The sequence below is a fragment of the Saccharothrix tamanrassetensis genome (assembly GCF_014203665.1).
GTDB lineage: Bacteria > Actinomycetota > Actinomycetes > Mycobacteriales > Pseudonocardiaceae > Actinosynnema > Actinosynnema tamanrassetense.
The window spans coordinates 507,362-622,704 of sequence record NZ_JACHJN010000002.1 but is presented as its reverse complement, the minus strand read 5'-3'; the positions used below and the strand labels follow the sequence as shown (position 1 = coordinate 622,704).

Below are 115,343 nucleotides of genomic sequence, written 5' to 3'. Positions count from 1 at the left end.
CTGGCCATCGCCGCTCCCCACCTCGATTGGTGAAAGAGTTTCACGATTGGTGGTGCAGGTCACGAACGTGAAGTGAAGTGCGGCCGAACGAGCGAAGACGATCGTCCGGTTGATCGTGGCACCGAGCGAAGACCCCAGCCGCCGGCGCACCGAGATCCGCTACTCGATCCGGTCCCGAGCAGTCGACACTTTTCCTGGTTCAGCCGGGCCGGCTCAGTCGCCGTAGATCACCGTGACCGGCGCGTGGTCGGACCAGCGCTCACCGTACGAAGCCGCCCGCTCCACCACCGCACTGGCGGCCCGAGCCGCCAGACCCTCCGTCGCCACCTGATAGTCGATCCGCCACCCGGAGTCGTTGTCGAACGCCTTCCCCCGGTACGACCACCACGTGTACGGCCCCACCGCATCCGGGTGCAGCGAGCGCACCACGTCCACGTACCCCGAAGAGAACACCTCCGACAGCCAAGCCCGCTCCGACGGCAGGAACCCGGAAGACTTCTGGTTCGTCTTCCACGCCTTCAGGTCCGCCTCGCGGTGCGCGATGTTCCAGTCGCCGCACACCACGACCTCGCGCCCGTCGGCCGCCGCCTTCTCCCGCAGCTCCACCAGGTACGGCAGGAACGCGGCCATGAACCGCTCCTTCTCCTCCTGCCGGGGCGTGCCGACGTCACCGCTGGGCAGGTAGAGGCTCGCCACCACCACGGACGGCAGCTCCACCTCCACGTACCGCCCGGAGTGCTCGAACTCGGGCACGCCGAAGCCGATCCGGACCGCCTCCGGCGCCTGCCGGGTCAGCACCGCGACCCCGTTGCGCCCCTTGACCTCCGAGTGCGCGTGCGCCACGTGCCACCCCTCGGGCGAGCGCACCTCGTCGGGCAGCTGACCGGGCTCGGCGCGGACCTCCTGGACGCACACCACGTCGGCGGACGTCGCGGCGAGCCACTCCAGGTAGCCCTTCCTGGCGGCCGCGCGCAGCCCGTTGACGTTGACGGTGGAGACGGTCAGCACGAGGAAGCAGCCTAGTGGCGCTCGGCGACGGCCCAGCCGTGCGGGTAGTGCGCGCCGCACCCGGCGCAGGTCGCCACCAGGCCGAGCATCAGCACCAACGGACTGGAGCCGCCGGGTGACGGCACGCCGCGCACCTCGTGGCCGTCCAGGTCCGCCCGCAGCTCGGGCCACTCCGTCGGGCAGGCGCACGTGGTCACCGCGGTCCGGCGCAAGGGGCGCCACCTGAAGAACATGCCGACCATCACACCACCGCGGGCACCCGCTTCACATAGCGGACCCGGCACGGGGAGTCCGGCCACTTGGTGTGCATCCCCGGCACGGGCCTCGGGTCGGGGTCGAGCAGCGAGAAGTCGTAGCGGCGCAGCAGCCGGGCGATGACCACCTTCATCTCCAGGTACGCGAAGTGCACGCCGGTGCAGCGGTGCAGGCCGCCGCCGAAGCCGATGAGCGCCTGGCGCTCCAGCTTCCCCTCCCGGCCTTCGGTGAACCGGTCGGGCCGGAACTCGTCCGGTCGGGCGTGCTCGGCGGGCAGCCGGTGGGACACCGACGGGGCGGCGATCACCATCGTGCCTTCGGGGATCACGTGGCCGTCGAGCTCGAACGTCTCCGCCGCCTGCCGCACCAGCACGTGCGCGACGGGGTGCAGGCGTTCGGTCTCGTGCAGGCAGTTGTCCAGATGCGCCAACCGCTTGACGCCCGCCAGGTCGATCTCGCCGGTCTCCGCGCGCACCCGTTCGACGTGTTCCGGGTTGCCCAGCAGGTCGACCAGCGCCCACGAGATGTGCCCGGTGGTGGTCTCGTGGCCGGCCCACGTGAACAGCAGGATCATGTTGACCAGCACCAGGTCCGGCACGGGCGTGCCGTCGGCGTAGGTCGCCTCGGCCAGGGTCTGCAGGAAGTCGGGCGGTGACACGGGGTTCGCGCGGCGTTCCCGGATCATGCCGCCGAGTGCGGCCCTCAGGCGGTCGCGGGCGTGGTTGCTGCGGACCACGGACGGCAGCGGGAGGCGCTGCGGCAGGGCGGGGTTCATGCCGGCGGAGAACCGGCGGAACTCGGCGAAGAAGTCCCGGTCCATCCGGGAACCGAAGTCCGGCCCCAGGAAGCACCGCGCCGCGATGCGCATGACCAGTGGGCCGAGCTCGTCGGTCAGGTTGAACTCGCCGGCGTCGCCGAGGTGCTCCTCGAACGCGGCGGTCTCGTCCAGCATGGCCGTGACGTAGCCGTCCAGCTGCCGTCCCTGGAAGCGCGGCACGACGATCTCGCGCTGCCGCCGGTACTCCTCCACGCCCGCGAAGAAGTAGAACTCGGGCGAGAACATCCGCTCGAAGAACGGGTAGGCGGTCCGGATCGACAGCTTCCTGTCCGTCTCGGCGAAGAAGAACCGGTTGCGTTCCGCGCCGAGCAGCACCACCGCCCGTCTGCCGGGCAGCCGCAGCGAGAACACGCCGCCGACTTCCCGACTGCCTCGCCCGATCAGCTCGACGGGCTTGCGGATGAACTCGACGATGTGCCCCAGCACGGGAAACGCACCGGACACCGGCGGAGGGAAGCGGTCCATGGCTGCCAACGTGGCACTGACCACGGCGCTGCGACACCGCTCGCTGAGCGACTTCCACGTCTCAGCCGCAGTTACTGTCCGAGGTCGGCGTGACGAAGTCGGCGTTCACCCACCGCCCGTCCGCCAGCAACCGGAACCCGTTCTCCACCCGCCGTTCGGCCTGCACCACCGAGTCCCGCTGCATGGTCGCCACGATCGGCTGGGTGTCCGCCGGGCCGGCCCGCACGTTGAGGATGTCGGCCACCACGGTGACCCGGCACTCCGCCGTCGCCGCCTCCGACCCCAACGGCTTGCCGCCGTTGGCGACCCACATCGCCCCGGCCGTACCCAGCACCCCGATCACGATCAGCCCGCGCAAAGGAATCCCGAACATCGCCACGCCTCCCGGAACCGCTCCTGAAGTGCAGATATAGCGCGGCGACGGGGCACCCACACCTCGCGGCCGGGAATCCACTCCGCAGGGGAACCGAACGGGTGACCGGACCCCCGGCGGTCACACCACCACGGCCGGCGGTCACACCACCTCCGCCGGCCGCCGAGCGGGCGTCCGGCGTCCGCGGGAACGGCGGAGGGGACCGCCCGAAAGCGGCCCCCTCCGACAACGACCGGGAACGACGACCCGGCCCGCAGCGCAGCCGGTCGCCGACGGCGGCTCGACCAGAGGTCAGCCGGCCATCCGCTTCTGGAGGTTCTCGTCCAACGTGCCGAGGAAGTCCTCGGTGGTCAGCCACTCCTGGTCCGGCCCGACGAGCAGGGCCAGGTCCTTGGTCATCTTCCCGCTCTCCACGGTCGAGATGATCACCTGCTCCAGCGTCTCCGCGAAGCCCGTCACCTCCGGGGTGCCGTCGAGCTTGCCGCGGTGCTTCAGGCCACCGGTCCACGCGTAGATCGACGCGATCGGGTTGGTGGAGGTCGGCTTGCCGGCCTGGTGCTGGCGGAAGTGCCGGGTCACCGTGCCGTGCGCCGCCTCGGCCTCGACGGTCTTGCCGTCCGGCGTCATCAGCACCGACGTCATCAGGCCCAGCGAGCCGAAGCCCTGCGCGACCGTGTCGGACTGCACGTCACCGTCGTAGTTCTTGCAGGCCCAGACGTAGCCGCCCTCCCACTTCAGCGCCGCGGCGACCATGTCGTCGATCAGGCGGTGCTCGTAGGTGAGGCCGGCGGCGTCGAACTTGTCCTTGAACTCGGACTCGAAGACCGCCTGGAAGATGTCCTTGAACGCCCCGTCGTACGCCTTGAGGATGGTGTTCTTGGTGGACATGTAGACGGGGTAGTTGCGCTGCAACCCGTACGCGAACGAGGCGCGTGCGAAGTCCTCGATGGACTTGTTGAAGTTGTACATGCCCATCGCCACGCCGCCGTCGGCGCCGAAGTTCGCCACCACGTGCTTGATCGGCTCGGAGCCGTCCTCGGGCGTGAACGTGATGGTCAGCTCACCCGCGCCGGGCACCTTGAAGTTGGTGGCCTTGTACTGGTCGCCGTGGGCGTGGCGGCCGATGATGATCGGCTTGGTCCAGCCCGGCACCAGCCGCGGGATGTTGGAGATGATGATCGGCTCGCGGAACACCACGCCGCCGAGGATGTTGCGGATCGTGCCGTTCGGCGAGACCCACATCTTCTTCAGGCCGAACTCCTCGACCCTCGCCTCGTCCGGGGTGATGGTGGCGCACTTGACGCCCACGCCGTGCTTCTTGATGGCGTGCGCCGAGTCGATGGTCACCTGGTCGTCAGTGGCGTCCCGGTGCTCGATGCCCAGGTCGTAGTACTCCAGGTTGACGTCCAGGTACGGGTGGATCAGCTTGTCCTTGATGAACTGCCAGATGATCCGGGTCATCTCGTCGCCGTCGAGTTCGACGACGGTCCCCTGAACCTTGATCTTGCCCATACTCAGGGCGCTCCTCTCGCGACAATGCAAGCAAGACAAGCGTACTGCTATGTCCGGCTGCTGGTGACCCACCCGACTCAAATGGGAACGGGGTCACAATGCCTTAGCCTCCAGTCACGATCTTGGAGGGGGCACCATGTCGACCGGACCCACGCACGCCATGAGCGGCCTACTGGCCTGGGCGGCGGTGACCGCACTCGCCGACAACCATCCCATCGGTCAGCTCAGCCCGCAGAGCTGGGCCGTCGGCGCGGTGCTGGCGACCGGCGCGGCGCTGCTGCCGGACCTGGACCACCCGTCGTCGACCATCTCGAGGACGTTCGGGCCGGTCAGCGCGGGTGCGTCGGCGCTGATCAACACGATCAGCTCGTTCGTCTACCGCACCACCAGGACCCGCAAGGACTCCAACCGGGACGGCGGCCACCGGGGTCTCACGCACACCCTGGCATTCGCCCTGGCAGCGGCCGTCGGCACGACCGCGGTCGTGCAGCAGTCGCAGAAGTGGGCGCTCCCGGTCCTGATGTTCGTGTTCGCGGGGCTGGCCGTGCGCGGGATCATGAACGACTGGTGCCCGAAGAAGGACGCCCTGCTGATCACCGCGGTGTCCGCCGCGATCACCGGCCTCTGCGTGGCGTGGACGGCGCAGACCCCGGCCAGCGCGGCGGCGTGCGGGGTGGCGGTGGGGGTCGGGTGCGTGGCGCACTACCTGGGCGACGCGATCACCGAGCAGGGCTGCCCGATCCTGTGGCCCATCCCGCTCGCGGGCAAGACCTGGTTCCCGGTGGCGCCGCCGAAGATCCTCCGGATGCAGACCGGCGGGACCGTGGAAATGGCGGTTGTGGGACCGTTGATCACGATCCTGTCCGTCTGGCTGTCGGCGGCGGCACTGCAACAGGCCGGTGCGCTGCCGTTCCTGGCGGGCTTCGATCTGCTACCGATCTAGATTTCGGACAACCGCCATTCGCAGGCTACCTGCACCTCACCCGATCGGACTAGCCTCTCCGGGAGCCGCGGCCAGGTGGCGGGCTCGTTCCGACCTCCCGGAAGGAACTGGATCGATCTTGGTGGACGTGCGATGACGACGTGGCTCGGCCTCAACGCGGGTCACGACGACCCCAGGACGGCGGACGCGACGGCGGTGGCCCTCTACGAGTCGCTGCTGTTCCACGCGCACGTCGTGTGCGTGCACTCGGTGGGCGACCACCACCCGATGTCCTTCCGGCTGACCGACGACCCGTCGGAGAACACCCTCTCCACGCTGATCGAACGCGGCTACGGCGTGGCGGTCCACAACGGCAGCCTGCAGCGACTGGCCGGTCCCGACCACCTGACCAGGGACGCCCTCCGGGCCGCCCTGGCGCACCGCGACCGCAGGGAGGGCAGGGCGCTGCGCTTCCCCGGTCAGCGTTCCCTGCGCGGCAGGTACGGCGTGTCGGACATCCTCACGTTCAGCGCGATAGACGAGGTGCTGCCCCACGGCATCAAGAGCGTGGACGCCCGGGGCGACCTGCAGCCGTCCTTCGTCGACGGCCGCCTGGTCCTCGTCTGCCCCGAGGTCTAGCCGGGGTGGGCGCCCACCGTGTCCCGGATCTGGTCCCCCAACCGGTCGGCGCTGCGGGCGCAGTGGGCGCAGCAGAAGAACCGCCCCTCCACCTCGACGCCGTGCCCGAGGATCCGGCAGTCGCAGTGCTCGCACCGCGGCGCCAAGCGCTGGATCGCGCACTCGAAGCTGTCGAAGGTGTGCACCCCACCTCCCACCGTGCGCACCTCGAACGCCATCCAGTAGTCGTTCCCGCAGACGTCACAAGTCGCCATGCGCGCAGCCTGCGACAGGCTCGCGCACCCGGCAACTCGAACCCGCGCGGCCCCACCCCGACGGGCGCGCACCGGCAGGTCAGCCCCTGCGCCGGCCCGTCTCACCAGCTCCGGGCCGTGCACCGACGAGCGTCACCGGCGGACCAGGCCGGACTCGAACCGGCGTCCTCCCGAGCCCCGAAAAGGCCGACACGGGCGCGTCAACCACTGCGCTACAGGTCCAACGAGCCGGGCCGGACTCGAACCGGCGTCCTCCCCCATCGCATGAGGGCGCGACAACCACTGCGCTACCAGGCTCCCGCCCAACCCTAGCCACCACCCCGCGCCGGAAGACAGTGCCGGAAGAGCAGTACCGCCTCGGACCCACCCCCGCAACCCCGGCGGCCCGAACCCGAACCACCCGCCCCGGCGCGGCCCCACCCGGACCCGATCCCGACGCCGGTGCCGCTAAGGTCTGCCGCGTGCGCGGGGTCGACTACTACGAACTCCTCGGGGTCGGCCGCAACGCGTCCCCATCGGAGATCAAAACCGCCTACCGTTCGCTGGCCAAGGTCATGCACCCGGACGCGGGCGGCTCCTCCCTCACCTTCCGCATGTTGCAGGAGGCCTACGACACCCTCCGCGACCCGACCCGCCGGCGCGACTACGACCGGGGCTGGTCGTTCACCCGACCGCAGTCCCCCACCTCCCCGTCCCGGCCCCCGCGCAGCGGTCGCACCGGCCGACTGCGCAACTTCGGCGAGGACCCGGACTTCATCCCCCCGAAGCCGACCGTGGACCCGGGCAGCGTCCCGTGGTGGCACCTGGTCGACGTCACCCAGCGCGTCCGCTACGTGCCGGCTTCCGGTCCCGGCCACGCACCGGCGCTGGCCGCCGTCTGCGGCTGGTTCTTCCTGCTCCTGCCGGTGGTGGCGATCGACTTCTCCCCCCTGACCCTGACCCTCTGGCTGCTGGTGGTGGCCGCCGCGGCAGCTGCCGCGTTCCGCCTGGTGCGCCGCTACCTGAAGGCCACCAGAGCGGACCGCCGGTTCGCCGCGGAAGTCGATGCCGAAACCGTCCACGGCACCACCGACGACCGCCCGTGCGAACGCATCACCGCCGACCTGCTGTCCCGGTACCTGACCCGCCTGCCGGGTGCCCGCATCTTCCACGGCCTGGCGTGGCCGGGCTCGGTGTTCGCCGACGTGGACCACGCCGTCCTCTGCGGTCGCCGACTCGTGCTCATCGAGTCGAAGTCGTGGCTGCCCGGCCACTACGCGGCGGAGGACGACGGCACCCTGTGGCGCAACGGCCACCCGTTCCGAGGCGGCGGCATGCGCCTGCCCCGCAGCCTGGCCGTGTACCGCAAGCTGCTGCCGTGGCTGGACATCCGCACCGTGCTCCTGGTCTACCCCAGCCGCGCCGGCGACATCACCACCGACCAACCCGCCGAAACCCTCATCCCCCCGATGACCCCGGAACAGTTCGTCGAGGAGATCGGCGACTGGCTGTCCGAAGACCCGGCGTCAGTGGACCGCGAGGCGTACCGCCTACTGCTGGCCCAGGTAGTTCCCGTCACCCGGTAGTTCCCCCAGGATCCCCGTCCTCTCGATCCACCGAACAGCAGCCAGACAGCATCGGCCGCCCGAGGACGCGTGCACCGCTCCGCGCCGTCGTACCGACGAGGCAGGCACCCCCGGAACCCTCGTGGGATGCTTCCGCCCATGAGTTCGAAGCTGTGCCTGGCCCAGGACCCGGACGCGGACCACCTGCTCTCCACCAACCCGCCGGCCTTGCTGTTCGGGATGCTGCTCGACCGGCACACTGCTTGATGTACGACTAGCTTGCGGCCTCTTCGAGCAGTCGAGCCGCAGCTGCCGGGTCCATGAAGTTCGAGTACACCTGTTCGCCAGGGCGCAGCGATCGATCCGGCATGGCGAACTCGGGATACCAGTCGTTCCGATCGCAGCCAGGAACCAGGTCCAGAACGACAGCCACGAGGTTGTCGGGGACCGGACCGGTGATCCACAACGCCACGTACGTTCCGTGGTCCTCCGCCCCCTGGACGAGCACTCCGAGTTCCGCGCCGGCGACCTCGCCGATGTGCTCGTGTCCGTCGAGCAACGATGCACATACCAGACGCCGCACCGTGTGGCGCATGGCGCGCAGCATCCGAACAGCTGCTTCAGCGCGATACCGATCGCGGTCATCTTCGTCCGGCAGCCACTGACCGCAGAACGTCGATGACTTCAGGGGCGGCCTGTGCTCCGCGTTGTACCGGGTGCGTGCGGCGACAGCCGCAGTCGCGAGCACTTCGTAGAAGTCATCTCGACTGCCCGCTTCCCTGACGCCGGCGGTCACCATCCAACTCGGTTCACCTGACTCGACGACCGCTCCTCGCCAACGTTGCACCTTGACCTTGAACATGACCACGTCATCGATCGAACGGATCCGCTCTCGCGGGCCAGTCGGCAGAGCGAACTGACTGTTGGCCTTCCTGACCAACGGATGATCGATCTCATCGAGCGGTTCATCGAGCGGCGGCAAGGCGAGACCCAGGTCTCCACGCAGGCACCGCAAGGTAGGACGAACGGTCATCAGGACTCGCGAACCCCGCCGAGTTCATCGAGGCGCTCCTTGGACAGACCTGTCAGGGCAGCCACCTGGCTGCCCGGCGTGCCGTCGAGCACCTGCATCGTGCGACGCAGCGCGGTGTTGATCTCTTCACGCCTGGCGCTCAAGTACTCGCGGACCGCAGCAGCCAGCAGTTCCTTCTGCGACATGTGCAGCGCGGTAGCCCCGTGAGCGATCAGAGCGTGCGTCTCTCGATCAACCTTGACAGGAGCCGACTGGATAGCCATGACACACCTCCGGTACCCAAAGCTACTCGGGTACCGGAGTGGGTTCAAGGTGGCCATCGCAACTGTCGTAGTACATCCGCGCCGCGCGCCGTCGTGCCGACGAGGCAGGCACCCCCGGAACCCTCGTGGGATGCTTCCGCCCATGAGTTCGAAGCTGTGCCTGGCCCAGGACCCGGACGCAGACCACCTGCTCTCCACCAACCCGCCGGCCTTGCTGTTCGGGATGCTGCTCGACCAGCACACTGTTTGATGTATGACATCGTCGAGGTACGCCGCTAGTGTCGTGCGCCAGGAATTCGATCAAGATATGAGGCGAGGCGGTCGAGAATTTCGTCCGCGTCCTTGGCTCAAGCGAAGGGCTTGGAATCCTCGTTCCAGGTCTTGATCCAGTCACGAATGTCGTTTTCAAGGGCGCGCAACGACCTGTGGGCTGCGCGACGCAGCCGTCTGTCGGTGAGCAGGCCGAACCCGTGTTCAACCTGGTTGAGCCAGGAGGAGTAGGTGGGAGTGAAGTGCATGTGGAAGCGCGGGTGCGCTTCCAACCACTTGCGGACGGTGAGGTGTTTGCGGGTTCCGTAGTTGTCGCAGACCAGGTGCACGTCGACGTCGGCGGACACCTCTTTGTCGATTCTGGTCAGAAACTTCTTGAACTCCACGGCCAAGTGGCGGCGGTGGACGGAGCCGATGACCTCGCCGGTGGGCACGTCCAGCGCGGCGAACAGGGTGGTGACGCCGTGCCGGACGTAGTCGTGGGTGCGGCACTCGGGCAGACCGGGCATCATCGGCAGCACCGGCGCGGACCGGTCCACTGCCTGGATCTGCGACTTCTCGTCCACGCACAGAACCAGCGCCTTCTCCGGCAGGTCTAGATACAGGCCGATCACGTCGCGGACTTTGTCCACGAACTGCGGATCGTTGGACAGTTTGAACGTGTCGACCTGGTGTGGCTTGAGGTTGAACGCCTTCCAGATCCGCCCGACCGTGGAGCGGGACAGCCCGCTCTCGGCTGCTATCGACGCCCGGGACCAGTGCGTGGCGTCGGACGGTGTCCGTTCCAGCGTGGCCACCACCACCTGCTCGACCCGCTCGTCGGTGATTCTGCGCGGCGCGCCCAGACGCGGCTCGTCCACCAGCCTGTCCAGGAACCGGCGGCGCCACTTGCCCACCGTCTGGGGCCCGATCCCCAACTCCGTCGCCACTTCCTGATCGGACTTCCCGTCCGCACAGCCCAGCACGATCCGGCACCACTGCGCCAACGCCTGCGACGACCTCGCCCACCGCGCCAGCGTCTCGCGTTCCTCGTCGGTCAACACCACCACGGCCACCGCCCGGTCAGTACGAGCCATCGACCAAACCCACACTTACTCAACGAACTTCAGACGCAGGACACAAGGCCGGCGGCGGAGCTCTTTGCCCAGGGTTCCGGTGGGCCGAGGTCGCGAGGTTACTAAAGGTGTCGAGACGGAGGGTTGCGTATGACAGGGTCCTGGGTCGACGATGGCGCGCAAGAGCTGTGATGGGCGGCCCACCAGCGACGCGGCCGTCTCCGATGGGCGCACAGTTCCATATGGTGCTGATGACACCGGACCAAGACAGGCCGCGAGGAGGTCGAACCGGCGCTGGACGTTGGCCCGGATCGCCCACGAGTAATCCGGAGACCGACGAGGGCGGACCACCAGACCCTGGGAAGAGTGTTGCGGCGACTGCTGGGACGGTGGGCTGATCCTGGAAGGCACCGGCCGGTCGGCACTGCAACGCGACCGGGTCGCGGTGGCAACTCGGAGAGTCGAAGTATGGCCAGCGGCAACCCCGCAGCGCGGATCCGGGGCTGGACCTGTTTCCTTGACGGGAACACGCTAAGCCTGCTCCTGCGCCGCGCCTGGTCTCTGGTCGGCAGAGCCTGTCGTAGAGGTCTCCGGAATTATCTCTAGACGGAGCGTCCGTAGCCTCCGTCCGCTACTACCCACCCAGGTGACCGGACGACACGGCTGCGGTCGGGACGGAGACCAGGAGGGCTACACCGCCGCCGACTTCTTGCCCGGTCTTACGCCACCCGCGCCACACCGACTGCAACCCCGCCGAGTCCGTCCGGGACTAGGCCGACAACCGCCCCCTGGCCAACCTCGCCACCCACACCACCGCCGAACGCGCCCACGTCGCCCGCCGCGTACTGCGCAGCGTCCATCGGCCCTCAACTCTCCGCCAGCTTCCTCAATTACGCTATAAAAACCAATAAGCAAAGCCAGTAAAATTTCACGTACTTCCCAAAAGTCCATGGGAAGTTTATCGAACTCTACCGGACCTCTTATCGATCATGCCCACCCCGGCACACCACTCAACAATATGCCTGAAGCGCGTTTCGGTCAACAGGTCCAGACCTCGCCCTTTAAGTGCCACAAAAAGACTCTCTCCATCCAGGGATGAATCCTGAGCGATCTCCTGCTCCAGCTCTGCGACACCGTAGATACGAACCCGCAATTGACGGGCCAGTATTACATTTCGCTCCATCCGTTCACCATCAAGAAACTCCTTACCGTCGCCAGTCAGAGACAGTGATCCATTTACGATATCGGCAAAACCTAGCGATACAATAGCTCGAGCATACCTCTCCGCCATAGCGCGCACAGTGATTGAGCTGAACCGCCGCTGAAAGTCATTGACATATTCGTCAAAATTGCGCTTTTCGCGTGCTATTTGCAACATAGCAACCACGGCCTCGACAGCAGAGACTCTGCCCAACGTTCGATATATCGTAAAGCGCCGCTCTGCGCTAGCTGTGTTCAGCTTGAACCAATCAGTACTCGGACTCGATGGTTCGACAGCCTCGACCTGCCCACTGAAGAGGTCCTCATTCAGATCGAGCACTACGACACTTCGCTTCCGGAAACCCAGTTCATATTGAGCAAGAAGATCGACCAGTTCACTGCCTTCTATCAAGCCGATCGGCAACTTGGCCTCCGCTTCAGCCTCACGCTTTGCATCCGAAGAGAAGGCCGAAGTCGTGACTAGGATACCTCTTTCATGAATACTGATCGCGCCGCGAAGGTCACGAACGACCGTCGCCCCGACCGTCCTTTTCCACCTTTTGACCTGCACAGCCGCAGGGAACCTCGTCATCGGACCGATGGTGAGGATTCCGCGAACATCAATTCCACCGTCCTTGGACCGTTGGGTAACTTCGATATCTTCGAAGCCCATCCGCTCCAGAAGGTTTCCTATGAGCTGCTCGAAAGCAACCGGTTCCATGGCATGGAGCTGGCCCCGCATCCGACTCTTGACCTTTTCATTCCATTCGGATACGCTCGCCTCGACTCCGTCAATACTGTAGCTCAGGCTAAAATAGCCTCGACCATTGCCGGTAAATCTTTCGGTTTCTCCACGGCTGACACGACGGCGATTGTCTTGAGATATCGCGGCGGCCATGTACACCCAGGGTGTACTGCTCTTCGGCTCAATAAAGTTCGACTCGACAGCTCGCTGAGTAATATCACGGTAGTGAAGGGGGCCACCGCCTGCACCACGTAGCACTCGTTCGGCAGCGTCAGCGAACCCGATCGTAGCCTTCGACACGAGCTCATAGTAGCAGGATGGCGAACATGTGTTCGAACGCGATCACGCCTATCGGAGTTGGACAGCGGTCCAACTGAACTACCCATCACGCCTGAGCACTAGGAAGCGCAGCGCCCACAGATAATGACCTGATGCGACTACCTATCATAGTGCTGGTGTCCGTCGCTCTTCGAGCCCAGCGCATGGCCCAATGCCACTAAGTTAGGACTGGTCAGCGGAGTCGGATGGTGAATGGTCCGGCGTGTGTGGTGCTGTGGTCGGTGATTCTTTTGATTCTGTAGGAGTTGTGGCGTCCGCTTTTTATCACTCGTGGGCAGGTGCGGTTGCGTCGTGCCGTGGTGCGTTTGCGGAGTATTTCGGCGACGGTGTCGAGGAGTGCTTGTGTCCGGTGTTCAGGGGGAAAAGTCCGCCTGGTCGGTGACCTGGCGGCGGACGACCCTGAGGGAGCGTGTGAAGGACAGTCGGTCGGGGTCGACGTCGGCTTCGTCGGCGGCGCGGCACATGAGGGTGCGGATGGCGTAGTGGGTGAGCAGTAGTGCCCAGATCTCCTGTCGGACCATGTCCGGGGATTTGGACCGCAGTATGCGGGCGGGGCCGCGTTGGTGGGTTTTGATCTCGTCGAACGCGGATTCGATCTCCCATCGTTGGTGGTAGGCCCAGGCGAGTTCGGCCGCGGTGGCCTCGGCGGGATCGGCGATGGTGGTGACCACGCAGATCAACTCGCCGTTGCCGTCGCGGTCGGGGATCTCGTATTCCACGACCCGGACCGGAAACCCGTGATCGGGATCGACGTCCTGTCCCGCGCGGGCGTCGGCGATCAGGTTCCTGCGGCGGCCGTCACGGACCCGGGGATGGATCAGGATCGAGGTGTAGGAGCCGTCGGGCAGCCAGTCCAGCACCGGCAGCTCCACTTTGGAGCCGACCCTCCACAGCAGGTCGGCGCCGGTGTCGACGAATTCGCCCCACAGTCGTAGCTGTAGAAGTTCCGGTCGGCGGTGATCAGCATGTCGGGCTCGACCGAGCCCAGGACCAGCCTGGCGAGGGCTTTCTCGTCACCCCGGTAGCCACTGGGCGTGGCGTCCACGATGGCGTGCGAGCCGCATTCCGCCAAGGCCACCACCAGCGCCTGCGGGAACCCGCTCGCTTTCCGCTCGTTGTTGCTCTTCCCGAATTCCGAGACATTGTCCGGCGTGTCCGGGAGATCCAGGGTGAACCCGTCCACGGCCATGATCCTGCGGGTGCCCAGCCACGCTCCCCGCGTACCGGACTCGGCCACGGGCACGGCAAGACGCTCGAACAACAAACGCAACGGTTCCGACCCGAGTCGCTGCCGTGCCTGGGTGATCGCCGAAGTCGTGGGAACCCGCCACTCCGAACGCCACGATCCCATCATCCTCAACGACCCGACAAGCTTCCGCATGACCTTTTCGTAGTCGTCGTCGGGAAACAGGCACATCGCCTGACAGAAACGCACCATCACATGCGCCGGCAACAACCGTGTCCGCTGCTCCCGTTTCCCCATCTCGGCCAGCACATCCTCGACGACATCACACAGAACCACATCGGCCAACACCCCCAGCGAGATCCGATCGACCAAACGAACCCCACGATCGACATTACCCGAGACCCCGTCCCCACCGGCGCGTGTCATGACCGAATTCTACCGACCCGCCCTAACTTAGTGGCATTGGCGCATGGCCCCGCATCTCAGCCCGGCCTTGGGAGCGCTCGACCGATAAGCACTCAAGCGGCGCAGTCCGCCAGACCAAGTTACGAACTCCCGAGGATCGCCTCATGTTAAGCCAGAACCATTATTACTTGATTTCGGGCTCAATACATTACGAAACCGCGATCTGCTGCGGCCTGTCGCCTAATTGGCCGGAACGCCTTCAGCGACCTCACCCGCAGCTGTAAGGAATCGAGCACTTTACAGCTGAAGACTACTCCAAACAGGTGACGAAGTATCCAGTCTGCGCGATGCGAGCAGCAGAAGAGGGCATACTTCGCCCATGTCATCTACCCCCATGGGTGCAAGCTCAGTTAAGCCAAGCAGCCTCCCTGTAGGAGTTCTACTCGAGAAGCGAGCTCCCTTCAGGGTGCCACGCTATCAGCGCCCGTACGCGTGGGACACCGACTCGGTCGACGACCTCATCGAGGACATCAAGCGCATATGCGACGATTCCGGCGACGACGAGAATCATTTCTTTGGCTCCATGGTGGCCATCGAGTCTCATGACCACACCGAGGCGCAGGCTATTTACCACGAAATTGTCGACGGACAGCAGAGGATAACCACCTTTTGCATCCTCTTGTCGTGCATCGCCATGTTCGCCAAGGAGACCGCCGAATCGACAACTGACGTCAAGGTTTCACAACGGTTTGAGATATTTTACGAAGAGACCGTTGAAAAATACCTCTTCTATGACTCGTACGACACCGCCGCTGGCCTCAAGTCGCGCCGGCCGCGACTACGACTCGGGCAGGCAGACGATGACGTATTCCAGTCACTGCTGCGCGGCAAGGTCCCCAGCCTGGGCGAGCAGTCACGGGTAAGCCATAAGCGGTTGGTCGAAGCGTGGAATCGGCTTCACGAAAGTCTCATAGTCCCGCTTAGAAAAATCAGTGATGGGGACCTTAGACTCAAAAGTTTGCAACAGCTTCGGGACAAAGTTCTCGTCCACACATTTGTAATCCACATTGTCACCGACGACAAACGGGGCGGCTATCGCCTGTTCTCGGTTCTCAACGATCGCGGGGCACGTCTCACGGTCTCGGACCTCTTGCGCAGCCACACGCTCGAGCTGCTCGACAAGGAAGACGACAAGCGAGAGCGAGTTGCATCGCACTGGGACGACATCCTCGCCTATTCCGGCGACCAGGTCGATGCATTCCTGCGAACTTATTACCCTTCCCACAAGGGTGAGAGAGCAGGGAGGGATCGCCTGTACGACGACGTGGTCGACCTTCTTTTCTCCCCAAACAGCATTGGCCTGCACGACCCGGACAGAGTGGTCGAGGAGGTCGAACGAATCAAACGAGAATTCTTCTGGTACCTGTCGATGAAAGATGGACGCTGGCCATACGCCGAGTCGGAACTGACGTCGGCAGTCAATGACTGGCAGCGTCAACGGCTTAAGCACCTTGTCGCCCTCCTGAAACACGAACTAGCGCTACCACTGCTACTTTCTGCTCGCGCATGCCGGAGTGAACGACAGTTCGCCGAACTGGTCCATATGCTGGAGTTGTTCGCATTCCGCTACAAGAACATCTGTGACGGACACGCAAGCGCCGCCAGTGCGCACTACTACCGGAGCGCCAGGGAGATTCGCAATTTCGAGCGTACTTTCGACAACTGGAACAGTCTGCGCAACAACCTTCGTAAACTCATCGCCACCAAGGCGGCCGACCACCAGTTTAAGGCGAATCTGAATGACAAGCTGCGGTACGACTGGCCGAGTCAGAGAAACAATATCAAAGAGCTTCTCACAACGCTCGACGCTTACTGGCCTTGGCTTTCGCGAGGCGCTGAAGGTTCTCCTACATATCAAAGCAGCGTGATAGTCGATCTGGAGAAGATCAGCATTGAACATATCTACCCTGAAAATGCCCAAGTCGTCGTCAACCAGCTTGAAGCAGTAAAACACGAGCTCGGCAATCTGGCCATTCTCGATTCACTGGACAACCGCAAGGCCGGAAACCGGGAGTTCATCGACAAAGTCGGCCTATACGCCACCACCGGAGCCCCCGGAGCCCGCTCATTGGGAGAATACGGAGATTGGGATGCAGGCAAGGTCCGGGCACGTGCCCGAAAGCTATTCGAGCTCGCTTGCAAAGTATTCAGGATTTAGACCAGGTCCCACGTGGCATTGAACCTCTTATCATGATCTTTGGTCGTGGTTGATCGGTTGTCGTTTCGGTTGGCGCCCGATGAGCTGCGGGGATTGGCGGAGCCGTTGATCCCGAAGTTCACGGCGCGTCCGCAGGATGGTGGAACGGCGCCGGTGGACGACCGGACGGTGTTCATCGCGATCGTCCACGTGCTGCCCCGTGGTTGCGGGAGCTGCCGCCGTCGTTTGGGATCACCATGCCGACCGCGCACCGACGGTTCACCCAGTGGACGAAGGCGGCGTTGTGGCGGCGGCTGCACCAGGCCCCGTGCTCGACCGACTTACCTCATAAGGAGAGGTCGACTGGTCGCGGGGATCCGGGACGCCGCCTCGGTCCGGGCGAAAGAGGGCGACCTGACCAGTCCGAACCCGGCCGACCGGGGCAAGCCCGGCTCGAAGATCCACGTGGTGTCCAAGCGGACCGGCCTGCTGCTCGCGGTCGGGGTCTCGGCGGCCAACCTGCACGACAGCCAAGCCCTCGAACCCATGCTGACAGCCATCTCGCGCGTCCGATCACGGCGCGGCCCGTGCCGCTTCCGATCGTGAAGCTGCACGCCGACAAATCTCACAACGTCGAGCGCCTCCGCCACTGGTTACGCCACCGCGGCATCATCCCGCACATCGCCCGCAAGGGCATCGACTGTACCGACCGACTCGGCCGCCACCGCGGGGTTGTCGAACGCACGATCTCCTGGCTGACCGGCTACCGACGCCTGACGATCCGCTACGTACACCACGACGACAACCACTGCGGATCCCTTACCCTTGCCCGAGCTCTGACCTGCTTCAAACGACCCGCAAACTGGCCACGTCAGACGTGATCTGAGCCGAACTTTCGCTTTCCAACGATCTTCGGGTGGAGAAGTTTCCACGATCCCGGCCGCCATGCCAGCTACCGCAGGGGCTCCGGCATAGTGTTATCGCACCCAGGCCTTCGAACAGCAGTCCCCCTCTGCGCTTCCTGTTGTCGGGTGCAGCACGGTCAGCAAGGTCGTGGGATGCTTCCGCCATGAGCTCGAAGGTGTGCCTGGCCCAGAACCCGGAGGCCGACGAACTGTTGGCCGAGGACATGTTCGCCCTGCTCGTCGGCATGTTGCTGGACCAGCAGATCCCCATGGAGAAGGCGTTCCGGGGCCCGAAGGACATCGCCGACCGCATGGCTGGGCTGAACGTGCACCGGATCGCCGAGGCCGACCCGGAGGAGTTCGCCGCCATCGTCGCCGAGAAGCCGGCCGTCCACCGCTTCCCCGGCTCCATGGCCAAGCGCCTGCAGACCCTCGCCCAGCACCTGATCGAGCACTACGACGGCGACCCCGCCACCATCTGGACCCGGGGCGAGCCGGACGGCAAGGAGGTCCTCAAGCGGCTCAAGGACCTGCCCGGGTTCGGCGACCAGAAGGCGCGGATCTTTCTCGCCCTGCTCGGGAAGCAGCTCGGTGTGCAGCCGAAGGGGTGGCGGCAGGCTGCCGGGGCCTACGGCGAGGACGGCTCGCGCCGGAGTGTCGCCGACGTCCTGGACAAGGCGACGCTGGCCGAGGTGCGCGATTTCAAGAAGGCCGCGAAGGCCGCTGCCAAGACCTCATAGCCGAGAACACCCGAGGCCCGGCTCCCGCTGGTCCGAGGGGCTCGGAGAGGCGGCCGAGCAGCGGCGATGTCGGGGTGCCGGGTTAGAGTCGCCGCGTGGAGCTGCCTGGGCTGGCCGATCTGACACCGTTGGGGCAGGGCGGGTTCGCCACCGTCTACCGGGCCCGTCAGGTCCAGTTGAGCCGGGATGTCGCGGTCAAGGTGGACAACCGGGTCCTCCAGACCGAGCGGGATCGGCGGCGGTTCCTGCGGGAGGCCCAGGCCGCCGCGCGGCTGTCCGGGCATCCGCACGTGGTCTCCGTGCACGACGCCGACTACACCCCTCACGGCACGCCCTACCTCGTCATGGAGTTGTGCACGGGCGGGTCGTTGGCCGACCTCATCCGGCGGGACGGGCCGCTGCCCGCCGATCGCGTCCGGCAGTTGGGGGTCCAGCTCGCGGACGCGTTGGCGGCTGCGCACGCGGAAGGCGTGCTGCACCGGGACATCAAGCCGGGCAACATCCTGCTCGACCGGTACGGGACGGCGAAGCTCGCTGATTTCGGGCTGGCCGCCCTGCTGGATGCCGAAGGCAGTTCCACGGTCACGCGCGATGCGTTGAGTCCCAGCTACGCACCGCCCGAGGCGTTCGCGATGGCCCAGCCGACTCCCGCCGCCGACGTCTACGCGCTGGCCGCGACGCTGTACGACCTGTTGGCGGGCAAGCCGCCCCGCCCGGTGCCCTGGCCGGTCGAGTCGTTCGACCACCTCGGGGAGGTGCTGCGGTCGCCGGTACCGCCGGTGGCCGGGGTGCCGGCGGATCTGCACGAGACGCTGGTCCGGGCGCTCATCCCGGACATCGCCTACCGGACACCGAGCGCGGCGCGGTTGCGGGACGAGCTCAAGGGCACTGCGGCACCCGGGCCGATACCGGCGCGGTTCACGCCCATGCCCGGTTCATATCCGGGGCCGGAGCCCGTCCGGGGTGCCGGGCAGGCGCCCTACTCGTGGTCCGGGCCGAACCCCGTCCACCCCCAATCAGGACCGAATCCCAGCCGGCATCCCCCGTCCGGGCCCAACCCGGTCCAATACCCGCAATCCGGGCCGAACCCGGTCCAGTACCCGCAGTCCGGGCCGAATCCGGTGCAGTACCCGATCTCCGTGCCGACCGCCCCCGCCAAGCGCAAGCCGTGGCCGCTGGTGATCGCCGCCGCCGGACTGGCGGTCGTAGTGGCGCTCGGTACGTGGTGGTGGGTGGGGCAGGGCAACAGCGGGAAGGCGCAAGCCGGGACCTCGCAGACCGCGCAGGCCCCGGCCGAGTCCACCCCGCCCCGGCTCAAGGTCTGCGACACGGGCTACTGCATCGCCGAACCCACCTGCTACCACGGCATCACCTCGATCGGCGGCCAGGCCGCCACGGCTCGACGTGCCGGCAACTGCTCCATCCCGCACTACTGGGAGGCGTTCGCCGGCGGCTGGCTCTCCGGTGAGATCCCCAAGGTCGACAACGACGAGCTCATCACGGCACCCGAGGTCAAGGGCGTGTGCACGGCCGAGGCGATGAAGGCCAACACCCGCCCGACCGTGGACACCTCGACCTGGGAGATCACCGCCGTCGCGTTCAGCGAAGGCGAACAGAACTACTTCCACTGCTTCGCCAAGGACCCCGACTCGGGCGAGATGACCACCAGCGCGTTCGGGTCCTGAGAGTCTCGCGGCTCCTGCGGGCCGCGCGGGGGCCGCACGGCGAAGACGAGCAGGACCAGCGCGACCACGGCGAGCAGTGCGGCGATCGGGGCCAGCGGCAGCAGGCCGACCCAGCTGATCACCAGGCCGCCGAGCACGCCGGACAACCCGACGCCCAGGTAGATCGCGGACGCGTTGAGGGACAGCAGCAGGCCGCTGTTCGCCGGGGCCAGTTCGATCAGCCACGCCTGGATCGGCGGGTTCGCCGCCCACGTCAGCGCGCCCCACACGAACAGCGCCACGGCCGCGCCCACCACGGTGGTCATGGTCAGCGGCAGGGTGGCCAGCACGACGGTGAAGAAGCCGAACAGCACCACGAGGAGCTTGCGGGTCTCGAACCGGTCCGTGAGCCGACCGGCCGCCCAGTTGCCGAACGCCCCGCCGACGCCGTAGGCCACCAGCAGTGCGCTGATCACCGCGCCTTCCACGTGCGCAGTGGCGGTGAGCAGCGGCGCGATGTAGTTGAACACCGCGAACACCGAGAGGCACGCGAGCACGCTGAGCGACAGCACCATGACCACGCGCCGGTCCGCAACGGGTGCGAAGCGTTCCCGCAGGCCCACGGCAGGCTGCGGGTCGACGCGCGGCAAACCCAGTCGCACGGCCACCGCAGCGATCGCCGTGACGCCCGCGATCAGCCCGAACACGCCCTGGTAGCCGAGCGGACCGCCCAGCAGGCTGCCCGCCGGGACACCGATCACCAGCGCGAACGTCAGGCCGCCGAAGACCAGCGCGACGGCACGCCCGCGGTGTTCCGGTGGGCTGAGCACGGTGGCCATGAGCGTCGCGCCCGGCGTGTAGGCGGCGGCACCGAGGGCGGTGATGACCCGTGCCGCCATCAGCAACGGGTAGTTGGGGGCGAGGGCGGCGAGCACGTTGCCCACGACGGACACCCCGAGCGCGGTGACCAGCAGGGTGCGGCGTTCCCAGCGGCCGGTGACGGCGGCGAGCAGGGGCGACGAGATCGCGTAGGCGATGGCGAACGCGGTGAGCAGTTGGCCTGCGGTGGCGTGCGAGACGTGCAGCTCCCGGCTCACGGCGGGCAGGACGCCGGAGACGATGTGCGCGCTGGTGCCAACGGCGAACGCGCCGGCGGTGAGCAGGTATGTGCGGCCGGACATGTGGATCCCCCCGTGGGCCAGTATTTCGACGAAAACCGTACTACGAGAACCATCAAAGTACGACCGGTATCGTAAGATGGCCTCATGAAGGCCGTCCTGCCCCACCCCGCGCGCGACGAGATGCGGATCGAGGCCGTGCTGCACGCGCTCGCCGACCCGGTCCGGCTGCGGATCGTCCGCGCCCTCGCGGAATGCGCGGAAGGCATCTCGTGCGGGTTGCTGGACCTGGGCGTGACCGCCTCCACGCTGACCCACCACGTGCGCACGCTGCGCGAGGCCGGCGTCGTCCACGTGACACCTCGTGGGACGTCGCGGATCAGCACCCTGCGCCGCGAGGACCTCGACGCCCTCTACCCCGGCCTGCTCGACGGCGTGCTCGCCGCACCCCGCTGACGGACACGGCAGCGGGCACAGCCGGCAGACACGGCAACGGCCACATCTGACGGACACATCGGACTTCCGTCCGATTAGGACACCCACGCACCGAAAAGCGTTTGCGCCGGTTCCTAGGGTTGCTAGACGTGCGCTCCTACGCGCAGCTTGCGCTCGCCGGATTCCGCCGTTACTCCAACTATCGACAAGCGATGTTCGCCGGCCTGGCCGCGAACGTCATGTTCGGCCTGCTCCGGACCGCCGTGATGATCGCGGTGGTGGGCGCAGCCCCGGTTGCCGGGTACGACGTGCCCGCCGCCGTCGCGTACGTCTGGCTGGGACAGGGCCTGCTCGCGTTCGTCCAGCTCTGGGGCGACGCCCGGCTGGCCGGACGCATCCGCACCGGGGACGTCGTGGTCGACCTCTACCGGCCGTGGCACCTCCAGGCCGCGTTGTTCGCCGAGGACGTCGGGCGGGCCGGGTTCTCGCTGTTCGTGCGGCTGGTCCCGCCGGTGCTGGTCGGGGCGCTGCTGTTCCCGTTCCAGTGGCCCGAAGTCGCCGCCTGGCCGTTGTTCGCGGTCAGCGCGCTGTTGGCACTGGTGGTCAGCTTCGGCCTCCGGTTCCTGGTGAACGCCACCGCGTTCTGGCTGTTGGACAGTCGTGGGGTGGAGAGCTTCCACGTGGTCGCCACCAGTGCCTTCTGCGGGCTGGGCGTGCCGCTGTCGTTCTTCCCCGACTGGGCTCAGGACGTGCTGTGGGCCACGCCCTTCCCGGCCATCATCCAGGCGCCGATCGACGTCTACCTGAGCCACGATCCACAGTGGACAGCCTTGGGGCATCAGCTCTTCTGGGCGGTCGTGTTGTCGGTGGCCGGACACCTGGTGCTCCAGCGGGCCGTGCGGAAGGTGGTGGTGCAGGGTGGGTGACCGGATCTACCCGAAGCTCGTCGCGGCACGCCTGCGCGGCCAGATGTCCTACCGGGTCTCGTTCGCGCTGGAGTGCCTGGGGCAGGCGTTCGCGCAGGCCATCGAGCTGGTGGTCATCCTCGTGGTGTTCAGCCGGGTCGACGCGCTGGGCGGGTTCTCCGCGTCCGAGGTCGTACTGCTGTACGCGTTCGCGGGCACCGCGTTCGGCATCGCGGACTTGGTGGCCGGGCAGCTGAACGAACTGCCCGACTACATCCGCACCGGGAAGTTCGACGTCCTCCTGTTGCGCCCCTTGGGAACCCTGCCCCAGGTGATGGCCTCGGACGTGCGGCTGCGCCGGGCGGGCCGCGTTGCCGCGGGGATCATCACGATGGCGTTCGCCTTGACGCACAACGACATCGCGTGGTCCCCGTGGACCGTGCTGCTGGTCGTCGTCACGCCGCTCGCGGGTGCGGTGATCTTCTCGGCGGTGTGGATCGTGGCCTGTGCCGTCAGCTTCTGGCTGGTCGAAGCGCAGGAGTTGGCCAACGCCGTCACGCACGGCAGCAACTCCTTCACGTCTTACCCGATCACCGTGTACTCCGGGTGGCTGCGGCGTTTCATGGCCTTCGTGGTGCCCGGCGCGTTCGTCGCCTACTACCCCGGCCTGGCGCTGCTGGGCCGAGCGGATCCGTTGGGAGGCCCGGCTTTCCTGGGCTGGATCGCACCTCTCGTCGCACTCGCCGCCGCCTGCGTGGCCGGGCTGGTGTGGCGGTTCGCCGTTCGCCACTACCGAGGGACCGGGTCATGATCGAAGTGCGGGAGCTGTGCCGCGAGTTCGCGGTGACGACCAGGACGGGGCGGTTCCGGCGGACCAGGCGGACCGTGCGGGCGGTCGACTCGGTGTCGTTCGACGTCGCCGCCGGGGAGGCGGTCGGGTACGTCGGGCCGAACGGGGCCGGGAAGTCGACCACCATCAAGATGTTGACCGGCATCCTGGTGCCGACCTCCGGGCACGTGCGGGTGTCCGGCGTCGACCCCTCCCGGTCGCGGCGCGAGCTGACGCGGCGGATCGGGGTGGTGTTCGGGCAGCGCAGCCAGCTCTGGTGGGACCTGCCGCTGCGGGACAGCTTCGACCTGCTGCGGGCGATCTACCGGGTGGGCGCGGCCGACTACGCCCGCCGCCTGCGCGAGTGCGTGGAACTGCTGGAGCTGTCGGGCTTCCTCGACCGGCCGGTGCGCCAGTTGTCGTTGGGCCAGCGGATGCGCGGCGAGGTGACCGCGTCCCTGCTGCACGGCCCCGAACTGCTGGTGCTGGACGAACCCACGATCGGGCTCGACCTGGAATCCAAGGAACGGCTCCGCGAGTTCCTGGCCGACCTCAACACCACCCGCGGCACGACGCTGCTGCTCACCACGCACGACCTGGACGACATCGAACGGCTGTGCCCGCGGCTCGTGGTGATCGACCGGGGCACGGTGCTCGCCGACGGACCGCTGGAGGAACTGCGGGCCGAGGTCGCGCCGGAGCGGGTGCTGGTCGTGGACCTGGAGAAGCCCGCCGACCCGCTGGGCGACCTGGCGGGCGTCGTGGCGGTGCGGTCGGAGCTGGGCGGACTGCGACAGCACCTCACGTTCCGGCGGGACGAAACCACTGCGGCGGCCCTGATCGCGGCCGTGGCGACCCGCGCCGAGGTGCACGACCTCGTCGTGGAGGAACCTGAGATCGACGATGTGGTGCGCAGGCTGTACGCGCGTCGGTAGAGTCGGGCGAAACGGTCACCGAGCACACCCGAGTACTCAGGAGTAGCCATGCGCGCAGGTCGTCCGGTCGCCACCATCCTGCTGGCGCTGGGGCTCGTCGGCGCGGTGACCGGGTGTGAGGCGGTGCAGCAGGCCAACGACACCGCCAACCAGGTCGGGCAGGCCGCCGACAAGGCGCAGCTGTGCATCGAGGCGGTCGCGCTGGCCGGCTTCACGCCGAACGTGAGCGACCCGCAGAAGGCGGTGCAGGAGACCCAGGCGAAGGCCGACGAGTTGGGCAAGCTCGCGGAGAAGGCGGGCGACGCCACGCTCAAGGACGCCATCAACGGGGTCTCGGAGACGATGTCGAACGTGACGCTCAACGACCTGAACCCGGCCCAGTTCGCCGAGTGGTCGCAGAAGAAGCTGGACCAGGCCGCCAAGCTGACCGCCGCCTGCGGCAGCTGACCCCCACCGGCCGCGCGTAGTCGCGCGCTGAGCGGAATCGCCGGTCTGTCGGTACCTTCGGAACAGTCCTACGCTCTGACGCACCGGAGGTGTCGCAGATGCACGCGATAGTAGGCGACCGGTTGCACGTCCACAGCCGCGCGGTGGGTCTCGACGAGCGCATCGGCGAGATCCTGGAAGTCCGCGGGCAGGAAGGTGCTCCGCCGTACCTGGTCCGCTTCTCCGACGGCCACGAAGGGCTGGTCTACCCCGGCCCCGACTGCCTGGTCGAGCCCCGGACCGGCGACTAGTCCGGACCGGGGTCGGAGACCCCGATCAGGGATTCCAGCTCGGCGCGGTACAGCAGCGCCGGGTCGAACCCCATCGGGCCGAACTGGCCCGACACCTCCAGGCTGAGCACGCCGTGCAGCCTGGTGAACGCCCGCAGGGCGGTGAGCGGCACGGCGGGGTGCAGGTCGCCCTCGCCCCGTGAACGCGTCCAGGCCGCGAGCTGTCCGTCCAGCGTGGACAGCTCGGCCGCGGGCCGGTCGGCGTACACGTCGGCCAGGACGCTGATGAACGCGCTCGTCGTGCGGTGCGCGAGCGCGATGGTGTCCTGCGGCGCGTGGTAGCCGGGCAGCGGTGTGCCGAAGAGCAGCAGGTAGCGGTGGGGTTGGGCCAGCGCCCACTCGCGGAACGCCTGGCCGAATCCGTGCACGCGCTCGCGGGGAGGTCGGCTCCGGCTCGACGTCGCGCCCGCCTCGACGGTGTCCGCGAGGTCGCTCCAGGCGTCCCGGATCAGCTCGGTGAGCAGGTCGTCGCGGTTCTTGAAGTACCGGTAGAGCGCCGGGCCGGTCACACCCATGCGCTTGGCGATGGCGTTGACCGAGATGCCCCCCACGCCGAGTTCGGCGAGTTGCTCCAGCGCGATGCGCTTGGCCTCGTCCTTCGTCTCCTCGCGGTACCGCTCGCGTCGCGTGCCGACCACCGTGCCACCTCCTTGACAAAGACACTCTAACTTGTGTTAGAACTTCTAACAGAAGTTAGAGGCAGTCAGGGGAGGCGTCATGACGGTGGTCGTGTTGGGTGCGGGTCGGGGCATCGGTCGCGAGATCACCCGGCAGCTGGTGGCCGAGGGGCGCCGGGTCCGCGCGGTCACCAGGTCGGGCGGTGTGCCGGAGGGTGCGCAGGACGTGCGGGCGGACCTGATGGACCGGGCCGCGACGGTCGAAGCCGTGCGTGGGGCGTCGGTGATCCACCTGGCCGCCAACGTGCCGTACACGAGCTGGGTGGACATGCTGCCGACGATCTCCGGGAACGTGATCGTCGGCGCGGAGACAGTCGGCGCGAAACTGGTTCTGGCAGACAATCTGTACGCATACGGTCCGGTGTCGGGGCCGATCACCGAGGAGACGCCGGAACGCCCGGTCGGGCCGAAGGAGAAGCTGCGCAGCACGTTGGGCAAACGCTTGCGGCAGGCGTCCGTGCCGATCGTCCTCAGCCGGTCCAGCGACTACTACGGCCCCGGCGGCGTCGGGTCGCTGCCCGGTGAACTGGTGCTGAAGCCGCTGGCACGGGGCAAGCAGCCGATGTGGTTCGGGCCGCTGGACGTGCCGCACACCTTCGCCTACCTCGCCGACACCGCCCGCGCGCAGATCGTGCTCGGCGACGACGCGCGGGCGGACGGCCGGAGCTGGCACACGCCCGCCGCCGAGACGTTGAGCGTGCGGGACTTCATCGGGCTGGTCGGGCGGGTGGTGGGGAACGCGCGCAAGCCGTTGCGGCTGCCGCGGTCCACCGTGACGGTCGGCGCGTTGTTCGACAAGCGGCTGCGGGGGATGGGCGAACTCGGCCACCAGCAGTCCAAGCCGTGGGTGGTGGACCACTCGGCGTTCGAGAAGACGTTCGGGCCGCTGCCCGTGACGCCGCACGAGAAGGCCGTCAGGCGCACCGCCGAGTGGTACCGCACCACCGCTTGATCGTGCTCACGACGATCCGCTCGCCGATCGTCGGCCCACCGACGACTGCGATGGTTGGCTCGCCGACTGTCGGCCGGTCGAGGACTGTGGCCGTCGGCCTGCCGATCTTCGGTCCGGCGACGATCCTGGTGATCGTCTCGCCGACTGTCGGTCAGCCGAGGATCGTGGTGATCAGCTCGTCCGCCAGGGCGGGCGTCGCGGCGGCGATGCCCGACCAGCGGCGGGACAGGTCCAGGTCGAAGGTCAGCGGACGGCCGTGCAGGTCGAGCAGCGCTCCCCCGGCGGCGGGCACCGTGACCAGGGCTGCGATGAGGTCCATCAGGCGATGGGTGTCCGAGCCGGGGTCGGCGAACGCGTCCACCGCGCCCTCCGCCACCAGCATGGTCTCCAGGCAGGTGGTGCACAGGATCCGGATGCGGTCGGCGGCGTCGGCCAGCCGCATCCACGCGTCCTCGGTGCCGCGCTTCGGGCGCATCATGCAGATGGACGCGCCTTTGAGCCGCGTGCGGCCGGACGTGCGGAACGAAGTCGGCTGACCGGCCTTGGCCGACCAGGCGCGGCCGGTGTCGAACCAGACCGTGAGCGCCTCGACCGGTTGGGTGTCGATGACCAGCGCGCCGGCGAAGCAGGACAGCGGGACGCCGGTAGCCGCGTTCGCCGAGCCGTCCACGGGGTCGATGACCAGGGTGGCGGCGGAGCCGTTGTCCACGAACCCGGCCTCTTCGGACAGCAGGTTCGCGCCGACGTGCGCGGCGGCCTCGGCGATGGCGAACTCCACGATGGCGTCGACCCGCATGGTGGGGGTGCCGTCAGCGCCGTCCGCGACCTCTTCGCGCAGCTCGGCGCGGGTGTGGAGGTGGCGGGCCTCCTGGTACGCGCGGGCGGCGGCACGAGCGGTCGCGGCCAGCGCCGGGTGGACGTCTGCGGTGAGTTGCGGCTCCGGAACAGGCCACGGATTCTTCGTCACGCCCCGAACATGCCACGAGGGAGCCTCGGATGTGCGGGCTCCCTCGTGACGTGCGACTCAGATCAGGCCGAGGCCCTGCACGGCGTCGCGCTCCTCGACCAGCTCGGCCACCGAGGCGTCGATGCGACCGCGGGAGAACTCGTCGATCTCCAGGCCCTGCACGATCTCGTACCGACCGTCCTTCGCCGTCACGGGGAACGACGAGATCAGGCCCTCCGGCACGCCGTAGGAGCCGTCCGACACGACCGCCGCCGACGTCCAGTCGCCCTCGGCGGTGCCGTTGACCCAGGTGAAGACGTGGTCGATGGCCGCGTTCGCCGCCGACGCCGCCGAGGACGCGCCGCGCGCCTCGATGATCGCCGCGCCGCGCTTGGCCACGGTCGGGATGAAGTCGTTCTCCAGCCAGGCCTGGTCGTCCACGGCCTGCGCGGCGTTGCGGCCGTTCACCTCGGCGTGGAACAGGTCCGGGTACTGGGTGGCCGAGTGGTTGCCCCAGATGGTGAGCTTCCTGATGTCGGTCACCGACACGCCCAGCTTCTTCGCCAGCTGGGACAGCGCCCGGTTGTGGTCCAGGCGGGTCATCGCGGTGAAGCGCTCGGCGGGCACGTCCGGCGCGTGCCGCTGGGCGATGAGGGCGTTGGTGTTGGCCGGGTTGCCGACCACCAGCACGCGCACGTCGTCCGCCGCGCCCGCGTTGATCGCCTCGCCCTGCGGCTTGAAGATGCCGCCGTTGGCCTCCAGCAGGTCGCCCCGCTCCATGCCCTTCGAGCGCGGGCGGGCGCCGACCAGCAGCGCCACGTTCACACCGTCGAACGCCGTCTTGGCGTCGTCGGTGATGTCGATGCCGGACAGCAGCGGGAACGCGCAGTCGTCCAACTCCATGGCGGTGCCCTCGGCGGCCTTCACCGCCTGCGGGATCTCCAGCAGGCGCAGGCGGACCGGCACGTCGGGGCCCAACAGGTGGCCGGAGGCGATGCGGAACAGCAGTGCGTAGCCGATCTGGCCGGCCGCACCGGTGACGGTGACGTTCACGGGCGTGCGGGTCATGAGCCTTCCCGAATGACGATCCAATGGCTTCAGTCCTCGGGCACGACCACTAGGCAGGCTGCACCTGTCAGCGGCGGTCTCTACTCCGGGACCGGCGCACCGGGCGGTTTGCCCGACGCGGTGAGGTTACCAACCGCTGAACGATGACAAGGTGTGACAGTGGACATCATCGAAGCCGACGAGGACTACAGCGACGCCGTGCTGGCCGGACAGCGGTGGGAAGGGCGTTCGTTCGTCCGCTGCGACTTCACCGAAGCCGACCTGCGGGGACTGGTGACGTCGGGCTGCACCTTCACCGACTGCCGGTTCGACCGCACGGACCTGGGTGACTCCGCGCACACCGCCACCGCGTTCCGGTCGTGCCGGTTCGACCGGGCCGTGCTGGCGTCCGCGTCGTTCCGGGCGTGCACGTTGCTGGGTTCGACGTTCGTCGACTGCGCGCTGCGGTCCGTCTCGCTGGAGGAGACCGATCTCACGCTCGTCGGACTGTCGCAGGCGTTGCTGCGCAAGGCGTCGCTGAAGGGGCTGCGGCTGCGGGAGGCCAACCTGGAAAACGCCGACCTGCGGGACGCGGACCTGCGCGACGCCGACCTCACCGGGGCGCGGCTGCGCGACTGCCGGTTCGACGGTGCGGACCTGCGCGGCGCGCGGTTGAGCGCGGACGGGCTGGTCGCGGGCGCCCTGCGCGGGGCTCGGGTCGACCTGGAGACGGCCGTGGCCTTCGCCGCCGCGCACGGGCTGCGCGTGGACTAGTGGGTCGGGGCGTGGACTAGTGGGTCGGGGCCTCCTGGTTGGCGACCTCCACCAGGACGCCCTCGGCCAGCATGTCCTCCACCGACTTGGGCAGCAGGTAGGCGGTGCCGCCGCCGGGCTGCTCGAACCACGGCACCGCCACCCCGGTCAGCACCTCTACCGGGCGGCGCAGGCGGTAGACGCGGTACGGGCGGTTGATCCACGACGGGACCAGCGAGCGCTCGGCGAACGGGGTGCCGGCGGCGTAGACCAGGTTGCCGCTGCCGTCGCCGAAGCGGTCCACCTCCATGCCCGTCGGCAGCTCGATCATCTGCTTGTGCCGGAACAGGGTGAGCGGCGGTTCGCCGCTCATCGGGCTGATCGGCCAGTTGCGGGTCTTGGGGGCGTCCGCCTGGGGCTCCGGGCGCGACGGCTGCGGCGGCGGCGGGACGGGTCGGCGGTCGTCGCGGAAGCCGTTGTTCATCGGCGGGCGCTGCGGCTCGTCGCGGAAGCCTTCCGCGTGCGGACGGTGCTGCTCGTCCCGGAAGCCGTCGTTGGCCGGTGGGCGTGGCGGTTCCTCGCGGAAGCCCTCGCCGGCCGGCGGGCGCTGGGGCTGGTTGCGCGGTGGCGGCGGGGGCAGCGGGCGCGGGGCGCGGCGGCCGGTGAGGACGAGCTTGCCGATCAGGTAGGCGGCGGCGTCCTCCACGCGGTCGAAGCGGACCGGGTTGGTCGGGCCGTGGTCGAACCACGAGACCTCCCAGTCCTGCCCCTCGGTGCGCAGCAGCCACGTGCGGTCGACGGGTTCGCCGAAGCGGTAGGCGGCGGGTGGCACGTCCAGGTCGTCCAGGGCGCGGCGGACGCCGGAGAGTTCGCGTTCCTCCTCCGGCGTGACCTGCCTCGGCTCGACCGCCGGTCCGGGTTCGGCGTCCTCGAAGGAGTGATCTTCGGCGTAGTCCGCCTGGTCGGTGAACTGCTGCTCACCGAACTGCTGCTCAGCGAACTGCTGCCGGCCCGCGAGCTGTCCCTGCTCGCCGAACTGCTGGTGTTCACCGAACTGCTGTTGCTCGCTGAACTGCTGTTGCTCGCCGAACCCCTGCTGGTCCGCGAACTGCTGGTCGCCGAACTGCTGCTGCTCCGCGAACGGCTGCTGCTGGGCGAACGTCGGCTGCTCGGTGTAGGACTGCTCGGTGTACGGCTGCTCGGTGTAGGACTGCTCGTGGAACAGCTCGTCCTGGTCGACCTCGAACTCGGTGGTCCGCTCGGTCTCCTCCGGCTCGTCCTCGGCCCGCTCGACCTCGGCCTCCTGCGAGACCTCCGCGACCGGCACGTCGGCGAGGTCGGGTTCCTCCTCCGACGGCTCCTCCAGCACCGGCTCGCCGGCGATCGCCGTCACCTCGGCGGTCTCCTCCGCCTCCTCCGGCTCGGGCCCCTCGTCGGCGAACGGGCTCCACGCCTGGGTGTCGTTCAGCTCGCGGTCGTAGCGGGCGGGCGCGAACAGGTCCATGCCGTCCACGTACGACTCGCGCCGGTAGCGGTCGTCGATGACCGGGCCGTCGTCCTCGAACCGCACCCGGTACGGCGGGCCGTCCTGGGCGAACTCGACGACCTCCGGCTTGATCTCGGTGAGGTTCGCGGTCCTCTCGACGTCGGCCGGCGCGGCGACCTCGGGTTCGGCGTGCCCGACCTCGCCGTGGCCGAGCTCGGCGCGTCCGAGTTCGGCGTGCGCGAGCCCACCGTGGTCGAGCTCGTCGTGTCCGTGCTCGACGTGGTCGTGATCAGGGTGTCCGTGCTCGGTGTGTCCGTGCTCGGTGTGTCCGTGATCGGCGTGCTGGGGCGTGGCGTACCCCGGGTCGGTGTACTCGGGCTCGGCGTCGGCGAGCAGTTCGGGCAGCGGGGCGGCGACCGTCGCGCCCACCTCCACCGGCTCGTCGTGCTCCGCGAACTCCTCGAACGACTCGGCTTCCGGTTCCGGGACCTCGGCCACCGGCAGAGCGGTGTCGCGGGGCGCGGCGGGCGCGCCCAGGTTCGCGGCGGCGGCGACCCGGGCGTCCTCGGGCACCTCGGGCAGCAGGTAGTCGTTCGCCTTGGCCCGTTCGACCAGCTCCGGCTCCGGCGGCACGCCGTACGCGCGCAGGTAGTAGCCCACGGCGGCGGGCCAGATCCAGTGGCCGTCGGTCTGGAACGCCACCGGCACCACGGCCGGCGCGTCCGGGTTGAGCACGTCGGCGTCGAAGCCCCGGCCGATCACCGCGACCGGCGCGCGGTCCAGGTAGGCGAGCAGCAGCTCGTGGTCGCCCTCGGGGATCGGCGGGCGGTTCACCGACGGGCGCCCGCCGGGCCCCGCGCCGTCGAACACGCGGGCCGTGCGGAAGCCGCGCGGCGGCTGCGGCGCGGCCTGGGCCGGCTGCGGGGCGGGCTGCGGGACGAGCCGGCGGCGCAGCCACTCCGGCACGTTCTCGTCGGCGCGCGGGAAGAACCGCATCTCGTCGACGTACGCCTGTGGCGGCGGTGGCGTCTGCCACACGGGTTCCGCGCGGTCGAAGTCCAGGTTGTAGCTGGACGGGTGGTCGAGCTGGTAGCGGGCGTTGGACCAGCTGCCCCGGCCCTCCCGGTACATGCCCGCACGCAGGCGCGAGAACAGCCCCGCCACTTCCTGCGGCGGGGACCAGACGCGCATGGTGCCGTCGGCCGACCGCACCTCGGCGGCCAGCTCGAAGTACCGACCGGTGGCGCGGTACTCCGCCGTCACGTGCCGCCAGTCCTCCGGGGCGGCCCGCATCAGCGTCAGGCCGATCTGCTTGACCAGCGCGTCCTGCTCGGTCGGGTTCAACGGCTTCGGCTCGGACACGTGCACCATCTTCCCCCGCGACTCCCTGTGCCCGCACGTGACCCCGCTGGGCCGAACGGACGAACCACACCTCGCGGCCGGAATCTAGACCTCGGGCGACGGCGGTCCGGTGGTCGCTTCGGGCACCTCCACCAGGCTCCCGTCGGCCAGCAGCGCGCGTACCGGCTGCGCCAGGAAGTACCCGGTGCCGCCGCCGACCTGGCCGAACCACGGCACCGCGACGCCCTTGAGCGCGGGCACCGGCTTCTGCACCCGATACACGTGGTAGCGACGATTCAGCCAATCCGGTGGCAACGACCGGTTGCCGAACATGGTGCCCGCCGCGTAGACCAGGTTGCCGGTCTCCGGTCCGAACCGGTCGAGTTCGGTGCCCGCCGGCAGCACGACGGCCTCCCGGTCGCGGAACAGCGACAGCGGCGGCTCGTCCGGCAGCGGCTGGATGTCCGCCACCGGCTGCACGACCTGCGCCTGGTTGCCCGCCCGCAGGTCGTCCCGGTCGTCCTGCCACAGCAGCTGCGCCAGCAGCGCCTTCGCGGCGTCCACGGCGTGCTGGTAGACCTTCGGGCTGCCGTGCGGTCCCCGGTTCGCGTCCCAGAACTGCACCTGCCAGCCGGCCTGGCCGGGCGCGGGCTCCAGCACCAGCGCGTCCGGCTTCGGCTCGACGATCCCGTACTCGTCCTCGCGCACGCCGTAGTGGTCGAGCCGGGCCTTGAGGTGGTCGAGCGCCCGCTGGTCGGCCTCGCCGACCCGCCTGGGCCGGTGCTCGGGCAGCGGCGCGCCCTCCGCCTGGCCGGTCGCGACGGCCGTGGCGGCGCTCTGCGCCTCCGGGGAGACCTGCGGCACCGCGTACCCGTGGTCCCGGATGTGCTGCACGAGTTGTGGCACCGGGGGCACGTTGTGCTGACGCAGGTAGTAGGCCACGCTGCCGGGCCACACCCACGTGCCGTCGGTGTGGAAGGTCATCGGCACGGCGGGCGTCGCGTCCGGCTTGAACGCGTCCGGCCCGTACGAGCGGGCCGCCAGCACGACGGGCGCGTTCTCCAGGTAGTCCAGCACGTCGTCCCGCTCCTGCGGGTGCACGCCGGGCCGGTCGTGCGTCGGCAGGCCCTGCGCGTCCACGCCGTCGAACACCGGCGCGGCGATCAGGCCCGGCGCCGACGCGGGGGTCAGCCCGGCCTTGGCCGCCAGCCAGTCCGGCGGGTTGTCGCGCGGGTGCAGCTCCAGCTCCGCGCGGTGGTGCTCGGCCGCGGGCGGGGACGTCCAGTCCGGCTCGTGGTCCCGGTTGAACTCGGCCGAGTAGGTGTCCGGGTGCACCAGGTGCAGCTTGGTGGCGAACCAGGTGCCCTTGCCCGGACGCGCCATGCCCTCGCGCAGCCGCACGAAGAACGGCAGCACCTCGTCCGGCGGCTGCCACTGGAACGAACCGCCGAAGATGGTCAGCCCGGACGCCTCGACCTCCAGGTAGGAGCCCACCATCCGGAAGTCGACCCACAGCTGCTCCCAGTCGCCGGGGAGCCGCTGCACCAGCAGCGTGGTGACCGAGCCGAGGATCGCGTTCTGGTCCTCGATGTCCAACTGCGGCGCGGTCATGCGTTCTGCTCCTCGGTAGCGGCCTCGGTCAGCTTCGCCCGCAGCCAGTCCGGCACGAAGGCCTCGTCCCGGGGGAAGACCTTCAGGTCACGCGCGAAGTCCGCGGCGGGGACCGGGGGGGAGAACTGCGGGTCGTGGTCGAAGTTGTACGTGATGTCGATCCGCACCGGCGCGTTCACCACGCACCGGCAGGAGAACCACGCGCCCCGGCCCGGCTGGTAGAGCACCTGGCGCATCTCCTGGAACGCCGCCGTCAGCTCCTCCGGCGGCAGCACCTCCGGCGTCGACCCGTCCGGCCGGTACACCGTCAGCGCCAGGTCCTGCACCGAGACCGTCATCCGCACCAGCAGGTCGATGCGTCGGAAGTCCTCCGGAGCGGCGTCCAGCAGCAGGCCGCCGATGCGCTGGAGCAGCTCGTCGTGGCGCTGCTCAGAAGTCGGCCGGCCAGAGGGCTGCGTTGTGCTCATTCGGGTAGCTCCTGACGTAGATCTCGGTCGTGCCGTCGGCGAGCGTCACGCGCCACCGGGTCTGGTACGTGTGCGGGTGGCGCTGGAGCGGGTCGCGCAGGGCGAAGGTGTCGATGATCTCGACCGTACCGCCGGCCCTGATGAACTTCGACCGGTCCCGCTCCATCCGGTGCCAGGTCTCCGCCGACACGAACGCCGGGCGCCCGTTGCCCTGGTTCTGGTCGCGCTGCTGACTGGACTGGTTCGCCGCCTCGGCCGGGAAACCCAATTCGTTGCCCTGGTGGTGGCCGCCGTCGGAGAGCTTCTTCCCGTTGCGGTCGACCTCCCCGTGGCTGCCCACCTCGACCTGGGCGCTGCCGTCCCGGCGGATCGCGCCGCCGGAGGTGATGTCCGGGCGGCCGGTGGTGGCGACGGTCTCGCCGTCGCCGTTCGTGCGCCCCTGCCACATGCCGTTGTCGGCGGTCAGCGTGGCGTTCGGCAGCGGGTTGTTCAGGTCCGGGCTGAACGGGCGGAACGTGTGGACGTGCGACACCGCGCCGTCGTCGCCGGTCTGGAACGTGCCGTAGCCCTGCTTCCGGTGGTCGTCCAGCACGAACCGGGTGTTCGGCGGCAGGCCCGGCCGTGACGCGAACGGGTCGCCGTTGCCGAACGGCCTGCTCACCGACGCGCGCTGGTCCGGCGTCCAGTGCGCGGGCATCCCGCCGACCACCTGCACCGAGTAGACGTACTCGTCGCCCACCCTGGTCCGCTGCATCCGCAGCTGGACCTCGCCGTTCGCGGGCGCGGGCCAGGTGCGGGCCGGCTGTTCGGCGCGGCCGAGGCCGTAGAAGCCGTCCGACGTGACGTGCGCGCCCGCCGGGGCCTGGGTGATCTCCGAGTTCACCCGGCTGCGCTGACCCGAATGGGTCTCCTCGAACACGACGTGCCCGTTGTCGTCGGTGATGAACCGGCCGCGCCGCTGGCCGTGCTCGTCGCTGACCGTGTACTCGGTGTTCGCGTCGTGCACCTGGCCGGGGCGGCTGAACGGCTCGCCCTGCCGCACGTCGTTCACCGACTGCTGGTTGCGGTGCTCCGGCGCGGTGCCGTCCACCGCGTTCTGCGGGTGGCCGTTCGCGTCGGTGGTGAACTCCTGGTGCAGCGGTCCCCGGTCGATGTTGTAGTTCGCGCCGCCGATCGGGTGCGTGACCTCCGGGTTGCGCGTGTCGCCGATGAAGTCCGGCGCGGCGATCCACTGCGGACGGCCGTCGACGTCGGTCTGCACCGTGCCCCGGTAGTTGCCGTCGGTGTCGTAGACCTCCATGCGGGTGTCCTGCGGGAGGTCGGTGCGCGCGGTGAACGGCTCCCCCGGTCGCGGTGCCATCGGGTGGTCCGGGGCGATGGTGACGCGGCCGTTGGCCGGGTTCGGCGGCGGGTCGATGGTGTTCGTGCGCTGGATCGGGACGTCCTGGCCGCCGATCCGGACGGTGTCCGGGGTCGTCTGGCGGGTGCCGTCCGCGTTGGCCACGAACGCGTCCTGCCGGTGGCCGGTCTCCACCCGGTAGTGGGCGTTCGGCGCGGGGTGCATGACCTCCGGGTTGTCTCCGTGGCGCGTGTTGGGCGCGATCGCGTCCACGTGGACGTTCCCGTCCGCGTCCACGTGCACGACCGTGCGGACGTCGCCGTTCGGGCTCTGCACCTCGATACGGGTGTCACGGGGCAGCTCGCGGCCGTCGAACAGCGAGTGGTCGTCGTCCAGCTGGACGGTCTGCCGGTGCTGCGTCTCCGGCTCCTGCCACGGCGTCTGCACCTGCGGCTCGATGTCCTGCCGGCCCCGGTGCGCCTGGTCGTCGGTGGCGAGGTCGCCCTTGGGCTCGTGGCCGGGCGGCATGCCGTTCTCGCCGACCGGGGTGCTCGTGCCGTCGGGCTCGAAGGTGTGCCAGCCGCCGTCCGGCGGGATCCGCGGGCCGCCGGCCTCGTTCGGGGAGCCGGCGTAGACGTTGCCGTGCTGGTCGGACCAGGCGAGGCTGTCCGGCGCGGTGACCGGCTGGCCGGTCTCGCGGGCGACGTGCGCGGCCAGGCTGTTCTCGCCGCCGGCGCCCGCGTCGCAGCCGACGAACATGATCGGCCGACCCGCGAGGTCCGGGTGGTTGCCGATCAGCTCGACCAGTTCGGCGCGGGTGTAGCGGGTGTCGCCGATCCGGACGCCGTCGCCGTCCGTGTGGACGTCCAGCACGGCGTGGCGGTCGTCGGCCGGGATGCGGCCGGACAGGTCGCGCAGCCGGTCCTCGGTGTGCAGGGCGACGCCGGAGTCCGTGACCTGGCTGTTCCGGATGGCCTGGTCGACCCGCTGGGAGACCTCGCCGAGCGGGATCGGGCCTTGGTGGGCGACCGGGCCGAGGTCGGCGTTCGGGGTGTGGGTGGCCGGGCCGTCCGCGGGGGTGTAGTCGTCGAACGCGCCGTCGTGGGCCTCGGCGACACTGGCCGTGTCCGGCCGGAGGACGTTGCCCTCGCTGTCGAACGTGCCGAAGTCCGGTGCCAGCACCCGGCCGTCCGCGGGCGGCACGTCGACCTCGCGCATCACGCCCAGGTCCAGCAGGCGTTGGACGCTCATCTGGCCCGTGGCGGGGTCGATCAGCGACGGGTGCGCGACCGGTTGGAGTTGGCGTGCGCCGCCGGGCTGGTCGAAGGCGGGGGCGACCGGGGCGAGTTCGACGGTGAGCGGGGCGTCCAGGACGTAGACGTGGTAGCCCTTGCCGAGGCTGTCGGGCAGGATCGCGCGCTCGCCGAAGCCGTAGGGCTGACCGTCGGGGCGCAGCGGCGAGAGGAAGTCGCCGTTCGGGCTGCCGAACCGGTCCAGGACCGTGCCGGCGGGCAGTTCCACGACCACGCGGGGGCCGTCCGCGCCCTGGTTGGGTGGCCAGGCGATCGAGCCGTCCGGGTGGGAGTGGGCGTCGATGAACGGCTGGTAGCTGCCGTGCGGGCCGTAGGGCTGGTAGGTGGGTTCGACGAGGGCGGCGGCGCGCTGGTCGTAGGTGCCGACTTCGCGGTCCCCGGGCCCCGTGCTGTCGTGGACCGAGTGGTACGGGCCGTCGTGCGAGAAGCCCGGCACCACGCCGGCCGGGTTGCCCCAGACTCCCTTGTGGGGGAACGGATCCGTCGTCGCGGCCGGGTCCGCGGGGGTGGGATCGGTGGTGGTCGGGTCGGTCGTGGGGTCGGTGGTCGTCGCGTCGGCGTCGGCGGGCCACTCGTGACCGGAGACCGGGGAATGCTCGTCGCCGGGGGTGGCGGTCGGGTCGGCGTCGGTGGTCCGGCCGTCGGTCGCCGGGCTGTCGGTGATCGGGCTGTCGGTGGTGGCGCTGTCTGTGGTCGGGACCGGACCTTCCGTGGACGGCGTCGGACCATCGGTCGCGGGGACCGGGCCGTCAGTGGTCGGGACCGGGCCGTCCGTGCCACGCGAAGCCGGACCTTCCGGACCACGGGAGGCCGGAGCGTCCGTGCCACGAGAGGCCGGAGCCGGAGCGTCGGCACCACGCGCGGCCGGTGCGGGACCGGAGTCCGGGCGAGGTGCGCCGGCACCCTCGGTCCGAGGAGCCGTGCCATCCGTACGCGGCGGCGCACCCAGGTCGGCGCGCGGAGCCGCCGGACCAGTCGGGGCAGCAGTCGGGGCAGCAGTCGGTGTTGGGGTCGGGGCAGCGGTCGGGGTTGGCCGGGGCGCCGGCGTGGCACCGTCCGGCCTGGCCAACGGGGTACCGGCACCACCGGCACCAGGCTGGTGACCCGTCGGTCCGAAGCTCCCCGGCTGGGGCCCGAACCCACCCGGCGGCGGGCTGAACCCACCGGCAGGCGGCGCGACCGGACCACGCTGTTCCGGCATACCGGAGCCGTTGTGCTGAGGCGCAGGCCCCGCGTCCCGGAACGGTTGAACCGGCACCCCCGTCACCGAGGAGCTGGCACTGACCGCATCGGTCCCCCGGACGTTGTGCTCGCTCCCGCCCGGAGCCGGATCCGAGAAGAACCCACTGGCCGTCGGCACGGACGGACCCCGCCCACCGCCACCACCGGCACCGCCCGCGTTGGCAGGCGGAGGAGCGAACCCGCCGGCCATCGGCGCACCCATCCCGGCCGGCGAACCACCCGGAACAGCACCACCCGGAGCAGCACCAGCGGAAACGGGACCGCCGGCAACCGGGCCACCCGAACCGGCACCGGGACCAGCCACCGGCGCGGCCGGCGCCGGGCCGGCAACCGGAGCCACACCGGGCACCGGCCCACCGGTCACCCCGGGCAACGGCCCGGCACCAGGCACACTCGCCCCAGGCACCGCACCACCCGGCACACCCGCTCCAGGCACAGCACCACCGGGCACAGCACCACCGGGCACAGCACCTCCCGGAACAGCACCACCGGGCACAGCACCGCCAGGAACAGAACCGCCGGGAACAGCGCCACCAGGAGTCGAGCCGGCCGGACTACCGCCAAGCGTCGACGCACCCGGAGTGGACGCACCCGGAGCCGGAGACCCCGGAGCCGGAGCACCCGGCGTCGAGCCACCCGGAGTCGGACCACCGGCAGTGGTTCCGCCGGCAGTGGTCCCACCAGGAGTCGAGCCAGGCACAGCCCCACCGGGCGGCGAGCCGACACCGGGCGTGCCATGCGCCGCCCCACCAGGAGTCGAGCCATTGAGACCCGTGCCACCAGGAGTCGAGCCGAGGTTCGAAGGACCACCGAACGCCGACCCGCCCGGCACACCCGGCAGACCACCGGTCGCACGAACGGGCGTGCCGCCGGAACCTCCACCAGGCGTCGACCCCGAACCCGGCACACCTCCACCAGGCACACCGCCACCGGCAGGCACACCACCACCGGGCAGACCACCGCCGGCCGAAGGCCCGCCGAGACGGCCGCTGATCGAAGGCGTACCACCGCCAGTACCGGCGGAAGTCGGCAGCGACCCACCCGAAGGACGAGCCGGAGGAGCCGCAGCAGGAGCAGGGCCACCCGAGAAGCCCGAAGGCGCAGGAGATCCACCCGGCGCAGGCGAGTGGTCGCCACCACGAACAGGCGGTGGCGCACCAACCGGAGCCGAAGGAGCAGGCGGCGCGGCGACCGAAGACGCCGTAGTCGAGTCGGGGCCGCTGCCGACCCGGTCGAGGCCGTCCCGGTTGACCCCCGGACCGCCGGAAGCGCCACCCGGCGCACCACCGGGAGATCCACCGGGAGATCCGCCGGGAGCGCCACCCGGAGACCCGCCGGGCGAACCACCAGGCGTGCCGGACGGGCCCAGGTCGGGCGGTGGGGAAGTCGGGCCGAGGTTGGGCGGACCACCGTCCGGCCCGCCGGCGTTCACCCGCGGCGGTTCGACGGTCAGGCCGTCCTTCGCACCGCCGATCCCGCCGGAGACCGCGCCCGCCGACGCACCCATGAGGACGTCCCGCGCGCTGATGTCCTGCCCCATCACGGCCGCCGTGCCGACGGTCGACACCGCGCCTTCCACGGCCCCGCGGGTCGCACCGACGGCCACCTGGCCGGGCAGACCGCCACCCTCGAACTTCAGACCGCCGGACGCGCCACCCACCAGACCGGAGACCGCACCGGACACCGCGGCCTCGCCGGTCTTGCCCCAGTCCCAGTTCTCGCGGTCGCCGCGCGCCACCTGCAGGCCCTGGATGGCCACGTCGATGCCGACCGAGATCGCGACCTCTTTGAGGATCGCGAGGACCAGCTGCCGGAAGGTGAACTGCACGATCAGCCGGGTCGCCTGCTGGGCGATGGGGATGCCCGCGGTGGACGCGCCGAAGGTGCCGAAGGCCGCCGCCACCAGCGCCGCGATCTCGATGGCCAGCGCGATCAGCGACGCGATGATCGACAGCTTGGTGTACTCGACCTCCAGCGCGGTGTTGTCGCAGCTCTCCGCCAGCTGCTCACAGATCTTCTGGAGCTTCGGCAGGTACGACTCGTCGCCGTCGGCGAACTTCTTCCAGTACTCCTCGAACCGCTGCACGGCTTCGCCGGTCTGGCTGCCCACCACCGTCGACGCGGCGCCGTTCGCCTCGTCGATCACCGACTTCACGCCCTGCGCGGCGGTGCGGTAGGCGTCGGCCATGCGGCGCAGCGCCGTCTCGTCGCCCTCCGGCCAGCTCTGCCCGACCACGATCGGGAAGAGCCAGGTGACCTCGCTCGGGATCTCGATGCCCACCGCTGTGCCCCTCAGTAAGTGCGATCAGTAGGTCCGGGAGATCCCGGTCGCGTTGCCCTGGTCGGAGCCCTCGTAGGCGTCGGCCGACTGGTCGATGCCGGTGCGGATGTCCTGGAGCGCCTTGGCGAGGTTCTTGAACGCGTCGAGCGTCGCCGTGGAGTTGGGCACGTACTGCTTGGCGAACGCCTGCCCGGACTCGTCACCGCCCCAGCACTGGCCTTCCGCCCGCAACGCCCCGTCGAGCGCCTGGAACACGCCGTCGAGCGCGTCACCCGAGGCGCTGAACTGGGCACCACCCCGGCGCAAGCCGGGCACGTCCACCTGAAAACCGCCGCCGGTCACCAGCCGCTCCTGTCCATGAAGCTGTCGCCGTCCTCGTCGTCCCGGGGCGGCGCGGGACGACGAGGGGTCGACGTCTGCGGCTGCGGGACGGCGGGCGGCCGGGGGATGAGGTCGGCCAGCGACGGGACGCCGGGCAGCATCTCCGACAGGTCGATGCTGCCGCCCTGCTGCGCGGGCGCGATCACTTCGTTCAACTCGGTGCGCGCCTTGGCCACGGCTCGCAGGACCGTCTCGGTGGCGAGCCGGGCCAGCTTGTCCGGCGTGGTGCGCTCGAAGGCGTTCGCGGAGAACTCCAGGGACGTCAGCGCGCCGGTGGAGTCGACGGAGGCGCGCACCGAGCCGTCCTTGGACACCGCCGACGCGGTGATCGCCTGGACGCGTTCCTGGGTCTCCCGCAGCTCGGCCGTCTTCGTCTTCAGCTCCGCCAGGAGCGTGTCGACCTGCTCGCGCATGGCGGCGTTGCGGGCCTCCAACTCGGCCCTGCGCCCGGTGGGATCGGTCACAGCTGTCCCCTCGCTTGTGCCTCTTGAGGGTGCTGACGCTGACCGAGGCCCTCGGGTTCCCACGGAAATCGGAAGGGCTTTGTCGGTGCTCCCGTGCAGAGTGGACGACGTGCTCCGGCCCTACCGCGAACTCGCGGCCATCCCAGGACTGCCCGCGTTGTTGCTGTGGTCGTTGCTCGGCCGGGTGCACCTGCCCGGCACGCCGCTGGCGACGTCGTTCCTGATCGCCGGGTGGACCGGGTCGTACGCGGCGGCGGGGCTGGTCGGCGGCGCGTTCTCGCTCGGCTTGGGGGTGGCGAGCCCGTTGCGCGGCCGTTCCGCCGACCGGAGCCCGGCGAGCCGGTTGCTGCTGGTCACCACGTTGGGCTACGCGCTGGCGATCGGCGTGGCGGGACTGCTCCCCGCGCTGCTGTCGCCGTCCTGGTGGCCGTTGTCGGTGCTGGCCGCAGCGCTGGCGGGGATGTCGATGCCGCCGGTGACCCAGCTGAGCCGGGCGAGTTTCCCGAGGCTGGCCCACGGGCCGGCGCGGCAGGCCGTGTTCACCGTCGAGGCGTCCATGCAGGAGGTCACCTACGTCCTCGGGCCCGCGCTGATCGCGGTGGTGGTGGCGGTGGTGAACCCCCAGATCGCGCTGTGGACGTGCGGTGCGCTGGCCGTGCTCGGGTCGTTCGGGTTCCGCGCGGCGATGCTCCGGGCCGGGTTGGACGAGCCCGTGCCGCACGAGCGCAAGCCCGGCGGCCGGACCCTGCTGGCCGACCGTTCGATGGTGTTCGCGCTGGTCACCGCGCTGTGCATCGTCGCTTCGCTGCTGACCGTCGACATGGTGATCATCGCCTGGGCCCGTGACCTGGGCAGTCCCGTGATGGCCGGTGTGCTGACGGCGGTGTGGGGCGTCGGGTCGGTGCTGGGAGGGCTGATCGCGGGCGGGTTGAGCGGCAGGGTCCGGTTCACCCGGCGGATGGTGCTGCTGGCGCTGGGGGTGGTGGCGCTGGTGCCGGTGCTGCCGCCGGTCATGGAGCCGTCGTCGGTGTGGCTGATCGGCCTGGTGCTGTGCGTGGGCGGGATGGCCATCGCGCCGGCGATCGCCGCCAACAACGAACGCATCAGCGACCTCGCGCCGGACGGGCGGAAGGCCGAGGCTTTCGGGTGGATGGGAGCGTTCACCACGGCCGGGACGGCGGCGATGCTGCCGGTCGCCGGGTGGCTGCTCGACCACGTCGGACCCGCGGCGGCGGCCGGGGCGAGTGCCGTGGCGGCGGTGCTCGGGGTGCTGCTGGCGAGCCGGGTGCGGTCGGTGAAGCCTTCGCCGGAGGGCTGCCCCGTTGGCTGAGCGGACTTCGGTGCGGATGGCCGGCGCGCTCACCGCCTTCGTGGGCGGGGTGTTCCTCGCCGTGCAGGGACGGCTCAACGGCGAACTGGGGCACGTGTTCCGGGACGGGTTCCTGGCGGCGCTCGTCTCGTTCGGCGGCGGACTGGTGTTGCTGCTGGTCGCGGTGCCCGCGTCGGCGGCCGGGCGAGCCGGGTTGGTGCGGCTGCGGGAGGCGTTGCGGAACGGCGACATCCGCTGGTGGCAGTGCGTCGGCGGGGCTTGCGGGGCGTTCTTCGTGTCCACCCAGGGGTTGACGATCGCGTCGCTGGGGGTCGCCGCCTTCACCGTGTCGGTGGTGGCGGCGCAGGTCGTGAGCAGCCTGCTGGTCGATCGGGCGGGCCTCGGGCCGGCCGGGATGCAGCCGTTGACCTGGCCACGGGTCTCGGGCGCGGCGCTCGCCGTGGTGGCCGTCGGGGTGGCGGTGTCGGACGAGTTCGGTCCGACGTCCGCGCTGTGGCCGGTGCTGCTCCCAGCGGTGGCCGGTATCGGGCTGGGGTGGCAGCAGGCGGTGAACGGCCTGGTCAGGGAGGCGGCGCGGAGCACTCGGGTGACCACGCTGGTCAACTTCGCGACCGGGACGGCCGTGCTGCTCGCGGTGTGCGCGGTGGATGTGGCCGTGCGTGGGCTGCCGTCCGCCGCGCCCGGCTCGCCGTGGTTCTACGCGGGTGGGGCCCTCGGGGTGGTGACCATCGGGACAGCGGTGGTGGCAGTGCGGTGGAGCGGGGTGCTGCTGGTCGGGTTGGGGCAGGTCGCGGGGCAGTTGGTGGGCGCGCTGGCGGTGGACGTGGTCGCTCCGGCGGCGGACGGGCGGCCGGCGGCGGTGACGCTGGTGGGGACGGCGTTGACGCTGCTGGCGGTGGGGATCGCCGCACTCCCCGCCCGGCGGTGAGTTGCCGCCGGGGGTAGCGGTCGCCCGGCCCGCCGGTCGGCGGTGATGCGAAGATGGGGCGCGTGACGGCGACGATCCTCAACGGCAGGGCCACCCGGGACGCGATCTTCGAAGACCTGCGCGCGCGAGTCGCGGCACTGGTCGAGCGGGGGGTGACGCCCGGCCTGGCCACCGTGCTGGTCGGCGACGACCCCGGTTCGCACTCGTACGTGAAGGGCAAGCACACCGCGTGCGCGAAGGTCGGCATCACGTCGATCCGCCGCGACCTGCCCGCCGACACCACGCAGGAGCAGCTGGCAGCGGTCATCGACGAGCTCAACGCCGACCCGGCCTGCACCGCGTACATCGTGCAGTTGCCGCTGCCGAAGCACCTGGACGCCAACGCGATCCTGGAACGCATCGACCCGCGCAAGGACGGCGACGGACTGCACCCCGTCAACCTGGGCAAACTCGTCCTCGGCGACGAGGCCCCACTGCCCGCCACGCCGCGCGGCGTGGTCGAACTGCTGCGCCGCTACGAAGTGCCGATCGCGGGGGCGAACGTGACCGTGGTCGGTCGCGGCGTCACGGTTGGCCGCCCGATCGGCCTGCTGCTGACCCGCCGCTCCGAGAACGCCACGGTGACCCTGTGCCACACCGGCACCAAGGACCTGGCGGCCGAGGTGCGCCGGGCGGACATCGTGGTCGCGGGCGCGGGCAGCCCCGGCCTGATCACCGCCGACATGGTCAAGCCCGGTGCGGCCGTGGTGGACGTCGGCATCACCCGCACCGACGCCGGCCTGGTCGGCGACGTGCACCCGGACGTGGCGTCGGTGGCGGGGTACCTGGCCCCGATCCCCGGCGGCGCGGGCCCCATGACCATCGCGATGCTGCTGACCAACACGGTCGAGGCAGCCGAGCGCGACGTGGCGACGGCCTGAGGGCGGAGCGGTGGAACTCATGCCGGAGCAGCGCTGGCGGTCAGCGGCAGGTCAGCACCTGCCGTTCGTGCTGGTGCTGGGGGTGGTCGTGCTGGGACTCGTGCGCATCACGCAGTACCACTGGCGGCAGGGCGCGGTGCTGATCGGCGTGGCGCTGCTGCTCGCCGCCCTGCTGCGGGTGCTGGTGACGGACGAGCAGGCGGGCCTGATCGCGATCCGCAGCAGGAGCGTCGACGCGTTGCTGTACTCCGGCCTGGGATTCGCCGTGATCGTCGTGGCGATGACCATCATCGGCGGACCCCTCAGCCGCTGACCCCACGCGGGCAGTCCCTTCAGCCGCTGAACCACGCGGCCAGGCCAGAACCCCGCCGGATTCCAGCCAGACCTCGGCCGGACTCCAGGTAACTCAGGTCGGATGCCCGCCGGCTTCGGTCAGATCCCCGGCCGGACTCCAGGCAATTCGGTCGGACTCCGGCCGGCGATTCACGGCGGTTCGGTCGAGGTCGGACCAGGTCGGACCGGGTCGCAAGCGGCCGAACGACGCAGCCGACTTCGCCATCCGGTCAGGTCTGCCCGCTGCCTCGCAGCCTCAGCATGAGCCTTGGCCTGCGGTCACACGGCGGTCACAGCCGCCAGGTGACCGGTACCGCGCCTAGACGCGGTCGACGAGCGCCACGATCAGGTCGTCCAAGGTCGATTCCGGCAGCACCTCCGGAAGGGTCAGGTGTTCTACGACGAGACCGGTCATCGCCAGGTACAGCGACACGACGGTGGTGCGGTCTCCGGGCAGGCCCGCGTCCAGGTGGAAGCGGATGTTCTCCTCCAGGTTCTCGCTGATCGTCCTGGTCAGCGCCTCCTGCAACTGAGGGCGCCGGGTCGCCTCCAGCCGCAGTTCGAGCAGCGCCAGGTACCCGGCGCGGTCCCGCTGGAGGCGGTCCACCAGCTCCTGCATCAGCTCCACCACCAGGCCCTTGTCCTTGTGCGCCCGCGCGATCCTGGCGAGCCGTTCGGGCGCGGGCTGGAGTCGGACGTGGATGTGTTCCCCGACCTGTCGCAGCAGGTCGTCGCGGTTGGCGAAGTAGTTCGACGCGGTACCGGTGGGCACGCCGGCCTCCGCGTCGACGGCGCGGAACGTCAAGCCCCGCGCGCCTTCGCGGGCGAGCACGTCGATCGCCGCGTTGACCAGCGCGGTCCGCCTGGCCGGATTCCTGGTCATGATTCCTCCTTGACAACCACTGCGGCCATAGTACTACAGTGGGAGTGGTGGAAGCGAGGGGAAAACTGATGCGAAATCTGACTTACCTGGTGGCGATGTCCCTGGACGGGTTCATCGCGGCGCCCGACGGGGGCGTCGGGGACTTCCTGTACGAGGGCGACCACATGGCCGCGCTCTTCGAGGAGTACCCGGACGCGCTGCCCGCCCAGGCGCGGGAGGCGTTCGGCATCGACGCGCCCAACACGAACTTCGACACCATCCTGATGGGGCGGGGCACGTACCAGGTGCCGGGCGGGTTGGCCAGCCCGTATCCGCACCTGCGCCAGTACGTCGTGTCCGACACGCTCAGCGGGACACCGGACGACGTGGAGGTCGTGCCCGGCAGCGAGCTGCCGGCGAAGGTCCGCGAGCTCAAAGCCGAGGACGGCCTGGACATCTACCTGTGCGGCGGCGGCAAGCTCGCTGCGTCCTTGGTACCGGAGATCGACCGGCTGGTCCTGAAGATCCACCCGATCGTGCTGGGCAAGGGCATCCCGCTGTTCGACGGGGAGTTCCCGGTGGCGCTGTTCACCAAGGCCGAGACGCGGACGTTCGGATCGGGGGTGGTCTTCACGACGTACACGAAGGCGTAGGGCGTGACCTTCGACGAACCGGTCACCGGCGGCGCATCGGGGCCGGGGCCGGCCGGGGTCCACTGGCTTGGGGCTCGCTGGCTTCGGGCTCGCGGGCCGGGTTCGCAGACCCGGGTTCGGAGGGCCTGGGGCCCGGGGCGCGGGTCCGGGGGCGCGGGTCCGGGGGCGCGGGTCCGGGGGCGCGGGTCCGGGTTCGCAGGCTTTGGGTTCGCAGCCTCGGGTTCGCAGGTCCGAGGCGCAGGCCCGGGTTGGCAGACCCGGAGCGGCGTGGCGCGTTGTCCGGGGTCAGCACCTTGAGCACGCGGGTGCCGGGTGATGGGGCGGGTCAGCGGAAGTCCCTGGAGCGGGACGGGATGCGGATGTCGAGGGTCTGCAGGCGTTCCGCCCGGATGCTGATCACCCCTTCCGCCTTCTCCACCACTCCCCTGATCAGCAGGGCCGGGCTGGACTTCGCCACCTTGCGGTACCTGGCCCACAGGCCGGTCGTGCAGACGACGTTGACCATGCCGGTTTCGTCTTCGATGTTCAGGAACGTCACGCCGCCTGCGGTCGCCGGGCGTTGGCGGTGGGTCACCGCGCCGCCGATCAGGACCCGGTCGCCGTTCGCCGTGTCGGCCAGGGCCGCCGTGGTCAGCGCGCCCAGCGAGGTCAGGCGCTCGCGCACGAACTGGGTGGGGAAGCTGTCCGGGGACAGGCTCATCGCCCAGACGTCCGCCACCGCCAGCTCCACCTCGTCCATGCCCGGCAGGGCGGGCGCGGTGGTGCCCACGACGGTGTGCGGCAGGCGGTCCGGGCGGATCTTGGCCACCGCGCCGGCCGCCCACAGGGCCTCTCGGCGGTCCAGGCCGAAGCAGGTGAACGCGCCGGCGGTCGCCAACGCCTCCGCCTGCGCCGTGGTGAGGCGCACCCGGCCACCGAAGTCCGCCATGTCCGCGAACGGGCCGGACCGGCGTTGCGCCACGATGTCCTCCGCGAGCCGGTCGCCGATGGTCCGCACGCCGGCCAGGCCGATCCGGACGGCCTGCTCGCCGTCGACGCGTTCCAGGGTGGCGTGCGGCAGGCTGGCGTTGACGTCCGGACCCAGTACCCGCACGCCGTGCCGGCGGGCGTCCGCCACCAGGGACTGCGGCGAGTAGAAGCCCATGGGCTGGGCCCGCAGCAGCGCCGCGCAGAACGCCGCCGGGTGGTACAGCTTGAACCACGCGCTCACGAACACCAGGTGGGCGAAGCTCAGCGCGTGGCTCTCCGGGAAGCCGAAGTTGGCGAACGCCAACAGCTTCGCGTAGATCTGCTCGGCCAGCTCCGCGTCCACGCCGTTCGCCTTCGCGCCCTGGTAGAACCTCTCCCGCAGCCGCTCCATGCGGTGCGTCGAACGCTTCGCCCCCATCGCCCGCCGCAGCTCGTCCGCCTCGGCGGGACTGAAGTCGGCCACGTCCACGGCGATCTGCATCAGCTGCTCCTGGAACAGCGGCACGCCCAACGTCTTCTCCAGCGCGCCTTTCAGCAACGGGTGGTCGTGCTGCCACTTCTCCTCGCCGTTGCGCCGGCGGATGTACGGGTGCACCGACCCGCCTTGGATCGGCCCCGGCCGGATCAGGGCCACCTCCACCACCAGGTCGTAGAACTCCCGCGGCTTCAGCCTGGGCAGGGTCGCCATCTGGGCGCGGCTCTCGACCTGGAACACGCCGATCGAGTCGGCTCGGCACAGCATGTCGTAGACGTTCTGGTCGGACAGGTCCAGCGCGCCCATGTCGACCTCCACGCCCTCGTGCTCGCGCACCAGGTCGATCGCGTAGTGCAGCGCCGACAGCATCCCCAGGCCGAGCAGGTCGAACTTCACCAGGCCGATGGACGCGCAGTCGTCCTTGTCCCACTGCAACACCGTGCGGTCGGCCATCCGGCCGGGTTCCACCGGGCACACCTCGCTCACCGGCCGGTCGCAGATGACCATCCCGCCGGAGTGGATGCCCAGGTGGCGCGGGAAGCTCTCCAGCTGTGCGGCCAGTTCCAGCACCGGGCCGGGGATTCCCCGCTCCTCCACGGCGGACCGCAGCGGACCCCAGCGGTCGATCTGCTTGCTCCACGCGTCCTGCTGGCCGACCGAGTAGCCCAGGGCCCGCGCCACGTCGCGGATCGCCGAACGGGCCCGGTAGCTGATGACGTTCGCGACCTGGGCCGCGTGCCGACGCCCGTACTTGCCGTAGACGTACTGGATGGCCTCTTCACGCCGGTCGGACTCGATGTCCAGGTCGATGTCCGGCGGGCCGTCGCGGGCCGGGGCCAGGAAGCGCTCGAAGAGCAGGTGGAAGCGGACGGCGTCGACGTTGGTGATGCCCAGGGCGTAGCAGACCGCCGAGTTCGCCGCCGATCCCCGGCCCTGGCAGAGGATGTCGCGCTCCCGGCAGAACCGCACGATGTCGTGCACCACCAGGAAGTAGCCCGGGAAACCCAGGTCCTCGATGATCCGCAGCTCGTGTTCGAGCTGCTCGTACGCCCCGGGGTTCGCCTCCGGCGGGCCGTACCGCCGGGACGCGCCCGCGTACGTGAGCTTGCGCAGGTGGCTGTCCTCGGTCTCCCCCGCCGGCACGTCGAACGGCGGCAGTTCGGGTGCGATCAGCTTCAGGTCGAACTGGCACTGCAACCCCAGCACGGCCGCCCGGTGCACCACGCCGGGGAACCGGGCGAACCGGCGCGCCATCTCCTCCCCCGACCGCAGGCACGCCGTGCGCCCCGGCGGCAGCCAGCCGGTCATCTCGTCCAGGCTGCGCCGCGCCCGCACCGCCGCCATCGCCGCCGCCAGCCGCCCGCGCGCGGGCACCGCGTAGTGCACGGCGTTCGTCGCCACGGTCGGCAGCCGCAGCTCCTGCGCCATGCCCCACAGCAGGTCGTTGCGCGGGCCGTCCTCCGGGTAGCCGTGGTCGGTCAGCTCCACGAACACCCGGTCCGCGCCGTACAGGTCGATCAGCCTGCGCAACTGCTCGAACGCCGCCTCCGGCCCCCCGGCGGCCAACGCCCGCCGCACCGCCCCCTTGCGGCAGCCGGTGAGCACGACGCACTCGTCCCGGGTGTCCGCGACCACCTGCTCCAGCGAGTACACCGGACGGCCCTTCTCGCTGCCCGCCGCGAGCTGACCGGTGGTGATGGTGCGGCACAGCGCGTGGTAGCCCGACCTCCCCGTCGCCAGGAGCAGCAGGTGCTCGCCCTCCGGGTCGGGGAAACCGCTCTGCGGCGCGGAAAGCCCGAGGCTCAGCTCGGTGCCGAACACGGTGCGCACACCGAGTTCCTTCGCCGCCTCCGCGAACCGCACCACGCCGTACATGCCGTCGTGGTCGGTGATCGCGATCCCGTCCAGCCCGAGCTGCTGCGCCGCCTCCACCAGCTCCTCCGGGTGGCTCGCGCCGTCCAGGAAGCTGAAGTTCGAGTGGCAGTGCAGCTCCACGTACGGCACGCGGGTGCGGGTCGTGCCCAGCTCGTCGACCTTGACCGCGAAGTCCGGCGGGGCCTCGTACCGCTCGCGGTGCCGCGTCCACGCCGGGCCGTCCCCGCCGTCGGGCTGCTGCGGTCTGCCCGACAGCGCGTGTTCCAGCTCCGACCAGCGGACCGGCGGGTTGTTCCAGCCCACGTCAGAACAGCTCGTCCGGGGCGCGGCGGGGCAGCGGTATCAGCGGCGGCGCCCAGCCGAAGCTCACCGGGTAGGCGGGTTCGTCACCCACCCCGTCGAACCGGGCGGCCGGGCCGCCGGCTCCCGCCGCCGCACCGCCGAACCGGGTGGCCCCGCTGCCGAACCGGGGGAACGCGCCCGGTCCGCCCGGTCCGCCTGGTTCGAAGCCGTCCAGCCAGTCCGCCAGGCCCTGGTCGTCGGAAAAGTCACCGGACATCAGTCGTACACCCCTTCCACCGCCCACTTCCCGCCCGCGCGGATCAGCAGGAACGCCAGTTCTTCCCCGTTCGGCGCGGCACCCAGCACCTGGAGGCGGGCGGCCCGCACGGCGTGCCCGTCGTCCCACCACCGCTCGTCCACCGGCCACGGCCCCGCCCACGCCACGACCCGCCGGGCCTGGCCGCCGTGCACGATCCGGTGCGGTCGCACGACCAGTTCGGCGTACCCGGTGACCACGACGTCCCCGCCCGCCTCGTCCACCAGCGCCACCGGCTCCGGTGCCGCGAACACCGTGGCGGGCGACGGCGCGGGCAGCTGCCCCGGCCACGGCTGCGCCGGGTCGGTCGCGGGCGTGCGCTCGTCGCCCCAAGGCACCAGCCGGATCCGCTCCACCGGCCCCCGACCGCCCTGCGGCACGGGGGTGAGCACCGCGTCCGGACCGAGCAGGCCCTGCACGTGGACCATGGCGCGGGCGGCTCGTTCGGCGGCTTCGCCCTGGTCCTGGCCCGCACCCGGCCACAGGCCCAGCTGGAGCGCGCCCGCGTCCACGATCTCCTCCGGGTCGAGCTGGAGGAGGTGGATGCCGGAGGTCAGCCGCTGCCTGGTCAGCCAGCCGTCGAGCTGCCAGCGCACCCGGTCCGCGATGCCTTGCGGCGTCAGGGGATCCGCGCACCGCCACACCCGGTGCAGCTGCTCGCCGTGCTCGGTGGTGGCCTGGATGCCCAGCCGGGTGCAGGCCAGCCCCCGGTCGGCGAGGACCTGGTGCAGGCGTTCGGCGAGGGCTTTCGCGGCGAACGCGGCGGCGTCGACCCGGTCCACCGGCGGGTCCAGGGTCTGCGTGACGGACAGCTCCGCCGGCGGGCGGCGGCGGACGCGGGGGCGTTCCACCACGCCAGAGGCCATCCGGTGGGCCAGCACCGCCTGCCTGCCGAAGCGGCCGGCCACGTCGCGCTCCGGGATGCCCGCGAACGCGCCCAGCGTGCGCAGGCCGAGCCGGCGCAGCAGGTCGACCAGTTCGGCGCGGTCCTCGCGGTGCTCGGCGGGCGGGTCGAGCTCGTGGATGCCCAGCGGGGCGAGGAAGTCCCCGGTGCCGCCGGGCGGGACGACCAGGCCGCGCTGGGCGGCGAGGGTCGCGGCGAACAGGCCGTCCGCGAGACCGACCTGCGCTTCGACGCCGACCCGCGCGGCGATGTGGTCGATGATCCGTTCCGCTGCCCGTTCGGCCGATCCGTAGTAGCCGACGGGGCCCTGCGCGGCGACCGTGACCAGGCCGGGGCGCACCACCTCGATACCGGGCGCGAGCTCTTCGACGGCGACCGCGACCGGCTCGAACAGGCGGGCGTCGCGGACCTCGTCGTAGTCGAAGACCACCAGCTCGGGGCACTGGCTCTCGGCCGTGCGCTTGCGCTGACCGCGCCGCACGCCTTCCGCGCGGGCGACGGCGGAGCACGCGACGACCTCGTTGCCCCGGACCACGGCGGCGGGCACGTGCGGCAGCAGGGCGGCCTCCGCCGACGCCGCCACCACCGGCCAGTCCGGGCACCACACGGCGAGCGTGTACACCGGGGTCACCTCGTTTCCGGGGAGTTCGGGGGCGGCAGGCGCCGGTGGCCCGGACCTCCGGTGCGAGCGGTCCGGGACAGACCGGTCCAGCCGCCGGGCCGCCACGGGGCCGGCTGCGGTACGCCGTCAGGGCTTTCGAGAGCACGGATCCAGGTCAGCGACACACGCACGTCCATCACCCCGCTACCGGTCGCAGAACAGGACGGGGAAGTTCAGGGCTCGCCCGGCCCGGCAGCGGCAGGGTCGTCGTCTTCTCCCGCGCGGCGGCGCCACGGCCGCCGGCGTGCACGGTCGCCGTGCGGGTGGCGAGCAGGCCGTGGCCCTCTGCCAAGCCGCTCCACGGGCCGAAGGACGCGCGCAGCTCGACGTCGGCCCCCGGCCAGGAGGACCCGAACGGCAGCAGCACGGCCTTGCGCTGGCGGGCTCGGGCGGAGAGCTTGCGGGCCGTGGCGGGTGTCACCGGGGTGGCCACCGAGACCAGGTCGAAGCCGTCCAGCAGAGCCGCCACGGTGCGTTCGACCTCGCTCCGGTCCCTCCCAGGACGAGGGACCAGAGCGAGGCGGTGGACGGCCACCCCCAACTCGGCCGCCGCGAGTGCCCCACACCGCGGCAGGCCGGCAACGGCCGCCCAGCACCCTTCCACTGTCGCCTCGGCCATCAGCGCGAGCAGCAACGATGTCGACCCGCGAACCGACACCGTGCTGCCCCGCCGCAGGCCGCCCCACGGGAGGACGTCCGCCAGTTCCCCGCGAACCGGCAGGACCCGAGCAGGTGCCATGGCCGACTCGCCGGTCGCGTCTACCCCGAGCGCGACCAACGTCGCCGTTGCCGACCTGGACACCAACCCTCCTCCCACGAATCCGCACGCACCCCTGTGCGCGGACCGCCGTGGGAAGCCGGCGACCTGTCCGTCGAACACTTGTTCGAACGACGGAGCGATCTTATCCCCTCCGGGCCACCCGGTGTCAATGGCCACGGTCGGGTGACTGGCACACTGCTCCGCGCAGCTTCCGCGACGCACGGGGGGAACCGTGAACGCTCCTCAGAACTGGCATCAACAGCCCGGACCACCCGGGCAGCCGGGCTTCGGCCAAGCACCGCAACCCGGCTACGGAGCGCCAGGACAGCCAGGACAGCCAGGACAAGGGCAACCGGGGCCAGGGCAGCAAGGGCCGGGGCAACCAGGACCGGGTCAGCCGGGACAACCCGGATACGGGCAGCAGCCGGGACAACCCGGTCCGCCCGGCTACCCGCCCGGCTACGGGCAGCAGCACCCCGGCGGGTACGGACCGCCACCGCCGAAGAAGAAGCGGACCGGGCTGATCGTCGGGCTGGCGGTGGGGGTCGTCGTGCTGGTCGTCGGCGGTGTGTTCGGCAAGCTGTACCTGGACTACAGCGACGAACCCGGCGGCGGTCCCGGCGAGCAGCCGATCGCCCAGTGCGAGCTGAGCGCGGAACTGCGCGCGCAGGCCCACGTCAGCAGCTTCCGCCTCGTCCAGGCCCCGCACGACAGCGAGAAGGGCATGAAGCAGAGCCACTGCGCCTGGGAGCAGACCAAGGGCAAGGACGGCCGCGACCCGCGCGTGCTGAGCTTCCTGGTCTACGACTTCAGCAGGTTCTCCGACAAGCAGGACCGGAACCTGGAGCAGGCGAAGAGCAACTACTCGGGGTTCAACAGCTACGCGTCCGGCGAGCAGGCCAAGCCGCTCCAGGGCCTGGGTGACGAGGCGATCGTGGTGGTCCCGTCGTCACGCGCCGACCTGACCGAGGTGAACCTGTTGGTGCGCAAGGGCGCGGTGGTGTGGAACATCCGGTATTCGGGCCGGGACAAGGGTTTCTTCAGCGACTCGGAATTCCCGGTGGAGGACGCCGAGGCCGTGGTCCGCAAGACCGCCGAGGAACTGACCAAGCGCTGAAACGGCGGTGGGGGCTCCCGCGGGAGCCCCCACCGATCCGCAGGACCTCAGTGCGCGAAGTGCCGCGTGCCGGTCAAATACACGGTCGCGCCCGCCGCCTCGGCCGCCGCGATCACCTCCGCGTCCCGCACCGAACCACCGGGCTGCACGACGGCCCGCACGCCCGCCTCCAGCAGCACCTCCAGGCCGTCCGGGAACGGGAAGAACGCGTCCGACGCCGCCACCGCACCGCGCGCCCGGTCACCGGCACGCGCCACCGCGAGCCGCGCCGCGTCCACCCGGTTGACCTGGCCCATGCCCGCGCCGACGGTCGCGCCACCGGACGCCAGCAGGATCGCGTTCGACTTCACCGCACGGCACGCCCGCCACGCGAAGGCCAAGTCGGCCAAGCCTTCCGCGTCCAGCGCGGTGCCGCACGCCAGCGTCCACTTGGCCGGGTCGTCGCCTTCGGCCTCGATGGTGTCCACGGTCTGCAACAGCAGCCCACCGGACACCGCACGCATCTCCGCGCCACCGCGGACCGGCTCCGCAGCCACCAGGATCCGCACGTTCTTCTTGCGCGTCAACACGTCCAGCGCACCGTCGGCGTACGAGGGCGCGATGATCACCTCGGTGAAGATCTCCGCGACCTGCTCGGCCAACTCGACGGTCACCTCGCGGTTGGCCGCGATCACCCCGCCGAAGGCGCTGACCGGGTCGCACGCGTGCGCCTTGCGGTGCGCGTCCGCGATGGCGCCTGGACCGTCCAAAGAGGACACCGCGATACCGCACGGGTTGGCGTGCTTGATGATCGCCACGCACGGCAGCGAGTGGTCCCACGCCGCACGCCACGCCGCGTCCGAGTCCACGAAGTTGTTGTACGACATCTCCTTGCCGTGCAACTGCTGCGCGGTCGCCAGACCGGTGCGCCCGTCGCCCTGCGTGTACAGCGCGGCCTTCTGGTGCGGGTTCTCGCCGTACCGCAGCACCTGCTTGCGGTTCCACGTCGCACCGACCCAGCCGGGGAAGCCGGAACCCTCGTCGTCGGGGCTCAGCACGCCGCCCATCCAGGACGCCACCGCGACGTCGTAGGAGGCGGTGTGCCGGAACGCCGCAGCCGCCAGGGCCTGCCGGTCCGCCAACGTGAAGCCGCCGCCGGACACCTGCTCCAGCACCCACGAGTACCGCGCCGGGTCCACCACGACGGCCACACTGGCGTGGTTCTTCGCCGCCGCGCGCACCATCGCGGGCCCGCCGATGTCGATCTGCTCGACGCACTCCTCCGGCGACGCGCCCGACGCCACGGTCCGGGCGAACGGGTAGAGGTTCACCACCAGCAGGTCGAACGGGGCGATCCCCAGCTCGCGCAGCTTGGCCACGTGCTCCGGACGCCGGGTGTCGGCGAGCAGACCGGCGTGCACGCGCGGGTGCAGCGTCTTGACCCGGCCGTCGAGCACCTCCGGGAACCCGGTCACGGTCTCCACCGCGGTCACCGGCACGCCCGCGTCGGCCAACGTCTTCGCCGTGCCGCCGGTGGAGACGATCTCGACTCCGGCCGCGTGCAGGCCGGTGGCCAGTTCCAGCAGCCCCGACTTGTCGGAAACCCCGATCAGGGCCCGGCGGACCGGTCGCCTCTCGGCAGGAGTGGTCACGGGATGCTCACCTTTCGTCCGTTCACGGTGCAGCCCTCGCGGGCCAGGCGGGCGACGACGTCCACCAGCAGCCGCCGCTCCACCACCTTGATGCGCTCGTGCAGGCTGTCGACGTCGTCACCGTCACCGACGACGACGGCTTCCTGGGCCAGGATCGGCCCGGTGTCCACGCCGCCGTCCACCAGGTGCACGGTCGCGCCGGTGACCTTGACGCCGTAGTCCACCGCGTCGCGGACGCCGTGCGCGCCGGGGAAGGCGGGCAGCAGCGCGGGGTGGGTGTTCACCATCCGCCCGCCGAAGCGGGCCAGGAAGGCGGGTCCGAGGATCTTCATGAACCCGGCGGAGACCACCAGGTCGGGCCGGTGCGCGGCGACGGCGTCGGCCAGCGCGGTGTCCCACTCGTCCCGGGTGGCGTGGTCGCGCAGCTTCACGGTGAAGCCGGGGACACCGGCGCGTTCGGCGCGGGTGAGCCCTTCGATGCCTGCCCGGTCCGCGCCCACGGCCACCACCTCGACGGGGTAGCCGGGGTCGGCGGCGGCGTCCAGCAGCGCCTGCAAGAGGGTGCCGGAGCCGGAGACGAGGACGACGACCCGGGCGGGGACGGGAAGCCGGAGTGTGGTCGCGGCGCTCAGCGTGCTCTCCTTGCTGGGGACTGTCACAGCAGCTCAGGAGCAGCCTAGGCGTTGGCTAGCGGCGCTTGTCGGCCAGGTCCGGGTCAGCCGCGTCGTCGGGCTCGTCGTCTTCTCCGAGCCCGTCTTCCTCGCGACCGTCTTCCCCTGAAGCGTCTTCCCCGAGACCGTCTTCTCCTGGACCGTCTTCTCCGAGATCGCCTTCTTCGAGATCGTCTTCCCCAAGACCGTCTGGCGTGAGTCCGTCCGACCCGAGTCCCTCTTCCTCGGAATCGTCGTCTTCCAGACGGTCTCCTTCGAGATCGTCCTCGTAGTCTTCTTCGTCGTCGGCCTCGTCATCGGCCTCGTCGGCGAGTTCGTCGAAGTCGTCCTCGTACTCCGCCTCGTCCTCGTAGTCGTCGAAGTCCTCGTCGTCCTCGTCGTCTTCACCGAGATCATCGCCCTGAAGATCGTCTTCTTCGAGACCGCCCGGTTCGTCCGAGGACAGATCGTCTCCGGTGACATCACCTTCGGCGGCATCACCTTCGGCGGCGTCGACGGCCTCGGGCTCCACGGCCGGCGCCGGCCGGGCACCCGCGAACCAGGCCACGATCGCACCCGGCACGGCGATCCAGCCCAGCGTCATCACCCCGAGCAGGCCCGCCGGGATGGTCACCGGGTTGAACACCCCCTTGCCGAGGCTGCCGCCCGAGATCGCGGCCAGCACCAGCGCCCCCACGCCACCGGTCACCGCCGCCACCAGCACGGCCCGCACCCGCGCGCGGGGCGTCTCGGCGGCGTCCCGCAGGAACAACCCCACCAGCACACCGATCGCGCCCGGCAGGATCAGCACCAGGGGCAGCACGGCGGTCTGCTGCTCGGGCAGCGCGGCCAGCAGCGGCACCGCCGGGACCGGACCCCCGGTGAACACCGTCGGGCCGATGGTCACCGCGCCGATGGAGAACCCGGAGCCCACCACGTACGACATGGCCCCGACGACCGCGTTGGGCAGGTAGGCCAGGCACATCAGCCAGATCCCCAGCCCGGTGCCGATGGTGCCGCCCGCCTGGTCGAACAGACCGCTGGTCAGCGGCCACGACACGACCAGGCCGAACGCCAGCAGCAGCGCGCCCACGGCGGTCAGCGCGGCCAACGCCAGCGCGCCCGCCCGCAGCCCGCGCCGGGCCACCGGGTCGATCCGCTCGAACACGACCTCCACCAGGCCGCAGCGCTGCGCCACGCCGGCCACCGCCGCGACCCCGGACACGGCCGCACACCCGAAGAACGCCACCGCGGGCGTCGCCCGCACCACGGCCTGGTCGCCCATCAGGAACGCGATCATCCCGCCGACCACGGCGTGCGCGCCGGCGATGCTGAACACCACACCCCGCGCCTGCAACGGCTCGAACAGGCCGAGCCGGTCCGCCGCGCCCGCCGCCGCCCGGGACACCAGCAGCATCAGCAGCACGGTGGGCAGCAGCGGGAGCACGCCCAGCTGCCCGCCGTCGAACCGCAGCGGTACGTGGTGCGCGACCAGCCAGGCCGGCGCGGACGCCGACAGCACGCCGGTCGTGGAGAACTGGGCGTGCGCGGCGGTGGACGACACCAGGGCGAGCAGCGCGGCGACGGCGGCGTAGCTGACCACCACGGAACCGGCCGCCGTCATGGCGAGCACCCGGGCCCGTTCGGCGCGGGAGAACTCGGGCGGTCGCACGGAATCCGTCACGGCGCCGTGCGAGGACGTTTGCAGCACCGGCATCTTTCCACTGTCTCAGGAGGGATCGGCCGTTCGGGTGAGGCACGCCGCGCACGCGAAGAGGGGTGGCACCGACGCCGCGGTGCCACCCCTCCCACCGGCCTGGATCAGCCCTGTTGCTGCTGGCCGCCGAACCCGCCGGGCGGCGTGCCCTGGCCTTGGCCGGGCTGGTTGAACTGGCCGGGCTGCGGCATGTACGAGGTGGGCTGCGGTGCGCCGCCGGGCTGCTGCGGCTGCACCGGGGCGCCGAACTGGCCGGACGGCGGGCCGTACTGACCGGGCTGACCCGGCTGCTGCTGGCCGGGCTGCGGGAAGCCGCCGGTCTGCGGGTTCCAGCCGCCGGGCTGGCCGCCGTACGGGTTGGCGGGCTTCGGCTCGAACTTCACGATGCCCGAGTCGACCAGCAGGCTGAGCACGATCGCCGCCGTCTCCAGCAGCGCGATGATCAGCACGACGACCTGCATGCCCTTGACGTCGGCGTCGCTCTTGATGATCGCCTGGAGGAACAGCAGCGTCGGCACGGCCGACAGCACGGCCGCCGCGGGCAGCAGCTTGAGCGCCTTCGGCAGCGTCGACAGGCCCGCGAGGGCGGCGGCGGCCAGCAGGTACTCGATCGTGCCGAACGACGAGACGTCGTTGGCGAAGGCCAACAGGTAGGCGATGAGCCCCAGGCCTGCCGCGACCAGCGGGAGGATGAGGGTCAAGTTGACACCCACCGCCGACTGCTGCGCCGGACCCGGCTGCTGCTGAGGGGCGCCGTACGGCACGGACATGGCGAGGTCTCCTCCTCCACCGACGGACTAACTGGCGACAACGGAACGCTAGCCGATGCACACTCTCCGACGACGACCGGACCTCAATGGTTCCCCCGGATGTGCGCATCAACCCGGGTCGGACCGCCTCCGGACGCCGTGAAGGCCACCTCCAGGCGGGAGATGGCCTTCACGAACGGGTGAGGGATCAGCCGATCGACTGCATGATCTCCCGCATCAGCGAGGCGGTCTCGGACGGCGTCTTGCCGACCTTCACGCCCGCCGCCTCCAGCGCTTCCTTCTTCGCCTGGGCGGTGCCCGCCGAGCCGGACACGATCGCGCCCGCGTGACCCATGGTCTTGCCCTCGGGGGCGGTGAAGCCCGCCACGTAGCCCACGACGGGCTTGGTGACGTTGTCCTTGATGTAGGCCGCGGCCCGCTCCTCGGCGTCGCCGCCGATCTCGCCGATCATCACGATCGCCGAGGTCTCCGGGTCGGCCTCGAAGGCCTCCAGCGCGTCGATGTGCGTGGTGCCGATGATCGGGTCGCCGCCGATGCCGATGGCGGTGGAGAACCCGAAGTCGCGCAGCTCGTACATCATCTGGTAGGTCAGCGTGCCCGACTTGGACACCAGGCCGATCTTGCCCGCGCCCGAGATGTTCGCCGGGATGATGCCCGCGTTGGACTGCCCGGGGCTGATCAGACCGGGGCAGTTCGGGCCGATGATCCGGGTCTTGTTGCCGGTGGCCACGGCGTGCGCCCAGAACACCGCGGTGTCGTGCACCGGGATGCCCTCGGTGATCACCACGGCGAGGCCGATGCCCGCGTCGATCGCCTCGATCACGGCGGCCTTCGCGAAGGCCGGCGGGACGAAGATCACCGTGACGTCCGCGCCGGTCGCCTCGATGGCCTCGGCCACGGTGCCGAACACCGGCAGCACGACCTCCTGCGGGGCACCCGCACCCGAGCTCGCGTCGAGAGTCACTTTCTCGCCGGCCTTGCGCGGGTTCACGCCACCGACGATGTTCGTGCCGGACGCCAGCATCCGCTTGGTGTGCTTGGTGCCCTCGGCGCCGGTCATGCCCTGGACGATGACCTTGCTGTCCTTGGTGATGAAGATAGCCATCGTCAGACCCCCGCTGCGGCGAGCTCGGCGGCCTTGTCGGCCGCGTTGTCCATCGTGTCGACCACGGTCACCAGCGGGTGGGCGGCCTCCGCGAGGATGCGGCGGCCCTCCTCCACGTTGTTGCCGTCCAGCCGGACGACCAGCGGCTTGGCGGCCTCGTCGCCCAGGATGCCCAGCGCCGCGACGATGCCGTTGGCGACCGCGTCGCAGGCGGTGATGCCGCCGAACACGTTCACGAACACGCTGCGCACGTCCGGGTCGTGCAGGATGATGTCCAGCCCGTTGGCCATCACCTCGGCGGACGCGCCGCCGCCGATGTCCAGGAAGTTCGCGGGCTTGACGCCCTTGTGCTTCTCACCGGCGTAGGCGACGACGTCCAGCGTGGACATGACCAGCCCGGCGCCGTTGCCGATGATGCCGACCTGGCCGTCGAGCTTGACGTAGTTGAGGCCCTTCGCCTTGGCCTTCGCCTCCAGCGGGTCCTCGGCCTGCTTGTCGACCAGGGCCTCGTGGGCGGGGTGGCGGAAGGAGGCGTTCTCGTCCAGCGTGACCTTGCCGTCCAGGGCCACGATCCGGCCCTCGGGGTCGCGGACCAGCGGGTTGACCTCGACCAGGGTCGCGTCCTCGGAGACGAAGGTCTCCCACAGCTTCACGATCACGTCGGCGACCTGGTCGGCCACCTCGGCGGGGAACTTGGCGGCGGCGACGATCTCCTCCGCCTTGGCCCGGTCGACGCCCTTGACGGCGTCCACCGGCACCTTCGCCAGCGCCTCGGGCTTGGTCGCGGCGACCTCTTCGATGTCCATGCCGCCCTCGACGGACGCCATCGCCAGGAAGGTGCGGTTGGCGCGGTCCAGGAGGAAGGAGAAGTAGTACTCCTCGGCGATGTCGGACGCGGGGGTCACCAGCACGCGGTGAACGATGTGACCCTTGATGTCCAGACCGAGGATCGCCTCGGCCTTCACCTCGGTCTCGTCCGGGTTCTCGGCGAGCTTGACGCCGCCCGCCTTGCCACGGCCACCCGTCTTGACCTGCGCCTTGACGACGACGGTCTGGCCGAAGCGCTCGGCGATGGCCTTGGCTTCGGCGGGGGTGCTCGCCACGTCGCCCGGCAGCACCGGGACATCGTGGGCGGCGAAGAGGTCCTTCGCCTGGTACTCGTACAGGTCCACTCGGGTCTCCTGCGACGTCGGTGTCGGACACCGCGTCCTTGTGCGGTCCTCGAAAGGTCCGGCGCTCCAGGCTGGGGCCTGGTGCCCACACGTACCAGGCATCACCTGGAACGCCGGCATAGCCGTGGGGGGACCGGCTCGACGCGGCTGCGCAGAACACTATCGACCTGCGCGGACCACTCCGCACCCCATACCCGTGAGGTCGGTCATAAAGGTGGTGAGGTCGATCACCACACCGATTCAGCCCATTGCTTTTCGGCGCCGTATGCCACTTGTCCGGAGCGAGTACCGCTCATCAACGCCCCCGTGGCTCAGCGGGCGGTGCGGACCGCTGCCGCGATGAGCAGCACCAGCGTGGTCGCCAGCGCGAGCCACAGGCCGGGACCGGGGGCGGTCTCGGCGGCGCGGGACTCGGTGAGCGGGTATTCCAGCGCACGGGTCGCGGTGACGCACGCGGCCCCGAGCAGCAGGGCCGCCCCCGGACCGGGCCGCGACACCAGGGCCACGCCGGCCGCCGCCAGCACGGCCAGCAGTGCGATCAACAGCCCCCAGGACCCGACCCGCAGCCCGAACGCGGTGATCGGCACGTAGTCGGGGGCCTTCAGCACCGGCAGCCCGAACGCGCCCAGCGCGAGCAGCGCGGCGGTCAGGTTCGTCGCGACCAGGGGCAACGGCGGCGAGGTCCGGGCGACACCTTCCTCATCCCGTCCCACGGCACCCGCCAGCGCGGCGGTGATCGCGGCGGCGGCTGCCGGCAGCGCGGCCAACGCGGTGAACCACACGCCCGTGCCGGGTTCCACGGACGGCACCCTGGTGGCGTTGAACGCGGCGTCCAGCGCCAGGCCGGTCGCGAGCGGAACGGCCGCGAGGGCCGCGATGAACGCCGGCCGGGCCTTCGGGATCAGCGCCAGGACAGTGACGACGATCGCGACCGGCCACAGCAGGCGGGCGGCGTAGTCGGTCGGCACCGGCACGCCCGCCGGCACGTGCAGGTGGTCGGTGAGGGCGCCGACCGCGGCGCAGGCACCGGTCGCGACGCCGAGCGACGCGGCGATCAGGTTCAGCCGGCGGCGTCCCGGCAGTTCGAGGTCGTGCTCCTTCTTGCCGGTGGTCGACCACACGAACGCCACCGCCGCCGCGAGCACCAGGAACGGGCCCGGCGCCACGTCGACCCGGTCCACCGCGATGGCGGTGACCAGGCCGGGCAGCCCGAGCACGACCAGCACGGCGGCGATGCCGAGCAGGCCGCCCCGGCGGACGTCGGGGTCGCCGGAACTCGCCGCCAGCACGGCGAGCACCGGGACGGCGAGCGCGACCAGCAGCCCGCCGACGAGGGCCAGGGGCGGGGCGTCCAGCGGTCCGCCCGCGGGGACGAAGGCGTCCGACGAGCTGAACGGGGCCATGAACAGGCCGACCGCCGCGACCACGCCCGCCGTGGTGGGGAGGCCGAAGCGCTCGGCCTTGCCGCCGTCCGGGTCGGTGCGGGTGGCGGCGAGGACGCCCGCGACGAGGGTGAGCAGGTGGCCGGCGAGCAGCAGCCACAGGCCGACCGTCGGGCTCGGCGAGTCCAGGGTGGTCGGCCGGAACAGTTCGGGCCGGGCCGTGACCACCGGGTCCGCCAGGATCTGGAGGTCGGCCAGGAACCGGCCGACCGCGAAGACCCCGGCCGGGACGAGCACGGCGGCGGCCGTGGCCTCCTCGCGACGGGCCAGGAAGAAGGCGGCCACCCCGACCGGGAGCAGGGCCAGCACGGCGAGCAACGGCCACGCGGTGAACGCGGGCGGCGCACCGCCGTCGACCACGGAGACCACCGGCCCGACCACGCCGCACAGGGCGCCCGACGCCGCGAGCCCGAACGCCAGGCGGACTGCGGTGGACGCCGGGGACGTCGGGGGCGCCGGGGGCGCCGGGTCAGCGGTTCGGATCATCGGTTCGACGCTAGCAAAGGTGGGAACGCGGTTCCGCCGGCCGGAGTGTGGAGAACCGGCATTGGGTAGTCCTTTTTCGTGGAACCGTCACCTACTTTCAGCCCTATGGGTGAAGTCGGCGCATTGTCGTTGGTCGACCGGGTCGGGTCGGGCCTCCGGTCCGGGGTCGACGCGGTGCGCGCGGCGGTCGGGGCCGGGGCCGACGCGGTGGGTGGCGTGCTGGGCGGCGCGGCCGAGGTCGTCGGTGGCGTGCTCGGCGGGTTCGCCGACGTCGCGAGGGGTGTCGCGACCCCCGGCGGGGTGCGCGGGGCCGTGGTGGAGACCGCTTGGCTGGCCGCGCACACCGTCCTCTACCCGTGGGGCGCGGCGGAGCGGCAGCTCCGGCCGGACGGGCACCTCCGGCACTACCGGACCGACGTGCTGCCGCCCCGCCGGCGCGGGCTGGTTGTTTCGGCCATGGATGCCGCGGGCACCCCCATCGTGTTGGTGCATGGCATCGGGGACAACAGGTCGGCCTTCGCAGTGCTGTCGGGGGCGCTGCGAAGGCGCGGCTTCGGGGTGGTGCACGCGGTCAACTACAGCGTGTTGACCGCGCTGACCGGCGACGTGCGGCGCTCGGCCGCGTTGCTGGGTGAGCACGTCGAGCGGATCTGTGAGCAGACCGGATCCGAGCGGGTGCACGTGGTCGGCCATTCCCTGGGTGGCTTGATCGCCCGCTACTACGTGCAGCGGCTGCAGGGGGACGCCAGGGTGCGGACCCTCGTCACGCTGGGCACGCCGCACGGCGGCACGCTCGCCGCCTACCTCTTCCCCACCTCGCTGACCAGGCAGCTCCGTCCCGGTTCGGAACTGCTGTCCGAACTGGCCGAACCGTGCCGGCCGTGCCGGACGAGGTTCGTGGCGGTGTGGAGCGAGATGGACCAGGTGGTGATCCCGCAGCGGCACGCCCGTTTGGAGCACCCCTCACTGGTCGTGGAGGAGCACCAGATACGTGATTCAGGTCACCTTTCACTATCGGTTGATACCCGCGCTCTGCACGTCGTAGTGACTGCCATCACTCGAATGGATGACGATACAAACCACCCCATCGTGCCTGTAAGTGCCGGGTTTGGTAGCCCCGATGTGACCCTGGGTCACCGTTCTGAATCCAAACCTTCGGTCTGACCGCTAATCGGTAGACATCGGGACCGGGGATTGCCTACGAGGCTTCCGCCCCGTTACTGTCCCCCGGTCCGTTGTCACGGTCTGGTCACAAGCAAGAAAGCGAGCCGGTACCCCGACTGGCTCAACCAGGATCCCCCGCCTGGTGTCGACCGGACTCCCCGAAGACGGAAGGCCAGGTTTTGTCCCGACACCGCTCCCCCGGCGGCCATAGCAGTTCCGCTGTGCTCGAAGACGCGGTCGACCGCGCCTCCACGCGTCCCGTGGGGACGCACCGGCTCCCGCCACCGCCCTCGGCGTTGCGCGGCCGGATCGTGGTCGCCGCCGTTGCCGTCGGCGCGTTCGCCGCCGCCGGCGCAGGGCAGACGCTGCACGCGCTGGGCTCCGGCTCCGATTCCCCGTCCGACGAGGTCACGCCCCTCGCGAGCGCCTCCGAAGGCGCCGCCGCGTTCGGCGTCGGGGGTACCGGCCCCGCCTCGCCGCAGGTCCTGCCGGTCGCCAAGACCGTCGACCCCGCAGCCGAGGCGCAGAAGCTCACCAAGAGCGCCCGGATCAGCGAGGACCGCGAGGCCGCCGAGGCCGAGTCCAAGCGCCCCAAGTACGCCCGTCCCGCCGCCGGCGAGTTCACCTCCGGCTTCGGCGGTCGCTGGGGCGAGATGCACTACGGCATCGACATCGCGGGCCCGATCGGCACGCCGATCCTGTCCGCCGCGGATGGTGTCGTGATCGAGGCCGGTCAGGCAAGCGGTTTCGGCCTCTGGGTCAAGGTCGAGCACACCGACGGCACGGTCACCGTCTACGGCCACGTGGACACCTACTCGGTGCGCAAGGGCCAGGTCGTCCAGGCGGGCGAGCAGATCGCCCGGATGGGCAACCGGGGCTTCTCCACCGGTCCGCACCTGCACTTCGAGGTCTGGAACCCGGACGGCAAGAAGGTCAACCCGCTGTCCTGGCTGAACGCCAAGGGCATCAGCGTCTGACGCCCCGCCCGCGCCGGGTCCGTGACCGGCACAGGCGAACCCTTCCGCGCCGGGACCACCAGCGCGGAGTGGAACCACGTGGACAGCCGGATCGCCGCACGACCGGTCGTCCCCGCGCAGACCGTTCCGAAAGGGGCGGGTCGCTCGGCGACCCGCCCCTTTCGTCTTCTCGGACCGCCCCCTGGTGATCCCCCTTGGCACGCACTCGCCGCCCCCGAAGCGGCTCCCGCGTCCCTCGTTGCGCCCGCAAGCGGCTCCCTCTGCCCGGTTCACCCCGAATGTCCCGGTCAACCCGCTTGTGACAATTCTTAAGACGCCCGGGGTTTATTCGGGTTGCGTCCGACTTCCTGATCAACCCGAACGTGTGAAGACCGGGTCGGTTCGGACCACGCCGGCACGGGTGTCGAACGCCTGCCGCGCGGCCACGACGTCGGTCTCGTGCTCGGTCGCCCAGGCGACCAGCGGGCACAGCGTGGCGTGCAGGGTCGCCCCGAGCGGCGTCAGCTCGTAGTCCACCCGCGGCGGCACGGTCGGGTGCACGGTCCGCAGCACCAGTCCGTCCCGCTCCAACTGGCGCAGGGTCACGGTCAGCATCCGCTGGCTCACCCCGTCGACCTTGCGCCGGAGCTCGGTGAACCGGTGCGGGCGCTCGTCCAGGTAGCCCATCACCAGCAGCGTCCACTTGTCGGCCACCCGGTCCAGCATGTCGCGGACCAGGCAGTCCGACCGGGTGTCCCACTGCCTCGGGTCGTCGTCGGTTCCCGTGCAGTGCCCCGGTGACTTCACAGTGCCCTCTTCCACAACACGGGATCTTCGCGCAGCCTTGCATGCACATGCAAGGACTGAGGAGGAGCTGTGACCACAACGGGAACCACCGCGCGGCTGAGCGGGCGCGAGTGGGGCGTCCTGCTGGTGCTGTGCGGTGCGATCTTCCTGGAGGGGACCGACGTCGCGATGATGGGCGTCGCGCTGCCGGCCATCCAGGCAGAGCTCGGCATGACCACCGGTGCTCTCCAGTGGGTGGTCAGCGCCTACGTGCTCGGCTACGGCGGCTTCATGCTGCTCGGCGGCCGGGCGGCGGACCTGCTGGGCAGGCGTCGGGTGTTCCTGTTCTGGCTGGCGGTCTTCGCGCTGTTCTCCGGTCTCGGCGGCTTCGCCCAGGACGGCTGGGTGCTGATCGTGGCGCGCTTCGTGACGGGCCTCAGCGCCGCGTTCCTCACCCCGGCGGGTCTGTCCATCATCACCACCACGTTCGACGGCCCGCGGCGCGACAGGGCGCTGATCGTGTACGGCGGGATCGGCGCGGCCGGCTTCTCGCTCGGCATGGTCGTCGGCGGGCTGCTCACCGTGGTGGACTGGCGGTGGGTCTTCTACGCGCCGGTGGTCTGCGCGCTGCTCATCCTCGTGGCGTCGGTCAAGGTGATCCCCAAGGGCGTCGACCGCGTGCCGGGGAGGTTCGACTTCGCGGGCGCGATCACCGTCACCGGCGGGATGCTGCTGCTCGTGCTGGCCATCGCGGAAGGCGTCTGGCCGGCCCTGGTCGGCGGCGCGGCCCTGCTGGTGCTGTTCGTGGTGGTCGAACGCCGGGCGGCGGAGCCGCTGGTGCGGCTGGGCATCCTCCGGATGGGCAACCTGGTCCGGGCGAACGTCGCCGCCCTGCTGTTCGCCGGCGCGTTCTTCGGGTTCCAGCTGATCGCCGTGCTGTACCTGCAGCAGGTGCTCGGCTGGTCCGCGCTGGAGACCGGTCTCGCGCTGCTCGTGGTGGGCATCGACTCGGTGCTCGCGCCGACCCTCACCCCGCGCCTGGTGGCCCGGTTCGGGCTGACCAGGGTGGTGACCGCCGGGCTGCTGTCCGCGACCGCCTCGTACGCGCTGTTCCTGCCCCTGGACGACGGCTGGGACTACTGGCGGCTGCTGCCCGGCCTGGTGCTGCTCGGCATCGCGTTCGCGCTGTCCTACGGACCGCTGACGATCATCGCCACGGACGGCGTCGCGGACGCCGAACAGGGCCTCGCGGGAGGCCTGCTCAACACGTCGTTCCAGTTCGGCGCGGCGCTCGGGGTGGCGGGCGTGACCGCTGTCGCCACGCTCGGCGACACCCCGCTGGAGGGCTACCGGCTGGCCGCCCTGGTGCCGGTGACGGCGGCGGTGCTGGCCGCCGTCACAGCTTCACGAGTGGGACGCCGCCGATCAGCATGAGCCGGACCTTCCCCGCGCTGCCGAAGTCGATCGTGGCGGTGGCGCGGGGCCCCGAGCCGTCCACCGCGATGACGCTGCCCAGCCCGTACTTGTCGTGGCTCACCCGGTCGCCCACGTCCAGCTTGAGCGCCGGCGTGTCCTTCCAGGCGGTGTTCGTCGGCGCGGGCCGGGACGGCGAGTCCGACCGGCGGCCCCAGGTGGTCGCGGTGGACGGCCCGGAGCGCTGCTTGGGCTCCAGCCGCCGCCACTCGACCAGTTCGGCCGGGATCTCGTCCAGGAAGCGCGACGCCGGGTTCGCGGCCGGCTGCCCCCACGCCGAGCGCACCAGCGCCCGCGACAGGTACAGCCGCTGCTGCGCCCGGGTGATGCCGACGTACGCCAGCCGGCGCTCCTCGGCCAGCTCCGTCGGGTCGCCCAGCGCCCGCAGGTGCGGGAAGACGCCGTCCTCCCAGCCGGTGCAGAACACCACCGGGTACTCCAGGCCCTTCGCGGTGTGCAGGGTCATCAGCGTGACCACGCCGTCGGACTCCGCGTCCGGCACCTGGTCGGCGTCCGCGACCAGCGACACCCGTTCCAGGAACGCCGCCAGCGAGCCCTCGGCGGGCAGTCCTTCGTCCTCGGCCGGGACCTGGGTGGCCGAACCGAGGTCGGTGAACTCGCGGGCCACCGTGACCAGCTCGTTCAGGTTCTCCACCCTGGTGTGGTCCTGCGGGTCCTCGCTGGCCTCCAGCTCCGCCCGGTACGCGGTGCGGTCCAGCACGGCCTCCAGGACGTCGGCCACGTCGTCGCCGCGCTCCACCAGCCCGCCCAGCTCGTCCATCAGCTCGACGAACCCGGCGATGGCCTTCTGCGACCGCGGGTTCAGCATCGGGACCTTGCCCCGCACGGCCTCCCGCAGCGCCGCCGCGAAGCTGATCCGCTCCCGCTCCGCGTACGTGGAGACGCACGCCTCCGCGCGGTCGCCGATGCCCCGCTTGGGCACGTTGAGGATGCGCCGCAGCGAAACCGTGTCCTCGGGGTTCGCCAGCGTCCGCAGGTACGCCAGCGCGTCGCGCACCTCGCGCCGCTCGTAGAACCGCACGCCGCCCACGACCCGGTACGGCAGGCCGAGCCGGATGAAGATCTCCTCGAACACCCGGGACTGGTTGTTCGTCCGGTAGAACACCGCGATCTCGCCGTTGTTCGCGTCGCCGCCGTCGACCAGCCGGTCGATCTCGCCCGCGACGAACGACGCCTCGTCGTGCTCGTTGTCCGCGACGTAGCCGACGATCTTCTCGCCGTCGCCCAGGTCGCTCCACAGCCGCTTGTCCCGGCGGCCCGCGTTGCGCGAGATGACCGCGTTCGCGGCGGACAGGATGGTCTGCGTGGACCGGTAGTTCTGCTCCAGCAGGATCGTGGTCGCCTGCGGGTAGTCGCGCTCGAACTCCACGATGTTGCGGATCGTCGCGCCCCGGAAGGCGTAGATCGACTGGTCGGCGTCGCCCACCACGCACAGCTCGCCCGGCGGGATGCCGTCCTGGCCGGTGCCGACCAGCTCGCGGACCAGCGTGTACTGGGCGTGGTTGGTGTCCTGGTACTCGTCCACCAGCACGTGCCGGAACCGGCGGCGGTAGTGCTCGGCCACGTCCGGGAAGTTCTGCAGCAGCTCGACCGTGCGCATGATCAGGTCGTCGAAGTCCAGCGAGTTCGACTCGGTGAGCCGGCGCTGGTAGCTGTCGTAGACCTCGGCGACCCGGCGCTCCAGGTCGTTGCCCGCCTGCGCCTTGGCCGTCTCGACGTCCACCAGCTCGTTCTTCAGGTTCGAGATGTGGATGGCCAGGGTGCGCGCCGGGTAGCGCTTCGGGTCCAGGTCCAGGTCGCGCGCCACCAGCGTGATCAGCCGGCGGGTGTCGTCCGAGTCGTAGATGGAGAAGTTCGACGACATGCCGAGGGTCTTCGCCTCGCGGCGCATCACCCGCACGCACATCGAGTGGAACGTCGACACCCACATCGAGCGGGCGCGCGCGCCCACCAGGTCGGCGACGCGCTCCTTCATCTCGGCCGCGGCCTTGTTGGTGAAGGTGATCGCCATGACCTCGCCGGGGTGGACCTTGCGCTCGGCGAGCAGGTAGGCGATCCGGCGGGTGAGCACGCGGGTCTTGCCCGAGCCCGCGCCCGCGACGACCAGCAGCGGCGACCCGGCGTGCTCGACGGCCCGGCGCTGGGCCGGGTTGAGGTCGTCCAGCAGTCGTGAGGACCGGGAAGCAGGGGGACTTGGAGGCAAGTCGAACAAGGCGCTCATCGTGCGTCCACGTTACCGGGTACCCCCGACAGCCCGCGGCTGTGGCATGATGACGTCATGCGCTTGGCCCACTTCGAGTTTTTTTACGGGATCCGGACTCCGGCTCCCGTGGACCGCTAGCGCGACCAGCCACCACGAAGCCCCGGAGTCCTCGGATTCCGGGGCTTCGTCGCTTCCGGACCGGGACTCCACCGCAGAGTCGAGAGGTCACCCCGATGAACAGCACCGACACCGCACCGGCCAACGAGGACATCGACGCGCTGCGGGAGGAGATCGACTTCCTGGACGCGGAACTGCTGCGCCTGGTCAAGCGGCGCGTGGAGATCTCCCGGACGATCGGCGCGGCCCGGATGGCGGCCGGCGGCACCCGGATCGTGCACAACCGGGAGATCGACGTCCTCAACCGCTACAAGGACCTCGGCCCGGAAGGCCGGGACCTGGCGATGATCCTGCTCAAGCTCGGCCGCGGCCCGCTCGGCCGGTAGCCGCCCGCGCCAGGTCGGAGTCCACCAGCCGGGTGTCGTCGGGCACGTAGGCGAGGGGATCGTCGAGCAGTGGGGCGGTCCCCACGAGACCCTCGACCAGGGCGTGCAGGCACAGCGCCGAGTACCCGCGCAGGTAGCCGCCCTCCTGGGTGAGCACGGTCGGGAGGTCCAGCGCCGCCACCCGGCGGCCGATGTCCCGGTAGCCGGCGGCGGTCAGGTTGTGCCGCCCGTTCGGGTCGAACGCCGAACCGTCGAAACCGGAGGCGCAGACCAGGAAGTCCGTGCCGTGCGCGCGGATCGCCGGGACGGCGAGCTCGTCCAGCGCCCGGCGGTAGGCGGTGTCGCCCGCGCCCAGGGACAGCTCGACGTTCAGGTTCGCGCGGTCGCTCTCCTCCGGGCCGCCGGTCTGGGTGTGGTGCGCGCCCCACGGGCCGTGCCGCATGTGGATCGAGACGGTGAGGACGTCCTCGCTGTCCCGGAAGACGTCCTGGGTGCCGTTGCCGTGGTGGACGTCCCAGTCGAGCACCGCGACCCGGTGCCCGGCGCGGCGGGCCGTCTCCGCCACCAGGGCCGCGTTGTTGACCATGCAGTAGCCGTCCGCGAGCGCGCGTTGGGCGTGGTGGCCGGGCGGGCGGACCAGCGCGTACGCCAGCCGGGTCCGGCCCGCCCGGACCGCCTCGCACGCGGCGAGCGCGGTGCCGGCGGCGGCGCGGATCGCGTCCCACGAGCCGGGGCCGACGACGGTGTTGGTCTCCAGCGAGACGCGTTCGCCGGCGGTGCACGCCTTATATATGTGTGCGAGGTATGCCGCCGTGTGGACGCGGGCGAGTTCCTCGTCCGTGGCGAACCGGCCGGCCGACCAGGTGAGGTGCGTCGCGACCGGGCCGTGCGTCAGGGCGTGCCGGAACGTGCGCAGGCGGGCCGCGTTCTCCGGGTGCGGCTCGGGCTCGTCCAGCCACTCCCACCGGCCGGGCAGCTCCCACAGACCGTCGCCGGTGTCGTGCGCCAGGCAGGCCTCGTGCCAGAAGAACTCCACACCAGGGGGATATCAGGGCGATCACCCATGGGCCAAGTCGAATGAGCCCAGGCACACTGGAGCACATGGGCGTCATCGGCCTCATCACGGGTCTCATCGCAATCCTCGGCGTGCTCGCCACGCTGGCACACGACGGCTACCTGGCCATGCTCGGCTCGGCGGCCAAGTCGAAGCGCGCGGCGGGCGCGCCGATCGCGCAGTACGTGCGCAGTCGGTGGACCATCGCCGGCGTGACCACGGTCATCGCCCTGGTCGGGCTGCTGATCACCACGGGCGGGAACACCGCCCCCGACATCATCGGCGCGCTGATCGCCGGCGGCGCGGGCCTGGCCGCGACGAACGCCTTGCAGAGCAGTCGCAAGCGGTTGAACAGCGGTAGCTGAATTTTCACTCAGTCGGGTGTCACGCGGTGTCACAAGGCTGATCCGTCCAGCCACCGGCGGAACCTGCACCTACCCTGGGGTAGGCGCAGGGCCTCGTCGTCCCACCCCGGTTCCCTGCCCTTCTGACCAGGTGAACTGCGACCAGGCCGGCGTCAGGTCGGGGGGTGGGAGGGGTCTGCACAGGCATGGACATCGGGGAAGCGGAACGGTCCGGCCGGCACCGGCCGGTGGACGACGGGGCGGCCATCTGGCTGCCGTTGGGAAGTGTGCTGGACCACGCTCCGGCGGCGCACGCGAAGCCGGCCGCGCGGCCGGACGCGTTCCCCGTGCAGCGCACCCGTGACCCGCTGGCGGACACCGACGCGGTGGGGCTGCGCAAGTTCAACATCGGCCTGGTGCCCGCGTCCGTGACGCCACCCCGGACCTGGCAGCGGGCCGCCTGGTTCGCCGTCCTGTCGTCCGCCGCGGTGCTGATCGGGCTGGCCGTCGCGGCGGCCAAGCTGGTCGGGGCGCACACGCCCGAGGAGCGGATCGGGATGCCCGGCTACCCCTCCGCCTCGCCGATCCTGACCGGGTTCGCCACCAACACCACCACCGCCCTCCCGCCTGCGCCGGGAGTGCGGGCGGGTGCGGGCGAGCCGGACGGCACCCCCGCCGAGCGGCCGGAGGCGGCCCGCACCGCCGGCGACCGGTCGGCACCCCCCTCGCCCGCACCGCCCGCGACGCCCTCGTCCGCACCGGTCGCCGGCAGCACGCCGGGCACGCCCGCCCGGCCGGCCGTCAGCACCGTGCCGAGCCAGGCGAAGCCGATGGTGGACGGGGCCGCGGTGGCGTCGCTGACGGAGCTGTTCTACGAGGAGGTGGCCACCAACTCGGCCGGCGCGCTGGCCATGGTGGTGGACGCGTTCCGGGCGGACGCGCAGGCGTTGCTGGAGCAGCGGTTCGCGGACGTGTCGCTGATCGAGGTGACCGAGATCAGCGTCGACCCGGCCGGCGGGGTCACGGTGAGCACGCTGCGCGTGACGAAGAAGGACGGCACGACGAGCACCGAGAAGCGGGAGCTGTCGTTCACCGGCGGCGACGACCCGCTCATCAACGCCGAGCGGCCGTTCGACGGCGCTTAGCGGTCGTTCGCGAACGTACAGCCGGCCGCCGCTGTCGACTTGATCGCCCGATCGAGGGACAACAGCTCACCGCTGGCCGCCACGAAAGGGTGAACCCGCCGGATCGGCTGGCTTTGCGCTGGTCGAGCGCGGTACGAGTTCTCGCTGACGACACAGGTACGAGGGAGTCGCCAGTGCAACGCCCTACGACGAGCGGTCGCCGGCACAACCGCGCCGGCTCGGTCTCGGTGGCCGAGCTGATCCGCAAGCAGCCCGCCCCGGTGCGCATCCCGTTCCGGGAGCAGGCCGCCAACCGGGCCCAGGTCGCCGACCTGCTCGGGGAACCGGCGCACCAGGCCGCACCGCGCCCGTCCAGGCGGGCCGCGAGGCTCGCCGGGCTGGCCACCGGCGCGGTGGTGCTGCTGGCGTCCGTGGCGGCGGCGTCGATCCTGGCGAGCCACCGCGCGGACGGTCCGGCGCGGCCGAGCGTCCCGCCGCCGGCGGAGATCAGCGGGTCCTCCGCGTTGCGACCGGACGTGCTGTCGGCCGAGCTCGGCGGCATCGACCACCTCCCCGCACCCGTCCCGCCCGCGCCACTGGCCGCCGACGTGCCGGTGGACATGCCGCTGGAGGTGGTGTCGGACGAGCCACCGGACACCGAGGTGGTGCCGCCGCGCGAGGCGGCGACCAGGTCGAAGCCCCAGCTGGACGTGGTGCGGCACTTCTACGAGCTGCTGCCCGCCAAGCCGTCGGAGGCCGCTCAGCTGCTGACGCCCGAGCTGGTGGGTGGCAACGCGGGCGAGTTCGTGGCGGCGTGGGGCCGGGTCCAGGCCATCACGATCGAGTCGACCGCGCTGCGACCGGACGGCACGGTGCACGCCGTGGTGTCGATGCAGGAGCTGTCGGGGCGGTGGATGCGGGTCGAGCAGCTGTTCTGGCTGACCGACACGAGCCGGCCGCGGATCGTCGGGACACAGGTCCTTTCGGCCCAGCGCAGTTGACGCTGAGTAGCGACTTCGCCGATGTGGTTAACGCAGCGTGTACACGAATGGTTATTCGTTAGGAAAGTTCGCCCAAAGGGGTTACGGATTCGGTCACGATTCGGTATCCATGTTCCCGGTTGGTAGCTCAACGCAGTCTCCGGGAAAGGTGACCTTCGGTGTCGAACGACGACAAGCGCCGTCGACGGGATGGCTCGACGGCCCAGCTGTCCGTCGCCGAGCTGATCTCCAGGCGTGAGGCCGAAACCCAACCGATCCCGCGGATCACCGACGAGGAGACCGTCCGGTTCAAGCCGGCGGCGCACGGGTCGACGGGGCACATGTCCACCGGGTACATGTCGACTGGGCACCCGTCGGCGGCGAACCTGTCCGGTCGGGAGCTGCACATCACCGAACTGCTCAAGCGCGAAGGGCGGGCGGGCGAGGAGGAGCGCGGCGGCGGCGGGTTCTCCGTGCCGAAGCTGGTGGCGATGGCGAGCGGCGGCGTGGTGCTGGCCGGCACCGTCGCCTTCACCGCGAGCAGCCTCCTGTCGTCCCCCGACGAGCGCCCGCCGGCCGAGGTCCGCTTCGACACCAGGCCGGCCGCGCGGGCCACCAACACCATCGGCAACGACCTGGCCGCGGCCGCCGCGAAGCAGCAGACCCCGCAGACCCCGGACCAGACCGAGACGTCGAGCGCGGCCCCCGCCCAGACCACCACCCAGCGCCCGCGCGCGACCCAGCAGCCCGCGCCCCGGACCACCACGACGGAAGCGGCGCCGGGCACCACCGAGCAGCCGCCGAGCACCACCGCCCCGGTCACCACGACGCCGCCGAGCACCCCGGCGCCGCCGTCGAGCACCGAGGTGCCGCCGTCCTCGGACAGCACGCCGCCGCCGACCTCCGGCACTCCCACCTCGCCGCCGTCCTCCTCGCAGCCGCCGTCCTCGCAGCCGCCGTCCTCGCAGCCGCCGTCCTCGCAGCCGCCGTCCTCGCAGCCGCCGTCCTCCCGGCCGCCGACCTCGCAGCCGCCGGCCGTGGGGATCGGACTGGACCTGGGCGGCATCCTGAACCCGCGCGGCGGGTTCGACTTCTTCTCGCCGGCCGGGTGAGCGGGACCTGACACCGCGCCTCGGGCTCCCGGTGGGCTGTGCGCCCTCCGAGGAGTCGCTGCCGCGGATGACCCCGCTCCTGGCGACCAGTCGCCGAGCCACAGCACGACGTGCCGCACACGCGACTCGCTGTGAGGGCACCACCCGTCGAGGCCGACCCGCGACCCGCTGCCGAGGCACGGCTCGCCGGGGCAGGACCCGGCACACGCCGCGAGGGCACGACTCACCCGGCCCGGAAGCTCGGAGTCCCCACCGGACGCCGAGACCGCCACGTGTGCGACCCTCAGCACCGCCCCCGCCCCGTCGGTGCCGTGTGGTTGGCTGGAACCGGGGGTCGCCACAGACGCGGACACCGGGAATCGGGCTCCGCCCGGTTCCGGAACCCGCGGTCCGGTCAGCACCGGACGCGTTGGGCCGTTCGGAGCCAAATGCGGCGATCTTCACCCGAACAGGTGGCCGATCGACCCGGTATCGGGTATCCCTTCCCGGTCCGAACGTACCTCGCGTGACCTGCGCAACGGTCCGAAAGCCGTCGTCACCGCCGGGGTAGGCTGTCCGCGCACCGATCCGCACGACGAGGAGCCCGAGCGTGAGACCTGCTGCCCTTGCCGCGGTCACGCAGCGCCCCAACGAGGTGGTCCGGTGAGCACCGACGGCCGGTTGATCGCCGAGCGCTACCGCTTCCTGGACCGGATCGGCAGCGGCGCCATGGGCGTCGTCTGGCGGGCCCAGGACGAGCGGCTCGGCCGGATCGTCGCCATCAAGGAGCTGCTGCTCCAACCCAGCCTCGACACCACCGAGCGGGACGAGGCCATCCAGCGCGCCATGCGCGAGGGCCGGATCGCCGCCAAGCTGCACCACCCGAACGCCATCGCGGTCTACGACGTGGTGGAGGAGAACGGCGCTCCGTGCCTGGTGATGGAGTACCTGCCGTCCGCCAGCCTGGCCGACACGATGGCCGAGCACGGTCCGCTGGACCCGGTGGAGGTCGCGCAGATCGGCACGCAGGCCGCCTCCGCCCTGGCCGCCGCCCACGCGGCGGGCATCGTGCACCGGGACGTGAAGCCGGGCAACGTGCTGCTCGCCGACAACGGCCTGGTCAAGATCACCGACTTCGGCATCTCGCGGGCCAGCGACGACGTGACCGTCACCAAGACCGGTCTGATCGCGGGCACCCCGGCCTACCTCGCGCCGGAGATCGCGCGCGGCCAGGACCCGTCGCCGGCCTCGGACGTGTTCTCGCTGGGCTCCACGCTGTACGCGGCGGCCGAGGGCGAGCCGCCGTTCGGGTTGAGCGAGAACACCCTGGGCGTGCTGCACGCCGTCGCGGCGGGGCGGATCAACCCGCCGGCGCAGGACGGTCCGCTGACCGACGTCCTGCTGGTGCTGCTCAACTACGACCCGGCCGAGCGGCCGACCATGGCGCAGGCCCGGGACATGCTGAACGCGGTCGCGAACGGCCGGAACCCGAGCCTCACCGGGATGCGGGCGGCTCCGGTGGTGGCCCCGGTCGGGGGTGCCACGACCGTCCTGGACCCCGACCGCACCCGCGTGGTGCGGCAGAACCCGCGCACCACGGGCCCGACGACCCCGGTCGCGCCGCCGCCCGCGCCGAACAACACCCGGCCGCTGGTGATCGCGGCGGTCGTGCTGGGGTGCCTGCTCCTGCTGGGCTTCCTCCTGGTCGCGCTGGACGTGTTCGACAGCAAGGACCCCCAGGTGCCGCCGGTGGGCAACACGAGTTCGTCGAGCACCCCGGTGCCGACGACCACCACCGTCGATGTGACGACCACCACAGTGCCGCCGCCGGTCACGGTCGAGGAGACGACGACAACCACGGTCCCGCCCACTACGACCACCACGACCACCACGACGACGACGACAACCACTACCACCACGACGACGACCAAGCCGACGACGACGACCACTACGACGACGACAACCACCACACCGGCCCAAGGCGGCTAGGAAACCTCGTAAGGTGGACGCCGAACCCCATCGGGTTACGCAACGTTCTTGTCCTAGTGGCGATGTAACCGGTGTTCGCCACTGAAATTGCCCGAGCAGCTTTGGAGCACCCTGTGACCGACGATGGCCGCCTGGTTGCCGGTCGCTACCGACTGGGCCGGCGGATCGGCAGCGGAGCGATGGGCATCGTCTGGCAGGCGCACGACGAGCGCCTGCACCGCACCGTCGCGGTGAAGCAGCTGCTGCTCCAGCCGGGCCTGGCCGAGGCGGACACGGACGAGGCGAAGCGCCGCGCGATGCGCGAGGGCCGGATCGCGGCCCGGCTCCAGCACCCGCACGCGATCGCGGTCTACGACGTGGCCGAGGACGACGGCCAGCCGTGGCTGGTGATGGAGTACCTGCCGTCGAAGAGCCTGTCCACGGTGCTGTCCGAGCGCGGCACGCTGGCGCCCCGGGACGTGGCCTCGATCGGCTCGCAGGTCGCCTCGGCGCTGGCCGCCGCGCACAACGCGGGCATCGTGCACCGGGACATCAAGCCGGGCAACGTGCTGCTGGGCAACGAGGGCACGGTGAAGATCACCGACTTCGGCATCTCCCGCGCGACCGGCGACGTCACGGTCACCGCGACCGGGATGCTCGCGGGCACGCCCGCCTACCTGGCCCCGGAGGTCGCGAAGGGCTACGACCCCGGTCCGCCGGCGGACGTGTTCTCGCTGGGCTCCACGCTGTACGCGGCGATCGAGGGCATGCCGCCGTTCGGCCTGAACGAGAACACCATCGCGCTGCTGCACCAGGTGGCGTCGGGCAAGGTGACGCCGCCGAAGCAGGCCGGTCCGCTGACCGCGCTGCTGATGCGCCTGCTGCGCGCGGAGCCGGAGGACCGGCCGACCATGGCGGAGGCCAAGGAGGCGCTGGCGGCGGTGGCCGCCGGTCGGGCCGTGCCGGAGTTCCCGATGGCGCTGCCGCAGACGCACCCGCCGTCGTGGCAGGGCGCGCCGGTGCAGCAGCAGCCCGTGGCGGCGACCCGTGCCGTCGCGCCCGTGCCGGCCGGCCACGGCGCGCCGCCCGCGCAGGCCGCCACCCGCATCGCACCCACGCCGACGCCGCCGCGCCCGGTGAACCCGCTGCCGCCCCCGCCCGCCCGACCGGCCGCCGCGCCGCGTCCCCAGGGCAGGCCGGCCAAGGGTCCGATCAAGAGCAAGCGGTCCGCCGCGATCACCGCGCTGGCGATCGCGGCGGCGGCCGTGGTCGGGATCCTGCTGGCCAGCATGCTGTCCGGTAACGACGGCACGCAGAACCAGGCCGGGCAGACCACGTCGACCACCAAGCAGGCCGCCGGTGGCGAGCCGTCGGCGGCACCGACGAAGAAGTCGACCGCGCCACCCGCGAAGATCACCGCGGAGCCGACGCTGCAGCAGCAGGAGCAGGCGATCCGCGACTACTTCGCGCTGATGCCGACGAACGTGGAGGACGGCTTCAGCCGGCTCACCGTCGAGATGCAGGGCAGCAACGGCGGGTTCGACGGCTACAAGGGCTGGTGGGGCCAGGTCCGGTCGATCGAGCTGAACAACGTGAAGATCAACGAGCCGTACGCCTACGAGATCGAGATCACCTACAACATGAAGGACAGCTCGGTGTCCCGCGAGCGCAAGCTGGTCGTGCTGAAGTGGGAGAACCAGGGCCTGTTCATCGCCAAGGACCAGTCGCTGGGCAAGGCCTAGCGCCTCGGCGAGGCCCGGCCCACCGGGCAGGGGATCACCGGGCGCCAGGCGCTGCGACGAGGTGTGCCCGGCTCAGGCGGCGGCGGCTTTCAGGGCGTCCAGCAGGGTCTGCACCGCGGGTGAGCCCAGGCTGTCCGCGCGGATGGCGGCGCAGATGGCGCGGTTGGGCTCCGGGTGGCGCAGCTTGCGCACCACCACGCCGGGGTGGACGACCCCCAGGCCGAGCTTGGGCACGATGGTGACGCCGAGACCGGCGGCCACGAAGCCCTGCGCGGTCGGGTAGTCGTCGGACTCCAGCACGAAGTTGGGCGCGAACCCGGCGGCGGCGCACGCGTTGAGCACGATGTCCCGGCACGGTCCGGGCGGGTTCACCGCGTCCACCCACGGCTCGTCGGCCAGGTCGGCGAGGTCCAGCACGCGCTTGCGGGCCAGGTCGTGCCCACGCGGCAGCACGGCCAGGTAGGGGTCGTCCAGCAGCTGCACGACGTGCACGCCGCGCGGCGCGTCCGGGCTGCGCGGGGACACGCTGAGCGCCACGTCCGCCCGCCCGGCCTCGACCTCCACCATCGGGTCGTCGGGCTCGATGAGCTTGAGGTCGAGCTGCACGTCGGCGTGCCGGGCCTTGAACGCGGCCACGGCGGGCGGCACCAGGGCCGCGCCGGCGGTGGCGAAGTAGCGCACCCGCAGCCGTCCGGTCCGGCCCGCGCGCAGGTCGGCGAGCGCCGCCTCGGCCTCCACCAGCCGGTCGGTGATGTGCGCGGCGTGCTCGGTGAGCATCCGGCCCGCGACGGTGGGCCGCACACCCCGGCCGACCCGGTCCAGCAGCGGCAGGCCGGCCTGTTTCTCCAAGGCGGCGACCTGCTGGCTGATCGCGGACGGGGTGTAGCCGAGGTTCACGGCCGCGGCCGTGATGGAGCCGGTGGTGACCACGGCCCGGAGCACCTGCATGCGTCGCACGTCCAGCATGACCTCATCGTATAGCTGTGCTTAAACGTCGTGCAGTTCTATTCACTTGTTCTGTTGATTCACCTCCAGCAGCATGTTGTCGTGAACAGACCCGGCACGTTGGTCAGGATGGGTGTCCTCGCCCTGCTCTGGGGCTCCAGCTTCCTCTGGATCAAGATCGCGCTGACCGGGCTGTCACCGGTTCAGATCGCTTTGGTGCGCACCGTGCTGGGTGCGGCCGTGCTGGTCGTGCTGGTCTACGCGCAGGGGCAGCGGCTGCCGTCCGGCAAGGCGATCTGGGGCCACCTGGCGTTCGCCGCGCTGTTCGGCAACGTCATCCCGTTCGTGCTGTTCGCGGTGGGTGAGCAGACCGTGGACTCGGGTGTCGCGGGCGTGCTGAACGCCACCACGCCGCTCTGGGCGCTGGCCATCGGGCTGGCGCTGGGCTTCGAGCGGCAGCGCAACACCGCCCGGTTCGTCGGCCTCGCCCTGGGTTTCGCGGGCACCCTGCTGATCTTCGCGCCGTGGCAGCAGGCCGGCCTGGCCAGTTGGGGCGCGCTGGCGTGCCTGCTGGCCGCCGCGTCGTACGCGGTCAGCTACACCTACATCGGCCGCACGATCTCCGGGCGCGGTCTGTCGTCCATCCAGCTGTCGTCGGCCCAGTTGGTCACCGCGACCGGCCTGACCGCGCTGGTGGTGCCGGTGGGCGGGCTCCAGGAGGTGCACCTGGACTGGCAGCCGCTGGTGGCGGTGGCGATCCTGGGCGTGTTCGGCACCGGCGCGGCGTTCGTCATCAACTACCGGCTGATCGAGGACGAGGGGCCCACCAACGCCACGACGGTCGGCTACCTGCTGCCGGTGGTGTCGGTGCTGCTCGGCGCGGCGTTCCTGGACGAGGCGCTCAACCTGCGGGTCGTGGCGGGCATGGTGGTGGTGCTGGTGGGCGTCGGACTGACCCGCAAGCAGCCCGCGACGGCGATCATCCCGGTCGAGCCGGAACCGGCGACTACGCACAAGTGACCTGCGATAACACTGGGTTACCCACCGGTACGGCCAGTTGAGACGATCGACGTGGGCAAACGGGTGGACCTGAGACCCAGGTCTCCCCCGATAGCGTGGTATTGGCCCGAACCACGTCCCGAATCGCCTCCTCGGACGTCTCCTCTGGTGTGAGGGATGAACACGGGAAGGAACCAGGGGACATGAGCACCGACAGCATCACCGCCACGACGACGTTCCACCTCCTCGTCCCCGGCGTCGCGCCGGCGCCGGTGGAGGCCGAGCTGCACTACGAACCCGAGGACCCGTACGCGGTCGCCGTCCTGTTCCACACCGGGCAGGGCAAGGTCGAGTGGATCTTCGCGCGCGACCTGCTGGCCGACGGGCTGCTCACGCCGTCCGGCGAGGGCGACATCCTGGTCCGGCCGGCCGCCGACGACCCGGAGCGGGTCCTGCTGGAGCTGAACGCGCCGACCGGGTTCGCGATCCTGTCCGCGCAGGCCGAGGACATCGCCGAGTTCCTGGACATGACGTACGACGTCGTCCAGCCCGGTGAGGAGGACCTGTGGATCGACTTCGACCGCGAGCTGGCGAAGCTGGTCTCCACCAACTGACCCGGTCGCCACCCTCCTCCAGGTGCACAGGCCCTCCGAGGGGGCGTAGGCGGCCGGTACCGGCTGGTCGAGCCCATCGGCAGCGGCGCGATGGGCGTCGGGTGGCGGGCGCGCAGGGGCCCGATGAGCCCGGCGGAGGCGGCCCGGATCGGCGGGCTCGTGGCCGAGGCGCCGGTGGCGGGCTGTTGATCGTCGGGTCGCAGAGGATCTGGACGCAGAAGATCCAAGGTCCAGGTGAAGACGATCCGCACGCAGACGATCTGTAGTGAGAGCTAGACCAGCCGCCGGTCGGAAGCCCAGCGGGACAGTTCGTAGCGGTTGGAGAGCTGGGTCTTGCGCAGCACGCTCGACACGTGCGTCTCGACCGTCTTCACCGAGATGAACAGTTCGGAAGCGATCTCCTTGTACGCGTACCCGCGCGCCAGCAGCCGCAGCACGTCCCGTTCGCGCGGGGTCAGCAGGTCCAGCTCGGGGTCGCTGATCGGGGCCGCGCCGGGGCGGTCCGCGAACGCGTCCAGCACGAAGCCGGCCAGCCGCGGGCTGAACACCGCGTCGCCCTCGGAGACCCGCACCACCGCGCGCACCAGCTCCTGGCTGGAGATGGTCTTCGTCACGTAGCCCCGCGCGCCGGCCCGGATGACCGCGATGACGTCCTCGGCCGCGTCGGACACCGACAGCGCCAGGAACACCACCTCGGGCAACGCCGTGCGGACCTGCCGCAGCACCTCCGCGCCACCGCCGTCCGGCATGTGCACGTCCAGCAGCACCACGTCCGGCTTCAGGTGGTTGATGCCGACCACCGCCTCACCCACCGAACCGGCCTCGCCGACCACGTCCACCTCGTCGGTGATCGAGTCGAGCTCGGCCCGCACGCCCGCGCGGAACAGCGCGTGGTCGTCCACCAGGAACACCCGCACCGCCGTCTTCTGGCCTGTCACGTCCTGGCCTCCGTGTCTGCTCGTCCGGCTCCGCCGGAGGTCTTCCTCGGCATCATCAGCTGCACCTCGGTCCCCTCGCCGGGGGTGGTGCGCAACCGGACCTCCCCACCGTGCCGGTCCATCCTCCCCCGGATCGAGTCGGCCAGGCCATGCCGGTCCTCCGGGACCAGGTCCGGGTCGAAGCCCTTGCCCCGGTCGCGGACGAACACCGTCACCTGTTCGGGCTCGACTTCGCCGTACACGCTGATCTCCCCGACCCCCGCGTGCTTGGCCGCGTTCACCATCGCCTCGCGCGCGGCCTGCACCAGTGCGAGCAGGTTGTGGTCGAGTTCGCAGTCGCCCACCACGACCTGCTGGACGCTCAGCGCGAACTGGTCCTCCACCTCGCCGGACGCCTTGGCGATCGCGGCGGACATGGTGGTGGGCCGGTCGGTGTCGTCCGCGTTGCGGCCGTACAGCCAGTCCCGCAACTGGCGCTCCTGGCTGCGGGCCAGGCGCTTGACCTCGCGCGGGCTCTCCGACTGCTTCTGGATCAGGGCAAGCGTCTGCAGCACGGAGTCGTGCAGGTGGGCGGCGATCTCGGCGCGTTCCTCGGTGCGGATGCGGACCCGCCGCTCCTCGCCCAGGTCGTTGATCAGCTTGATCCACAGCGGCACGGTCAGCACCGCCACGCCGCCCAGCGTGGCCACCACGGCGAGCAGCGCGAACCGCAGCTGGTCGATGCCGTAGCTGCTGACCAGCAGCACGCCGATGCCGATCGCGACCAGCGCGACGCCTGCCAGCACCCGGGTGATCGCGGACCGGCCGGTGCCCAGGAAGCCGGACTTCGCGCCGTCCCGCCAGCGCCGGCGCTGCGCCTCGTCGGCCTCCCGCCATACCACCGCCGCGCCGACCAGGGCCACCGCGAGCGGCCCCACGATCCAGCCGCTGACCGGGCCGGACAGCAGCCCGCTGACCACCGCCGCGCCGATGCCCAGCGCCACCAGGCCGAGTGCCTGCTGGCGTTCCTTGGGGTTGGTCGACGGCTCCTCGGGCGCGGACGCGGCGCGCTGCGGCACGAACAGCCACAGCAGGCCGTACGCCAGCACCCCGATGCCGTTGAGCGCGGTCAGCGCGGCGAACACCGCCCGGACCCAGAACACCTCGACCCCGAGGTGGTCGGCCACACCTCCGGCCACACCCGCGACCACGCGCCCGGACCGGCGCCGGCGCACCGGTTCGACGGGCTTGGCCACCTGCTTGGCCGGGACGGTATCCACCTGCGAGCTCACTCCCCGATCGTCACACGCGGCGCACCGCGTTTCATCAGGGTTCCACCCGATGCCCGGTTCAGGGTGAGTCCCCGATGTGCATCGTGCCGCGACGAAGCATGCTCGTCATCGTGAGCGGGAACCTGAGCACAGCCGGCGTCGAGGAGACGCTGAAGGACTTCTGGGTCAGTCGACCCAGGCGGCCGCACGAAGGGCGCAAGATCGCCGGTGTCGCCGCCGGTATCGCGGAGCGGTACCAGATCGACCCGGTCATCGTCCGGGTGGCGTTCGTGGCCATGGCGCTGTGCAACGGCGCGGGCATCCTCATCTACCTGCTGGGCTGGCTCTGGCTGGCGCAGGCGGACGACGAGGTGTCGGCCGCCGAGTCCCTGATCGGGCGCGGCCGCAGCTCGACCCCGGTGGCGCTGACCGTCCTGCTGGGCCTCGCGGTGCTGCCCGCGACCGGCTTCTTCGTGGACGGCGGCTTCACCATGGTGGCCGGGGTGCTGCTGTCCGTCGGGTCGATCTACCTGCTGCACCGCAGCCGAGGCTCGCTGAACCGTCCGACCGCTGCCCCCGAGGTGAACTCCGTGGACACGTCCGACTCCCCGACGACTCGCGTGAACCCGCCGGCCTGGGATCCGCTGGGTGCCGCGCCGTTCGCCTGGGACCTGCCCGAACCGACCTCGACCGTGGTGCCCGTCGCGGCGCCCCGTCCGCCGCGCAGGCGTTCCCGGACCGGTGCGGTGACGTTCGGGCTCGCGATGGTGGTGCTGGCCGGCTCGCTGGTGGCATCGGCCACCAGCCCGTGGTTCGACGTCCAGCACACCATCGGCCTCATCGTGGCGACCCTCGGCCTCGGGCTGCTGGTCGGCGCGTTCCGGGGTGGCGGGCGTGGGCTGATCGGCCTGGTCGTGCCGCTGAGCCTGGTGGGCGTGGCCATGACCAGCATCGACTTCGACGCGCTTGGCAACTCGGACCACGTCGGTGACGTCCTGGTCCGACCGACGTCGACCGAGCAGGTGGAGTCCCGCTACGACACCAAGGCGGGCACCATCGAGGTCGACCTGACCGGCCTGCCGAGCACCGGCTCGGTGAAGAGCGAGCTGGAGGTGGGTGTCGGCAGTGCCCAGGTCAGGGTGCCCGCGAACGCGGACGTGGTGGCCAACTGCCACACCGGCCTCGGCGAGGTGCAGTGCCTCGGCACCGAGGCGAACGGCCGGGACCGCTCGGCGAGCGTGACGGACAAGGGCGCGGACGGGGACGGCGGCCTGAAGGTCGAGCTGGACCTCCGCGCAGGAGTGGGAGAGGTGGTGGTGATCCGTGGCTGACCAGGAGTTGAGCGAGAAGCGGGGAATCGACGTGGTGGGCCTGGTGTTCGGGGTGGCAGCCCTGGTCGCCTCCGCCTACATGCTCTCCGACGGCGCGTCGTGGCCCGACTTCCTGGACCTGCGCTGGGTCCTCGCCGGCGGCGCCATGGTCATCGGCCTGGGCCTGCTGGCAAGCTCCGCCCGACGACGACGCTGAACCGAAATACCTGGGGGTCGAAAAGGCCACTTCCGCCAACGCGGAGGTGGCCTTTTCGCACGCGGGCACGCCCGCACAGACCCGTCGCCTCGTGTTCTCCCCGTATGGCCTGCCCGGAGGGCTACCACGCTTGTCCTGGGGGTGCAAGCACGCTTCACCGCTTGCACCCCCAGGACAAGCGTGGTCGTCTTTGACAGGCCATGCGGGGAGAACACGACCGCTCTTTCTTTGTTCTTCCTCCCCGGAGGTCTGCCAAGCGGCGAGCGTCGCTTTTCTCTTTGACCGGCAGCGATCGAAATCCAAGTCGCCGACCGATCCCGCTAAAAGAAAAAAGCGTCCTCGCCGGACGGGCAGACCGCCAAGGATGAGGGCAAAGCTCTTCGAGCTTTGCGGGCGTGGCTGTGTGTCATCCCCGTACGGCCTGGTCAGAAGACAACCACCCTTGTCTTGGGGGTGCAAGCGAAAAGCGTGCTTGCACCCCCAAGACAAGCGCGGTTCGCTGCGCGCAGGCCATACGGGGATGACACACAGCACGGCAGGAGTGTGCGCTGCGCGCGGCTCGAAGCAGGGGGTACGTGGACCTTCGGGCGCTGGGGTGACGTGCCGGGGAGGAGTTACTCCCACTCGATGGTGCCCGGCGGCTTGCTCGTCACGTCGAGCACTACGCGGTTGACCTCTGCGACCTCGTTGGTGATCCGGGTGGAGATCCGTTCCAGGACGTCGTAAGGCAGGCGCGTCCAGTCGGCGGTCATGGCGTCCTCGCTGGAAACCGGACGGAGTACGACGGGGTGGCCGTAGGTCCGGCCGTCGCCCTGCACGCCGACGCTTCGGACGTCGGCCAAGAGCACGACGGGGCACTGCCAGATGGTTCGGTCGAGGCCGGCACTGGTCAGTTCCTCGCGGGCGATGGCGTCGGCCTTGCGGAGGATTTCGAGGCGTTCCGCCGTCACCTCGCCGATGATCCGGATGCCGAGCCCCGGCCCCGGGAAGGGCTGGCGCTGGACGATGGTTTCCGGGAGGCCCAGTTCGGTGCCCACGCGGCGGACCTCGTCCTTGAACAGCGCGCGCAGCGGCTCGACGAGGGTGAATTGCAGGTCGTCCGGAAGTCCGCCGACGTTGTGGTGGCTCTTGATGTTCGCGGTCCCCGCGCCGCCGCCGGATTCGACCACGTCCGGGTAGAGGGTGCCCTGCACCAGGAACTGGTAGTCGCCTTCGGCCTTCAGGTCCCGTTCGGCCTGTTCGAAGACCCGGATGAACTCACGGCCGATGATCTTGCGCTTCTCCTCCGGGTCCGTCACGCCGGCGAGCGCGTTCAAGAAGCGCTCGCGGGCGTCCACGGTCACCAGCTTGACGCCGGTCGCGGCCACGTAGTCGCGTTCGACCTGGGCGCGTTCACCGGCGCGCAAGAGGCCGTGGTCGACGAAGACGCAGGTCAGGCGGTCGCCGATGGCCCGTTGGACCAGGGCCGCCGCGACCGCCGAGTCGACGCCGCCGGACAGGCCGCAGATCGCCTTGCCGCCACCGATCTGCGCACGGATCCGGGCGACCTGCTCGTCCACGATCGAGGACGTCGTCCACTGGGGCCGGATGCCGGCGATCTCGTGCAGGAACCGCCGCAGGACTTCCTGGCCGTGCGGCGAGTGGCCGACCTCGGGGTGGTACTGGACGCCGGCGAAGCGACGGCCCTTGTCCTCGAACGCGGCCACGGGTGCGCCTTCGCTGGTGGCGGTGACCGTGAAGCCCTCGGGGGCCTCGGTGACGCAGTCGCCGTGGCTCATCCACACCGGGTGCGTGCCGGGCAGCTCCTCGTGCAGCAGGCCGCCGTTCTCGGTGACGCCGAGCTCCGTCCGGCCGTACTCACGCGTCCCGGTGTGCGCGACGGTGCCGCCGAGCGCACCGGCCATCGCCTGGAACCCGTAGCAGATGCCGAACACCGGAACACCGACGTCGAACAGCTTCGGGTCGACCTGGGGGGCACCCGGCTCGTAGACGCTGGACGGCCCACCGGACAGCACGATCGCCGCCGGGTCCTTGTCCAGCAGTTCCGCCACGCTCGCGGTGTGCGGTACGACCTCGGAGTACACCTGGGCTTCACGCACGCGGCGGGCGATCAGCTGCGCGTACTGCGCGCCGAAGTCGATGACCAGAACCGGGCGGCTGCTGCTGTCAGACACGGCTGACATCGTCTCAGACCTGCACCGGGTGCTCAGAACGGCCTAGGTTGTGGTTATGGACGCGACCACCCCGCAGCCACGCCCCTGCTGGATCGCCGGACGCCCGGAGCAGGGCGCGCAGGCCATCACGGTCAACCACCCGTTCGACGGCACGGAGGTGGCTTCGGTCGCCGTACCCGGCCCTGACCAGTTGGAACGGGCCGTGGCGGCGGCGGCAGCGGTGGCCAGGGAGTTCCGCCGCACACCCGCGCACGTGCGCGCCCAGGCGTTGCTGCACGTGTCGCAGGCGCTCGCCGAGCGCGCCGAGGAGATCGCCGAGACGATCACCGCCGAGAACGGCAAGCCGCTGAAGTGGGCGAACGTCGAGGTCACCCGGGCGGTGAGCACGTTCCGGTTCGCGGCCGAGGAGGCCCGGCGGTTCACCGGGGACCTCCAGCGCCTCGACACGGACGCGAACGGCGAAGGCCGGCTGGCCGTGGTCCGGCGGATCCCGCGCGGGCCGGTGCTGGCCGTCGCGCCGTTCAACTTCCCGCTGAACCTGGTGGCGCACAAGGTGGCCCCCGCGCTGGCGGTCGGGGCACCGGTGATCGTCAAGCCGGCTTCCGCGACTCCCCTCTCCGCCCTCCTCCTGGGTGAAATCCTGGCCGAGGCGGACCTGCCCGAAGGCGTGTTCTCGGTGCTGCCGGTCCGCGGCTCGGACATGAAGTCGTTGGTCACCGACGAGCGGCTGCCGGTCATCTCGTTCACCGGGTCCACGGACGTCGGCTGGTCGTTGACGGATTCGGCGCCGCGCAAGCACGTGGTCATGGAGCTGGGGTCGAACAGCGCCGCGATCGTGTGCCCGGACTGGCCCGACCTGGACTACGCGGCCTCGCGGATCGCCACGTTCGGCAACTACCAGGCCGGGCAGTCGTGCATCGCGGTGCAGCGGGTGCTGGTGCACCGCGACGTGGCGGGCGAGTTCGTGCCGAAGCTGGTGGACGCGGTGCGGGCGTTGCGGACCGGCGACCCGCACGACCCCGAGGTGGAGGTCGGGCCGCTGATCGACGAGGACAACGCGCGCCGGGTCGAGGAGTGGATCACCGAGGCGGTGTCCGCCGGGGCCACGCTGCACGTCGGCGGCGGGCGGTCCGGCTCGTCGGTCGAGCCCGCGGTCGTCCAGGACGTGCCGCCGACGGCGAAGCTGTGGCACCAGGAGGTGTTCGGGCCGGTGCTGGCGGTGTCCGTGGTGGGCTCGGTCGGCGAGGCGTTCGAGCAGGCCAACGCCACCGCCTACGGGCTGCAGGCCGGGGTGTTCACCCGGGACGTGACGGTGGCGTTCGAGGCGGCGGCGGAGCTGGAGGTCGGTGGCGTGATCATCGGCGACGTGCCGTCCTACCGGGCCGACCAGATGCCGTACGGCGGGGTGAAGGGCTCCGGGACCGGCCGCGAGGGCGTGCGGTCGGCGATGGTGGACTTCACCGAGGAGCGGACCATGGTGCTGACCGGCATCACCCTCTGACGGCCTTCACCCCTCGACCGCACCCCTCGCCACCATCAGCAGGCCGTCCACCAGGTCGTCGGTACCGGAGCCGGTGGCCAGGGCGCGCAGCTTCAGGCCCATCACGAGACCGACCACGGCGCCGGCGACCTTCTCCGGGTTCGGCACGCCGAGCGCGGTCAGGACGGTTGCCGCGAGTTCGTCGTAGGCGGCGAAGCACTCGGCGGCGGCGCTGCGCAGCTCCGGGTCACGGCCCGCGTGCAGGTACAGCTCGTAGGGCGCGATGCGCTCGCTGTCCACCGGCATGGCGTCGGCCACCTGGCCGACCAGCTCCACCACCTGCCGGAAGTCGGCGCACCCGCCCCGGTTCTGCTTCGCCAGCTCGCCGAAGTGCCGGGTCTCCTCGGTGACGAAGTGCAGCAGGCTCGCCTTCAGCAGGTCCTGCTGGGTGGCGAAGTGGTAGGTCACCGATCCGAGCGAGACGCCCGCCTCCTGCGCGATACGGCGGTTGGTGACGCCCGCGACGCCGTCGTCGCCGATGATCCGCAACACGGCGCTGATGATCCGCTGCCGGGTCTCGGCGGGTCTGGTCATACCGCCATCCTCACTTGCCACCCGAGCACCGGTCCCGGCTGTGCGGCCGGCGTGGTCGGCAGCGGCTCGCTGTCCGCCGGCCCCGGTGGCGCGAGGTCGTCTCTCGGCTCGACCGGGGTCGGACTCGACATGCCACCCCTGCGCCGCGCTACTGTTCGTTCGAACGAACCGTAGCGCTCCAGGGGCGGAACCGCCGGGTGGACACGGTGGTCGCGCTGCGAATCGGGAGGATCCGTGCAGGTCAGAGGAACGACCGTGCTGCTGACCGGTGCGACCGGCGGCCGCGGGCACGCCATCGCCCGCGCGTTGGCCCGGCGCGGCGCGAAGCTGGTGCTCACCGGCCGCAAGGTGCCCGGGCTGGAGGCGCTGGCCGCGGAGACGAACGCCCGCGCGATCGTCGCCGACCTGGCCGACCCGGAGGGCGTGCCGCGGCTGGTGGCCGAGGCCGGCGCGGTCGACGTGCTGATCGCCAACGCCGCCCTGCCCGCCAACGGCAACCTGCTCGACTTCACGCCCGAGCAGGTCCACCGGGCGCTCGCGGTCAACCTGGAAGCCCCGATCGCGCTGACCCACGCCCTGCTGCCCGCGATGGTGCGGCAGCGCCGCGGCCACGTGGTCCTCATCGGGTCGCCGGCGGGCAAGGTGTCGTCCGCCTACGCCTCGCTCTACAACGCCACCAAGTGATGGCCGCCCCGGTGACGGACACGGCGGCGATCCCCCACCCACCGTGGCGGGTGCCGTTCGTCGGCGACGTCGTGGGGACCAGCCTCCGCACGCCCGTGCAGGACACCATGAAGCAGGGCAGCGGTCTCGGCCCGATCTTCACCCGGCGGTTCCTGAACCGGGAGGTGGTGTTCGTCGCCGGGGCCGCGCTGACCGCCGAGCTGGCCGACGAGTCGCGGTTCGCCAAGCACCTCGCGCTGGGCGTGGAGGAGTTGCGCGGCATCGGCGGGGACGGGCTGTTCACCGCGTACAACGAGGAACCGAACTGGAAGGCCGCGCACGACGTGCTGCTGCCCGCCTTCACGCAGGGCGCGATGCGGGCCTACCACCCGGCGATGGTGGACGTGACCGCGGAACTGGTCGGGAAGTGGGACCGGGGCGGGGAAGTCGACGTGTCGGCGGACATGACGAAGCTGACCCTGGAGACGATCGGGCGGGTCGGGTTCGGGTACTCGTTCGAGTCGTTCCGACGCGAGCAGGCGCATCCGTTCGTCTCGGCGATGATCGGCTCACTGCGTTACGCGCAGCGCAAGAGCTTCCAGTTCCCGTGGGCGCGCAAGCTCTTCGGGCGTGCCGCGGAGGAACGCAACCGGGCCGATGTCGCCTACCTGGCGCAGGTCGTGGACGAGGTGATCCGGTCCCGGCGCGGCTCGGAGGGCACGGACCTGTTGGGGCTCATGCTCTCCTCGGGCGCACTGGACGAGGTGAACATCCGCAACCAGGTCATCACGTTCCTGATCGCCGGGCACGAGACGACCTCGGGCGCGTTGTCGTTCGCGCTGTACTACCTGTCCCGCAACCCTTCCGTGTTCGCGCGGGCGCGGGAGGAGGTCGACCGGGTCTGGGGTTCCGCCTCGGAGCCGAGCTTCGAGCAGGTGACCAAGCTGCGGTACGTGCGGCGGGTGCTGGACGAGTCGCTGCGGCTGTGGCCGACCGCACCCGGTTACGCACGCGAGGCGCGGGTCGACACCGTGCTGGGCAAGCGGTACCGGATGCGGGCCGGGCAGTGGGCGTTGGTGATGCTCCCCCTGGTGCACCGGGATCCCTCGGTGTGGCCGGAGCCGGAGCGGTTCGACCCGGACCGGTTCGCACCCGAGCAGGTCAAGGCCCGGCCCGCGCACGTCTACAAGCCGTTCGGGACCGGGGAACGGGCGTGCATCGGGCGGCAGTTCGCCGTGCACGAGGCGACCCTGGCGCTGGGCACCGTGCTGCGGCGGTACGACCTGGCCGCCGATCCGGGCTACCGGTTGCGGGTCAAGGAGATGCTGACGCTCAAACCGGCCGGGTTCAGCGTGACACCACGTCGTCGGTGAAACCCTTGGCTCTCCGCAGGGCAGCGTCCAGGTCGGTCCCGACAGCGGCGAGGTGGCCGTCCGGGCGGATCAGGACGCCGTCCTCCACCGTGAAGCCGGGGCCGGACCTCTTGCTGTCCTCGACGAGTTCACCGGAGCACCCGGGGCTCGTCAGCGGCGAGTCGCGGTAGGCGAACGGCTCGAACAGTCGCCCGGAGTCGATCTTCGCCGTGTCCCCGCGTTCCAGGACTTCCCGGCGGTGCGCGCGATCAGCTTCCGTGCGCGGCACGAGGAACCTCATGGTGGCGCCGGTGACCCGCAGGTTCTCGTCGGCCGCCGCACCGCGTTCCTGTTCGTACGACGGCAGGAGCGCGGGTCCGGCCTCACCCCGGCGGTCCAGCACGACCTTCCAGGCCGCGTTGTCCGCGTCGCAGATGCCGGAGTTCAGGCCCCGCGCGCCGAACGGGCTCATGACGTGCGCCGAGTCGCCGACGAGCAGCACCCTGCCGACACGGAACTTCGTGGCGCGGCGCTGGTGGAACCGGTACGTGGACTGCCACAGCACCTCGTACGGCCGGTCGCCGGTGATCTCCCGGATGTACTCGTCCGACAGCCGGAAGCCCTCCGGCACCTGCCAGTCGACCCGGTGGACGCCATCGGGCTGCGGGTGCAGGAGCACCTGGCGGCCGGGGTTCCAGGCCGGGTCGAAGTAGAAGAGGCGCTCCGGCACCCGGTGCCCCAGGTCGACCTTGATGTCGGCGATGACGAACAGGTCGTCGAACGAGTGGCCCTCGAACCCGATGCCGAGCAGCTCGCGGATCGTGGACTTGACGCCGTCGGCGGCCAGGCAGTGCGTGCCCTCCAGCACCTGCGTCCGGGACGACGTCGGGCATTCCGTCGTCACGCGGACGCTCTCGCCCTGGTGGACGCCGACAACCCGCTGCCCGTAACGAAGATCGATCAACGGCTCCGCGCGGACGCGTGCCTCCAGGATGCGTTCGACGTCGGTCTGCGGGGTGTTGACGAACGGCGGGAAGCCTTGCCGCTTCGGCAGTTCCACCGTCATGACCTCGCGGTCGCGGAAGAACGTGCGACCTCGATACCAGGTGACGCCCGCGTCCGCGACGGCCTGACCCGCGCCGACGCGTTCCAGGATGTTGAGCACGTCGTGCTGCACGCAGATCGCCCGGCTGCCCACGGCGGCGCGTTCCCGGGCCGCCTCCAGGACCACGCTCGGCACACCCGCGCGGGCCAGCAGCAGCGCGGCCGTCAGGCCGACCGGACCCGCGCCGACCACCAGCACCCGGGTCACTGCAACGCCGCCCACACCTCGCGATCCCGTTCGGCGGTCCAGATCCGCGGCCAGTCCGTGCCTTCGCACTCGTCCCAGTACCGCTGCACGTCGAACGGCAGGCAGTGCTCGAAGATCGGCCACCGGCCGTAGCGCGGGGCGAGCGCCTCGTGCGCGGCCCGGAAGGCCTGCTTCACGGTGCCGCCGCTGAGGTGCACGGAGCCGACCGTGCGCCGCAGCTCGTCCAGGAAGTGCCGGGACTGCGCGATGGCGGCGTCCACCTCGCCCCGGTCTCGGGCCACCGCGCCGCGTCCGCCGACCAGCTTCTCCGCGCCCAGCGCCCGCACGTTGTCCAAAGTGGACGTCGCCCACTCGTTGTGGAAGGCGTCGCCGGTGTACAGCGCGGCCTGCGACTCCACCAGGTCCCCGGCGAACAGGATCCGCTGGTGCGGCAACCACGCCACGATGTCACCGGCGGTGTGCCCGCGTCCGCAGTAGCGCAGTTCGAGGTCACCCCGGTCGCCGCCGAGCGGGATGGTGAGCCGGTCGGAGAACGTCAGCGTCGGCCAGGTCAGGCCGGGGATCGAGCCGGGTTCTTCGAACAGGCGCGGCATCCGGCCGTACTCGCTGGCCCAGTCCTGCCGACCGCGTTCCGCGATCAGGGTCTTGGTCAGCTCGTGCGCGATGACCTCTTCCGCCCCGAACTCGCTCGCGCCCAAGGTCCGCACCGCGTGGTAGTGGCTCAACACCAGGTAGCGCACGGGTTTGTCGGTGCGCTCCCGGAGCATCCCCAGCCATCGCCGCGCGGCCACCGGGGTCGCTCTCGCCTCGACGCAGACCACGAAGTCCTCGGCCTCGACGGCGCCGACGTTCGGGTCACCTCCGGCGGTGAGGGCGTAGACCCCCTCCGCGAGTTCGACGAGCTCCTCGTCCTTGGGTGCGAGATCGGCGCTGGACGCAAACGGCTTCGCTGCCACACCTCTCACCATAGGGCGAGCGCGGCGGCCGTGCCGCTACCGGCTTTTCACCTCCACACCGGGCGACCGCGACCGGCGGCTAGGAGGTCTTCACCGCCACGATCGGCAGCCGCAACGCACCGGGCGCGGACGGCGGCACGGCCGGCTTCACCGGGTTCACCGCCGCCACCCGCCGGTACCCCTCGCCCTGCGCCGGGCGCTGGTCCGCCTCGCCCTTGTTGGGCCACAGCGAGAACGCGCGCTCCGCCTGCGCGGTGATGGTCAGCGACGGGTTCACGCCGAGGTTCGCCGAGATCGCCGCCCCGTCCACCACCGACAGGCCGGGGTAGCCGTGGACCCGGTGGTACGGGTCGATCACGCCGGTCCCGGCGTCCGCGCCGATCGGGCAGCCGCCGATGAAGTGGGCGGTGAGGGGGATGTTGAACAGCTCCCCCCAGGTTCCGCCCGCCACGCCGCCGATGTGCTTCGCCGCCAGCAGGTTCGCCCGGTGGCCCGCCGGGATGAACGCCGGGTTCGGCTCGCCGTGCCCCTGCTTGGACGACAGCTTGCGGCGCAGCAGGCCCTTCTTGCTGTACGTGGTGATCGAGTTGTCCAGGCTCTGCATCACCAGCAGGATCACGGACCGCTCGCTCCAGCGGTGCACGGAGATGATCCGGGCGAACCGCACCGGGTGCCGCAGGACCTGGCCGAAGAACTGGAGCAGGCGCGGCGTGCTCTTCGCGCCGTCCGTGGCCAGCGTCTGGAGCAGGCCCATGACGTTGCTGCCCTTGCCGTAGCGGACCGGCTCGATGTGGGTCTGCTCGTCCGGGTGGATGGACGACGTGATGGCCACCCCCTGGCTGAAGTTCCGGTTCTCGTCCACGGTCAACCGGCCGGCGCCGATGATCGCCTCGGAGTTGGTCCGGGTCAGCTCGCCCAGCCTGGCCGACAGGCGGGGCAGCTTGCCCTCGGCCTTCATCCGGTGCAGCAGCTGCTGGGTACCCCACGTGCCCGCCGCCAGCACGACCTGGCCGGCGGTGATGGTGCGACGCCCCTTGCGCAACTTGCCGCCCGTGCGGCGGGTGCCGACGGACCACGTGCCGTCCGGGGCCTGGCGCAGGTCCGTGACGGTGGTGAGCGGCAGCACCTCCGCGCCGTTGCGCTCGGCCAGGTACAGGTAGTTCTTGACCAGGGTGTTCTTCGCGCCCACCCGGCAGCCGGTCATGCACTCGCCGCACTCCACGCACCCGGTGCGCCGCGGTCCCGCGCCACCGAAGTACGGGTCGTCGGCGACCTCGCCGGCCTCGCCGAAGAACACGCCGACCGGCGTCGCGTGGTAGCTGTCGGCCACGCCCATGTCCTCGGCGACCCGCTGCATGACCACGTCGGACGGCGTGGTCGTCGGGTTCTCCACCACGCCCAGCATCCGGCTCGCCTGGTCGTAGAACGGGGCGAGCTCGCTCTCCCAGTCGGTGATGTGCGCCCACTGGCGGTCGTGGTAGAACGGCTTGAGCGGCCGGTAGAGCGTGTTCGCGTACACCAGCGACCCGCCGCCCACGCCGGAGCCGGCCAGGATCATCACGTTGCGCAGGGCGTGGATGCGCTGGATGCCGTAGCAGCCCAGCGCCGGCGCCCACAGGTAGCGCCGCAGGTCCCACGAAGTCTTGGCGAACTCGTCGTCGGCGAACCTCCGGCCCGCCTCGATCACCGCGACGCGGTAGCCCTTCTCGGTGAGGCGGAGGGCCGCGACGCTGCCACCGAAGCCTGAACCCACGACGACGACGTCGTACTCGGTCTTGTTACCGGCGAGTTCACCCATGGTTGGGAGATTAGGCGTAACTTCGAGTAACAGCTAGTCCCAATCGGTGCAGACCGCTGGGCGCAGCAAGAAGCCCTCACCGGGGTGAGGGCTTCTCGACACAAACGATCAGTGGCCTGATGGTCTGCACGCAGACGGTCGACGCGCTGAAGCTCGGCGGGCAGACGGTCGGTGCACTGAAGCTCGGTGTGCCGATGATCAGCCGCGAACGGTCAGGCCGACCTTCTGGAACTCCTTGATGTCCGAGTACCCGGTCTTGGCCATCGCCCGGCGCAGCGAACCGAACAGGTTCGTCACCCCGCGCGGGTCCACCGACGGCCCGAACAGCAGGCTGCGCAGGTCCACCACCTGATCCACGCCGGTCGACACGTGGCTGCGGGGCACCGACGGGTGCGCCGACGCGGCCGTCCAGTACAGGCCCTGCCCCGGTGCCTCGGCCGCCGCCGCGAGCGGCTCGCCCAGCATCACCGCGTCCGCGCCGCAGGCGATCGACTTGGCGACGTCACCGCTGGTCAGCACGCCACCGTCGGCGATCACGTGCACGTACCGGCCACCGGTCTCGTCCAGGTAGTCCCGGCGGGCCGCCGCCGCGTCCGCGATCGCCGTCGCCATCGGCACGCCGATGCCCAGCACCGCGTCCGTCGTGGTCACGCCCGGCGTGTAGCCGTAGCCGACGATCACGCCCGCCGCGCCGGTGCGCATCAGGTGCATGGCCGTCCGGTAGTCGCCGACGCCGCCCGCGATGACCGGGATGTCCAGGTCCGCGATGAACGACTTCAGGTTCAGCGGCTCACCGTCGCGCGACACGTGCTCGGCGGAGATGATCGTGCCCTGCACGACCAGGATCTCCACGCCCGCCGCCAGCAGGTCCGGCGTCAGCTCGGCGGCCCGCTGCGGGCTCACCCGCACCGCCACCGTGACACCCGACTCGCGCACCTGCTTGATCGCCTCGGCGATCAGGTCCAGGCGCACCGGGGCGGAGTGCAGCTCCTGCAGCACCTTCACCGGCGCGGCCGGGTCGTCGGTGTCCTCCACCGACTGCACCAGCCGGAACAGCGCCTCGTCCACGTCGCCGTGACGCGCCCACAGGCCCTCGGCGTTGATCACGCCCAGGCCGCCCAGCTCGCCCACCGCCACCGCCGTGCCCGGCGACACGATGGCGTCCGTCGGGTGGGTGATCAGCGGGATCTCGAACCGGTAGGCGTCGATCTGCCACGCCGTCGAGACGTCCTTGGACGAACGGGTCCTGCGGGACGGGATGATCTCGACGTCGTCCAGCTCGTAGGCCCGCCTCGCGGTCCGGCCCATGCCGATCTCGACCAGATCGCGCACCTTTGTCGTCCTCTCGTGGAGCTAGCGGAACCAGAGGACCCTAGCTCAGCGGGTCGTGTAGTTCGGAGCCTCTACCGTCATCGTGATGTCGTGCGGGTGGCTTTCCTTCAGCCCCGCCGCGGTGATCCGCACCAGCTGCTTGCGCTGGAGGTCGGGGACGGTCGGCGAACCGGTGTAGCCCATGGCCGCCCGCAGGCCGCCGACGAGCTGGTGCACCACCGACGACAGCGGGCCCCGGAACGGCGTGCGGCCCTCGATGCCCTCGGGCACCAGCTTGTCCTCGGACAGCACGTCGTCCTGGAAGTACCGGTCCTTCGAGTACGACTTGCCCTCGCCGCGCCCCTGGAGCGCGGCCAGCGAGCCCATGCCCCGGTAGGTCTTGAACTGCTTGCCGTTGACCAGCACCAGCTCACCCGGCGCCTCGGCGGTGCCCGCCAGCAGGCTGCCCAGCATGACCGCGCTCGCGCCCGCCGCGATGGCCTTCGCGATGTCGCCGGAGTACTGGATGCCGCCGTCGCCGATCACCGGGACGCCCGCCGGCGCGCACGCCAGGCTCGCCTCGTAGATCGCCGAGATCTGCGGCACACCCACCCCGGCGACCACGCGCGTGGTGCAGATCGAGCCGGGGCCGACGCCCACCTTCACGCCGTCCGCGCCCGCGTCCACCAGCGCCTGGGCGCCCGCGCGGGTCGCCACGTTGCCGCCGACGACGTCGACGTCCTCGCCCAGCTCCTTCTTCACCCGGGCGACCATCTCCAGCACGTTGCGCTGGTGGCCGTGCGCGGTGTCCACCATGATCACGTCGATGCCCGCGTCGGCCAGTGCCATCGCGCGGGCGAAGCTGTCCTCGCCGACACCGATCGCGGCGGCGCACAGCAGCCTGCCGTCCGGGTCCTTGGAGGCGTTCGGGTACTGCTCGGTCTTGACGAAGTCCTTGACGGTGATCAGGCCCCGCAGCTTGCCGTCGCCGTCCACGATCGGCAGCTTCTCGATCTTGTGCCGGCGCAGCAGGCCCAGCGCGGCCTCGGCCGACACGCCGACCTGCGCGGTGACCAGCGGGCCCTTGGTCATGACCTCGCTGACCTTGCGGGAGTGGTCCACCTCGAAACGCATGTCCCGGTTCGTGATGATGCCCACCAGCTTGCCGCCCGCGTCGGTCACCGGCACACCGGAGATGCGGTAGCGGGCGCACAGGTCGTCCACGTGCTTGATGGTGTCGTCCGGGGTGCAGGTCACCGGGTCGCTGACCATGCCCGCCTCGGAGCGCTTCACGGTCTCCGCCTGACGGGCCTGCTCGTCGATCGACAGGTTGCGGTGCAGCACGCCGATCCCGCCCTGGCGGGCCATCGAGATGGCCATCCGGCCCTCGGTCACGGTGTCCATCGCGGCGGACGCCAGCGGAACCCGGAGGGTGGTGTTGCGGGAGATCCTGGTGCTGGTGTCCACGCCGCTCGGCACGATCTCGGACTCAGCGGGCAGCAGCAGTACATCGTCGAAGGTCAGTCCCAGCATGGCGAACTTGGGGGGGACTCCGTCAGCGTTGAGCTCGCTGGTCATGGCGGCTGGCTTGCCTTCCGTCGTGCGGTGATCCCGCCGCCCGCACGGGGGTTTTCCGCAGGCGGCGATGGGTTCAGCCCATGGTATCTGGACGTGGTCGGGGGTCTGCCCGGTACCGTGCGTGGTCGTGCCGCACGACGCGTTGCCACCAGACCCGTTCGCGGGCGACCCCGAGGACCCGGCACGGGCCCTGGGCGCTCCGGACGACGACCACGACCACCCACCGATGGACGACGTCGAGCGGGCCGAGCTGATCGGCGACCTGAGCGACCTCGCCGTGTACCAGGCGCTGCTGGAACCCCGTGGTGTCAGGGGGATCGTGGTGGACTGCGGCGAGTGCGAGGAGCCGCACTACCACGACTGGGCGCTGCTCCGGTCGAGCCTGGAGCAGCTGCTGTCGGACGGGCGGATGCGCCCGCACGAGCCCGCCTACGACCCCGACCCGGCCGCGTACGTGAGCTGGGAGTACTGCCGCGGTTACGCGGACGGGGTGACGGCGACCGAGAGCGCCCGCTGATCCGGCGGCCCCGACCGGCCGGGTTGTGACGAATCACTCGCCGACGACTTCAGTCGTGTGGTGAGGATCGTTGAACGATCAGCTGCCGACGATCTGAGGGTCGACGATCTCGGTGTCAGGGGATCCGGCGTAGACAGCGAACTGCCCGCCCCTCGTGGTGAGGAACGGGCAGTCGTCCGAGTCTGCTTGCCGGCGGTCTAGTTACCGGTGGCCTAGTTACCGGTGGGCTCCGCGTTGGTGCCGTTGTTCGTGCCGGGGTCGCTGCGGGTCTCGCCGGCGGGAGGCTCACCACTCGGCGGCGGCGGCACCGCAGTCCCGTCCGTGGTCGGAGGCAAGGTGGTCGGCGGCAACGTGGTCGGCACCGTGGTCGTCGTCGGATCCGTGGTCCGCGACGGCACCGTGGTCCGCGACGGCACCGTCGTCGGCTCCGTCGGCACCAGCGGCGTGGAGGACAGCGTGTGGGTGGTCGGCGTGTTCGGCGTCGACGGGGTGGTGCTGGTCAGCTCGCGCACCAGCGAGTCGTGCTTCTGCGTCAGGTCGTCCTTGCCGTCGTCCGCCGAGACGGACGGCAGCACCTCGCGGGCCTTGTCCAACAGGTCGCGGGCTTCGCCGTACCGACCCGCGCTCAGCGCGAGGCGTGCGGTCTCCAGGTCGGTGCTGACCTTCACGGCGGCTTCCACCGACCGGGCGTGGTCCGAGTAGAGGACCCGGGTCAGGCCCCACAGCGCGTCACCCGGCTGAGCGTCGCGGGCCACCAGGCTCACCCCGGTGAACGCGATCGCCAGCACGGCGGCGGCGCTCGCCAGGGGGATCAGGAAGCGGTGCCTGCCCCGCTGCTGGGGGCGGGCCGCGGCGATCGTCGCCACGGCGGTGTCGGTGTCGACCAGCTCGCCCATGGGACGGCTGTCGACCTCCCGCCGCCAGGCGAGCAGCAGCGCGTTCAGCTCATCTTCGACCAGCGCGTCGGTCTGGCCACGCCCACCGAGCGCGTCCAGCAACGCGTCATCAGCCCGGATGCCCGCGAGGTCGTCGCCGGGCTCCACCAGGGGGTCATCCGAAGTGAGCGGCGTTCTCTCATCTCGTCCGCGCACGAGTTCTCCATCGCCCTTCTTGTGCTGATCGGCCACTCAGACCACCTCCTCCGCTGCCAAGGTCTTGCGGAGGCGGGCCAACGCCCGGTGTTGCGCCACCCGCACCGCGCCCGGCGTGGAGCCGACCGCGTCGGCGGTCTCTTCGGCCGACAGGCCGACGACCACTCGGAGCAGCAGGATTTCCCGCTGCTTCTCCGGAAGGATCTTCAGGAGCTGCGCCATCCGCCCGGAGAGCTCGCCCTGCATGGCGCGCTGTTCGGGACCGGCCTCCGTCTCCGGGGCGTCCGGTACTTCGGGGACCGGTTCGGACCGGTTCCTGGCAGCGGAGCGATGCGCGTCGGCGACCTTGTGCGCTGCGATCCCGTAGACGAACGCCAAGAACGGCCGACCCTGGTCGCGATAGCTGGGCAGGGCCGTCAGCACCGCGAGACACACCTCCTGGGCCACGTCGTCCGCCGAAGCGAAAGACCTCTCCTGCCTTCCGACTCGGGCGCGGCAGTACCGCACCACCAAGGGACGAATGGATGCCAGCAGGCGCTCGATCGCGTGGCGGTCGCCTTCGACGGCTGCGCCCACTTCGGCGTCCAGTCCGTCCCCCAAGTTGGTCATCGCAGACAACAGCCCTGGTGTTACGCGTAGGCGTACCGACAACGAACGGCACGGGACGATCGACGTCGCCCGTACCGGTGACACTTACCGTACCGGTCCTGGGACCGGATGTTGGTAAATGGGGTCCAAAGACCCCATCCAGAGGTGCCGACACGCCCGGACAACGAACCAGCCCGGCGACGATTGCGTCACCGGGCTGACCGGAGGAAGGAGTGCCGGCTGGTGTGACCGGGCCTACGACACGAGCCCGCGCCGGAAGCCGTGGGCCACGGGCCTGGGCGCGGTCGCGCACGCCGAGCTTGCGGAACAGCCGGCGGGCGTGGGTCTTGACGGTGTCCTCCGACAGGTAGAGCTCGCGCCCGATCTGCCCGTTGCTCTTGCCCTGGCTCATCCCGCGCAGCACCTGGAGTTCCCGCTCGGTGAGCTGGACGCCCGGATCGGACGGTTGGCGCGGAGCGGGCACGGAGGTGCTCGCCAGCGTGTGCGCGAGCGCGGCCACCAGTTCCGGGCGCGAGGCGTCCCAGCGGAGATACCCGCGGGCACCGCCGGCGATCGCGGCGGCGATGCTGCCCGCGTCGTCCGGTGCGCCGAACACGATGACGTTTGCCTGCGGGTTGGCCGAGACGAGTCGCCGGGTCGCTTCGACGCCGGTCGGGACGGCGCGCTGGGTTCCCACCAGCACCACGTCCACCGGCTGCCTGGAGAAGCGAGCCAACAACTCGTCACCGTGCGCTACGCAGTCGATGCGGCTAACCCCGGGGACAGCCGACATCACGCGGGTGAGACCCTCCCGCACACTGCGCCGGTCGTCGCAAATAAGGACCGTGGTCACGGGGACTCCTTCCTGCAGCCGAGTGACGTTCCACTTCCCCTATCGGACGCTAGGGGCCGAACCTTGACACGATCCGGTGCTTAATCCGTCAAGAAATTCGTCTGGGGGTCTGCGTTCGGGGGTTCCCCGGAACGGAGCAGCGCCGTCGGGATCCACGGAGAGTGTGCCGCGACTCGTCGGCTGATCGGATCAGCTCTGCGTAACACGCAGCTCAGAGCGTTGACGGCGGCTGTCCGGACCTTTGCGGTCTCCGCAGGATTGCGGACAACGGGGCTGGTCAGGAGCACAAGTGCCGTCGGCCAGGACAACGAGAGGAGGCCGTGGCAGTGAGTGTGATTTAGGACACACTGAAGGATACGCCCGCCCCGTTCGGCGCTTTCGGGTGTCCCCCACACCACTAATGCGGTCCCCAGGACGAGTCTGGACTTGAGGATGTGTCGCGTTGCACCTGCCGCTTCGGACTGCTCCACGGCCTCCACGGCCGGCCCAACCGCTAGCTCCGCGTAACCACTCGCCAGCTCGATCTCGGCGGCCACCCAGTGTCGGCGGACGGTGGTGCGCCAGCCTCGCGGGACGACTTGGGCGTGCAGTCGGCGAGCCTCCACGAGACGGCCCACACCCAGTGCGTCGGCCGCGAGCCCGAGCAGGGCGTCGGCCCGCGCTCCGGCCAGGTCCACGCCGTCTTCGTCCAGACTGCCTTGGCTCAAACCGTCTTCAGTCAGACCGTCTTTGGCTGGACCGTCTTTCGCCAGAGCGTCTTTCGCTGGACCGTGTTGCGCCGAACGGCCTTTGTCCAGACCGTCGACCTCCAAATGGTCGCCCTGCTGAAGGGGCCGACGATCGGTGCACTGATCATCTCCGGATCGACGGTCGTGCGCGTCACCACGGTTGTGAGCAGGCGGAGGAAGAGGTGGCAGGGTCGCGAGGGCCAAGGCGTCGAGCCTGCGGGCGACGGCGTGGGCGCCGAGTTGGCGGCGGTGCGAGGCGAGGGTGGAAGCGGCGAGCGAGACGGTCAGTGGATCACCGGACCGGACGAGTGCTTGCAGCAGCGTCGCGGCGGCGGCGTAGTGCCCTTGGCCGCCCAGCACGACGGCCGCGAGCCACCGTTCCTCGGCCGTACCGGTCGCCGCGCGCCACACGTCGGCTCCCGGGCGGTCGCCGAACGCGGCCGCGCGTAGTGGGTCCACGAGGACCATTGTCCGCTGGATCGTCGTCCGGCAGATCGTTGATCAGCACACGGCCCGTTCGATGACGTCCGCTGCCTCGGCCAGTCCTCTGACCCGCTCCGCCGGCGCCGGCACGATGCCGCGCTCCCACCCGGGTCCGCCGACGAACACCCGCACCTGCTGCCGGGTCCGCGGCAACGCCGACACCGCGCCCGGATCGGCGTAGCGCGGCAGCTGCGCCCACAGCACGACCGCCGAGGGCGCGGTCCTCCGAACGGCGGACGACAAGGCGTCGAGCGGAAGGGCCGCGCCGAGCTGGCGGACGCCGACACCGCGTTCGGCGAGCACCGCCGCCAACGGGTAGAGCGGCAGGTTGTGCCGCTCCTCCGGCATGCACGCCAGCAGCACCGGCCGGTGGTTGCGCGGTTCGGCGACGATCGGCGTGGCGCGGACCATCGCGGCCAGCACGCACTCGTCCAGCAGGTGCGACACCTCCACCCCCGCGCCCGAGTGCTCCCACCGGGTGGCGATCGCGCCCAGCACCGGGCGGACCACGTCGTTCCAGGTGGCGACGACCCCGTCCTGCGCGATCGAGTCGGCCAGCAGCAGTTGGACCGCGGACGAGTCCATCGCCAACGCCGCCCGCCCCACGCCGCGCGCCAGGCGGCTCGCACCCGGCAGCTTCAGCCCGCGACCACCCGCCGGGGGCGATCCGGTGTCGAACTCCCCCCCGGTCAGCAGCGGCGGCGGGCCGGCCGGGTGCCGCACGACCAGTCGGGGCTGCGGTACCGGCGCGGCCAGGGCGTACTTGGCCGCATCGGCGCTCGACGCGCCCCGCAGCAGCGCCCGCTGCATCAGTTCCAGCCGCGCCACGTCGTTGGGTGCGTACTTCCGGTGTCGCCCGGTGGTGTGATCACTGGGTCCGAGGCCGTAGCGGCGGTCCCACGTGCGCAAGGTGGCCGGCGCGACTCCCAGCCGACGGGCGACCGCGGCCACCGACAGGGTCACCGAATGCGCAGGATCATCTTCTGCCGCAACGGATTCCCGCTCGCCGTCCGGCGTCGCCGCGGGGTGCTCGGGGGGCGTCATCACGCTGACATCGTCCGTTCACTTGACGTCACGGGCAACTCCTGGGGTGACGTGGACTGATCACCCATCGAATGAATTGCCATCTTTCTGCCCCTGCCCCCCTTGAACAAGTTTTGAAGCGGTTCTACGGTGGATCATCGTTAAGCCGAATGGAGCAGTTCACGTCAGTGGGCCAAGGAGGCGGTCTCGATGGCGGACACCCGAAGGCTTCCCGGTCCCAATGCCGATCTGTGGGACTGGCAGATGCGCGGCTCGTGCCGCGGGATGGACAGCGCGTTCTTCTTCCACCCGGACGGGGAACGCGGCCCGGCGAGGGCCAGGCGGGAGGCACGGGCGAAAGCCGTGTGCCTGTCGTGTCCGGTTTTGGAGATGTGCCGGCGCCACGCGCTGGCGGTGCAGGAACCGTACGGGATCTGGGGCGGGCTCTCGGAATCCGAACGCGACAGCATCATCAAGGCCCGCAAGCGGCAGTTGGCGATGACCTGACGCGTGCGGGCGCGGGAGGCACGCACGCGGAAGGGGCGGCGTCGGCAGACGCCGCCCCTTCGCCGCACGTCGGGGCCTGTCGCCGGTCGAGCGTCCGCCCGCGCTGCCCGGATGCTCGGGGTGCGGCGGATCGGGCGCCGCCACGGTGGCCGGACGCCGAAGGGGCGGCACCCTCGTCGGGTGCCGCCCCTTCGTGCTGTCAGCGTGCTGTCGGTCGTGCCGCCGGTCGTGCTGTCGGCTCGACCCGGCTCGCCGGGCCGACCGGGTCGACAGGTGGCCGTCCGGTCGCCGGCGGGCCGGGGCCCGCCGTTCGGGTCAGTGGCCGTGACCGTGACCGTGGCCGTGACCGCCGCCGGCCGGGTCCTCTTCCTTCTTCTCCACGATGGCGCTCTCCGTGGTGAGCACCATCCGGGCGATGGAAGCGGCGTTCGAGACGGCCGAGCGGGTGACCTTGACCGGGTCGATGATGCCTGCTTCGAGCAGGTCGCCGTAGGTCAGCGTGGCCGCGTTGAGGCCGAAGCCCCAGTCCTGCTCGCGGACCTTGTTGACCACGACCGCACCTTCCAGGCCGGCGTTGGCCGCGATCCAGAACAGCGCCGAGCCGAGGGCTTCGCGGACCACCGCGACACCCGTCGCCTCGTCGCCGGACAGGCCCAGACCGCCGTCGAGCACCTTGGCCGCGTGCACCAGCGCGGAGCCGCCGCCGGGGACGATGCCCTCCTCGACCGCCGCCTTGGTCGCCGCCACCGCGTCCTCGATGCGGTGCTTGCGCTCCTTCAGCTCGGTCTCGGTGGCCGCGCCGACCTTGATCACCGCGATGCCGCCGGACAGCTTCGCGAGCCGCTCCTGGAGCTTCTCGCGGTCCCAGTCGGAGTCGGTCGACTCGATCTCGCGGCGCAGCTGCTCCGCGCGACCGGCCACGTCCGCCTTGGCGCCGCCGCCGTCGACGATCGTGGTGTTGTCCTTCGACACCACGACGCGCCGCGCCGAACCCAGCACGTCCAGGTTGGCCTCGGACAGCTTCAGGCCCACCTCGGCGGCGATGACCTGCCCACCGGTGACGACCGCGAGGTCGTCCAGGAACGCCTTGCGGCGGTCGCCGAAGTACGGCGCCTTGACCGCGACCACGCGCAGCGTCTTGCGCAGGGCGTTGACCACCAGCGTGGACAGCGCCTCGCCCTCGACGTCCTCGGCGACGATGACCAGCGGCTTGCCCGCCTCGGCCACCTTCTCCAGGATCGGCAGCAGGTCGGCCAGGGCGCTGATCTTCTCGCGGTGCAGCAGGATGCGGGCGTCCTCGAACACCGTCTCCTGCGCCTCGAGGTCGGTCGCGAAGTGCGCCGAGATGTAGCCCTTGTCGAACTGCACGCCCTCGGTGATCTGGAGCTCGGTGGCCAGCGTCGAGGACTCCTCGACGGTGATCACACCGTCCTCGCCGACCTTCTCGATGGCCTCGCCGAGCAGGTTGCCGATCGACGCGTCACGCGACGACACGGTGCCCACCTGGGCGATGTTGTCGCGGCCCTTGACCGGGGTGGCCTTGCCCTTGAGCGCGTCCACGACGGCGTCGGCGGCGGCCTGGATGCCGCGGCCGAGCTCGGTCGGGTTCGCGCCCGCGGCGACGTTGCGCAGACCGACCCGCACCATGGCCTGGGCCAGCACGGTCGCGGTCGTCGTGCCGTCGCCCGCCACGTCGTTGGTCTTGGTGGCCACGCTCTTGGCGAGCTGGGCGCCGAGGTTCTCGAACGCGTCTTCCAGCTCGATCTCGCGGGCGATGGTCACACCGTCGTTGGTGACCGTCGGCCCACCGAACTTCTTGTCCAGCACGACGTGCCGGCCGCGCGGACCGAGGGTCACCTTGACCGTGTCCGCCAGCTTGTTCACGCCGCGCTCAAGAGCCCGACGAGCGTCCTCGTCGAAGCTGATCTGCTTGGGCATTACCTAGCCTCTCTCAAGTGCGCGAAACGCCCCGGTATCCCCGGTCGCGATGGATGGGGTCGCCGGGGCGTCCTGCGTGTCGGCCGAACGTCAGTTGATGACGGCCAGCACGTCGCGGGCGGAGAGGATGAGGTACTCCTCGCCGTTGTACTTGACCTCGGTGCCGCCGTACTTGGAGTAGATGACGACATCGCCGACAGCCACGTCCACGGGGACGCGGTTGCCCTTGTCGTCGATCCGGCCGGGGCCGACCGCGAGGACCTTGCCCTCCTGGGGCTTCTCCTTCGCGGTGTCCGGGATCACAAGGCCGGAAGCCGTCGTGGTCTCGGCCTCGCTGGCCTGGACGACGATCTTGTCCTCGAGCGGCTTGATGTTCACGCTCACCGGGCTGACCTCCACGGTCGTCGAAAGCGTTGGCAGGTTGCGTTTACGGCTCCTGCCACCCCGCCGTCGCGGGGGTCGGGGCGGTTGCTGGTGCCGTGCGTCTAGCACTCTACCCATGCGAGTGCCAACGCTTCAACGAACCCCCGTCAGTCCGCTCGGACGGCGGGTCGCGAACGCCTCCGAGGCCGGCGCCGAACCGGTCGGAGCCACGCTCCAAGACCGCGGACGCACCCCGCGTGAGGGATCGCCGACCGGTCGACCTCCTCGAAGCAGTGCCCACCACGGCTCCGAAGGCAGGGCGGATGCCCTCCGCCCGACTGCGAGGACCCGCACGTGCGCTGGAATACCGGAGTTGTGCCGGCCTTTTGCAGGCACCCCGGAGTTCACCCGTACGCCACCCTGATGGGTGACGGTCTGGGCATGACCTCCGTGACACGACGTTCACTGATCATCGGCGGCGTGGCCCTGGCCACGGCGGGTGCGGGATTCGCCAAGCTGGACAACCCCTTCACGCTCGGTGTCGCGTCGGGCGACCCGAGCCACGACGGCGTGGTGCTGTGGACGCGGCTGGCGCCGAAGCCGCTGGACGAGGACGGCCTCGGCGGGATGCCGAACCGGGTCGTGCCGGTGCACTGGGAACTGGCCGAGGACGAGCGGTTCCGCCGGGTGGTGCGGCGCGGGGTCGAGATCGCCCGGCCGCAGTCGGCGCACAGCGTGCACGTGGAGCCGTTCGGGCTGCGGCCGGGCCGCGAGTACTTCTACCGGTTCCGGGTGGACGGGCACGTGTCGCCGGTCGGGCGCACCCGGACCGCGCCCGAGCCGTGGTCGATCGGGTCGGACCTGACCATGTGCTTCGCGTCCTGCGCGCACTTCGGCGAGGGGTACTTCACCGCGTACCGGCGGCTCGCCGAGGACGACCCGGACCTGGTGCTGCACCTGGGCGACTACCAGTACGAGTACGCGGCGAAGGCGTCCGACGCGCGGGTCGTGCTGGGCCCGGAGACGCGGACGCTGGCCGACTACCGGCTGCGGCACGCCCAGTACAAGACCGATGCCGACCTCCAGCTCGCGCACTCCGTCGCGCCCTGGCTGGTCGTCTGGGATGATCATGAAACGGAGAACAACTGGGCGGACGAGGTGCCCGAGCAGCCGGACCCGGACTTCCTCCGGCGGCGGGCGGCGGCGTTCCAGGCGTACTACGAGAACATGCCCCTGCGGCGCGGTGCCCGGCCCAACGGCATCGACATGCAGCTGTACCGGCGGGTGCGCTGGGGCAACCTGGCCACGTTCCACATGCTCGACACCCGGCAGTACCGGGACGATCAGGCGTGCGGCGACGGCTGGAAGACGTGCACCGACGCCGGCGCGCCGACCCGGACGATCACCGGGGCGGAGCAGGAGGCGTGGCTGCTGGACGGGTTCCGGCGGTCGCGGTCGCGCTGGGACGTGCTGGGGCAGCAGGTGTTCTTCGCCGAACGCGACCGCAAGGACGGTCCGGAGAAGGAGCTGTCCATGGACTCGTGGGACGGCTACCTGGCGTCACGGGACCGCGTCACGCGCGGCTGGGTCGACGCCCGCGTGCGCAACACGGTGGTGTTGACCGGTGACGTGCACGCGCACTACGCGGCGGACATCAAGGCCGACTGGAACGACCCGGCGTCGCGGACCGTCGGCACCGAGCTGGTGTGCACTTCGGTCACGTCGGGTGGGGACGGCAACGACACTGTGGACCAGACGCAGCTGCGGCTGAACCCGCACATCAAGCTGCACAGCCGGCGGCGCGGGTACGTGCGGACCCGGTTCTCCGCGTCGGAGCTGCGGGCGGACTTCCGCACGCTGCCGTACGTGCGGACGCCGGGGGCCGAGGCCGTGACGCTCAAGTCGTTCGTGGTGGAGGACCGCAACCCCGGCCTGAACCCGGTCTGAGCGCGGTCCGTGGATCCGGTTCGGACGCGGCCGTGATCCGGATCCACGAACGCGGCCACCCCGCGCCCCGGTTCGGTCGAGCCGCCGAAGGCGTCGTCCGACCCGGGGCGCGGGATGCCTTCCCGATCACTTCCCGCCGGGCTTCACCACGTTGTAGAGCGCGGTCCAGTTGTCCCGCCCGTGCCCGGCCGCGATGCCGCGCCGGTAGAGCGACTGGATGGCCTTCGGCAGCTCCGCGTCCACGCCCGTCGCCTCGCTGGCACCCACGACGTGGTCGGCGGAGGCGCCCATCATCAGGATGTTCGCCAGGTCGCCCGGGTACTGCCCGCGGTCGATGTTGGAGATCGTCTCCTCGAAGTACATCGTGATCGACTGGGCGTTGTCCTTCAGGTACGGCGCGAACTGCGCGGCGGACACGCCGGCGGTCTTGACCAGGGCGATGCTGTGCAGCATCGCGGCCAGGGTGGTCAGGAAGAAGTCCAGCTGCGCCAGGTAGAAGAGCTGGGCGAGCGAATGGTCCTCACCCAGGTAGTCGGGGCGGCCGACGACCTCCAGCACGTCCTCGTTCGCCTCGAAGACGTCCTTCGGCCCGCTGTAGAAGGCGTACGCGCCCTCCGCGCCGACCAGCGGCGCAGGCACCATCAAGCCGCCCGCCAGCAGTTCCGCGCCCCGCTCGGCCAGCCAGGCGGCGGCCTTGACGGTCGTCTCCGGGGTGTCCGAGCTCAGGTTGACGATCGTCTTGCCGGCGATCGTCCGCCCGTCGAGGATCTCGTACATCGCGGCGTAGTCGGTCAGGCTCAGGACGATCAGCCTGTTCGCGTCCAGGGCCTCCTGCACGGTGGCGGCCCGGGTGGCGCCCTGCTCGACCAACGCGTCGGCGCGGCTCGCGGTCCGGTTCCACACGGTGGTGGGGTGGCCGTGCTCCAGGAACTTCGCGACCATGGCCTGCCCCATCGGGCCGAGTCCGATCACCGTCAGCGGCGTGCTCATCCGTGGTTTCTCGCTTTCCTCGTTGTTGCCAGCAGGTTGCGGGGCTCCGCGCACGGTCCGCTGTGGGCGTGCTGTGGGTGCGCTGTGGGTCGCGGTTCCCGGGTAGGTCGGTGCGGGGCGTTAACGTCGACATGTGCGATTCGGCGTGCTGGGGCCCCTGGCGGTGTGGGCGGCGGACGGAACCCTCATCCGGGTGCCGGAGGCGAAGGTCCGGGCGCTGCTGGCGCACCTGCTGGTCGCCGAGGGCAAGCCGGTGTCGGTGGACCGGCTGGGGTCGACCCTGTGGGGTGGTCAACCGCCGGGCAACCCCGCGAACACCCTGCAGACCAAGGTTTCCGCGCTGCGGCGGGTGCTCGGGCGGGACGTGGTCACGTGGGAGCCACCGGGGTACGCGCTGCGCACCGGGTCGTCGGACCTGGCGGAGTTCCGGGCGCTGGTGGCGGCACGCGACTACGACGGGGCGCTGGCGTTGTGGCGCGGTGAGCCGTTGGCGGAGTTCGACGGCGAGCCGTTCGCGGTCGGGTTCGCGCGGCGGATGGCCGAGGAGCGGCTGGCCGTCGTGGAGGACTGGGCGGAGGCCCGGTTGGCGTCCGGGCAGGCGGTGTCGCTGGCCGACGAGGTGGCCCGGCACCCGTTGCGGGAGCGGTTGCGCGGGCTGCACATGCGGGCGCTGTTCCTGGCCGGGCGGCAGGTGGAGGCGCTGGAGAGCTACGCCGAGCTGCGACGGGAGCTGGCGGAGGAGCAGGGGCTGGAGCCGGGGCCCGAGCTGACGGCCGTGCACCAGGCGCTGTTGAGCCACGAGATCGCACGGCCGCGCACGAACCTGCCCGCCGCGGTGACCGAGCTGGTGGGGCGTGAGGGTGCGGTGCGCGAGGTCGGGGCGCTGCTGGGGGCTTCGCGACTGGTCACGCTGACCGGGCCCGGCGGGGTCGGCAAGACGCGGCTCGCGGTGGAGACGGGACGCGCGCTGACCGACACCGCAGACGGCGTCTGGCTGGTGGAACTGGCCGGCCTCGATCACGCCCGACCTGCCGGCACCGACACGACCGGCGCGGACACCACCGCGCTCGCGGGCACCCCGGGCAACCCCGACGTCACCGACACCGATCGGGTCGCGGGTGCGATCGCCGCCGTCCTGGGCGTCCGCGAAGACGCCCACGGCGGGTTCTCGCCGGGCACGTCCGACCGGCCGGCGGACCGGGTCGTCGAAGCCGTGCGCGGCCGGGAACTCCTGTTGGTGCTGGACAACTGCGAGCGCCTGGTCGAGCCGGTGGCCCACCTCGTCTCGACCCTGCTGCGCGCCGCCCCGAACCTGCGCATCCTGGCCACCAGCCAGGAACCCCTGGGCCTGGCCGCCGAGACCATCTGGTCCGTGCCCCCGCTGGACCTCCCGGGCGCGATCCGGCTGTTCACCGCCCGCGCCACCGCCGCCGCACCGGGCTTCACCCTCACCGCGGCCAACCAGGACACCGTCGCCGCGATCTGCCGCCGCCTGGACGGTCTCCCGCTGGCCCTGGAACTGGCCGCCACCCGGGTCCGCGCGCTGGGCGTCGACGCTCTCCTGCACCGCCTGCACGACCGCTTCCGCCTGCTCGCCACCGGCCACCGCGACGCCCCGGCCCGCCAGCGCACCCTCCGCGCCATGATCGACTGGAGCTGGGACCTGCTGACCGAGGCCGAGCGCACCGTGCTGCGCCGCCTCGCCGTCACCGTCGAAGGCTGCGCCCTGGACGCCGCCGAGGCGATCTGCGCGGGCGGCGACGTGCACCCCGACGACGTGCTGGACCTGCTCACCAGCCTGGTCAACCGCTCCCTGGTGGTCGCGCCGGAGCACGGCCCGCAGCCGCGTTACCGGCTGCTCGAATCCGTCTCCGACTACGGCCGCGAGCGCCTCCGCGAAGCGGGCGAGTTCGACGCCGTGCGAGCCCGGCACGCCGCGTTCTACCGCTCCCTGGCCGAACGCGCCGACGCGGAGCTGCGCGGACCCGACCAACTGGCCTGGCTGCACCGGCTGGACACCGACACGGCCAACCTCCGCGCCGCCCTCGAACTCGACCCCGGCATCGCGGAAAGCCTTGCCTGGTACTGGTTCCTGCGCGGCCGGGTGCAGGAGGCGCGCCGCAGCCTGGCCAACCCGTGGCGGATCGGCTTCACGGTGCTCGCGGGCGACCCCGCCGAGCCGTTCGACGCCGACGCCATCACCGACCCGCACGCCCTGTGGTTCCTCGGGTACGTGCTGTCCACGGTCGGCGACATGGCGACCGGTGAACGGCTCACCGACCGCGCCTACGCCGAGTTTCAGGCCCGCAGCGACGACTGGGGCGTGGCGGCGGCGCTGAGCGACCGGTTCAGCCAGGCCATGGCCAGGGGCGACATCGCCGGGGCCCGGGACGCCGCCGAACGGGCCGGTGAGGCGTTCACCGCGCTCGGCGACCGGTGGGGTCGGCTGCAGGCGTCGTTCGCCCTGGGCACGTTGGCCCAACTGGTCGGCGACTACCCGGAGGCCGCGCGGGTGCACCGGGAGGGCCTGCGGCTGGCCGAGGAGCTCCAGTCGTGGCCCGAGGTGTCGTACACGCTGTCCTGGCTGGGCCGGGTCGCGTTGCTGACCAAGGACTTCGCGCAGTCCCGGGTGCTGCACGAACGGGCCCGCCGGGTGGCCGCCGACCAGGGCTTCTCCCCCGGCGAGATGTACGCGGAGACCGGTCTGGCGCTCGGCGCGCGGCAGGAGGGCCTGCTGGACGAGGCCGAACGGCTGCTGCTGCGCATCCAGCGGTGGCACCGGCAGGTCGGGTTCGAGGCGGGCGGGACGCTGATCCTCGCCGAACGGGGCTTCGTCGCCGAACTGCGCGGCGACGTCGACACCGCGCTGAAGCTCCAGGAGGAAGGCCTCCAGCTCGCCCGGCAGACCGGCGACCCGCGCGCCATCGCGCTGGGGCACGAAGGCCTGGCGGGCGCGAAAGCCCTCGCGGGCGAACACGAACAGGCCGCGCGACTGCTGGGCCGGGCCGCCGCGAACCGGCTGTCGGTGGGCGTGCCACTGCCCGAAGCCCAGCGCCACGACGTGGACCGGATCACCGCCGTCGCCCGGGAAGCGTTGGGAGACAAGCGGTTCGACCAGGTGTTCCGGGAGGGGTCAGCGGATCTGGACGGTGCCCACCGGTAGACCGGGCACGGTGGACAGGTCCATCGGGGACGGCTTCGCGCCCGCCGCCACCAGGTGCGCGCCCAGCGCGGCGATCATCGCGCCGTTGTCCGTGCACAGCCTCGGTTTCGGCACGCGCAGCCCGATGCCGGCCGCGGCGCACCGCTCGGCGGCCAGACCGGACAGTCGCGAGTTCGCCGCGACCCCGCCGGAGATCACCAGGGTGTCCACGCCGAGGTCCTTGCACGCCCGGATCGCCTTGGCGGTCAGCACATCCGCCACGGCCTCCTGGAACGACGCGGCGACGTCCGCCAGCGGGATCTCCTCGCCCGCCCGCTCCTGCTTCTCCACCCACCGCGCCACGGAGGTCTTCAAGCCGGAGAACGAGAAGTCGTACTTCGAGTCACGCGGACCGGTCAGGCCGCGCGGGAACGCGATGGCGCACCCGTTGCCCTGCTTGGCCAACCTGTCGATCGGCGGACCACCGGGGTACGGGAGGTCGAGCAGCCGGGCGACCTTGTCGTACGCCTCGCCCGCCGCGTCGTCCACAGTGGACCCGATCTCGGTGATCCGGTCCGCCAGGCCTTCCACCAGCAGCAGTTGCGAGTGGCCGCCGGACACCAGCAGCGCCACGCACCGCTTCGGCAACGGCCCGTGCTGGAGCGTGTCCGCCGCCACGTGACCCGCCAGGTGGTTCACGCCGTAGAGCGGCTTGTCCAGCGCCGCCGCGTACGCCTTGGCCGCCGCCACACCGACCAGCAGCGCACCCGCGAGCCCCGGACCCGCGGTCACCGCGACCGAGTGGATGTCGGACAGCGCGATCCCGGCCTGCTCCACGGCCCGCCGCATGGTCGGCACCATCGCCTCCAGGTGCGCCCGCGACGCCACCTCGGGCACGACGCCGCCGAAGCGGGCGTGCTCCTCGACACTGGAGGCGACCTCGTCGGCGAGCAGTTCCAGCGCGCCGTCCGGGCCGAGCCGGACGATGCCGACGCCCGTCTCGTCGCACGAGCTCTCGATACCGAGGATGAGCCGGTCAGTCACGGTTCGCGGGCCTTCCCATCGTGTACGCGTCGGCGCCCGACGGCTGGTAGTAGCGGCGGCGCAGGCCCAGGTGCTCGAAGCCGTGCGCCAGGTAGAGCGAGATCGCCCGCGCGTTGTCCGTGCGGACCTCCAGGAACACCGGCACCTGCAACTCGTCGGCCTTCGCCAGCAGGGTGCGCAGCAGCGTCTTGCCGATCCCGCTGCTCTGCCAGCCCATGGCCACCGCGATGGTGTGCACGCTGGACTCGAAGTCCGTGAGCCCCAGCCCGGCGTACCCGATGAGCTTGCCGCCCACGTACGCGCCGACGTAGTAGTTGCCGTTGTCGAGTTCGGCGCGGAACGCGTGCTCGCTCCACGGGTCGTCGCCGGGGAAGACCTGGCGCTCGATCTCGGCGCACCGCGCGGCGTCCTCGTGCCGCAGCGGCGCGACGGTGACCGTGCCGGCGCTCACTTCGTCACCCGCTTGCGGCCGGCGGGCTCCACGGCGTCGGGTCGGCGCAGGTAGAGCGGGGTGAGGGCGGCCGGGCGCGCGCCGGACAGCAGCTCGTCGGCGGCAGCGGCGACCAGGGACGTCGGTGACGGGTAGGTGGCGTCCACCACGGGCAGGGCGAAGGTCTCGGCGTAGATCCGGGCGCCCTCGCCGGCGGCGTGGGTGACCGGGGGGAGCTTGGGCAGGACGTCGGCCGGGCGGTCCACGTGCGGGCCGTCCGTGCGGCGGCCGGCGGCGTCGTAGGCGGCCCAGTAGACCTCCTTGCGGCGGGCGTCGGTGGCCACCAGGAGCGGCGTGCCGGTGTGGGTGCCGAGCGCGACGGCGTCGAGCGCGATGGCGTCGGGCGTGGGCACCGGGTAGACGGGCCGGTTGAGCGCCTGGCCGAGGGCGGCGGCGGTGGCCAGGCCGACGCGCAGGCCGGTGAACGGGCCGGGGCCGGAGCCGACCACGATGGCGTCCAGCTCGGACAGCCGGTGGCCCGCTTCGGCCATGGCTTCCCGGAGGTGGGGGGTCAGCAGTTCGCCGTGCGCCTTCGCGTTCACCGTGACCCGCTGGGCGAGCAGGCGCGGTGGCTGTTCCGGCAGCAGTTCGACCACACCGGCGGTGACGGCGGGAGTGGCGGTGTCCAAGGCGAGCACTAGCACAATCGTCAAGGGTACGGCGTTGGATTGCCTCGACTCCGTCGAGGCGGGCTCGGTCGCCGGGAAGTCGGTAGGTCGGTCCTGATTTCGCGGCGATCGAAGGGCGTGATCGTCGCGAAATCAGGACCGACCTACCGACGCGACCTCGCGGGGGGGTGTAGCGGCTGCGGGCTCGCGGGGGGGTGGAGCGGCTGCGGGCTCGCGAGGGGGGTGTAGCGGCTGCGGGCTCGTTGCGGGAACCGGGTGGTTGGCTGGAGCTGGGGCACTGGCGGTGGGCTGAAGCACACTGGACTTGACGTGGGCGTCAAGGCGGAGGATCGGCATCGTGCGCATCGGTGAACTGGCGCGGCGGGGTGGGACCACCACCAGGGCGCTGCGCTACTACGAGTCCCTGGGTCTGCTCACCGCGCGGCGGACCGCCAACGGTCAGCGGGAGTACGACGAGCACGACCTGCGGCTGGTCGCCGAGATCCGGTCGCTGACCGGCATCGGGTTCGCGCTGGAGGACACCCGGCCGTTCGTGGAGTGCCTGCGCGACGGTCACACCAGCGGTGACGCCTGCCCGGCGTCGGTCGCGGTGTACCGGCGCAAGCTGGCCGAGCTGGACGAGTGCATCGCCCGGCTGGAGGGCGCCAGGGAACGGGTGCGCGCGCAACTCGACCAGGCTGAGCAGAGGAGCCGTCCGTGCAGACGCTGACCGACGACACGTTCACCGAGGAGACCCGCGAGGGCGCCGTGCTGGTGGAGTTCACCGCGAGCTGGTGCCCGCCGTGCCGGATGATCGAACCGGTGCTCGCCGAACTGGACCGCGAGCTGGGCTCGGTGCGGTTCGCCAAGATCGACACGGACGCCAACCCCCGGACCGCGCGGGACCTCGGGGTGATGGGGATGCCGACGCTCCAGCTGTACCAGGACGGAACGCTGGTCGCGCAGATCGTCGGCGCACGTCCGAAGCAGCAGCTGCTGGCGTGGCTCGAACCACACTTGTGATGCGTGCCGCGCGGGCGGCGGCCAAGGTGGGCAGATGCTGCTGCCCGCCTTGGCGACGACGCCCGCGAAAGTGGCCCTGCGCTTCCCCGGCCACGAGCTGACCTACGCCGAACTGGCGTCACAGGCCAGTTCGGTGGCCTACGGGCTGGTGGGCAGCCGCCGGGTCGCGGTGTGGGCGCGGCCCGACGTCCGGACGTGCGTCGTGGTCGTGGGCGCACTGCTGGCGGGTGTGCCGGTGGTGCCGCTCAACCCCAAGCTCGGCGAGCGCGAACTCGACCACATCCTCACCGACAGCGCGCCTGATCTGGTGATCGACGATCTGCTGCCCGACGGTCCGCCGGTAGACCTTCCGGAGCCGGACGGCGAGGCCCCGGCGCTGATCGTCTACACGTCGGGCACCACCGGCCCGCCCAAGGGCGTGGTGCTGCCGCGCCGGGCGCTCGCGTCGAACCTGGACGCGCTCGCCGAGGCCTGGGAGTGGACCGCCGACGACGTGGTGGTGCACGGGCTGCCGCTGTTCCACGTGCACGGGCTGGGCGTCGGGGTGCTCGGGCCGTTGCGGCGCGGCGGCACGGTGCACCACCTCGGGTCGTTCAGCGTCGCCGCTGCCGCCGAGGCGCTGGAAACCGTTGGCACGATG

The 115,343-nt window shown here is 70.9% G+C and carries 100 protein-coding genes, 2 tRNA genes and 5 pseudogenes (2 of these 107 running past the window's edge); 46 read left to right on the top strand and 61 right to left on the bottom strand.

What is annotated here, in order from left to right:
- From FHS29_RS07890 to FHS29_RS07865, 6 genes are all read right to left on the bottom strand, one after another.
- Positions 1-8, bottom strand: partial view of a TIGR03767 family metallophosphoesterase gene (locus tag FHS29_RS07890; protein WP_184689606.1) — the 5' end (the start) only. The gene continues 1,690 nt to the left of window position 1, outside the view; only the first 8 of its 1,698 coding nucleotides appear in the window; the start codon lies at positions 6-8; the stop codon falls past the left edge of the window.
- Between the two features lie 205 nt (positions 9-213).
- Positions 214-1,008, bottom strand: a complete 795-nt coding sequence (locus FHS29_RS07885; RefSeq protein ID WP_184689605.1) for an exodeoxyribonuclease III — start codon at positions 1,006-1,008, stop codon at positions 214-216.
- An 11-nt stretch (positions 1,009-1,019) separates the two neighbouring features.
- Complete coding sequence (locus FHS29_RS07880; protein WP_184689604.1) at positions 1,020-1,241, bottom strand: hypothetical protein; 222 nt, start codon at positions 1,239-1,241, stop codon at positions 1,020-1,022.
- An 8-nt stretch (positions 1,242-1,249) separates the two neighbouring features.
- Positions 1,250-2,566 (bottom strand): cytochrome P450, encoded by a 1,317-nt coding sequence (locus FHS29_RS07875; protein WP_246440006.1) that lies wholly within the window; start codon positions 2,564-2,566, stop codon positions 1,250-1,252.
- A 61-nt stretch (positions 2,567-2,627) separates the two neighbouring features.
- The gene (locus FHS29_RS07870) at positions 2,628-2,939 is read right to left on the bottom strand and encodes an SH3 domain-containing protein (protein ID WP_184689603.1); all 312 of its coding nucleotides are present in this window, start codon (positions 2,937-2,939) and stop codon (positions 2,628-2,630) included.
- A gap of 291 nt (positions 2,940-3,230) precedes the next feature.
- Positions 3,231-4,451, bottom strand: coding sequence for an NADP-dependent isocitrate dehydrogenase (locus FHS29_RS07865; protein ID WP_184689602.1), 1,221 nt, complete (start codon positions 4,449-4,451; stop codon positions 3,231-3,233).
- A 136-nt stretch (positions 4,452-4,587) separates the two neighbouring features.
- Here FHS29_RS07865 and FHS29_RS07860 point away from each other — a divergent pair, with 136 nt between their 5' ends.
- Positions 4,588-5,394 carry a metal-dependent hydrolase gene (locus FHS29_RS07860; protein WP_184689601.1) on the top strand — a complete coding sequence of 269 codons (807 nt, stop codon included), beginning with the start codon at positions 4,588-4,590 and terminating at the stop codon, positions 5,392-5,394.
- A gap of 132 nt (positions 5,395-5,526) precedes the next feature.
- Complete coding sequence (locus tag FHS29_RS07855) at positions 5,527-6,012, top strand: hypothetical protein (RefSeq protein ID WP_184689599.1); 486 nt, start codon at positions 5,527-5,529, stop codon at positions 6,010-6,012.
- Here FHS29_RS07855 and FHS29_RS07850 read toward each other — a convergent pair.
- From FHS29_RS07850 to FHS29_RS07840, 3 genes are all read right to left on the bottom strand, one after another.
- Complete coding sequence (locus tag FHS29_RS07850) at positions 6,009-6,266, bottom strand: metallothionein (protein WP_184689598.1); 258 nt, start codon at positions 6,264-6,266, stop codon at positions 6,009-6,011. The genes FHS29_RS07855 and FHS29_RS07850 overlap by 4 nt on opposite strands.
- 139 nt (positions 6,267-6,405) lie before the next feature.
- Positions 6,406-6,488 (bottom strand) — tRNA-OTHER (locus tag FHS29_RS07845).
- 2 nt (positions 6,489-6,490) lie between these two features.
- Positions 6,491-6,564, bottom strand: a tRNA-Arg gene (locus FHS29_RS07840).
- Between the two features lie 163 nt (positions 6,565-6,727).
- On the opposite strand from FHS29_RS07840, the gene FHS29_RS07835 reads away from it, so the two are divergent.
- Complete coding sequence (locus tag FHS29_RS07835; RefSeq protein ID WP_184689597.1) at positions 6,728-7,831, top strand: J domain-containing protein; 1,104 nt, start codon at positions 6,728-6,730, stop codon at positions 7,829-7,831.
- A gap of 253 nt (positions 7,832-8,084) precedes the next feature.
- Here FHS29_RS07835 and FHS29_RS07825 read toward each other — a convergent pair whose 3' ends face one another.
- The 5 genes and pseudogenes from FHS29_RS07825 to FHS29_RS07800 all read right to left on the bottom strand — a co-directional run bounded on the left by FHS29_RS07825 (position 8,085) and on the right by FHS29_RS07800 (position 14,327).
- Positions 8,085-8,843, bottom strand: a complete 759-nt coding sequence (locus FHS29_RS07825; protein ID WP_221455494.1) for a hypothetical protein — start codon at positions 8,841-8,843, stop codon at positions 8,085-8,087.
- Positions 8,843-9,106 (bottom strand): hypothetical protein, encoded by a 264-nt coding sequence (locus tag FHS29_RS07820; protein WP_184689596.1) that lies wholly within the window; start codon positions 9,104-9,106, stop codon positions 8,843-8,845. The genes FHS29_RS07825 and FHS29_RS07820 overlap by 1 nt, the downstream gene beginning before the upstream one ends.
- A 350-nt stretch (positions 9,107-9,456) precedes the next feature.
- A pseudogene (locus FHS29_RS07810) lies at positions 9,457-10,452 on the bottom strand (IS630 family transposase); the annotation flags it as partial.
- A 937-nt stretch (positions 10,453-11,389) separates the two neighbouring features.
- Positions 11,390-12,676 (bottom strand): restriction endonuclease, encoded by a 1,287-nt coding sequence (locus tag FHS29_RS07805; RefSeq protein ID WP_184689595.1) that lies wholly within the window; start codon positions 12,674-12,676, stop codon positions 11,390-11,392.
- A 392-nt stretch (positions 12,677-13,068) separates the two neighbouring features.
- Positions 13,069-14,327: pseudogene (locus tag FHS29_RS07800) on the bottom strand (IS4 family transposase).
- Positions 14,328-14,685: 358 nt separating this feature from the next.
- Here FHS29_RS07800 and FHS29_RS07795 point away from each other — a divergent pair.
- From FHS29_RS07795 to FHS29_RS07780, 4 genes and pseudogenes are all read left to right on the top strand, one after another.
- Positions 14,686-16,524 (top strand): DUF262 domain-containing protein, encoded by a 1,839-nt coding sequence (locus FHS29_RS07795; protein ID WP_312864813.1) that lies wholly within the window; start codon positions 14,686-14,688, stop codon positions 16,522-16,524.
- Between the two features lie 45 nt (positions 16,525-16,569).
- Positions 16,570-17,384: pseudogene (locus FHS29_RS07790) on the top strand (IS5 family transposase).
- Positions 17,385-17,572: 188 nt separating this feature from the next.
- Positions 17,573-18,148: an HhH-GPD-type base excision DNA repair protein gene (locus FHS29_RS07785; protein WP_184689593.1), complete on the top strand. Its 576-nt coding sequence runs from the start codon at positions 17,573-17,575 to the stop codon at positions 18,146-18,148.
- Between the two features lie 95 nt (positions 18,149-18,243).
- On the top strand, positions 18,244-19,833 hold the full coding sequence (locus FHS29_RS07780) for a serine/threonine-protein kinase (protein ID WP_184689592.1): 1,590 nt from the start codon (positions 18,244-18,246) through the stop codon (positions 19,831-19,833).
- Here FHS29_RS07780 and FHS29_RS07775 read toward each other — a convergent pair.
- A complete protein-coding gene (locus FHS29_RS07775; protein ID WP_184689590.1) occupies positions 19,767-20,993 on the bottom strand; it encodes an MFS transporter in 1,227 nt (408 codons plus the stop codon). The genes FHS29_RS07780 and FHS29_RS07775 overlap by 67 nt on opposite strands.
- 84 nt (positions 20,994-21,077) lie before the next feature.
- Here FHS29_RS07775 and FHS29_RS07770 point away from each other — a divergent pair, with 84 nt between their 5' ends.
- The 6 genes from FHS29_RS07770 to FHS29_RS07745 all read left to right on the top strand — a co-directional run bounded on the left by FHS29_RS07770 (position 21,078) and on the right by FHS29_RS07745 (position 24,771).
- On the top strand, positions 21,078-21,386 hold the full coding sequence (locus tag FHS29_RS07770) for an ArsR/SmtB family transcription factor (RefSeq protein WP_184689588.1): 309 nt from the start codon (positions 21,078-21,080) through the stop codon (positions 21,384-21,386).
- A gap of 191 nt (positions 21,387-21,577) precedes the next feature.
- The gene (locus tag FHS29_RS07765) at positions 21,578-22,291 is read left to right on the top strand and encodes an ABC transporter permease (protein WP_184689585.1); all 714 of its coding nucleotides are present in this window, start codon (positions 21,578-21,580) and stop codon (positions 22,289-22,291) included.
- On the top strand, positions 22,284-23,081 hold the full coding sequence (locus FHS29_RS07760; protein ID WP_184689583.1) for an ABC transporter permease: 798 nt from the start codon (positions 22,284-22,286) through the stop codon (positions 23,079-23,081). Before FHS29_RS07765 ends, FHS29_RS07760 begins: the two co-directional genes overlap by 8 nt.
- Positions 23,078-24,034, top strand: a complete 957-nt coding sequence (locus FHS29_RS07755) for an ABC transporter ATP-binding protein (RefSeq protein WP_184689581.1) — start codon at positions 23,078-23,080, stop codon at positions 24,032-24,034. Before FHS29_RS07760 ends, FHS29_RS07755 begins: the two co-directional genes overlap by 4 nt.
- 48 nt (positions 24,035-24,082) lie before the next feature.
- Entirely contained in the window at positions 24,083-24,481 is a 399-nt protein-coding gene (locus FHS29_RS07750; protein WP_184689579.1) for a bacteriophage spanin2 family protein, read from the top strand.
- 98 nt (positions 24,482-24,579) lie between these two features.
- Complete coding sequence (locus tag FHS29_RS07745; RefSeq protein WP_184689577.1) at positions 24,580-24,771, top strand: DUF1918 domain-containing protein; 192 nt, start codon at positions 24,580-24,582, stop codon at positions 24,769-24,771.
- Here the strand turns inward: FHS29_RS07745 and FHS29_RS07740 are convergent.
- Positions 24,768-25,448 carry a TetR/AcrR family transcriptional regulator gene (locus FHS29_RS07740; RefSeq protein ID WP_184689575.1) on the bottom strand — a complete coding sequence of 227 codons (681 nt, stop codon included), beginning with the start codon at positions 25,446-25,448 and terminating at the stop codon, positions 24,768-24,770. The genes FHS29_RS07745 and FHS29_RS07740 overlap by 4 nt on opposite strands.
- Before the next feature lie 79 nt (positions 25,449-25,527).
- On the opposite strand from FHS29_RS07740, the gene FHS29_RS07735 reads away from it, so the two are divergent.
- The gene (locus tag FHS29_RS07735; protein WP_184689573.1) at positions 25,528-26,439 is read left to right on the top strand and encodes an NAD-dependent epimerase/dehydratase family protein; all 912 of its coding nucleotides are present in this window, start codon (positions 25,528-25,530) and stop codon (positions 26,437-26,439) included.
- A gap of 151 nt (positions 26,440-26,590) precedes the next feature.
- Here FHS29_RS07735 and FHS29_RS07730 read toward each other — a convergent pair whose 3' ends face one another.
- Positions 26,591-27,406 carry an inositol monophosphatase family protein gene (locus FHS29_RS07730; protein ID WP_184689571.1) on the bottom strand — a complete coding sequence of 272 codons (816 nt, stop codon included), beginning with the start codon at positions 27,404-27,406 and terminating at the stop codon, positions 26,591-26,593.
- Between the two features lie 57 nt (positions 27,407-27,463).
- The gene (locus FHS29_RS07725) at positions 27,464-28,453 is read right to left on the bottom strand and encodes a malate dehydrogenase (RefSeq protein ID WP_184689569.1); all 990 of its coding nucleotides are present in this window, start codon (positions 28,451-28,453) and stop codon (positions 27,464-27,466) included.
- Between the two features lie 165 nt (positions 28,454-28,618).
- On the opposite strand from FHS29_RS07725, the gene FHS29_RS07720 reads away from it, so the two are divergent.
- Positions 28,619-29,206, top strand: a complete 588-nt coding sequence (locus tag FHS29_RS07720; RefSeq protein WP_184690057.1) for a pentapeptide repeat-containing protein — start codon at positions 28,619-28,621, stop codon at positions 29,204-29,206.
- A gap of 16 nt (positions 29,207-29,222) precedes the next feature.
- Here FHS29_RS07720 and FHS29_RS07715 read toward each other — a convergent pair whose 3' ends face one another.
- The 8 genes and pseudogenes from FHS29_RS07715 to FHS29_RS36650 all read right to left on the bottom strand — a co-directional run bounded on the left by FHS29_RS07715 (position 29,223) and on the right by FHS29_RS36650 (position 41,110).
- Positions 29,223-32,033: a TNT domain-containing protein gene (locus tag FHS29_RS07715; protein ID WP_184689567.1), complete on the bottom strand. Its 2,811-nt coding sequence runs from the start codon at positions 32,031-32,033 to the stop codon at positions 29,223-29,225.
- An 84-nt stretch (positions 32,034-32,117) separates the two neighbouring features.
- Positions 32,118-33,623 (bottom strand): TNT domain-containing protein, encoded by a 1,506-nt coding sequence (locus FHS29_RS07710; RefSeq protein WP_184689565.1) that lies wholly within the window; start codon positions 33,621-33,623, stop codon positions 32,118-32,120.
- A complete protein-coding gene (locus FHS29_RS07705; protein WP_184689563.1) occupies positions 33,620-34,090 on the bottom strand; it encodes a hypothetical protein in 471 nt (156 codons plus the stop codon). Before FHS29_RS07705 ends, FHS29_RS07710 begins: the two co-directional genes overlap by 4 nt.
- The gene (locus FHS29_RS37615) at positions 34,053-37,943 is read right to left on the bottom strand and encodes a glycohydrolase toxin TNT-related protein (protein WP_281391540.1); all 3,891 of its coding nucleotides are present in this window, start codon (positions 37,941-37,943) and stop codon (positions 34,053-34,055) included. Before FHS29_RS37615 ends, FHS29_RS07705 begins: the two co-directional genes overlap by 38 nt.
- Positions 37,944-38,344: 401 nt before the next feature.
- Positions 38,345-38,548, bottom strand: coding sequence for a hypothetical protein (locus FHS29_RS07695; protein WP_184689559.1), 204 nt, complete (start codon positions 38,546-38,548; stop codon positions 38,345-38,347).
- A 1,327-nt stretch (positions 38,549-39,875) separates the two neighbouring features.
- A pseudogene (locus FHS29_RS38630) lies at positions 39,876-40,220 on the bottom strand (WXG100-like domain-containing protein); the annotation flags it as partial.
- A gap of 69 nt (positions 40,221-40,289) precedes the next feature.
- Positions 40,290-40,607 carry a WXG100 family type VII secretion target gene (locus FHS29_RS07685; protein WP_184689555.1) on the bottom strand — a complete coding sequence of 106 codons (318 nt, stop codon included), beginning with the start codon at positions 40,605-40,607 and terminating at the stop codon, positions 40,290-40,292.
- The gene (locus FHS29_RS36650) at positions 40,604-41,110 is read right to left on the bottom strand and encodes a YbaB/EbfC family nucleoid-associated protein (protein WP_312864812.1); all 507 of its coding nucleotides are present in this window, start codon (positions 41,108-41,110) and stop codon (positions 40,604-40,606) included. Before FHS29_RS36650 ends, FHS29_RS07685 begins: the two co-directional genes overlap by 4 nt.
- A 109-nt stretch (positions 41,111-41,219) precedes the next feature.
- Between FHS29_RS36650 and FHS29_RS07675 the strand changes: the two genes are divergently transcribed.
- The 4 genes from FHS29_RS07675 to FHS29_RS07660 all read left to right on the top strand — a co-directional run bounded on the left by FHS29_RS07675 (position 41,220) and on the right by FHS29_RS07660 (position 44,601).
- Positions 41,220-42,440, top strand: a complete 1,221-nt coding sequence (locus FHS29_RS07675; protein WP_312864811.1) for an MFS transporter — start codon at positions 41,220-41,222, stop codon at positions 42,438-42,440.
- Positions 42,433-43,368 carry a DMT family transporter gene (locus tag FHS29_RS07670; RefSeq protein ID WP_246440005.1) on the top strand — a complete coding sequence of 312 codons (936 nt, stop codon included), beginning with the start codon at positions 42,433-42,435 and terminating at the stop codon, positions 43,366-43,368. Before FHS29_RS07675 ends, FHS29_RS07670 begins: the two co-directional genes overlap by 8 nt.
- Before the next feature lie 62 nt (positions 43,369-43,430).
- Positions 43,431-44,288 carry a bifunctional methylenetetrahydrofolate dehydrogenase/methenyltetrahydrofolate cyclohydrolase gene (locus FHS29_RS07665; RefSeq protein ID WP_184689550.1) on the top strand — a complete coding sequence of 286 codons (858 nt, stop codon included), beginning with the start codon at positions 43,431-43,433 and terminating at the stop codon, positions 44,286-44,288.
- Between the two features lie 19 nt (positions 44,289-44,307).
- Positions 44,308-44,601, top strand: coding sequence for a DUF3017 domain-containing protein (locus FHS29_RS07660; RefSeq protein ID WP_184690053.1), 294 nt, complete (start codon positions 44,308-44,310; stop codon positions 44,599-44,601).
- A gap of 339 nt (positions 44,602-44,940) precedes the next feature.
- Here the strand turns inward: FHS29_RS07660 and FHS29_RS07655 are convergent, their stop codons facing one another.
- On the bottom strand, positions 44,941-45,504 hold the full coding sequence (locus tag FHS29_RS07655) for a TetR/AcrR family transcriptional regulator (protein ID WP_184689548.1): 564 nt from the start codon (positions 45,502-45,504) through the stop codon (positions 44,941-44,943).
- Positions 45,505-45,572: 68 nt separating this feature from the next.
- Here FHS29_RS07655 and FHS29_RS07650 point away from each other — a divergent pair, with 68 nt between their 5' ends.
- Positions 45,573-46,136 (top strand): dihydrofolate reductase family protein, encoded by a 564-nt coding sequence (locus FHS29_RS07650; RefSeq protein ID WP_184689546.1) that lies wholly within the window; start codon positions 45,573-45,575, stop codon positions 46,134-46,136.
- 325 nt (positions 46,137-46,461) lie between these two features.
- On the opposite strand, the gene FHS29_RS07645 is transcribed toward FHS29_RS07650, so the two are convergent.
- The 4 genes from FHS29_RS07645 to imuA' form a co-directional block, all read right to left on the bottom strand.
- Positions 46,462-49,758: an error-prone DNA polymerase gene (locus FHS29_RS07645; RefSeq protein ID WP_184689545.1), complete on the bottom strand. Its 3,297-nt coding sequence runs from the start codon at positions 49,756-49,758 to the stop codon at positions 46,462-46,464.
- Position 49,759: 1 nt separating this feature from the next.
- Positions 49,760-50,014, bottom strand: a complete 255-nt coding sequence (locus FHS29_RS07640) for a hypothetical protein (protein WP_184689543.1) — start codon at positions 50,012-50,014, stop codon at positions 49,760-49,762.
- Positions 50,014-51,588, bottom strand: a complete 1,575-nt coding sequence (locus FHS29_RS07635) for a DNA polymerase Y family protein (protein WP_184689541.1) — start codon at positions 51,586-51,588, stop codon at positions 50,014-50,016. Before FHS29_RS07635 ends, FHS29_RS07640 begins: the two co-directional genes overlap by 1 nt.
- Positions 51,589-51,754: 166 nt before the next feature.
- Complete coding sequence (imuA', locus tag FHS29_RS07630; RefSeq protein WP_184689539.1) at positions 51,755-52,420, bottom strand: DnaE2-dependent mutagenesis accessory factor ImuA'; 666 nt, start codon at positions 52,418-52,420, stop codon at positions 51,755-51,757.
- A gap of 496 nt (positions 52,421-52,916) precedes the next feature.
- On the opposite strand from imuA', the gene FHS29_RS07625 reads away from it, so the two are divergent.
- A complete protein-coding gene (locus FHS29_RS07625; protein WP_184689538.1) occupies positions 52,917-53,495 on the top strand; it encodes a hypothetical protein in 579 nt (192 codons plus the stop codon).
- Between the two features lie 47 nt (positions 53,496-53,542).
- On the opposite strand, the gene purH is transcribed toward FHS29_RS07625, so the two are convergent.
- From purH to FHS29_RS07590, 7 genes are all read right to left on the bottom strand, one after another.
- Positions 53,543-55,126 carry a bifunctional phosphoribosylaminoimidazolecarboxamide formyltransferase/IMP cyclohydrolase gene (gene purH / locus FHS29_RS07620; protein ID WP_184689536.1) on the bottom strand — a complete coding sequence of 528 codons (1,584 nt, stop codon included), beginning with the start codon at positions 55,124-55,126 and terminating at the stop codon, positions 53,543-53,545.
- Positions 55,123-55,785, bottom strand: a complete 663-nt coding sequence (gene purN, locus FHS29_RS07615) for a phosphoribosylglycinamide formyltransferase (protein WP_312864809.1) — start codon at positions 55,783-55,785, stop codon at positions 55,123-55,125. Before purN ends, purH begins: the two co-directional genes overlap by 4 nt.
- A 28-nt stretch (positions 55,786-55,813) precedes the next feature.
- Positions 55,814-57,493: a cell division protein PerM gene (locus FHS29_RS07610; protein ID WP_184689535.1), complete on the bottom strand. Its 1,680-nt coding sequence runs from the start codon at positions 57,491-57,493 to the stop codon at positions 55,814-55,816.
- Positions 57,494-57,597: 104 nt separating this feature from the next.
- On the bottom strand, positions 57,598-58,263 hold the full coding sequence (locus FHS29_RS07605) for a DUF5336 domain-containing protein (RefSeq protein ID WP_184689533.1): 666 nt from the start codon (positions 58,261-58,263) through the stop codon (positions 57,598-57,600).
- Between the two features lie 187 nt (positions 58,264-58,450).
- Complete coding sequence (gene sucD / locus FHS29_RS07600; RefSeq protein WP_184689532.1) at positions 58,451-59,368, bottom strand: succinate--CoA ligase subunit alpha; 918 nt, start codon at positions 59,366-59,368, stop codon at positions 58,451-58,453.
- 2 nt (positions 59,369-59,370) lie between these two features.
- Positions 59,371-60,540 (bottom strand): ADP-forming succinate--CoA ligase subunit beta, encoded by a 1,170-nt coding sequence (sucC, locus tag FHS29_RS07595; RefSeq protein WP_184689530.1) that lies wholly within the window; start codon positions 60,538-60,540, stop codon positions 59,371-59,373.
- Positions 60,541-60,851: 311 nt separating this feature from the next.
- Entirely contained in the window at positions 60,852-62,468 is a 1,617-nt protein-coding gene (locus FHS29_RS07590) for a hypothetical protein (RefSeq protein WP_184689529.1), read from the bottom strand.
- 105 nt (positions 62,469-62,573) lie between these two features.
- Here FHS29_RS07590 and FHS29_RS07585 point away from each other — a divergent pair, with 105 nt between their 5' ends.
- On the top strand, positions 62,574-63,632 hold the full coding sequence (locus tag FHS29_RS07585; protein ID WP_184689527.1) for an esterase/lipase family protein: 1,059 nt from the start codon (positions 62,574-62,576) through the stop codon (positions 63,630-63,632).
- 221 nt (positions 63,633-63,853) lie between these two features.
- Positions 63,854-64,609, top strand: a complete 756-nt coding sequence (locus tag FHS29_RS07580; RefSeq protein WP_312864808.1) for a M23 family metallopeptidase — start codon at positions 63,854-63,856, stop codon at positions 64,607-64,609.
- A 351-nt stretch (positions 64,610-64,960) separates the two neighbouring features.
- Here FHS29_RS07580 and FHS29_RS07575 read toward each other — a convergent pair whose 3' ends face one another.
- Positions 64,961-65,410, bottom strand: a complete 450-nt coding sequence (locus FHS29_RS07575; RefSeq protein WP_184689526.1) for a winged helix-turn-helix transcriptional regulator — start codon at positions 65,408-65,410, stop codon at positions 64,961-64,963.
- Between the two features lie 54 nt (positions 65,411-65,464).
- Between FHS29_RS07575 and FHS29_RS07570 the strand changes: the two genes are divergently transcribed.
- The gene (locus FHS29_RS07570) at positions 65,465-66,808 is read left to right on the top strand and encodes an MFS transporter (protein ID WP_312864806.1); all 1,344 of its coding nucleotides are present in this window, start codon (positions 65,465-65,467) and stop codon (positions 66,806-66,808) included.
- Here the strand turns inward: FHS29_RS07570 and pcrA are convergent.
- A complete protein-coding gene (pcrA, locus tag FHS29_RS07565; protein ID WP_184689524.1) occupies positions 66,771-69,089 on the bottom strand; it encodes a DNA helicase PcrA in 2,319 nt (772 codons plus the stop codon). The two genes, FHS29_RS07570 and pcrA, sit on opposite strands and share 38 nt — an antisense overlap.
- A 215-nt stretch (positions 69,090-69,304) precedes the next feature.
- Here pcrA and FHS29_RS07560 point away from each other — a divergent pair, with 215 nt between their 5' ends.
- On the top strand, positions 69,305-69,574 hold the full coding sequence (locus FHS29_RS07560; RefSeq protein WP_184689522.1) for a chorismate mutase: 270 nt from the start codon (positions 69,305-69,307) through the stop codon (positions 69,572-69,574).
- On the opposite strand, the gene FHS29_RS07555 is transcribed toward FHS29_RS07560, so the two are convergent.
- A complete protein-coding gene (locus FHS29_RS07555) occupies positions 69,543-70,610 on the bottom strand; it encodes an arginase family protein (protein ID WP_184689520.1) in 1,068 nt (355 codons plus the stop codon). The two genes, FHS29_RS07560 and FHS29_RS07555, sit on opposite strands and share 32 nt — an antisense overlap.
- A 65-nt stretch (positions 70,611-70,675) precedes the next feature.
- Here FHS29_RS07555 and FHS29_RS07550 point away from each other — a divergent pair, with 65 nt between their 5' ends.
- From FHS29_RS07550 to FHS29_RS07525, 6 genes are all read left to right on the top strand, one after another.
- Entirely contained in the window at positions 70,676-70,993 is a 318-nt protein-coding gene (locus FHS29_RS07550; protein ID WP_184689518.1) for a hypothetical protein, read from the top strand.
- 185 nt (positions 70,994-71,178) lie between these two features.
- Positions 71,179-72,117 (top strand): hypothetical protein, encoded by a 939-nt coding sequence (locus FHS29_RS07545; RefSeq protein ID WP_184689516.1) that lies wholly within the window; start codon positions 71,179-71,181, stop codon positions 72,115-72,117.
- A gap of 173 nt (positions 72,118-72,290) precedes the next feature.
- A complete protein-coding gene (locus tag FHS29_RS07540; protein ID WP_184689514.1) occupies positions 72,291-73,097 on the top strand; it encodes a hypothetical protein in 807 nt (268 codons plus the stop codon).
- Positions 73,098-73,255: 158 nt separating this feature from the next.
- Positions 73,256-74,188: a hypothetical protein gene (locus FHS29_RS07535; RefSeq protein WP_184689512.1), complete on the top strand. Its 933-nt coding sequence runs from the start codon at positions 73,256-73,258 to the stop codon at positions 74,186-74,188.
- 642 nt (positions 74,189-74,830) lie between these two features.
- Complete coding sequence (locus tag FHS29_RS07530; RefSeq protein ID WP_184689511.1) at positions 74,831-76,156, top strand: serine/threonine-protein kinase; 1,326 nt, start codon at positions 74,831-74,833, stop codon at positions 76,154-76,156.
- A 113-nt stretch (positions 76,157-76,269) separates the two neighbouring features.
- The gene (locus FHS29_RS07525; protein ID WP_184689509.1) at positions 76,270-77,877 is read left to right on the top strand and encodes a serine/threonine-protein kinase; all 1,608 of its coding nucleotides are present in this window, start codon (positions 76,270-76,272) and stop codon (positions 77,875-77,877) included.
- A gap of 72 nt (positions 77,878-77,949) precedes the next feature.
- Here the strand turns inward: FHS29_RS07525 and FHS29_RS07520 are convergent, their stop codons facing one another.
- Entirely contained in the window at positions 77,950-78,843 is an 894-nt protein-coding gene (locus FHS29_RS07520; protein WP_184689507.1) for a LysR family transcriptional regulator, read from the bottom strand.
- A gap of 108 nt (positions 78,844-78,951) precedes the next feature.
- Here FHS29_RS07520 and FHS29_RS07515 point away from each other — a divergent pair, with 108 nt between their 5' ends.
- Positions 78,952-79,842 carry a DMT family transporter gene (locus FHS29_RS07515; protein ID WP_184690046.1) on the top strand — a complete coding sequence of 297 codons (891 nt, stop codon included), beginning with the start codon at positions 78,952-78,954 and terminating at the stop codon, positions 79,840-79,842.
- Positions 79,843-80,024: 182 nt separating this feature from the next.
- Positions 80,025-80,435: an SsgA family sporulation/cell division regulator gene (locus FHS29_RS07510; protein ID WP_184689505.1), complete on the top strand. Its 411-nt coding sequence runs from the start codon at positions 80,025-80,027 to the stop codon at positions 80,433-80,435.
- Between the two features lie 272 nt (positions 80,436-80,707).
- Here FHS29_RS07510 and FHS29_RS07505 read toward each other — a convergent pair whose 3' ends face one another.
- Both FHS29_RS07505 and FHS29_RS07500 read right to left on the bottom strand, forming a co-directional pair.
- Entirely contained in the window at positions 80,708-81,373 is a 666-nt protein-coding gene (locus FHS29_RS07505; RefSeq protein ID WP_184689503.1) for a response regulator, read from the bottom strand.
- On the bottom strand, positions 81,370-82,644 hold the full coding sequence (locus tag FHS29_RS07500) for an ATP-binding protein (protein WP_184689501.1): 1,275 nt from the start codon (positions 82,642-82,644) through the stop codon (positions 81,370-81,372). Before FHS29_RS07500 ends, FHS29_RS07505 begins: the two co-directional genes overlap by 4 nt.
- 110 nt (positions 82,645-82,754) lie before the next feature.
- Between FHS29_RS07500 and FHS29_RS07495 the strand changes: the two genes are divergently transcribed.
- Together FHS29_RS07495 and FHS29_RS07490 are read left to right on the top strand one after the other, a co-directional pair.
- Entirely contained in the window at positions 82,755-83,954 is a 1,200-nt protein-coding gene (locus FHS29_RS07495; RefSeq protein WP_312864805.1) for a PspC domain-containing protein, read from the top strand.
- Positions 83,947-84,150, top strand: coding sequence for a hypothetical protein (locus tag FHS29_RS07490; protein ID WP_184689497.1), 204 nt, complete (start codon positions 83,947-83,949; stop codon positions 84,148-84,150). The genes FHS29_RS07495 and FHS29_RS07490 overlap by 8 nt, the downstream gene beginning before the upstream one ends.
- A gap of 614 nt (positions 84,151-84,764) precedes the next feature.
- On the opposite strand, the gene guaA is transcribed toward FHS29_RS07490, so the two are convergent.
- Positions 84,765-86,333, bottom strand: coding sequence for a glutamine-hydrolyzing GMP synthase (gene guaA, locus FHS29_RS07485; RefSeq protein WP_184689495.1), 1,569 nt, complete (start codon positions 86,331-86,333; stop codon positions 84,765-84,767).
- 46 nt (positions 86,334-86,379) lie between these two features.
- On the opposite strand from guaA, the gene FHS29_RS07480 reads away from it, so the two are divergent.
- Positions 86,380-87,825 (top strand): aldehyde dehydrogenase family protein, encoded by a 1,446-nt coding sequence (locus FHS29_RS07480; protein WP_184689493.1) that lies wholly within the window; start codon positions 86,380-86,382, stop codon positions 87,823-87,825.
- 6 nt (positions 87,826-87,831) lie between these two features.
- Here the strand turns inward: FHS29_RS07480 and FHS29_RS07475 are convergent, their stop codons facing one another.
- Positions 87,832-88,398: a TetR/AcrR family transcriptional regulator gene (locus tag FHS29_RS07475; RefSeq protein WP_184689491.1), complete on the bottom strand. Its 567-nt coding sequence runs from the start codon at positions 88,396-88,398 to the stop codon at positions 87,832-87,834.
- Between the two features lie 234 nt (positions 88,399-88,632).
- Between FHS29_RS07475 and FHS29_RS07470 the strand changes: the two genes are divergently transcribed.
- Together FHS29_RS07470 and FHS29_RS07465 are read left to right on the top strand one after the other, a co-directional pair.
- A complete protein-coding gene (locus tag FHS29_RS07470; RefSeq protein WP_312864804.1) occupies positions 88,633-89,082 on the top strand; it encodes an SDR family NAD(P)-dependent oxidoreductase in 450 nt (149 codons plus the stop codon).
- Between the two features lie 11 nt (positions 89,083-89,093).
- Complete coding sequence (locus tag FHS29_RS07465; RefSeq protein ID WP_312864803.1) at positions 89,094-90,434, top strand: cytochrome P450; 1,341 nt, start codon at positions 89,094-89,096, stop codon at positions 90,432-90,434.
- Here FHS29_RS07465 and FHS29_RS07460 read toward each other — a convergent pair.
- The 5 genes from FHS29_RS07460 to guaB all read right to left on the bottom strand — a co-directional run bounded on the left by FHS29_RS07460 (position 90,409) and on the right by guaB (position 97,368).
- The gene (locus FHS29_RS07460) at positions 90,409-91,725 is read right to left on the bottom strand and encodes an FAD-dependent monooxygenase (RefSeq protein WP_312864802.1); all 1,317 of its coding nucleotides are present in this window, start codon (positions 91,723-91,725) and stop codon (positions 90,409-90,411) included. The two genes, FHS29_RS07465 and FHS29_RS07460, sit on opposite strands and share 26 nt — an antisense overlap.
- Positions 91,722-92,681, bottom strand: a complete 960-nt coding sequence (locus tag FHS29_RS07455) for an MBL fold metallo-hydrolase (protein WP_184689489.1) — start codon at positions 92,679-92,681, stop codon at positions 91,722-91,724. Before FHS29_RS07455 ends, FHS29_RS07460 begins: the two co-directional genes overlap by 4 nt.
- A 79-nt stretch (positions 92,682-92,760) precedes the next feature.
- Entirely contained in the window at positions 92,761-94,479 is a 1,719-nt protein-coding gene (locus tag FHS29_RS07450; RefSeq protein ID WP_184689487.1) for a GMC family oxidoreductase, read from the bottom strand.
- A 198-nt stretch (positions 94,480-94,677) separates the two neighbouring features.
- The gene (locus FHS29_RS07445; RefSeq protein ID WP_184689485.1) at positions 94,678-95,811 is read right to left on the bottom strand and encodes a GuaB3 family IMP dehydrogenase-related protein; all 1,134 of its coding nucleotides are present in this window, start codon (positions 95,809-95,811) and stop codon (positions 94,678-94,680) included.
- Positions 95,812-95,856: 45 nt separating this feature from the next.
- Positions 95,857-97,368 (bottom strand): IMP dehydrogenase, encoded by a 1,512-nt coding sequence (gene guaB, locus FHS29_RS07440; protein WP_184689483.1) that lies wholly within the window; start codon positions 97,366-97,368, stop codon positions 95,857-95,859.
- 67 nt (positions 97,369-97,435) lie between these two features.
- Between guaB and FHS29_RS07435 the strand changes: the two genes are divergently transcribed.
- On the top strand, positions 97,436-97,885 hold the full coding sequence (locus FHS29_RS07435; RefSeq protein WP_184689482.1) for a DUF5319 domain-containing protein: 450 nt from the start codon (positions 97,436-97,438) through the stop codon (positions 97,883-97,885).
- A 212-nt stretch (positions 97,886-98,097) separates the two neighbouring features.
- On the opposite strand, the gene FHS29_RS07430 is transcribed toward FHS29_RS07435, so the two are convergent.
- The 3 genes and pseudogenes from FHS29_RS07430 to FHS29_RS07420 form a co-directional block, all read right to left on the bottom strand.
- Complete coding sequence (locus tag FHS29_RS07430) at positions 98,098-99,012, bottom strand: anti-sigma-D factor RsdA (protein WP_184689480.1); 915 nt, start codon at positions 99,010-99,012, stop codon at positions 98,098-98,100.
- The gene (locus FHS29_RS07425) at positions 99,013-99,585 is read right to left on the bottom strand and encodes a sigma-70 family RNA polymerase sigma factor (protein ID WP_184689478.1); all 573 of its coding nucleotides are present in this window, start codon (positions 99,583-99,585) and stop codon (positions 99,013-99,015) included.
- 234 nt (positions 99,586-99,819) lie between these two features.
- A pseudogene (locus FHS29_RS07420) lies at positions 99,820-100,417 on the bottom strand (response regulator transcription factor).
- A 584-nt stretch (positions 100,418-101,001) separates the two neighbouring features.
- Here FHS29_RS07420 and FHS29_RS07415 point away from each other — a divergent pair.
- Positions 101,002-101,595 (top strand): hypothetical protein, encoded by a 594-nt coding sequence (locus tag FHS29_RS07415; RefSeq protein ID WP_184689477.1) that lies wholly within the window; start codon positions 101,002-101,004, stop codon positions 101,593-101,595.
- 51 nt (positions 101,596-101,646) lie between these two features.
- Here FHS29_RS07415 and FHS29_RS07410 read toward each other — a convergent pair whose 3' ends face one another.
- A complete protein-coding gene (locus tag FHS29_RS07410; RefSeq protein ID WP_184690040.1) occupies positions 101,647-102,672 on the bottom strand; it encodes a MerR family transcriptional regulator in 1,026 nt (341 codons plus the stop codon).
- A gap of 189 nt (positions 102,673-102,861) precedes the next feature.
- Here FHS29_RS07410 and FHS29_RS07405 point away from each other — a divergent pair, with 189 nt between their 5' ends.
- Positions 102,862-103,158 carry a WhiB family transcriptional regulator gene (locus FHS29_RS07405; RefSeq protein WP_184689475.1) on the top strand — a complete coding sequence of 99 codons (297 nt, stop codon included), beginning with the start codon at positions 102,862-102,864 and terminating at the stop codon, positions 103,156-103,158.
- A gap of 315 nt (positions 103,159-103,473) precedes the next feature.
- Here FHS29_RS07405 and groL read toward each other — a convergent pair whose 3' ends face one another.
- Both groL and groES read right to left on the bottom strand, forming a co-directional pair.
- A complete protein-coding gene (gene groL, locus FHS29_RS07400) occupies positions 103,474-105,096 on the bottom strand; it encodes a chaperonin GroEL (protein WP_184689473.1) in 1,623 nt (540 codons plus the stop codon).
- A gap of 90 nt (positions 105,097-105,186) precedes the next feature.
- Positions 105,187-105,480 (bottom strand): co-chaperone GroES, encoded by a 294-nt coding sequence (gene groES, locus FHS29_RS07395; protein WP_033428811.1) that lies wholly within the window; start codon positions 105,478-105,480, stop codon positions 105,187-105,189.
- 420 nt (positions 105,481-105,900) lie between these two features.
- Here groES and FHS29_RS07390 point away from each other — a divergent pair, with 420 nt between their 5' ends.
- Positions 105,901-107,406, top strand: a complete 1,506-nt coding sequence (locus FHS29_RS07390; RefSeq protein WP_184689471.1) for an alkaline phosphatase D family protein — start codon at positions 105,901-105,903, stop codon at positions 107,404-107,406.
- Between the two features lie 126 nt (positions 107,407-107,532).
- On the opposite strand, the gene FHS29_RS07385 is transcribed toward FHS29_RS07390, so the two are convergent.
- On the bottom strand, positions 107,533-108,396 hold the full coding sequence (locus FHS29_RS07385) for an NAD(P)-dependent oxidoreductase (protein WP_184689469.1): 864 nt from the start codon (positions 108,394-108,396) through the stop codon (positions 107,533-107,535).
- Between the two features lie 133 nt (positions 108,397-108,529).
- Here FHS29_RS07385 and FHS29_RS07380 point away from each other — a divergent pair, with 133 nt between their 5' ends.
- Positions 108,530-111,559: an AfsR/SARP family transcriptional regulator gene (locus FHS29_RS07380; protein ID WP_184689468.1), complete on the top strand. Its 3,030-nt coding sequence runs from the start codon at positions 108,530-108,532 to the stop codon at positions 111,557-111,559.
- On the opposite strand, the gene tsaD is transcribed toward FHS29_RS07380, so the two are convergent.
- From tsaD to tsaB, 3 genes are read right to left on the bottom strand one after another with little or no spacing between them, the layout of a single operon-like run.
- A complete protein-coding gene (tsaD, locus tag FHS29_RS07375; protein WP_184689466.1) occupies positions 111,530-112,582 on the bottom strand; it encodes a tRNA (adenosine(37)-N6)-threonylcarbamoyltransferase complex transferase subunit TsaD in 1,053 nt (350 codons plus the stop codon). The two genes, FHS29_RS07380 and tsaD, sit on opposite strands and share 30 nt — an antisense overlap.
- Entirely contained in the window at positions 112,575-113,033 is a 459-nt protein-coding gene (gene rimI / locus FHS29_RS07370; RefSeq protein WP_184689465.1) for a ribosomal protein S18-alanine N-acetyltransferase, read from the bottom strand. Before rimI ends, tsaD begins: the two co-directional genes overlap by 8 nt.
- Entirely contained in the window at positions 113,030-113,716 is a 687-nt protein-coding gene (gene tsaB, locus FHS29_RS07365) for a tRNA (adenosine(37)-N6)-threonylcarbamoyltransferase complex dimerization subunit type 1 TsaB (protein WP_184690038.1), read from the bottom strand. The genes rimI and tsaB overlap by 4 nt, the downstream gene beginning before the upstream one ends.
- Positions 113,717-114,038: 322 nt before the next feature.
- On the opposite strand from tsaB, the gene FHS29_RS07360 reads away from it, so the two are divergent.
- The 3 genes in view from FHS29_RS07360 to FHS29_RS07350 are tightly spaced (at most 34 nt apart) and all read left to right on the top strand, a layout consistent with a single transcriptional unit that may run on beyond the window.
- Complete coding sequence (locus FHS29_RS07360) at positions 114,039-114,410, top strand: MerR family transcriptional regulator (protein ID WP_184689463.1); 372 nt, start codon at positions 114,039-114,041, stop codon at positions 114,408-114,410.
- Positions 114,398-114,703, top strand: a complete 306-nt coding sequence (locus FHS29_RS07355; protein ID WP_184689462.1) for a thioredoxin family protein — start codon at positions 114,398-114,400, stop codon at positions 114,701-114,703. Before FHS29_RS07360 ends, FHS29_RS07355 begins: the two co-directional genes overlap by 13 nt.
- 34 nt (positions 114,704-114,737) lie before the next feature.
- Positions 114,738-115,343: the start of an acyl-CoA synthetase gene (locus tag FHS29_RS07350; RefSeq protein WP_184689460.1), read on the top strand. 720 nt of this gene lie beyond the right edge of the window; the window shows 606 of its 1,326 coding nt (coding positions 1-606); its start codon is at positions 114,738-114,740; its stop codon lies beyond the right edge, outside the window.

Excerpts from the sequence above, each read along its gene's own strand:
- FHS29_RS07880 (WP_184689604.1), bottom strand. The coding sequence starts at position 1,241 with ATGTTCTTCAGGTGGCGCCCCTTGCGCCGGACCGCGGTGACCACGTGC.
- FHS29_RS07875 (WP_246440006.1), bottom strand. The coding sequence starts at position 2,566 with ATGGACCGCTTCCCTCCGCCGGTGTCCGGTGCGTTTCCCGTGCTGGGG.
- FHS29_RS07870 (WP_184689603.1), bottom strand. The coding sequence starts at position 2,939 with ATGTTCGGGATTCCTTTGCGCGGGCTGATCGTGATCGGGGTGCTGGGT.
- FHS29_RS07865 (WP_184689602.1), bottom strand. The coding sequence starts at position 4,451 with ATGGGCAAGATCAAGGTTCAGGGGACCGTCGTCGAACTCGACGGCGAC.
- FHS29_RS07860 (WP_184689601.1), top strand. The coding sequence starts at position 4,588 with ATGTCGACCGGACCCACGCACGCCATGAGCGGCCTACTGGCCTGGGCG.
- FHS29_RS07855 (WP_184689599.1), top strand. The coding sequence starts at position 5,527 with ATGACGACGTGGCTCGGCCTCAACGCGGGTCACGACGACCCCAGGACG.
- FHS29_RS07850 (WP_184689598.1), bottom strand. The coding sequence starts at position 6,266 with ATGGCGACTTGTGACGTCTGCGGGAACGACTACTGGATGGCGTTCGAG.
- FHS29_RS07825 (WP_221455494.1), bottom strand. The coding sequence starts at position 8,843 with ATGACCGTTCGTCCTACCTTGCGGTGCCTGCGTGGAGACCTGGGTCTC.
- FHS29_RS07820 (WP_184689596.1), bottom strand. The coding sequence starts at position 9,106 with ATGGCTATCCAGTCGGCTCCTGTCAAGGTTGATCGAGAGACGCACGCT.
- FHS29_RS07795 (WP_312864813.1), top strand. The coding sequence starts at position 14,686 with ATGTCATCTACCCCCATGGGTGCAAGCTCAGTTAAGCCAAGCAGCCTC.
- FHS29_RS07785 (WP_184689593.1), top strand. The coding sequence starts at position 17,573 with ATGAGCTCGAAGGTGTGCCTGGCCCAGAACCCGGAGGCCGACGAACTG.
- FHS29_RS07775 (WP_184689590.1), bottom strand. The coding sequence starts at position 20,993 with ATGTCCGGCCGCACATACCTGCTCACCGCCGGCGCGTTCGCCGTTGGC.
- FHS29_RS07770 (WP_184689588.1), top strand. The coding sequence starts at position 21,078 with ATGAAGGCCGTCCTGCCCCACCCCGCGCGCGACGAGATGCGGATCGAG.
- FHS29_RS07765 (WP_184689585.1), top strand. The coding sequence starts at position 21,578 with ATGTTCGCCGGCCTGGCCGCGAACGTCATGTTCGGCCTGCTCCGGACC.
- FHS29_RS07755 (WP_184689581.1), top strand. The coding sequence starts at position 23,078 with ATGATCGAAGTGCGGGAGCTGTGCCGCGAGTTCGCGGTGACGACCAGG.
- FHS29_RS07750 (WP_184689579.1), top strand. The coding sequence starts at position 24,083 with ATGCGCGCAGGTCGTCCGGTCGCCACCATCCTGCTGGCGCTGGGGCTC.
- FHS29_RS07745 (WP_184689577.1), top strand. The coding sequence starts at position 24,580 with ATGCACGCGATAGTAGGCGACCGGTTGCACGTCCACAGCCGCGCGGTG.
- FHS29_RS07735 (WP_184689573.1), top strand. The coding sequence starts at position 25,528 with ATGACGGTGGTCGTGTTGGGTGCGGGTCGGGGCATCGGTCGCGAGATC.
- FHS29_RS07725 (WP_184689569.1), bottom strand. The coding sequence starts at position 28,453 with ATGACCCGCACGCCCGTGAACGTCACCGTCACCGGTGCGGCCGGCCAG.
- FHS29_RS07710 (WP_184689565.1), bottom strand. The coding sequence starts at position 33,623 with ATGACCGCGCCGCAGTTGGACATCGAGGACCAGAACGCGATCCTCGGC.
- FHS29_RS07705 (WP_184689563.1), bottom strand. The coding sequence starts at position 34,090 with ATGAGCACAACGCAGCCCTCTGGCCGGCCGACTTCTGAGCAGCGCCAC.
- FHS29_RS37615 (WP_281391540.1), bottom strand. The coding sequence starts at position 37,943 with ATGCCGGAACAGCGTGGTCCGGTCGCGCCGCCTGCCGGTGGGTTCAGC.
- FHS29_RS07660 (WP_184690053.1), top strand. The coding sequence starts at position 44,308 with ATGCCGGAGCAGCGCTGGCGGTCAGCGGCAGGTCAGCACCTGCCGTTC.
- FHS29_RS07655 (WP_184689548.1), bottom strand. The coding sequence starts at position 45,504 with ATGACCAGGAATCCGGCCAGGCGGACCGCGCTGGTCAACGCGGCGATC.
- FHS29_RS07650 (WP_184689546.1), top strand. The coding sequence starts at position 45,573 with ATGCGAAATCTGACTTACCTGGTGGCGATGTCCCTGGACGGGTTCATC.
- FHS29_RS07640 (WP_184689543.1), bottom strand. The coding sequence starts at position 50,014 with ATGTCCGGTGACTTTTCCGACGACCAGGGCCTGGCGGACTGGCTGGAC.
- FHS29_RS07610 (WP_184689535.1), bottom strand. The coding sequence starts at position 57,493 with ATGCCGGTGCTGCAAACGTCCTCGCACGGCGCCGTGACGGATTCCGTG.
- FHS29_RS07605 (WP_184689533.1), bottom strand. The coding sequence starts at position 58,263 with ATGTCCGTGCCGTACGGCGCCCCTCAGCAGCAGCCGGGTCCGGCGCAG.
- sucD (WP_184689532.1), bottom strand. The coding sequence starts at position 59,368 with ATGGCTATCTTCATCACCAAGGACAGCAAGGTCATCGTCCAGGGCATG.
- FHS29_RS07590 (WP_184689529.1), bottom strand. The coding sequence starts at position 62,468 with ATGATCCGAACCGCTGACCCGGCGCCCCCGGCGCCCCCGACGTCCCCG.
- FHS29_RS07585 (WP_184689527.1), top strand. The coding sequence starts at position 62,574 with ATGGGTGAAGTCGGCGCATTGTCGTTGGTCGACCGGGTCGGGTCGGGC.
- pcrA (WP_184689524.1), bottom strand. The coding sequence starts at position 69,089 with ATGAGCGCCTTGTTCGACTTGCCTCCAAGTCCCCCTGCTTCCCGGTCC.
- FHS29_RS07560 (WP_184689522.1), top strand. The coding sequence starts at position 69,305 with ATGAACAGCACCGACACCGCACCGGCCAACGAGGACATCGACGCGCTG.
- FHS29_RS07550 (WP_184689518.1), top strand. The coding sequence starts at position 70,676 with ATGGGCGTCATCGGCCTCATCACGGGTCTCATCGCAATCCTCGGCGTG.
- FHS29_RS07545 (WP_184689516.1), top strand. The coding sequence starts at position 71,179 with ATGGACATCGGGGAAGCGGAACGGTCCGGCCGGCACCGGCCGGTGGAC.
- FHS29_RS07520 (WP_184689507.1), bottom strand. The coding sequence starts at position 78,843 with ATGCTGGACGTGCGACGCATGCAGGTGCTCCGGGCCGTGGTCACCACC.
- FHS29_RS07515 (WP_184690046.1), top strand. The coding sequence starts at position 78,952 with ATGGGTGTCCTCGCCCTGCTCTGGGGCTCCAGCTTCCTCTGGATCAAG.
- FHS29_RS07510 (WP_184689505.1), top strand. The coding sequence starts at position 80,025 with ATGAGCACCGACAGCATCACCGCCACGACGACGTTCCACCTCCTCGTC.
- guaA (WP_184689495.1), bottom strand. The coding sequence starts at position 86,333 with ATGTCAGCCGTGTCTGACAGCAGCAGCCGCCCGGTTCTGGTCATCGAC.
- FHS29_RS07480 (WP_184689493.1), top strand. The coding sequence starts at position 86,380 with ATGGACGCGACCACCCCGCAGCCACGCCCCTGCTGGATCGCCGGACGC.
- FHS29_RS07475 (WP_184689491.1), bottom strand. The coding sequence starts at position 88,398 with ATGACCAGACCCGCCGAGACCCGGCAGCGGATCATCAGCGCCGTGTTG.
- FHS29_RS07450 (WP_184689487.1), bottom strand. The coding sequence starts at position 94,479 with ATGGGTGAACTCGCCGGTAACAAGACCGAGTACGACGTCGTCGTCGTG.
- guaB (WP_184689483.1), bottom strand. The coding sequence starts at position 97,368 with ATGACCAGCGAGCTCAACGCTGACGGAGTCCCCCCCAAGTTCGCCATG.
- FHS29_RS07435 (WP_184689482.1), top strand. The coding sequence starts at position 97,436 with ATGGGTTCAGCCCATGGTATCTGGACGTGGTCGGGGGTCTGCCCGGTA.
- FHS29_RS07425 (WP_184689478.1), bottom strand. The coding sequence starts at position 99,585 with ATGACCAACTTGGGGGACGGACTGGACGCCGAAGTGGGCGCAGCCGTC.
- FHS29_RS07410 (WP_184690040.1), bottom strand. The coding sequence starts at position 102,672 with ATGACGCCCCCCGAGCACCCCGCGGCGACGCCGGACGGCGAGCGGGAA.
- FHS29_RS07405 (WP_184689475.1), top strand. The coding sequence starts at position 102,862 with ATGGCGGACACCCGAAGGCTTCCCGGTCCCAATGCCGATCTGTGGGAC.
- groL (WP_184689473.1), bottom strand. The coding sequence starts at position 105,096 with ATGCCCAAGCAGATCAGCTTCGACGAGGACGCTCGTCGGGCTCTTGAG.
- FHS29_RS07390 (WP_184689471.1), top strand. The coding sequence starts at position 105,901 with ATGACCTCCGTGACACGACGTTCACTGATCATCGGCGGCGTGGCCCTG.
- FHS29_RS07385 (WP_184689469.1), bottom strand. The coding sequence starts at position 108,396 with ATGAGCACGCCGCTGACGGTGATCGGACTCGGCCCGATGGGGCAGGCC.